The 115,343-nt window shown below is 61.8% G+C and carries 87 protein-coding genes, 2 tRNA genes and 1 pseudogene (2 of these 90 cut by a window edge); 37 read left to right on the top strand and 53 right to left on the bottom strand.

Annotated elements, in window-relative coordinates; all coding sequences use genetic code 11:
* The 6 genes from asnB to IPM12_09720 form a co-directional block, all read right to left on the bottom strand.
* Positions 1 to 401: the start of an asparagine synthase (glutamine-hydrolyzing) gene (gene asnB / locus IPM12_09745; protein ID MBK9148080.1), read on the bottom strand. Its footprint begins 1,471 nt before the window's first position; the window shows 401 of its 1,872 coding nt (coding positions 1-401); it begins with the start codon at positions 399 to 401; its stop codon lies beyond the left edge, outside the window.
* 28 nt (positions 402 to 429) lie between these two features.
* Positions 430 to 1,365 (bottom strand): NAD-dependent epimerase/dehydratase family protein, encoded by a 936-nt coding sequence (locus IPM12_09740; GenBank protein MBK9148079.1) that lies wholly within the window; start codon positions 1,363 to 1,365, stop codon positions 430 to 432.
* A gap of 61 nt (positions 1,366 to 1,426) precedes the next feature.
* Positions 1,427 to 2,545 carry a metallophosphoesterase gene (locus IPM12_09735; GenBank protein MBK9148078.1) on the bottom strand — a complete coding sequence of 373 codons (1,119 nt, stop codon included), beginning with the start codon at positions 2,543 to 2,545 and terminating at the stop codon, positions 1,427 to 1,429.
* Positions 2,542 to 4,932, bottom strand: a complete 2,391-nt coding sequence (locus IPM12_09730) for a CotH kinase family protein (protein MBK9148077.1) — start codon at positions 4,930 to 4,932, stop codon at positions 2,542 to 2,544. The genes IPM12_09735 and IPM12_09730 overlap by 4 nt, the downstream gene beginning before the upstream one ends.
* Before the next feature lie 122 nt (positions 4,933 to 5,054).
* On the bottom strand, positions 5,055 to 5,612 hold the full coding sequence (locus tag IPM12_09725) for a CPBP family intramembrane metalloprotease (protein MBK9148076.1): 558 nt from the start codon (positions 5,610 to 5,612) through the stop codon (positions 5,055 to 5,057).
* 114 nt (positions 5,613 to 5,726) lie between these two features.
* Positions 5,727 to 6,737: a T9SS type A sorting domain-containing protein gene (locus IPM12_09720; protein ID MBK9148075.1), complete on the bottom strand. Its 1,011-nt coding sequence runs from the start codon at positions 6,735 to 6,737 to the stop codon at positions 5,727 to 5,729.
* 89 nt (positions 6,738 to 6,826) lie between these two features.
* Here IPM12_09720 and IPM12_09715 point away from each other — a divergent pair, with 89 nt between their 5' ends.
* The 4 genes from IPM12_09715 (at position 6,827) to IPM12_09700 (ending at position 10,772) form a co-directional block, all read left to right on the top strand.
* The gene (locus IPM12_09715) at positions 6,827 to 7,414 is read left to right on the top strand and encodes a nitroreductase (GenBank protein ID MBK9148074.1); all 588 of its coding nucleotides are present in this window, start codon (positions 6,827 to 6,829) and stop codon (positions 7,412 to 7,414) included.
* A 3-nt stretch (positions 7,415 to 7,417) separates the two neighbouring features.
* Positions 7,418 to 7,753, top strand: a complete 336-nt coding sequence (locus IPM12_09710; protein MBK9148073.1) for a hypothetical protein — start codon at positions 7,418 to 7,420, stop codon at positions 7,751 to 7,753.
* Positions 7,754 to 7,830: 77 nt separating this feature from the next.
* Positions 7,831 to 8,586: a hypothetical protein gene (locus tag IPM12_09705; GenBank protein MBK9148072.1), complete on the top strand. Its 756-nt coding sequence runs from the start codon at positions 7,831 to 7,833 to the stop codon at positions 8,584 to 8,586.
* Positions 8,587 to 8,627: 41 nt separating this feature from the next.
* Positions 8,628 to 10,772: a hypothetical protein gene (locus tag IPM12_09700; protein MBK9148071.1), complete on the top strand. Its 2,145-nt coding sequence runs from the start codon at positions 8,628 to 8,630 to the stop codon at positions 10,770 to 10,772.
* Positions 10,773 to 10,785: 13 nt separating this feature from the next.
* On the opposite strand, the gene mnmD is transcribed toward IPM12_09700, so the two are convergent.
* Positions 10,786 to 11,478, bottom strand: a complete 693-nt coding sequence (mnmD, locus tag IPM12_09695; GenBank protein ID MBK9148070.1) for a tRNA (5-methylaminomethyl-2-thiouridine)(34)-methyltransferase MnmD — start codon at positions 11,476 to 11,478, stop codon at positions 10,786 to 10,788.
* A gap of 62 nt (positions 11,479 to 11,540) precedes the next feature.
* Here mnmD and IPM12_09690 point away from each other — a divergent pair, with 62 nt between their 5' ends.
* Positions 11,541 to 14,054, top strand: a complete 2,514-nt coding sequence (locus IPM12_09690; GenBank protein ID MBK9148069.1) for a hypothetical protein — start codon at positions 11,541 to 11,543, stop codon at positions 14,052 to 14,054.
* Positions 14,055 to 14,060: 6 nt separating this feature from the next.
* Here the strand turns inward: IPM12_09690 and IPM12_09685 are convergent, their stop codons facing one another.
* Positions 14,061 to 16,034 carry an OmpA family protein gene (locus IPM12_09685; protein ID MBK9148068.1) on the bottom strand — a complete coding sequence of 658 codons (1,974 nt, stop codon included), beginning with the start codon at positions 16,032 to 16,034 and terminating at the stop codon, positions 14,061 to 14,063.
* Between the two features lie 112 nt (positions 16,035 to 16,146).
* On the opposite strand from IPM12_09685, the gene IPM12_09680 reads away from it, so the two are divergent.
* Entirely contained in the window at positions 16,147 to 17,265 is a 1,119-nt protein-coding gene (locus tag IPM12_09680) for a M42 family metallopeptidase (protein MBK9148067.1), read from the top strand.
* Positions 17,266 to 17,349: 84 nt separating this feature from the next.
* Positions 17,350 to 17,784, top strand: a complete 435-nt coding sequence (locus tag IPM12_09675; protein ID MBK9148066.1) for a GNAT family N-acetyltransferase — start codon at positions 17,350 to 17,352, stop codon at positions 17,782 to 17,784.
* A gap of 80 nt (positions 17,785 to 17,864) precedes the next feature.
* Here the strand turns inward: IPM12_09675 and IPM12_09670 are convergent, their stop codons facing one another.
* A complete protein-coding gene (locus IPM12_09670; protein ID MBK9148065.1) occupies positions 17,865 to 18,149 on the bottom strand; it encodes a DUF3817 domain-containing protein in 285 nt (94 codons plus the stop codon).
* 2 nt (positions 18,150 to 18,151) lie between these two features.
* The gene (locus IPM12_09665) at positions 18,152 to 19,021 is read right to left on the bottom strand and encodes a cyanophycinase (GenBank protein MBK9148064.1); all 870 of its coding nucleotides are present in this window, start codon (positions 19,019 to 19,021) and stop codon (positions 18,152 to 18,154) included.
* Between the two features lie 172 nt (positions 19,022 to 19,193).
* On the opposite strand from IPM12_09665, the gene cphA reads away from it, so the two are divergent.
* From cphA to IPM12_09650, 3 genes are all read left to right on the top strand, one after another.
* The gene (gene cphA, locus IPM12_09660) at positions 19,194 to 21,857 is read left to right on the top strand and encodes a cyanophycin synthetase (protein ID MBK9148063.1); all 2,664 of its coding nucleotides are present in this window, start codon (positions 19,194 to 19,196) and stop codon (positions 21,855 to 21,857) included.
* 55 nt (positions 21,858 to 21,912) lie between these two features.
* A complete protein-coding gene (locus tag IPM12_09655) occupies positions 21,913 to 22,368 on the top strand; it encodes a hypothetical protein (protein MBK9148062.1) in 456 nt (151 codons plus the stop codon).
* A gap of 155 nt (positions 22,369 to 22,523) precedes the next feature.
* The gene (locus tag IPM12_09650) at positions 22,524 to 22,829 is read left to right on the top strand and encodes a phosphoribosylpyrophosphate synthetase (protein MBK9148061.1); all 306 of its coding nucleotides are present in this window, start codon (positions 22,524 to 22,526) and stop codon (positions 22,827 to 22,829) included.
* 94 nt (positions 22,830 to 22,923) lie between these two features.
* Here IPM12_09650 and IPM12_09645 read toward each other — a convergent pair whose 3' ends face one another.
* From IPM12_09645 to IPM12_09630, 4 genes are all read right to left on the bottom strand, one after another.
* Positions 22,924 to 25,281, bottom strand: coding sequence for an AAA family ATPase (locus IPM12_09645; GenBank protein MBK9148060.1), 2,358 nt, complete (start codon positions 25,279 to 25,281; stop codon positions 22,924 to 22,926).
* Between the two features lie 173 nt (positions 25,282 to 25,454).
* Positions 25,455 to 26,669, bottom strand: a complete 1,215-nt coding sequence (locus IPM12_09640; protein ID MBK9148059.1) for a T9SS type A sorting domain-containing protein — start codon at positions 26,667 to 26,669, stop codon at positions 25,455 to 25,457.
* Positions 26,666 to 28,930 carry a CotH kinase family protein gene (locus IPM12_09635; protein ID MBK9148058.1) on the bottom strand — a complete coding sequence of 755 codons (2,265 nt, stop codon included), beginning with the start codon at positions 28,928 to 28,930 and terminating at the stop codon, positions 26,666 to 26,668. Before IPM12_09635 ends, IPM12_09640 begins: the two co-directional genes overlap by 4 nt.
* On the bottom strand, positions 28,930 to 30,420 hold the full coding sequence (locus IPM12_09630) for an aryl-sulfate sulfotransferase (GenBank protein MBK9148057.1): 1,491 nt from the start codon (positions 30,418 to 30,420) through the stop codon (positions 28,930 to 28,932). Before IPM12_09630 ends, IPM12_09635 begins: the two co-directional genes overlap by 1 nt.
* Before the next feature lie 268 nt (positions 30,421 to 30,688).
* On the opposite strand from IPM12_09630, the gene IPM12_09625 reads away from it, so the two are divergent.
* A complete protein-coding gene (locus tag IPM12_09625; protein MBK9148056.1) occupies positions 30,689 to 31,468 on the top strand; it encodes an SOS response-associated peptidase in 780 nt (259 codons plus the stop codon).
* Here IPM12_09625 and IPM12_09620 read toward each other — a convergent pair.
* Positions 31,432 to 32,040 carry an aminodeoxychorismate/anthranilate synthase component II gene (locus tag IPM12_09620; GenBank protein MBK9148055.1) on the bottom strand — a complete coding sequence of 203 codons (609 nt, stop codon included), beginning with the start codon at positions 32,038 to 32,040 and terminating at the stop codon, positions 31,432 to 31,434. The genes IPM12_09625 and IPM12_09620 overlap by 37 nt on opposite strands.
* Before the next feature lie 140 nt (positions 32,041 to 32,180).
* Between IPM12_09620 and IPM12_09615 the strand changes: the two genes are divergently transcribed.
* Entirely contained in the window at positions 32,181 to 34,532 is a 2,352-nt protein-coding gene (locus IPM12_09615; GenBank protein ID MBK9148054.1) for a hypothetical protein, read from the top strand.
* On the opposite strand, the gene IPM12_09610 is transcribed toward IPM12_09615, so the two are convergent.
* Together IPM12_09610 and IPM12_09605 are read right to left on the bottom strand one after the other, a co-directional pair.
* Positions 34,492 to 35,361 carry a hypothetical protein gene (locus IPM12_09610; protein ID MBK9148053.1) on the bottom strand — a complete coding sequence of 290 codons (870 nt, stop codon included), beginning with the start codon at positions 35,359 to 35,361 and terminating at the stop codon, positions 34,492 to 34,494. The genes IPM12_09615 and IPM12_09610 overlap by 41 nt on opposite strands.
* A gap of 23 nt (positions 35,362 to 35,384) precedes the next feature.
* A complete protein-coding gene (locus IPM12_09605; protein MBK9148052.1) occupies positions 35,385 to 36,068 on the bottom strand; it encodes a response regulator transcription factor in 684 nt (227 codons plus the stop codon).
* Positions 36,069 to 36,315: 247 nt separating this feature from the next.
* Here IPM12_09605 and IPM12_09600 point away from each other — a divergent pair, with 247 nt between their 5' ends.
* Positions 36,316 to 37,623 (top strand): alkaline phosphatase D family protein, encoded by a 1,308-nt coding sequence (locus IPM12_09600; GenBank protein ID MBK9148051.1) that lies wholly within the window; start codon positions 36,316 to 36,318, stop codon positions 37,621 to 37,623.
* A gap of 113 nt (positions 37,624 to 37,736) precedes the next feature.
* Here the strand turns inward: IPM12_09600 and IPM12_09595 are convergent, their stop codons facing one another.
* Positions 37,737 to 38,216, bottom strand: coding sequence for a MarR family transcriptional regulator (locus tag IPM12_09595; protein ID MBK9148050.1), 480 nt, complete (start codon positions 38,214 to 38,216; stop codon positions 37,737 to 37,739).
* 296 nt (positions 38,217 to 38,512) lie between these two features.
* Here IPM12_09595 and IPM12_09590 point away from each other — a divergent pair, with 296 nt between their 5' ends.
* On the top strand, positions 38,513 to 39,250 hold the full coding sequence (locus IPM12_09590) for a hypothetical protein (GenBank protein ID MBK9148049.1): 738 nt from the start codon (positions 38,513 to 38,515) through the stop codon (positions 39,248 to 39,250).
* 6 nt (positions 39,251 to 39,256) lie between these two features.
* Here IPM12_09590 and IPM12_09585 read toward each other — a convergent pair whose 3' ends face one another.
* From IPM12_09585 to IPM12_09575, 3 genes are all read right to left on the bottom strand, one after another.
* On the bottom strand, positions 39,257 to 39,697 hold the full coding sequence (locus IPM12_09585) for a DUF983 domain-containing protein (GenBank protein MBK9148048.1): 441 nt from the start codon (positions 39,695 to 39,697) through the stop codon (positions 39,257 to 39,259).
* A gap of 44 nt (positions 39,698 to 39,741) precedes the next feature.
* Positions 39,742 to 40,410, bottom strand: a complete 669-nt coding sequence (gene msrA / locus IPM12_09580; protein ID MBK9148047.1) for a peptide-methionine (S)-S-oxide reductase MsrA — start codon at positions 40,408 to 40,410, stop codon at positions 39,742 to 39,744.
* A 106-nt stretch (positions 40,411 to 40,516) separates the two neighbouring features.
* A tRNA-Gly gene (locus tag IPM12_09575) sits at positions 40,517 to 40,589 on the bottom strand.
* A 131-nt stretch (positions 40,590 to 40,720) separates the two neighbouring features.
* Here IPM12_09575 and IPM12_09570 point away from each other — a divergent pair.
* The 3 genes from IPM12_09570 (at position 40,721) to IPM12_09560 (ending at position 41,997) form a co-directional block, all read left to right on the top strand.
* Positions 40,721 to 41,407, top strand: a complete 687-nt coding sequence (locus IPM12_09570; protein ID MBK9148046.1) for a response regulator transcription factor — start codon at positions 40,721 to 40,723, stop codon at positions 41,405 to 41,407.
* A gap of 34 nt (positions 41,408 to 41,441) precedes the next feature.
* Positions 41,442 to 41,516, top strand: a tRNA-Pro gene (locus tag IPM12_09565).
* Positions 41,517 to 41,805: 289 nt separating this feature from the next.
* Positions 41,806 to 41,997 carry a hypothetical protein gene (locus tag IPM12_09560; protein MBK9148045.1) on the top strand — a complete coding sequence of 64 codons (192 nt, stop codon included), beginning with the start codon at positions 41,806 to 41,808 and terminating at the stop codon, positions 41,995 to 41,997.
* A 213-nt stretch (positions 41,998 to 42,210) separates the two neighbouring features.
* Here the strand turns inward: IPM12_09560 and IPM12_09555 are convergent, their stop codons facing one another.
* Complete coding sequence (locus IPM12_09555) at positions 42,211 to 42,615, bottom strand: hypothetical protein (GenBank protein MBK9148044.1); 405 nt, start codon at positions 42,613 to 42,615, stop codon at positions 42,211 to 42,213.
* Positions 42,616 to 42,760: 145 nt separating this feature from the next.
* Here IPM12_09555 and IPM12_09550 point away from each other — a divergent pair, with 145 nt between their 5' ends.
* Positions 42,761 to 44,200 (top strand): MBOAT family protein, encoded by a 1,440-nt coding sequence (locus IPM12_09550; protein ID MBK9148043.1) that lies wholly within the window; start codon positions 42,761 to 42,763, stop codon positions 44,198 to 44,200.
* A complete protein-coding gene (locus IPM12_09545) occupies positions 44,200 to 45,162 on the top strand; it encodes a hypothetical protein (GenBank protein MBK9148042.1) in 963 nt (320 codons plus the stop codon). Before IPM12_09550 ends, IPM12_09545 begins: the two co-directional genes overlap by 1 nt.
* Positions 45,163 to 45,371: 209 nt before the next feature.
* On the opposite strand, the gene IPM12_09540 is transcribed toward IPM12_09545, so the two are convergent.
* The 10 genes from IPM12_09540 to IPM12_09495 are packed head-to-tail and all read right to left on the bottom strand — an operon-like array spanning position 45,372 to position 68,170.
* Entirely contained in the window at positions 45,372 to 48,065 is a 2,694-nt protein-coding gene (locus IPM12_09540) for a DUF11 domain-containing protein (GenBank protein MBK9148041.1), read from the bottom strand.
* 34 nt (positions 48,066 to 48,099) lie between these two features.
* Complete coding sequence (locus IPM12_09535) at positions 48,100 to 50,322, bottom strand: hypothetical protein (GenBank protein MBK9148040.1); 2,223 nt, start codon at positions 50,320 to 50,322, stop codon at positions 48,100 to 48,102.
* Positions 50,319 to 52,541, bottom strand: a complete 2,223-nt coding sequence (locus IPM12_09530; GenBank protein MBK9148039.1) for a T9SS type A sorting domain-containing protein — start codon at positions 52,539 to 52,541, stop codon at positions 50,319 to 50,321. Before IPM12_09530 ends, IPM12_09535 begins: the two co-directional genes overlap by 4 nt.
* A 3-nt stretch (positions 52,542 to 52,544) precedes the next feature.
* Entirely contained in the window at positions 52,545 to 54,752 is a 2,208-nt protein-coding gene (locus IPM12_09525; GenBank protein MBK9148038.1) for a hypothetical protein, read from the bottom strand.
* Positions 54,753 to 54,757: 5 nt separating this feature from the next.
* On the bottom strand, positions 54,758 to 57,031 hold the full coding sequence (locus IPM12_09520) for a hypothetical protein (GenBank protein MBK9148037.1): 2,274 nt from the start codon (positions 57,029 to 57,031) through the stop codon (positions 54,758 to 54,760).
* Positions 57,032 to 57,043: 12 nt separating this feature from the next.
* Positions 57,044 to 59,293, bottom strand: coding sequence for a T9SS type A sorting domain-containing protein (locus IPM12_09515; protein ID MBK9148036.1), 2,250 nt, complete (start codon positions 59,291 to 59,293; stop codon positions 57,044 to 57,046).
* 8 nt (positions 59,294 to 59,301) lie between these two features.
* Positions 59,302 to 61,482: a DUF11 domain-containing protein gene (locus IPM12_09510; protein ID MBK9148035.1), complete on the bottom strand. Its 2,181-nt coding sequence runs from the start codon at positions 61,480 to 61,482 to the stop codon at positions 59,302 to 59,304.
* Between the two features lie 6 nt (positions 61,483 to 61,488).
* Positions 61,489 to 63,672: a hypothetical protein gene (locus tag IPM12_09505; GenBank protein MBK9148034.1), complete on the bottom strand. Its 2,184-nt coding sequence runs from the start codon at positions 63,670 to 63,672 to the stop codon at positions 61,489 to 61,491.
* A gap of 2 nt (positions 63,673 to 63,674) precedes the next feature.
* The gene (locus IPM12_09500) at positions 63,675 to 65,918 is read right to left on the bottom strand and encodes a T9SS type A sorting domain-containing protein (protein ID MBK9148033.1); all 2,244 of its coding nucleotides are present in this window, start codon (positions 65,916 to 65,918) and stop codon (positions 63,675 to 63,677) included.
* 5 nt (positions 65,919 to 65,923) lie between these two features.
* Positions 65,924 to 68,170 carry a hypothetical protein gene (locus IPM12_09495; protein MBK9148032.1) on the bottom strand — a complete coding sequence of 749 codons (2,247 nt, stop codon included), beginning with the start codon at positions 68,168 to 68,170 and terminating at the stop codon, positions 65,924 to 65,926.
* 165 nt (positions 68,171 to 68,335) lie between these two features.
* Here IPM12_09495 and mtaB point away from each other — a divergent pair, with 165 nt between their 5' ends.
* Genes mtaB through IPM12_09480 form a run of 3 tightly spaced genes read left to right on the top strand, consistent with a single transcriptional unit; the run spans position 68,336 to position 71,741 of the window.
* Complete coding sequence (gene mtaB / locus IPM12_09490) at positions 68,336 to 69,706, top strand: tRNA (N(6)-L-threonylcarbamoyladenosine(37)-C(2))-methylthiotransferase MtaB (protein MBK9148031.1); 1,371 nt, start codon at positions 68,336 to 68,338, stop codon at positions 69,704 to 69,706.
* Positions 69,707 to 69,710: 4 nt separating this feature from the next.
* On the top strand, positions 69,711 to 70,898 hold the full coding sequence (locus tag IPM12_09485; GenBank protein MBK9148030.1) for a prolipoprotein diacylglyceryl transferase: 1,188 nt from the start codon (positions 69,711 to 69,713) through the stop codon (positions 70,896 to 70,898).
* 45 nt (positions 70,899 to 70,943) lie between these two features.
* Entirely contained in the window at positions 70,944 to 71,741 is a 798-nt protein-coding gene (locus tag IPM12_09480; GenBank protein MBK9148029.1) for an inositol monophosphatase, read from the top strand.
* A 34-nt stretch (positions 71,742 to 71,775) separates the two neighbouring features.
* Here the strand turns inward: IPM12_09480 and IPM12_09475 are convergent.
* A pseudogene (locus IPM12_09475) lies at positions 71,776 to 73,905 on the bottom strand (TonB-dependent receptor).
* 166 nt (positions 73,906 to 74,071) lie between these two features.
* Here IPM12_09475 and IPM12_09470 point away from each other — a divergent pair.
* Complete coding sequence (locus IPM12_09470) at positions 74,072 to 74,728, top strand: metal-dependent transcriptional regulator (protein MBK9148028.1); 657 nt, start codon at positions 74,072 to 74,074, stop codon at positions 74,726 to 74,728.
* The gene (locus tag IPM12_09465) at positions 74,725 to 75,546 is read left to right on the top strand and encodes a ZIP family metal transporter (protein ID MBK9148027.1); all 822 of its coding nucleotides are present in this window, start codon (positions 74,725 to 74,727) and stop codon (positions 75,544 to 75,546) included. Before IPM12_09470 ends, IPM12_09465 begins: the two co-directional genes overlap by 4 nt.
* Before the next feature lie 10 nt (positions 75,547 to 75,556).
* Here IPM12_09465 and IPM12_09460 read toward each other — a convergent pair whose 3' ends face one another.
* The 3 genes from IPM12_09460 to IPM12_09450 all read right to left on the bottom strand — a co-directional run bounded on the left by IPM12_09460 (position 75,557) and on the right by IPM12_09450 (position 78,706).
* Positions 75,557 to 76,921: an MFS transporter gene (locus tag IPM12_09460; GenBank protein MBK9148026.1), complete on the bottom strand. Its 1,365-nt coding sequence runs from the start codon at positions 76,919 to 76,921 to the stop codon at positions 75,557 to 75,559.
* A gap of 135 nt (positions 76,922 to 77,056) precedes the next feature.
* On the bottom strand, positions 77,057 to 77,413 hold the full coding sequence (locus IPM12_09455) for a four helix bundle protein (GenBank protein ID MBK9148025.1): 357 nt from the start codon (positions 77,411 to 77,413) through the stop codon (positions 77,057 to 77,059).
* A gap of 129 nt (positions 77,414 to 77,542) precedes the next feature.
* On the bottom strand, positions 77,543 to 78,706 hold the full coding sequence (locus IPM12_09450; GenBank protein ID MBK9148024.1) for an OmpA family protein: 1,164 nt from the start codon (positions 78,704 to 78,706) through the stop codon (positions 77,543 to 77,545).
* 143 nt (positions 78,707 to 78,849) lie between these two features.
* Here IPM12_09450 and IPM12_09445 point away from each other — a divergent pair, with 143 nt between their 5' ends.
* Complete coding sequence (locus IPM12_09445; GenBank protein MBK9148023.1) at positions 78,850 to 79,509, top strand: PorT family protein; 660 nt, start codon at positions 78,850 to 78,852, stop codon at positions 79,507 to 79,509.
* A 70-nt stretch (positions 79,510 to 79,579) separates the two neighbouring features.
* Here the strand turns inward: IPM12_09445 and IPM12_09440 are convergent, their stop codons facing one another.
* The 10 genes from IPM12_09440 to IPM12_09395 all read right to left on the bottom strand — a co-directional run bounded on the left by IPM12_09440 (position 79,580) and on the right by IPM12_09395 (position 96,987).
* Positions 79,580 to 81,853, bottom strand: a complete 2,274-nt coding sequence (locus IPM12_09440; protein ID MBK9148022.1) for an aconitate hydratase — start codon at positions 81,851 to 81,853, stop codon at positions 79,580 to 79,582.
* A 117-nt stretch (positions 81,854 to 81,970) separates the two neighbouring features.
* Positions 81,971 to 82,990 (bottom strand): T9SS type A sorting domain-containing protein, encoded by a 1,020-nt coding sequence (locus tag IPM12_09435; protein ID MBK9148021.1) that lies wholly within the window; start codon positions 82,988 to 82,990, stop codon positions 81,971 to 81,973.
* Positions 82,991 to 83,035: 45 nt separating this feature from the next.
* Complete coding sequence (locus IPM12_09430) at positions 83,036 to 88,576, bottom strand: FG-GAP repeat protein (GenBank protein ID MBK9148020.1); 5,541 nt, start codon at positions 88,574 to 88,576, stop codon at positions 83,036 to 83,038.
* Between the two features lie 223 nt (positions 88,577 to 88,799).
* The gene (locus IPM12_09425; GenBank protein ID MBK9148019.1) at positions 88,800 to 90,836 is read right to left on the bottom strand and encodes a hypothetical protein; all 2,037 of its coding nucleotides are present in this window, start codon (positions 90,834 to 90,836) and stop codon (positions 88,800 to 88,802) included.
* A complete protein-coding gene (locus tag IPM12_09420; protein MBK9148018.1) occupies positions 90,833 to 91,519 on the bottom strand; it encodes a hypothetical protein in 687 nt (228 codons plus the stop codon). Before IPM12_09420 ends, IPM12_09425 begins: the two co-directional genes overlap by 4 nt.
* 623 nt (positions 91,520 to 92,142) lie before the next feature.
* Complete coding sequence (locus tag IPM12_09415) at positions 92,143 to 92,586, bottom strand: hypothetical protein (protein MBK9148017.1); 444 nt, start codon at positions 92,584 to 92,586, stop codon at positions 92,143 to 92,145.
* Positions 92,587 to 92,597: 11 nt separating this feature from the next.
* A complete protein-coding gene (locus IPM12_09410; GenBank protein MBK9148016.1) occupies positions 92,598 to 93,275 on the bottom strand; it encodes a response regulator transcription factor in 678 nt (225 codons plus the stop codon).
* A 144-nt stretch (positions 93,276 to 93,419) separates the two neighbouring features.
* Positions 93,420 to 94,289: a succinate--CoA ligase subunit alpha gene (gene sucD / locus IPM12_09405; protein ID MBK9148015.1), complete on the bottom strand. Its 870-nt coding sequence runs from the start codon at positions 94,287 to 94,289 to the stop codon at positions 93,420 to 93,422.
* A 66-nt stretch (positions 94,290 to 94,355) separates the two neighbouring features.
* Entirely contained in the window at positions 94,356 to 95,621 is a 1,266-nt protein-coding gene (locus IPM12_09400; protein ID MBK9148014.1) for an MFS transporter, read from the bottom strand.
* Between the two features lie 40 nt (positions 95,622 to 95,661).
* Positions 95,662 to 96,987: an NAD(P)/FAD-dependent oxidoreductase gene (locus IPM12_09395; GenBank protein MBK9148013.1), complete on the bottom strand. Its 1,326-nt coding sequence runs from the start codon at positions 96,985 to 96,987 to the stop codon at positions 95,662 to 95,664.
* Between the two features lie 49 nt (positions 96,988 to 97,036).
* On the opposite strand from IPM12_09395, the gene mnmE reads away from it, so the two are divergent.
* From mnmE to IPM12_09375, 4 genes are all read left to right on the top strand, one after another.
* Complete coding sequence (gene mnmE / locus IPM12_09390; protein MBK9148012.1) at positions 97,037 to 98,383, top strand: tRNA uridine-5-carboxymethylaminomethyl(34) synthesis GTPase MnmE; 1,347 nt, start codon at positions 97,037 to 97,039, stop codon at positions 98,381 to 98,383.
* A 102-nt stretch (positions 98,384 to 98,485) separates the two neighbouring features.
* Positions 98,486 to 99,295 carry a hypothetical protein gene (locus IPM12_09385; protein ID MBK9148011.1) on the top strand — a complete coding sequence of 270 codons (810 nt, stop codon included), beginning with the start codon at positions 98,486 to 98,488 and terminating at the stop codon, positions 99,293 to 99,295.
* A gap of 105 nt (positions 99,296 to 99,400) precedes the next feature.
* The gene (locus tag IPM12_09380) at positions 99,401 to 100,048 is read left to right on the top strand and encodes a WbqC family protein (protein MBK9148010.1); all 648 of its coding nucleotides are present in this window, start codon (positions 99,401 to 99,403) and stop codon (positions 100,046 to 100,048) included.
* Between the two features lie 81 nt (positions 100,049 to 100,129).
* Positions 100,130 to 100,609 (top strand): DUF4878 domain-containing protein, encoded by a 480-nt coding sequence (locus IPM12_09375; GenBank protein MBK9148009.1) that lies wholly within the window; start codon positions 100,130 to 100,132, stop codon positions 100,607 to 100,609.
* Between the two features lie 66 nt (positions 100,610 to 100,675).
* Here IPM12_09375 and IPM12_09370 read toward each other — a convergent pair whose 3' ends face one another.
* Positions 100,676 to 101,308, bottom strand: a complete 633-nt coding sequence (locus tag IPM12_09370; protein ID MBK9148008.1) for a hypothetical protein — start codon at positions 101,306 to 101,308, stop codon at positions 100,676 to 100,678.
* Positions 101,309 to 101,393: 85 nt separating this feature from the next.
* Between IPM12_09370 and IPM12_09365 the strand changes: the two genes are divergently transcribed.
* The 4 genes from IPM12_09365 (at position 101,394) to IPM12_09350 (ending at position 105,467) form a co-directional block, all read left to right on the top strand.
* Positions 101,394 to 102,284, top strand: coding sequence for an alpha/beta fold hydrolase (locus IPM12_09365; protein MBK9148007.1), 891 nt, complete (start codon positions 101,394 to 101,396; stop codon positions 102,282 to 102,284).
* A 59-nt stretch (positions 102,285 to 102,343) separates the two neighbouring features.
* On the top strand, positions 102,344 to 103,162 hold the full coding sequence (locus IPM12_09360; protein MBK9148006.1) for a T9SS type A sorting domain-containing protein: 819 nt from the start codon (positions 102,344 to 102,346) through the stop codon (positions 103,160 to 103,162).
* Between the two features lie 91 nt (positions 103,163 to 103,253).
* A complete protein-coding gene (locus tag IPM12_09355) occupies positions 103,254 to 103,694 on the top strand; it encodes a cold shock domain-containing protein (GenBank protein ID MBK9148005.1) in 441 nt (146 codons plus the stop codon).
* A 144-nt stretch (positions 103,695 to 103,838) separates the two neighbouring features.
* The gene (locus tag IPM12_09350) at positions 103,839 to 105,467 is read left to right on the top strand and encodes an acyl-CoA carboxylase subunit beta (protein MBK9148004.1); all 1,629 of its coding nucleotides are present in this window, start codon (positions 103,839 to 103,841) and stop codon (positions 105,465 to 105,467) included.
* A 124-nt stretch (positions 105,468 to 105,591) separates the two neighbouring features.
* Here the strand turns inward: IPM12_09350 and IPM12_09345 are convergent, their stop codons facing one another.
* The 5 genes from IPM12_09345 to IPM12_09325 all read right to left on the bottom strand — a co-directional run bounded on the left by IPM12_09345 (position 105,592) and on the right by IPM12_09325 (position 111,060).
* Positions 105,592 to 106,086 carry a hypothetical protein gene (locus tag IPM12_09345; protein MBK9148003.1) on the bottom strand — a complete coding sequence of 165 codons (495 nt, stop codon included), beginning with the start codon at positions 106,084 to 106,086 and terminating at the stop codon, positions 105,592 to 105,594.
* Positions 106,087 to 106,190: 104 nt separating this feature from the next.
* A complete protein-coding gene (locus IPM12_09340) occupies positions 106,191 to 106,940 on the bottom strand; it encodes a hypothetical protein (protein ID MBK9148002.1) in 750 nt (249 codons plus the stop codon).
* A gap of 49 nt (positions 106,941 to 106,989) precedes the next feature.
* Positions 106,990 to 108,774: a PKD domain-containing protein gene (locus tag IPM12_09335; protein ID MBK9148001.1), complete on the bottom strand. Its 1,785-nt coding sequence runs from the start codon at positions 108,772 to 108,774 to the stop codon at positions 106,990 to 106,992.
* A gap of 414 nt (positions 108,775 to 109,188) precedes the next feature.
* Positions 109,189 to 110,355 (bottom strand): hypothetical protein, encoded by a 1,167-nt coding sequence (locus IPM12_09330; GenBank protein MBK9148000.1) that lies wholly within the window; start codon positions 110,353 to 110,355, stop codon positions 109,189 to 109,191.
* Positions 110,356 to 110,631: 276 nt separating this feature from the next.
* A complete protein-coding gene (locus IPM12_09325) occupies positions 110,632 to 111,060 on the bottom strand; it encodes a DUF1801 domain-containing protein (GenBank protein MBK9147999.1) in 429 nt (142 codons plus the stop codon).
* Positions 111,061 to 111,187: 127 nt separating this feature from the next.
* On the opposite strand from IPM12_09325, the gene IPM12_09320 reads away from it, so the two are divergent.
* The gene (locus tag IPM12_09320; GenBank protein ID MBK9147998.1) at positions 111,188 to 111,628 is read left to right on the top strand and encodes a DUF1801 domain-containing protein; all 441 of its coding nucleotides are present in this window, start codon (positions 111,188 to 111,190) and stop codon (positions 111,626 to 111,628) included.
* Between the two features lie 26 nt (positions 111,629 to 111,654).
* Positions 111,655 to 112,233 (top strand): YdeI/OmpD-associated family protein, encoded by a 579-nt coding sequence (locus IPM12_09315; GenBank protein ID MBK9147997.1) that lies wholly within the window; start codon positions 111,655 to 111,657, stop codon positions 112,231 to 112,233.
* A gap of 14 nt (positions 112,234 to 112,247) precedes the next feature.
* Here the strand turns inward: IPM12_09315 and IPM12_09310 are convergent, their stop codons facing one another.
* Complete coding sequence (locus IPM12_09310) at positions 112,248 to 113,759, bottom strand: sulfatase-like hydrolase/transferase (protein MBK9147996.1); 1,512 nt, start codon at positions 113,757 to 113,759, stop codon at positions 112,248 to 112,250.
* A 124-nt stretch (positions 113,760 to 113,883) separates the two neighbouring features.
* Here IPM12_09310 and IPM12_09305 point away from each other — a divergent pair, with 124 nt between their 5' ends.
* Both IPM12_09305 and IPM12_09300 read left to right on the top strand, forming a co-directional pair.
* A complete protein-coding gene (locus tag IPM12_09305; GenBank protein MBK9147995.1) occupies positions 113,884 to 114,327 on the top strand; it encodes a universal stress protein in 444 nt (147 codons plus the stop codon).
* A gap of 394 nt (positions 114,328 to 114,721) precedes the next feature.
* Positions 114,722 to 115,343 carry the beginning of a hypothetical protein gene (locus tag IPM12_09300; GenBank protein MBK9147994.1) on the top strand. It continues 4,247 nt past the right edge of the window, so 622 of the gene's 4,869 nt are visible here — the first part of the coding sequence; it begins with the start codon at positions 114,722 to 114,724; its stop codon lies beyond the right edge, outside the window.

The following is a 115,343-nucleotide window of genomic DNA, read 5'->3' as shown; positions in this document are numbered from 1 at the left end:
ATGAAGAGCTCGTCGCCCGCGGCATCGTGCACCGCGAAGGCGAACATGCCATGCAGCCGGTGAAGGCAATCGGAGCCCCAGTGCGCGAAGGCTGCCAGCAGCACCTCGGTGTCGGAGCCTGTGCGCCAGTCCCAATCGAGCTGCTTCCTCAGCTCTCGGTAATTGTAGATCTCGCCGTTGAAGGCGAGGGCGTAGCGGCCATCGGTGCTCACGAAGGGCTGGTTGCTGCCGGCCGAGAGGTCGATGATGCTGAGGCGCCTGTGGCCGATCACGCTGTTGCCCCGCCTCAGCACGCCGGTGGCATCAGGGCCGCGGTGGGCCATGGCGCCGGTCATGCGATGGGCCAGGGCCTCCGGGTCGGTAATGCCTTCAAGCCCGTGGATGCCCGCGATGCCGCACATGTTCAGTCGGAGCGTAGGCGCCGATGGATCAGTTGGACACGGTGGCGAGTGCGATGATGCGCTCCAGCCCTTCGCGCAATGGAAGCGGCTCGCGGCCCAAGAGCGCCCGCATGCGGGTGATGTCGGGCATGCGTCGCGTCATGTCGCCCTCTTCCAGCGGCGGCAAGTGAACGATGCGCGAGGAACTGCCGGTGATGTCGATGATCATGCGCGCAAGGTCCTTGATGGGCAATTCAGCATCGCTCCCGATGTTGACCACATCGTTGAGCACCTGGTTGCCATGGAATGCCGCGAGGCAGGCATCGGTGTTGTCATCGATGTAGCAGAAGGTGCGCGTCTGCATGCCATCACCATACAACGTGATGTCGTCATTGGCCAGCGCGGCGCGGATGAACTTGCTCACCACGAAATCGCGGCTCTGTTTGGGGCCGTAGGTGTTGAAGAAGCGGAACACCGTGTACTCGAGCCCGAATTCCTTCTGGTAGCTGCGCAGGAAGGCCTCGCCGATGTTCTTCACGATGGCGTAGGGCAATTTGCTGTTGAGCGGCGTGGTGCGCTCGTTCTGCGGGATCTCCACCGGCTCGCCGTACACCTCGCTGCTGCTGCTGTAGAGCACGCGCTTCACGCCGGTGTTCTTCGAGAGGTCGAGGATGTTGCGGATGCCGTCGATGTCGCGCAGCACCATCACCGGATTGTCCGTGGTGCGCTTCACCCCCACCACGGCGGCGTAGTGGAACACGTAGTCGAAGCCATGGGCGTAGAACACCGCGCTGATGTCCTCGAACCGGTTCACATCGCACTTGATGAACCGCAGGTTGGCCGGCAATTGCACAGGCAGCTTGCGCCGGTCGCCGGTGAGGAGATTGTCCACCACCGTGACCTGGTTGGCGGGATCGCTGGCGAGCTTGAGGGCGAGGTCGCTGGCAATGAAGCCGGCGCCGCCGGTGACAAGGATGCGTGACATGATTCTGCGAGGCGGTGAAGGTAGTTGGCGGCAGTTGAGCGGAGGGGGCTGCGGAAGCAGTTCACCACCGGTGATAGAGCCGCCGCGCCAAGGAGACGAGGACGATCGCAAAGGCTGCCCCCCACCAGAACTCAGAGCGCGTGAGGGTGCGCTTGATCAGGTACGGAAGCAAGCGCCAATTGAAGCCCTCTCCCCTGCCCGACTGCGCGCGCCACCAGGCCGCATCGTAGGTCCCCGGCGCTTGCAGCTCCTGCCCTGTGAGCGAGATCGCGCTCCATTTCACGGTATCGGGATGCACATCGGCGATCAGCAGTGCATCGCGCGGCTCATCGCGGATGGCGCATTGGATGTAGGTGATGTTGGGCGCGTGCTGCTGGAAGAAGATGCTGCTGGGCGCCTGCCCGCCCAGGCTTCCGCTGATCCAATAGACCTGCGCGTGCTCGGCGATCCGCTGCAGAATCGGAAACACCTCCTTCCGGAAGTTGGTGCCCGTGAGCGAGCGCGTGTTGTCCTTGAAGAGGTCGGAGTATTGCAGGTCATCTTCGGCCCAGATCGGGCGGTGGGAGATGATGAAGACAGGCAACGTCGATTCGCTCATTGCAAGCTTCGACAACCGACCTAGATCATAGGATGAAAGACTTCCATCATTCAATTCCGTGTCAAATACAAGGATCCGAGCAAGAACATGATTGATGAGAAGTAATTCCCCGGTGGCCGAGTCTGGTTCGATAGTATGATACGCCAGATCCAAGGATGCCTCATCAGCCATTTCCGAAGTCGAACCGCTCCGATCATGGTTCCCGGGCGCGTTGAAGAAGGGCACCTTCAACTTGCTGAATAACGCGCGCGCGTACCGCGCGCTGTCCTTCCTCGCATCCATATAAAGATCGCCGGTGCTGAGGAAGAGCTGCGCGCCGAGAGCATTGATGGTATCGAGGTTGGCGAGCAGCGTAGAGGCCGGATATCCGCTGCGATTGCTGCTCTCACCGTGGAAGTGCCCACCGATGAGGATGCGGTACTGGCCCGTGCTATCGGCAGGCAGCACCTCAAGGCCATTGAAAGGCGAGCGTTGCGCGAGAAGGGTGGCGCTGGGATAAAGAGAAGAAGCGAAGAAGAGGATGCGGACGATGCTCAGCGCTTGGCTGCGGCTCTGGGCGCGAGACTTGGTGGAACCGCTCATGGCGCCACACCGCTTAAGGACTTCCCATCGAGCGTCACCTCATTGCCCTCGCCGGGAACGATCTCCTTCCCTCCTGCGGTGATCGAGGTGGCCTTCAACCCAACCCGGCCCGGGCCGCTGATGCGCTCCTGGTCCTTCACCACGATGCCGTCGCCCTTCGCCTCGATCGCGCACTTCACGACTTCCAGTTCCGAACCATCGCGCACCTCAATTCCATCGCCATCGGACCCGATGCGCCCTCCTTCGATCACTGCTTCGCCCTGCACGCTGAGCTTCAGCGCTGCGCCCTTGCCGCCAAGCAGCACGCCATTCTTCCAAGCAACGCTTCCCCCGCGCATGACCAGGGCATCGTCCTTCGCGCCGCGCACCTCGCATTCATCCGCTTGCACGACCGAGGCGATCGCTGTGAGACCGTCATCGCCGCCGGCGAATACGACCTCCTTCATCTTCACCGTGCTGCGTACGACTGTGAAATGGTCACTTGCGCTGGTGGTGGCGAACGCGCAATGCGACATGCGCAACGGCGACTCCTGAACAAGCATGGTGCCCGCTCCTTGCACCATAACGCCTTCCAGCACTGATTCCTTCCGGCACTCCAGCAGCTGCAGCTCGCCGTCGTTCACGATTTGGATAGCCGCTTCGTTCAGGCCTTTCCATTCCAACGGCGACCGCGACCGCAGCCTCACGCCCTTGGCGATGCGCAGATTCAGCGGTGCCGTGGCCCGCACCGTGTAACCGGCCGGCAATTCAACATCCGCAGCGATGGACCAATCCCCGGGCTTGATCGTGATCACACGCGCCGTGTCATCGAAGGCCAGGAAGGGCAATGCGAGCGGATCAGCGCTGGACATGCGTGCGATCGCCTCGCCGTCGAATAAGGCATAGGGGAAGACCTCCACGTTCCGTTTCACCGAAGCGCCGAGCACGGAGCACTCGAGCTTCAGGTCGCCGCGCTCCACCTTCTGCTGCACGGCGAAGCGCAGTTCCATCGGCTCGCCCACACGGCCCGGCTTGCGCACCGGCACGATGGACCTGCCGATCACGGTAGCACGCGCGCCGTCGGGCAGCAGCAGCGCATGCACCTCGATGGGCAATCCTTCAATGGGCACCACGGTCACGCACACGGTGTCCGGGCCATTGTCACGCAGGTAGGCGTGCAGCGGCTTGGGCGGATCGAGCAGCTTGCGGATGATCTTCTGGTTGCTGTAATAGACGCTGCGATCGAGTTCCTTGTATGGGAACTCGCGGTAGAGCGTGGCGCTGGCGCTGTCGAGCGCGGGACCCAACGCGGCAAAGGCGCTATCGAGCCAGGCCGCGCGGCTCACGCGCTCCAGATGCTGCACATAAGCGCGGAAGAGCGCTTCGTCGTTGAACCATTGGGTGTGCAGGTCCATGCCCGGCTCCTGGCGCCCGATGTACTTGTTGCTGCCCGCCAAGGAGCGGATGCCGTGCGCGCTGAAGCTCTCGTAGCTCACGGGCTCCACGCGCTTGGCGAGCGGATCGTAGTAGAACTTCACGTCGCTGAAGTCCATGCTATGGTGGCCGCCCACGAGGTCGAGGATGGCATGATGGCGCGCGATGCGATCCGCATCGAAGACCTGGGAGGCGCTGAGCCGTCCGCGGCGGAAGCCATCGACCAAGGCCACGGCTTCCTCGAATTGCGCGCGCGCCTCCTTGTCCTTCTCCAGCTCGCTGCTGCCGAATGCATCGAGCGATGCGGCTTGGTACGCTGCGAAAGGCTCATCGAAGCGCAGCTTGTTCATCTCGTTGAGGCGGTGCTCCCAGAACAGCGCGGGATCGAAGCGGAAGAGCGGGCCGGGCGCACGACCGTTGCGCGCGAGCAGTTCAGGGCCGAAGTGCTCCTCGTATGCGTAGATGCCGAGGTCATCGTCGTTGAGGCGAACGCGCACGAAGCCGTACTGGAGCGCAGCCACGCCTTCCGCCTGCATGAGCCGGTGGTAGAGCCAATCGCAGAGGTAGTTGCGCGTGCCGGGATGCTGCAAACTGAAGCGCTGCATGCCCTTGAAGCCGCCATCCTTCTTGGCGATCACGCGCAGGCTCCACTTCTTGCCCTCCACGTGATCGGTGAGCTTGCCCTTGATCCGCACCTTGGCCTTGAAGGCGCCTGCACCACCATCGACCTCGGCGGGCACATAACTGTTGCCCTCGGGCAGGATCACGCCTCGCGCGCGGGCCTCCTCCACCACACGCTCAATCTCCTCCAGGTCGTGAGCCTTGATGGTGATGGCGATGGTCTCAGGCTCATGCGCGAATGCCTTGGGGTAGTTGCGCGCCAGTTGCTTCACAAAGACCGCCAGGCCCGGATGCCGCTTGCTCTTCAGCAGCCGGTCGGCACCAAAGCCGCCTACCAGGAGCACCGCGGCCATGCTGCCCAGGACCCATGGCCAGCGGCGTTTGCGCGGGGCTTTTGCGGTTGGTCTGGTCGGCTTCGGCATGCCCTGATCGGAAGGGCGGCGAAGGTAGCGCGGTGGGCTGAGGCGGGGCCTCGTCAAGGATTTCGTGGAGCGCCGTTCTTGAAATCGACGGACTCCGCCGCGAGCCTCCTGATCAGCACCGCATCGATCACCGCGTGCGCGGTCATCGCCAGCAGCAATCCGCAGTGATCGGCAGCCCAGCCGATGCCGAGCATGGCGATGGTCAGGAAGAGCCCGTAACGGAATAGCGGACCGTTGCGCAGCGGCAAGTAACCGTGCAGTGCCACGAAGAGCACGGCGGTGAGCGGGATGCCGAGCCAGTATTGCACGGCACCGCGGAAGAGAAGTTCCTCCCCGATGCCTGCACAAAGCGAAACCGCTAGCTGCAGCGACCGATCGGGCATGAGCTCGCGCACCAGACCTGCGTAGCGAATGCGCACTTCAATCATGTCAGGCCGCGCGATGATCCACCACCCGATCCATGCGATGACGAGCCCCGCACCGGTGCCAACGACCGCCTGCAAGCCCCATTGCCAAGGCCCGAGCAGGATCGCGAACGCATCACGACCCTGTACCTGCGCGATCAGCAACCAGCCGCCGCCGCCCATGCCCACGAGGGTGAAGGCCGCCATGGCCCAAGCCCAACGTGATGAACGTGACGGATCCGCTCCACGGTGATCATGCATGCGCCAAAGGAAACGCGCCCTCCCGCGAACGGAAGGGCGCGTTTCCAAATGCCTGGTTACCTATTGCACCACCACACGTTGCACGCGGCGATCGCCGTTGAGCGCGGTGACGCTCACCAGGTAGGCGCCAGCACGCAGGTGCGCCGTGCCGACCAAAGCACGATCACTGCTCAGCGTGAAGCCCTCGACGATGCGGCCCGCTGCATCAGCGATCTCCACGCGCGCTCCGATGCCGTCGGCCACCTCGATGGTAAGCGGCCCATCGGTGGGGTTCGGATAGGCGGTGAACACGTCCTCGTCGGAGAGACCCTCCGGCAGGCCCACGACAAAGCCCTCCCCGGTCCACTCAGCGCGCTTGGTCACGGCCCAAGCGCCGCCGTTGATCTGCACGGAATCGACCTGCAGCTTCAGCTTCGGATACCGAGCCATTGCCTGGTAGTAATAGTTCACGGTTTCGATGCGGACCGTGGTAGCGATCGCAGCGGCATCGGTGATCTGGCGGCGCACCCTCACGCGAAGCACATCGTGCTGGTAGTTGCTCGGCAATTGCAACTGCCCGTAGGCATCGGCGATGCCGGTGATGGTGCCGGTGCGCGTGACCGGGAAGCCGCTGATGGAATAGCTGGCTGCGTGCTGATCGGTCCATGCCGTGAGATAGGTGCAGGGAAGCTTCAGCTCCGTGAAGGGATCGGAGTAATTGATCACCCCGCCGGTCAGGTTGGTGCGCGATCCCACTTGCACGAGCCCATCGGTATCCACGTCCCAGAAGGTGGTATCGGTGCCTCCATCGGTGCTCAGAAGCGATGCGCTAGGCACGAGTGCCGCGCTGGGCGTCACGGATGCATTGAACCAGCGGTAATCGCGGTTGCCTGTGTTCGGCATGAGCATGTTCCAGTAATGCCAGGTGACATTGGTGCCTCCCCCGCCGATGGAGGTGAAATCCTCGGCCGAGTGAACGCTGAATTGCATCCCATCGAGCGGGACATCGTTGGCAGCGGTGAGGGTGGGTTGGGCCTGTGCGGCGAGGCCGAGGAATGCGCCCATGGCGGGCAGCGCGTAACGAAGGTGCATGGTTCCGTTCTGGTTTAAGGTGGCGGAAGGTATGACGGGACGTGCTGGCGCTTCGCTGCCTGAACGGGGCCAATGCTTCTCTTTGCGCCATGAAATTCAGCGTGAGCGAGATCAGCGAGCTCATCCGGCACCGCCGTACCATCTACCCGAAAGACTACACCAGCCGCGAGGTGCATCGTGAAGTGGTGGAGCGCATCCTCACCAATGCCACGTGGGCGCCCACCCATGGCCTCACGCAGCCTTGGCGCTTCACGGTTTTCACGGGAGCAGCGCGCGATCAGCTCGCGGATTTCCTCGGCGAGACCTATCGCGCGAGCACGCCACCGGAGAAGTTCCTCCAAAAGAAACTCGACAACATGACCCAAAGGCCGCTCCAGAGCAGCGTGGTGATCGCCATCGGCATGGAGCGCGATCCCAAGGGGAAGATCAGCGCGCGCGATGAGCAATGGGCCGTGGCCTGCGCCGTGCAGAACATGCACTTGACCTGCGCAGCCTATGGCCTCGGAGGCTTTTGGGCTACCGGCGGACCCATGACCGGTGAAGCCATGCGCAGGTTCCTCGGACTCGGTGCCGATGGCCAGGCCATGGGCCTCTTCTACCTGGGTTATCCGGCGATCGAATGGCCCAGCAGCCATCGGCGTCCCCTGGAAACCGTGACGGACTGGCGAACCGCCTGAGCCATGCAGCTGCCCAACCTCACCAATTTTTCTGAGCACCCAACGGACGACCAATGGCTGGTCTTCCGCTTCCACAGCGAAGAGCAAGCCTTGGAGTTCGAGGAAGCGCTGCGCAACGGGGGCTTGCGCCACGAGCGCGATCCAGAAGGCGGTCCGCCCTTCCTGGTGGCCGCGCGCCGGGCCGATCGGGAGCGGGCCGTGCGCTTCAATTACACGGTGATGGGCCGCCATCGCGAGCCCTTCATCGCGAACAAGCCGCTGCGCTGGGGGTTGATCGCCTTGCTCGGCGTGCTGCTGGCCCTGGCCGCAGTCGGGGCAATCCTGCAGCATGCGCGCTGATCGCGTTGCCTGCACCGGCACCGCCTCTTGCAGGAATGCAGCACCGACCATGTCCGGCGCGCGGCATCTTTGGCGCCATGCGATCATTGGTCATCGGACCGTTTGCTTGGGCCCTCTGCGCATGCGGAACGGCTGTCGCGCAGGTGGGCGTCACCACCGTCGGGATCCAGGTGAAGCCCGTGATCGCCATCGATTATTTCGAGCCGGCCGTGGATGCCGAGCTCGAGCACCTTCGGTTCCGGGTTGAATTGCAGGGGGGGATCGCCTACGGCATGAGCGTGCGTGTGGGCCTGAGCCGCATGCTCAGCCTAGAGACCGGCATCGGCCAGATCCAACGCCGCTTCCGATTCAGCGCCGCCAACGACACGAGCGGCTACGATCGGAGCGGCAGCTTCCGCTACGTGGGCTACGAATTGCCCCTCACCGCGCTGGTGTACCTGCGGGTCGGCGAGCGCACCTGGATGAACACGGCCTTGGGCGCTTCCCTCGACTTCTATCCCAGCGATGCGCAGACCATTCTTGGAACGGGCGAGAGCGGCGTGTATGTATTCCGCCGGAATTGGGCGCAGGCCAGCGTGCTGGGCAACATCGGCTTCGAGTACCGTACGGAGGGCTCCGGCTACTTCTACCTCGGTGCCACCTACCACCGCCCATTCACGGACATGGCCCAGGCCGATGCCACCTGGAGCTACTTCGGTCCGCCCGCCGTGCAGCGATTCACCACCAAGATGGCACTCTCGGGCACCTACCTCACCGTTGACCTCCGCTATTACTTCCACGAGGACCCCGACAAGGCGCGCTTGCGCAAGGAGCGGCAGCGGCGAAGACCGTGATCAGCGCCCCCGGGTACATTCGCGCGCAGCAAACGCACGCCATGACCCGCATCGCCCTGTCCGCACTCCTGTTGCTCCCCGCAACGCTCTTCGCGCAAGCGCCCAACGACAACTGCAGCAGCCCCATCGTCATCGCCTGCGGACAAGCGCTCGATGGCACCACAGAGGGCGCCACCGCCGATGCAGCGCCCACATGCGGCACCGCCGTGACCGCGCCGGGCGTGTGGTACATCATCGAAGGGAATGGCCAGCAGATCACGGTGAGCACCTGTCCCGATGAGCAGTACGACACCAAGCTCAATGTGTACACCGGCTCCTGCGGCGACTTGGTGTGCCTTTCGGGCAATGACGACGCGAATGGAGACGTGTTCTGCTCCACGGTGAGCTTCGCTTCCGAAGCGGGCATCCCTTACCTCGTGCTGGTGCAGGGCTATGATGGCGAGACCGGCCCATTCACGCTCACTGCCTCCTGCGAAGGAATCACATTCGATGTGTGCCAAGGCGCACTGCCCATCACCTGCAACCAGACCTACATTGGAAGCACCGAGAGCGCCACGCCCGATGCCGCCCCATTCTGCGAGACCGGGATCACAGCCCCGGGAGTGTGGTACAGCTTCGTGGGCACCGGGCAGCAGACCGTGATCAGCACCTGCCCCGATGAGCAATTCGACACCAAGCTCAACGTGTACACAGGTCCATGCGATGCGCTCGTATGCGCAACCGGCAACGACGATGCGGCCGATGGGGTGTACTGTTCCACCGTGACCTTCGTGGCGCAAACCGGCACCAACTACTTCGTGCTCGTGCAGGGCTACGATGGAGAGACCGGCCCATTCGAACTGTCGGTGAACTGCCTCAGTTGCGGCGCGCCGCTCAGCGCCAGCGTGCTTGCCACGGATGTGACCGCGACAGTGAGCTGGACCTCCACGAACACCTCGGCCACTTTCACCGTGGAATACGGCCCGGCCGGTTTCACCTTGGGCAATGGTACCGTGGTGAGCGGCACCGTTGGAGTCGATGGCCCGCCTGTGCAGCTGAACGGCCTCACGCCGACCACCGATTACGAAGTGTACATCCGCGAGCAATGCGGTGCGGACCTCAGCCCGATGGCGGGCCCGCTGGCCTTCACCACCCTCACCGATCCGCCAGCGGTGAACGCGCTTTGCGGAGGCGCCCTGCCCATTGCGTGCGGTGGCGAGGTCACCGGCAATACCGAGGGCGGATTGATCGCCGCGGCGCCGACCTGCGCCTCGGCCAACATCACCGCGCGCGGACTCTGGTACAGCTTCACCGGCAACGGCGACGACGCCACGCTAAGCACCTGCCTGAACAGCGGTTACGACACCAAGCTCAGCGTCTTCACCGGACCCTGCGGCGCATTGACCTGCGTGGCAGGCAACGACGATGGCCCGAATTGCCCCGGCAACACAAGCGAGCTCACCTTCCAGACAACGGCCGGCACGGATTACCTCGTGCTGGTGCATGGCTACGGTGCGGACGAAGGCGATTTCCTGCTCCGCTTGACCTGCACACCGGCATGCGCACCGGTGGAGAATGACGCCTGCACGGATGCCAGTGAACTCACCGTTCAGTTGCCCGGCGGTTGCGAGAGCAGCACGGGCACCACGGTCTGCGCCTTCGGCACGCCTTCTCCAAACCCGCCATGCGATCCGTACGCCAACATCGTGGACGCCTGGTACGCCTTCAGCGCGGGCTGGGCCACCGACCTGCAGCTGATCATCGAGGCAGGCACGGCAGGCATCGTGAATGCGGCGCTGTACACGGATTGCAGCGAACCCGTTTATATCGACTGCTGGACCGATATCGCCGCGCCGATCGACCTCGCCGGCCTGGCCCAAAACACTGATTACCTGGTGCGCGTGTGGAACGGCGGCGGCGCGGAAGCTGGGAGCTTCAGCATCTGCATGGAAGGCAATTTCAACCTGGCCATAGCTGACGGTGTCGCCACGCGTGAGCGGATCTGGCCCGTGCCCGCGCAGGGCATCGTGCAATTCGGCAACAGCGGTGCCTCCAGCGTTTTTCGCGTGCTCGATGCTCAAGGCCGATCGCTCCTGCAAGGCGCTGCGATCCACGGCGTGAACGCCATTCCCATCGGCGGCTTGGAAAGCGGCGCTTACGTCCTGGTGGTCGGTGAGCGGCCGATCGGCCGATTCGTCAAGGAGTGATCCTCCTTTGCCTTCAACCTTTCCGGGCGCGCAGCATCTCGCGCTTTCCGGGCGGGCCCGGCAGGCGCTCAACGGTGAAGCCGACGGCCTGCAGGTTGCGCCGCACTTCGCCCTTGGCGCAATAGGTCACCAGCACCCCACCCGGGTGGAGCGCATCGAACATGCGCTGGAAAACCTCGGCAGTCCACATCTCCGGCTGATGCCGCGGCGCAAAGGCATCGTAGTAGATCAAATCATAAGCGCTTGCCTCGTTGAACTCCTGCACGCGGATGGGAAGTTTGCGGAAGCGCAGGCCGCCGAGCGCCTCATGCCAGTCCTCCGATGGCGAAGTCATGCGCTCGATGAAGGGCTCGTGCAGGCCTGGCCACGCCAGATCGCCGCAATGCCCGAGCTGGTCCAGCTCAGCTGGGCTCAGCGGGTGCGGCTCCAACGCGGTGTAATCGGCCGTGAGCTTGCCCTCGAGGCAGCGCACCCACGTGAGCAGCAGGTTGAGGCCAGTGCCGAGGCCCACTTCGAGCAGGTGAGAATGCTTCAATCCAGCAGCCTCGAGCCCGGATTTGATGAACACGTGCGTGCTCTCCACCACCGCGCCATGGATGCTGTGGTAATGCTCCGGGCCCCAGCTCAGCGTTAGCGATCCATCGGCGGTGCGCACCGGCTGCCGATCTCGCGGCGCCTCTTGGAAAGGAAGCTCTGGCCCTGTCATGGTGAAGGAAGGTCGAGGCGAACCGTGCGTCCCTACTTTCGCGAACATACCTGCAAGCACGCATGCGCCGATTACTTCCATTCCTGCTCACCGCAGCCATCAGTCCTCAGTACTGCACCGCCCAGGCCTGGGTGGAGCTCATGCTCGACGAGAGCGTGCCCATCCATGAGGTGAAAGCCGCGTTCGATGCGCACTGGCAGGGCCAGCCCTATGAGCGCGGCCAAGGCTGGAAGCAGTTCCAGCGCTGGCACTGGTTCATGGAGCAGCGCTGCGGAACCGAAGGAACGCGCTTGGACCCATCGATCTATTCGCAAGCGAAAGCCGACTTGGAAGCGCTCCGCAACCAGCGCGGCGCGCGCGACGAGGCTGTCTGGGAGCCGCTCGGGCCATCGAACTGGCTGAGCATCTCCTACAACCCGGGCAACGGCCGGGTGAATTGCACCGCCACCCATCCGGGTCAGCCCGAGGTGATCTATGCCGGCACGCCAGCCAGCGGCCTCTGGCGAAGCAGCGACAACGGCTCGACCTGGGAACCGCTCTACACGGACCTGTCGAGCATGGGCGTGAGCGGCATCGCCATCGACACCAGCGGAACGGGTGCGATCTACATCGCCACTGGCGATGGGGACGGCGCGGACACTTACAGCCAAGGCGTGCTGAAGAGCATCGACGACGGTGCGACCTGGAGCACCACCGGCCTGAACTGGAACATCACGCAGACCCGCACCACGCGCGCACTCCGTATGGACCCTACCAACGCGCAGCGATTGTACTGCGCAGCGAGCAACGGCCTGTATCGGACGCTCGATGGCGCCGACACCTGGCAGCAATTATCAACCGGCAGCTTCCGGGATGTGGAGTTCAAGCCCGGCGACCCGACGCAGGTGTATGCATGCACGGACCGTTTCTATCGCAGCACAGCCGGCGGCGAGATCGTATCGCCCACGGTGAACGACGGCCTGCCCACCCCGGACCTCGTGGGCCGAATGGCCATCGCCGTGAGCCCTTCAGCACCGGAAGTGGTTTACGCGCTGTGCAGCAATGAAGAGGACAACAGCTACCTGGGCCTTTGGCGGAGCACGGATGCCGGACTCACCTTCGAGCTCCGGTCCGACTCGCCCAACATCTTCAGCTATTCCGAGAATGGCAGCGGCAGCGGAGGCCAAGCCTGGTACGACATGGCACTGGCCGTTGACCCGGGCAACGCCGACATCGTTTACGTAGGCGGAATCAACGTATGGCGCAGCGTCAATGGCGGGGCCAGTTGGCAGATCAAATCCCATTGGGTCTATCCTGCAGAGGTGGGCTACACGCATGCCGACATCCACTCGCTCGACATCCACGACGGCAAGCTCTATTGCGGATCCGACGGCGGCATTTACGTGACCGGCGACAGCGCCGAGTCATGGAGCGATCTCAGCGCCGGGCTCGACATCATGCAGTTCTACCGCATGGGCAGCAGTGAATCGATGCCGGGCCTGATCATGGCCGGTGCGCAGGACAATGGCAGCAACCGGTACGTGAATGGCGAATGGACCCATGTGTTCGGCGCCGATGGAATGGAAGCAGCGGTCGATCCGTTCAACGCCGATAATGTGTTCAGCTCCTCGCAGAACGGTGGACTGCGCCGATCCTCGAACGGCGGCGTGGATTGGACATCCCTCACCGACGACATGTTCGAAGAGGGCGCTTGGGTGACGCCCTTCGCCATGGATCCACAAGTGCCCGGGCGCATGTTCGCCGGCTTCAACAACCTGCTCTATTCGGAGGACCACGGCGACAACTGGGTGGACATGACCGGCTGGCCAACCACGGAGTTCGTTCGCTGCCTGGCCATCGCGCCTAGCAACAGCGATGTCTGGTACGTGGCGAGGGAGGACAAGGTCGCCCGCCTCACGGACGAAGGCTTCACGCAAGTGAACATCCGGCCAGGCCTTCCTCAGAACCAGGCTCCGACCTCGATATCGGTTGACCCTGAGGATGCATTCCATCTTTGGATCAGCTACTCCGGTCAGCATGCCTCGAACAAGATCTTCGAGAGCACGAACGGCGGCGCCACCTGGATCAACCGGAGCGCCGGCCTGCCGAACGTTCCGGCCAACAGCGTGGTGTGCCAGCCCAATTCGCCCAATGGCGTTTATCTCGGCACCGACTTGGGCGTGTTCTACCGCGATGATTACACCAATGCGTGGGAGCCATATGGTACGGGCATGCCCAACGTGGTGGTGAGCGAGCTCGAGATCAACATGGCCATCGGGAAGCTGCGTGCAGCCACTTACGGCCGCGGAATCTGGGAAGCGGATCTGTTCTTCTCGCCCTTCGCTTCGGTGGCCGAATCGATCGCAACGTCCGCGCCGATGATCTTGCCCGTTGACCACGAGGGCCGCTACCGCCTGGTCCTGGCTGCGGAACATGGCGCGCTGCGCCAATTACGGGTGATCGACGCCTCGGGCCGGATCATTCTCCAAGGGTTCGGGGCGGGGCAGCTCATCGACTTGAGCTCGCGCGCGCCATCGGCCTATACCGTGCAGGTACTCACGGACAAGGGGATCTGGAGCCGGCGCGTGCTCCGCTGACCGCGTTCAGAGCACGGTGATCTCCGTGCGCCGGTTCAGGGCCTTGCCCGATTCGGAATCGTTGGGAGCAACGGGCTTTGATGAGCCATGGCCCACGGCTACCAGGCGATCGGCAGCGATGCCGTTGGCGATCAGGTGATCGCACACGGACTGGGCGCGCTCCAGCGAGAGCCGCTGGTTATGCTCCGCGCCGCCATCGGCATCGGTGTGGCCGCTCACCTCGAGCCGCAAGGCCGGGTTCCCGACGAGCAATTCGACCAGTTGGCCCAGATCGGCGCGTGAGGCCTCTTCGAGCTGCGCGCTGTTCACATTGAAGAACAGGTTCCGCATGGTGCTGTTGCTGCCCGCTGCGAGCGGTTCCATGCGCACATCCCAATCGAGCTGCACGCCGCCGTGCTCTGGCACGGTGATCCGCTGGCTATGCACCAGATGGCCGTTCGCCTTCACGTACATCGCGTACTCCTTCCCACCGGGCACCGCCACCATGTACTCACCAGTGCTCCCATCGCTCTTGAAGCGCGCAACCAGCGAACCGTCTGCGAGGTCGAGCAACTCGATGTCGGCCTCCATGCCATTGAGGAATTGCAGCGACAAGACCTTTCCCTTCACCAGCACCGTGGCAGGCGCCTCGGCGGTCAAGGGTGCACCAGCGGCACTGGCCACCGCATCGCCTTGTGCAGGCTCTGGCAGGAAGGTGACCGCATAGAGGTCGTCCTCACCGAAGCCATCGGAACGGAACGAGCTTAGGAAGCCATTCCTGCCGTCGGCGCTGAGCACGAAGAAGAGATCGTCATCGGGCGAGTTCACGGGCCAGCCTAGGTTCTCGGGCTTGGTCCAACGGCCATTCTCCAGGCGCGTGCGGAACACGTCGTAGCCGCCCATGCTATTGTGCCCTTTGCTGCTGAAGTAGATGGTCTTGCCGTCCGGATGCGCGAAGACGCCTTCCTCGTCGTGGATGCTGTTCACCGTGGGCCCGAGGTTCTCGGCAGGGCCCCAATCCTCGGTGGCCACATCCCAGCGGCTCCGGTAGATGTCCTGACCGCCCACGTTGTCATCCGGCCGCTCGCTCACGAAATAGAGCCATTGCCGATCGAAGCTGTACCAGGCGCTGCTCTCGTGCTGCGGCGTGTTCACGTTGGCGCCCAGCATGACCGGGGCGCTCCATTGATCACCGCTTCGCCTGCACTCGAGGAGATCGCCGGTGCCATCCTGGTCACGGTAGATGAGCATGGTACGGCCATCGTTGAAGAGGCCCACACTGGCATCGTTCCCCGGCGTGTTCACCGGTTCCGGCAGCCGCTGCGCGGCATTCCAGCCGTTCACGGTCCTCCGACTGTGATACACATCCTCGAAGTAATCACCGTTCACGCGGTTCACCTTGTCGCTGCTGCTTGCCGGACGGCGCGAGGTGAAGTAGAGCTGGGCGCCGTCAGCCGTGATGGCCGCGCCATAATCCGCGTGCTCCGTGTTGATCCCTGTTCCCATGTTCACCACTTCCGCGCGAACGGCGCGCAGCTGGAGCGCTTTGCCGTTGCGGCATTGGGTGATGTGGTCATCGGCGGTGTTGTACAGCGGGTCGGGGTCCTGGAAGGGATTCTGCGCCTTGTGCCGCTGGAAGGCGGCCATGGCATCGTCCCAACGGGCATTCAGCTGCAAGGCATAGCCCAGCAGGAATTGCACACGGGGGAAGAGCGGGTCGATGGAAGCGGCCTTCTCGAGGAAGGGCAGCGCCTTGTGGCGATGCGGCCCGTTGAGCTGGCATAGGCCCATCCGGGCATTCGCCTCAGCGCTCTGTGGATCAAGTGCGATGGCCTCCTCATACAAGGTCTCCGCATGCACGAACTGCGAGCTGCCGGCTCTTTCGGCCTTCTCGGCGCGTTTGAGCAGGTCCTGCACGCGCTTGCTATTGTCCTGCGCAAGGAGCAGTCCGCCAGCGGCGATCGCGAAGGCGATGAGCAGGGTAATGACACGCTTGGCCATGGCAAGGGTTTAGAAAAGCGCTGTTCATACGCCGCATCGGCGTGAAGGTTCAGGCCAGGGTCGGCGCCTATGTTTGCCGCGCGCCGCAGCGAGCGGCCTCAAATCGGACCACATGGCGAAGAAGAGATCAAGCAAGGCCAAGAAGGAGGCGAAGAGCCTGCTCACCGCAGGATCGCTGGCGTTCCTCGAGCGGTACCTGAACAATCCCTCGCCCACCGGTTTCGAGAGCGAGGGGCAGCGGCTATGGCTAGAATACGTGAAGCCGCATGTGGATGCGCACCTGGTGGATCCCTACGGCACGGCGGTGGGCATCATCAACCCGGATGCGAAGTGGAAAGTGGTGATCGAGGCGCACGCCGATGAGATCAGCTGGTTCGTGCATTACATCACCAAGGAGGGCTTCATCTATGTGAAGCGCAATGGCGGCAGCGACCACATGATCGCACCGAGCAAGCGGGTGAACATCCACACGGAGAAAGGGGTGGTTAAGGCGGTGTTCGGCTGGCCCGCGATCCACGTGCGCACCGCGAAGAACGACCCCGTGCCCACCACCGAGAACATCTTCCTCGATTGCGGCTGCGATAGCAAGGACGAGGTGGAGAAGCTCGGCGTGCATGTGGGCTGCGTGGTCACCTTCGAGGATGAGTTCATGGTGCTCAACGGGCGCCATTTCACCGGACGAGCGCTCGACAACCGCATGGGCGGCTTCATGATCGCCGAGGTGGCGCGCCTGCTCAAGGAGCAACGGGCCAGGTTGCCCTTCGGCCTGTACATCACCAACAGTGTGCAGGAAGAGGTGGGCCTGCGCGGAGCCGAGATGATCGTCGAGCGCATCAAGCCCGATGTGGCCATCGTGACTGACGTGACGCATGACACGCAGACGCCCATGATGAGCAAGGTGCAGAGCGGCGATATCGCGTGCGGCAAGGGCCCGGTGCTGAGCTATGCCCCGGCGGTGCACAACAAGGTGCTGCGGCATATCGTGCGTACGGCCGAGAAGGAGAAGATCCCCTTCCAGCGCCTGGCGGCCAGCCGCGCCACCGGCACCGATACCGATGCCTTCGCTTACGGCAGCGGCGGCGTGCCCAGCGCATTGATCAGCCTCCCCCTTCGATACATGCACACCACCGTGGAGACCGTGAGCCGCGTTGACGTGGAGAACTTGATCCGGCTGATGCTCGCCAGCGTGAAGGCTCTGAGGCCCGGTGAAGACCTCCGGTACCTCAAGTAGACGCACCGTTCGCTCGCCAACGCAGCTCGCGCAAGATCATTGCCAGCGGCAACGGTTCGGCATCACCCCTCGTCTTCCTATTGCATGGATGTCCACCGCATCACCACCGAACAGACCTACCCCTTGCGCCTGCTGGTGCTCCGGCCCAACGGCATGCTGAAGGATGTGCAATGGCCGCACGACCATGATGAGCAGGCCTTCCACCTGGGCGCGCAGAACGGCGCGGGCCTCATCGGCGTAGGCACTTTCTATCCGGAGAAGCACAAGGGCATCAAAGGGCCACGCCCTTTCCGCTTGCGCGGCATGGCCACGCATCCCGATCACCGTGGCCGCGGGGCAGGCCGCCTCATCGTACGCTCAGCGCTCGAAGAGTTGCGCAAGCTCGGCTGCACCCTGGTCTGGTGCAACGCGCGCATCGGAGCCGCTTCCTTTTACGAGCGCGAAGGATTCGTGAAGCACGGCGAGGCCTTCGAACTGGCCGGCATCGGCATGCACTACGTGATGTGGCGGAAGGTGTGAGGCCGATGCGTTGATCTCCAGCGCGGATAAGCCCGCTGGCAGGCCCTTCCCGCCAAACCGGAGCCTCTCTCAGCGAGCAATCACCTGAGCCACTTGCGCTCCAGGACGAAGGTGCCGAAGGGCAGCACGCTCGCGAGGCCAAGGCCCACGATGCGCTCGGTGTCCCACTTCAACTTGGTGAAGAGCGGAACAGCGGCCACCCAATACGCCACGAAGAGCAGTCCGTGAGCCCAACCCACCACCTTCACGGCCATCGGCATACCGAAGAAGTGCTTCAAGGGCATGGCGATGAAGAGCAGGAGAATGAAGCTGACGCCCTCTGCGATGGCCACGGTACGGAAACGGCGGATGATGGGTGAATGCATGGTCAGCCTTTCACTGGAACACTGACCGCCGCGAACTGCTTCTGCGCCACGCTGTAGCTATGCCCCTTGCTGATGATGTGGACGCGCATGCCCTCGATGCTGAAGGGCTCGCCATCCTCCACATCGGCGTAGTTGCTGTAGGAGACCTCGTGGCCATCGAAGATCATCACCTGGCCGCTGCCGATGGTCTCGAGCATGTCGGCGCCGGTGATCACCACGCCGGTGTCCTCGCCGAGGCCGATGCCGATGGCCGACGGATTCGCTGCCACGGCCTGCGTGAGCCGGCTGAAGCGCCCGCGCTCCACGAAATGGCTATCGATGATCACATCCTGGATGAGCGATGCGCCGGTGGTGAGCTTCACGCCGCCCTTGATGAGGCCGCTGGCGCTGTGGCCCTGGTAGATCATGGTGCTGCTCATGCACATCGCGCCAGCGCTAGTGCCCGCGATCACGAAGCCCGCCTCCTCTTCGTACCGGCGCTTCATCAGTTGCAGGAAGGCCGTTCCGCCGAAGATGGTGGTGAGCCGCAGCTGGTTGCCGCCGCTCATCATCACGCCGTCGCACTTCGAGAGGCGCTTGATCATGTCCATCTTCACCTGGCTGCGGTCGCGGATGTCGAGCACATCCACGTTGGTGACGCCCAGCTTGCCGAAGGCCTCGATGTAGTTGGCGCCGACCTCTTCCGGGATGCTGCTCGCGCTGGTGATCACGGCGATGCGCGCCGAGCTGCCGCCCATCTCATCCACCACGCGCCGTAGAATGCCCTCCTCGATGAAATTGTGCGTGAAGACCTTGGTATGGTGACCTGCTTCGGGCTCCTTGCCCTTGTCCTCGTTTCCGCCGATGGCGATGAGCTTGCCTTTGGGTGTCATGCAGTTCGGTTTCCCCCGCCCCCCGGCCGCCAAAGTAGAAGGCTCGCGGGGTACCGTGAACCCATCGTTGCCGAAGTATGAACAACGCACCTTGCTATATTGCTCCGGTTGCTGATGGCTAGCGGCTTACCCGACCCTCAACCACCGCAACCCTCAACCTCTCAACCTCCTCATGAGGATCCTCGAACTCAAGGCCATGCGCGGCCCCAATTACTGGTCGGTCAAGCGGCACCACCTGATCGTCATGCGCCTCGACATCGAGGACCTGGAAGAGAAGCCCACGGATCAGATCCCCGGCTTCTACGAGCGCATCACGACCCTCCTGCCCAGCATGTACAGCCATCGCTGCAGCGAGGAACACGAAGGCGGGTTCTGGGAGCGTGTGAAGCGCGGCACCTGGATGGGCCATGTGATCGAGCACATCGCGCTGGAGATCCAGACACTGGCCGGCATGGAAACGGGATTCGGCCGCACGCGGAGCACACGCGAAAACGGCGTGTACAACGTGGTCTTCAGCTACATCGAGGAACCTGTGGGCATGTACGCGGCCAAAGCCGCAGTGCGCATCGCGGAAGCATTGATCAGCGGAACGCCCTACGACCTCGCCGACGACATCCAGAAGATGCGGGAGCTGCGCGAAGAGTCGCGGCTTGGGCCCAGCACGGGCAGCATCGTGGCGGAGGCGTTGTCACGCGGCATTCCCTACCTCCGCTTGAATGGGCAGAGCCTGGTACAGCTCGGGCACGGCATCCACCAGAAACGGATCCGCGCCACGATCACCAGCAAGACCAGCAACATCGGCGTGGAGATCGCGTGCGACAAGGAGGAGACCAAGCAATTGCTCGAGAGCTACGAGATCCCGGTCCCGAAAGGCCGCGTAGTGCGCACCGAGGAAGGATTGGAAACCGCGCTGGAATCCGTGGGCTATCCCTGCGTGATCAAGCCCATCGGCGGGAATCATGGCCGCGGTGCCACTATTGGCATCAAGACACTGGAGGAAGCGAAAGTCGCCCTGGCCAAGGCGAAGGAGATCAGCCGCAGCGTGATCGTGGAGCGTTACATCACCGGACTTGATCACCGCTTGCTCGTGATCAACCATCGCTTCATCTGCGCGGCGAAACGCACGCCGGCTTGCGTAGTCGGCGATGGCCGAAGCACCATCACGCAGCTTGTCGAGGAGGTGAACAAGGACCCGCGTCGCGGCTACGGCCATGAGAACGTGCTCACACGCATCGACATCGACGACCACACGCTGAAGCTGCTCGGGCTCAAAGGCCTCACGCCCGAAAGCGTCCCGGCGCAGGATGAGACCGTTTACCTGAAGGCCACCGCCAACCTCAGCACGGGCGGCACTGCCGATGACGTAACCGAAGTGGTGCACCCCTTCAACGTCTTCCTCGCCGAGCGAATCAGCCGCATCATCGACCTCGACATCTGCGGCATCGACATCATGACCGACGATATCAGCCTGCCGCTGAACGAGTCAGGTGGCGCCGTGCTCGAAGTGAATGCCGCCCCCGGCTTCCGCATGCACTTGGACCCCACCGGCGGCATCGGCAAGAACGTGGCGGAACCCGTGGTGGACATGCTCTTCCCGCCTGGTGCGCCGAGCCGCATCCCCATCACCGCGGTGACCGGAACGAACGGCAAGACCACCACCACGCGACTGGCGGCGCACATCATGCGCAGCGTGGGCTACAAGGTGGGCATGACCTGCAGCGATGGCGTGTACATCCAGAACCGCCTGCTGATGAAGGGCGATTGCACAGGCCCGGCGAGCGCGCAATTCGTGCTGAAGGAACCCGTGGTGGATATGGCCGTGCTGGAGACGGCACGTGGTGGTTTGGTGCGCAGCGGCCTGGGCTTCGAGCATTGCGACGTGGCCATCGTCACCAACGTGGCCGCCGATCACTTGGGCTTGAAGGACATCCACACCCTGGAGGAACTCGCCCACGTGAAGAGCACCGTGCCGCGCAGCGTGCGCCGCGAGGGCTATGCCATCCTGAACGCCGATGACGATCTCGTGATGGCCATGCGCAAGCAGTGCGATTGCAAGATCGCCCTCTTCAGCCTCGATGAGAACAACCGCCTGATCCGCCAGCACTGCAAGCTCGGTGGCCTCGCCGCGATCTACGAGAACGGCTTCATCACCATCAGCAAGGGCGAATGGAAGCTGCGGATCGAGAAGGCGGTGAACGTGCCCATCACCTACGGAGGCAAGGCGGTCTTCAACATCCAGAACGTGCTTCCGGCCGTGCTGGCAGCGTATGTGCAGGGCGTGAAGATCGAGGACCTGCGCCAGGCGCTGCTCACCTTCGTGCCGGGTGCCGCCCAGACGCCGGGCCGCTTGAACCTCTTCCAGTTCAAGAATTTCCAGGTGGTGGTGGACTACGCCCACAACCCGCACGGCTTCGAGGCGCTGGGCAAGTTCCTGAGCAAGATCCCCGACAGCCCGAAGGTGGGCGTGATCGCCGGCGTGGGCGACCGCCGCGAGGAGGATACCGTGAACCTCGGCCGCCTCAGCGCGCAGATGTTCGATGAGATCATCATCCGCCAGGACCGCAACCTGCGCGGCAAGACCGACGACGAGATCATCGCGCTCATGGTGAAGGGCATCAAGGAGGTGGACCCCAACAAGCCCTACATCATCATCAAGAAGGAGGAAGAGGCCATCCGCCACGCCATCTCAACGGCCAAACCCGGCAGCTTCCTCACGCTCTGCAGCGATGTGGTGCCCGATGCGCTCGCCCTTGTTCTGAAGCTGAAAGAGGAGGATGAGAAGGTGGCGTTCAGCAAGGACGATATCCCGAACAGGAACAAGGAGTTGGTGGGGTGATGCTCAATTGTTCGTGCATTGCCTCGGATGATGGTATGCATCTAGTCATCAGCTGATGAAGTGGAAGCTCATTGGATATCTAATCACAGCCTTCCTCATCGTGTGGTTAGCGATAGGGATTAGGGCTTCGGTGAAGGATTCAAGATCAGAGATCGTGAATTCCTTCGGTTCCGCTGACCGCGTTGAATTGAGGCTTCTGAACCATGGACCCGGACTTCTTTGTGATGCTGAACTGAGAAGTAGTCTGATGTCCGTCCTTAGAACTTTAGAGCCGACGAATTATCCGCCAAGACAGAGTTGCTCAGTGGTCCACATTGTTGCTTGGTCCTCGACCGGTCAGGAGATTGATGTCCTCGATTTGCTGACCACGAATAACGACCAAGGCATTTTCGGTATGCCGGGGGAGCAGAACTATTCCTCTGCTCAAATCCCGAATCTCTTGCGCCTTATGCGCGTAAAGCATCCTGAACTGGGTTTTCGATTTTTCAATGCTCAAGGGCGCTGCGAATGAGACCGCTAGTCCATCTAGGCCCTCGCAGGGTGTACCCAAACCTGTGCAGTGGTCTGCCGCATCCCGAGGCCGTCATTGCGAGGCTCTGCGAGGCAATGCGAGGGACGGCGATCCTGCGCCTGAAGGATGCCCAAATGCGCCCCTACCTTCGTTCCATGCGCTACGCTTATTCCACGCTCTCCGAGGCCGTGAACGATCTGCAGCGCCGAGGCTATACCGATGACCTGTCGCTTGGCGGTCATTGCGTGGTGTGCGAGCCACGCGGCGTCAGTCTGGATCCTGCGGAGTTCGAGATCGACGAGTTCCACCGTTTCGAGGGCAATTCCGACCCGGAGGATCAGAGCGTGCTCTATGCTATTAGCTCGAAGTCCCGCGACATCAAGGGCATCCTGGTGAATGCATACGGGCCCGATGCCTCGAGTCTCACGCAGGAGCTCGTTCGCAAGCTGGCCACGCACTGAAGCGTGCGGGTTTCGTCCGTTCCCAGATCAGAACCTGCTCGGGGCATCCGCTTCCACACCTGCGCAGCATCTGACGCTTTGGCTAACCAACCCGTCACGCCTCGTCGCCGGCCTCGCGCTTCACCCAGGACTGCACCATGCGCAGTTGCCCGTAGCTGAAGCGGTTCTCGAAATAGCCCTGAGCGGCATTCAGCCCTTCGGTCGGATGCTCGCGCATCCAATCGGCGATGAGGTCCCGTTCGGCCTCGGGCATCAGCTTGCCGATTTCGAGCACTCCTTCGGCGATGCCGCGCGCGAAATGCCCTTCGATCGTGCTCCTGGCCAAGGTGCGCTTGGCCGCGATCTCCTCCACTGTGAGGCCCTCCTTGGCCAGCTCAAAGGTCACGTTGTACGTATTGCTGACCTCAGCCTTGCTCCGGCGCGGCGCACGGACGTAATCGGGATGATCACGGTTCTTTCTTGTCAATGGCCGAATCGAAGGGTCGCTGTCGCCGTGAGAAAGGTCATCAGCGCTTTCGCGGCGTTTCCGCTTCTTCCCCGTCCTTCCCTTCGGCCTGTTCTCCTGGGCCCACGCGCGCACCTCGCCGACCATGGCCGCTCGCTTGTCGGTGAGGGCCTGCTCGAGGTCCTTGAGCCGCAGGATCTCTTCTCCGTTGAGGATGCAGCGCGTGAGGTAAGCAACCTTGGCCAAGGCGGCGATCCGCTTCATCAGCATGCCGTCGATCTCCTTAAGCGCATTGGTGTACTCCTTGGTGCGGCTCAGCAGCTCGGCTTGCGCCATGTGCTGGAAGAGCGCTTTCATCCGGTCCTGCAGCAGATCGCCATAGTAAGCAGCGCCCTTCTCGATCCGCACGAGCAGCTCCTCGCGCTTGTCCTCATGCAGCAAGCGGATCAATTGGTTGCGGAACTTCCGCGTGTTCTCCTCTTCGCTGCGCAGCTTCTCCTGCAGGATGCGGAGCGCGGACTTCATGCTCTCATCCTCGAACTGCGCGGTCTCGGGATGGTCCTTCTGCGTCCACTCCAGCTTCCGCAGCAGATCAGCCAGGTCGAAGGTGCCCATGAGCAGTTGCTGCAGGTACTCGCGCTGCCTGGCCTTCAATTGCGCCGGCAGCGGTTCCTGCCGCTCCCCACGCTCCGTGAAGGCCACCACCTCCTTGTCCGTGCTCACCACGGCAGGATTGATGCGCGTGCGCAGGATCAGCCCATCGAGCGAGCGCAGGCGGGAGAGCGCCACGTACACCTGCCCCGGTGCGAAGGCCTGGCCCACATCGATGATGGCTTTGCTGAAGGTGAGGCCCTGGCTCTTGTGAACGGTGATGGCCCAAGCGAGCTTGATGGGATACTGCTCGAATGTGCCGATCACCTCCTCTTCCTGCTGCTTGGTGCTGGCGTTCACCACGTAGCGCTTGTTCTCCCAGGTCTCGCGCTTCAGGGTGTACAGGCCGTCGCCGAGCGCATCGCCCACGCCATCGTACATGCGCACGGCGATGCTGTCCTTCTCCAGCTTCTCCACGCGCGCCAGTTTGCCGTTGAAGTACCTCTTCTCGGCATCGTTCTTCACGAACATCACCTGCGCGCCTTCCTTGAGCTCGATGCGCTCGAGCACGGGGTACATGCCCTGGGGGAATTCGCCCATGACCTCCGCCTCGTAGCTGTGCGCCTTGCCCGGCAGCTTGCGGAGCGCTTCCTGATTGATCTCGTCGGCCTTATAGTTGTGCGTGGTCAGGGTGATGACGCCCTCGTTCCCGGCTGGCGCATCGGCGGCTCGATGGTGCGCATTCAGCTCATCCACATCCGCCGCCTGCACCGTGTTGTTGCGCAGGTTGTTGAGGATGCGGATGAAGCGGTCGTCCTGCTGGCGGAAGATCCTATCGAGCTCGATGTGCGCGTAGCCATGCTGCTTGAGGACCTGCGCCTCGAAGAAGAACATGCTCGCGTAGTAGCGCTGCATCACGCGCCACTCATCGTCCTTCACCACCGGCGGCAGCTGGTACAGGTCACCGATGAGGAGCACCTGCGCTCCCCCGAAGCTCTGCCCGCGGTTCTGCCGCACGGTGCGCATGCGGTGATCGATAACGTCGAGCACATCCGCGCGCAGCATGCTCACCTCATCGATGATGAGCAGGTCAACCTCGCGCAGCACGTTGCGGCGGATACTGTTCAGCGGATGGCGCCGCGTGAGCGTGTCCTGGTCATGGAAGGCTCCATCGGGGATGTCGAGGGGACGTTGGCGCTCAGGCAGGAAAGCGCCGAAGGGGAGCAGGAATTGGCTGTGGATGGTGACCCCGCCGGCGTTGAGCGCCGCGATGCCCGTTGGAGCCAGGATCACATAGCGCTTGTGCGTGCTGGCGGCCAGCTTGTGCAGGAAGGTGGTCTTGCCGGTGCCCGCCTTGCCCGTCAGGAAAACGTGGCGGTTGGTGCTGTTGACGAAGCGCGCGGCCAAGGCGGCCATCTCGGTTTCGACATGGGCGTCGCCTTGGGGCTTCGTCGGATGGCTCACTTCGCGATGAACGGAAGCGCTGGCATCATGCGGGAAGGGCATTCATTCGGCTTGTACGGAACGGCTCCGGGGGTCACTGACGCGAAAAGCGTCAACCGGCACGGGCGTAAAATAGGGCTCGTCCATTACCGCTCCACCGCGAAGCGCGCCGCCTCGTTGCCGATGCGCACCAGGTAGATACCGGCATCAAGCCCTGAGACATCGAAGCGCCGCCGCTGGCCCGAAGCCTGCTCCGTGCGGATCAACCGCCCGGCGGAATCGCGCACTTCAACCGTTGCATTCACGGCTGGGGAGCTCAGGTTGACCTCCACGAAAGAGCTGGCCGGGTTCGGGAACAGCATGAACGACGGCGCGGCCCGCTCTTCGATCCCGATGCCGATGCCACTGATCTCCGTGAGGCCGGTGCTGGTGGCCACCCAGATATCGCCTTGGGCATCCATGGCCAGCCGGCGCACGTTGGGGCCGGCAAGCCCGTCGGCTTCCTCGTATTGCGACCATGCATTGTTCGCGTAAACGCTCACGCCGCCCTCGGTCACGAGGTAATCCACATACACCGCGGCCCACACCCGGCCCGCATTGTCAATGAGCACGTCGGTCACCGGGTTCAGCTCATCGGGCGGCGGCAGCTCGAAGAAGGCCTCGTGGTCAACGATGTGCGTGTTGGCAGCGCTGAGCACGGAGATGCCATCGGCAGTGCCCACCCATTTCTCCTGGGCACCGTTCACTGCGATGCTGCGGATCCGATTGCTCAGCAAGCCTTGCGTGGTCGTGATTGCCGTGAACGTGCTGCCGTTGTAAACCAGCACGCCGCCCAAGCCTCCGCTCAGGAGCACATCGTCATTGCCGGCGAAGGCGATGTGCGTGGTGCCGCCGAATGGGATGCTGGGCGAGCCGAAAGCCGTGAACGCGCTGGCGCTGAACCGCGTGGCACCGTTGATCGTGGCGAGCCACACATCACCGTTCGGCGCCTGTTTGATGTTTTTGATCTCGTTGTCGCTGAGGCCGTTGGCCGTGGTGTAGTTGGTGAAGGTGCTGCCCTGGAGCACGCTCAGGCCGAAGTCGGTGCCGACCCAGACATCGCCATTCTCGAGCACCTCGATCGCATAGGTGTCGTCGTTGAGGAAGGTGGGATGCGAGCCTACGCTGTAGGAATTGAAGGTGGACCCATCGAACGAGGCGATCCCTGATGCCGTGGCCACCCAGATCTTCCCGTCGGGCCCCACGGCCACATCGCGCACATCGGCGTTGGGCAGGCCCTGTCCGGTGCCCCAGGTGGTGAAGGTCTGGCCGTGCGCGGGCAGCAGCGCAAGGAGGACGAGCAGTGCGAAGAGCTGTTTCATGGGATGATGATGAAGGGTTTGCTGAGGATCGCGTCGCTGAAGACGGCGCGCAAGGTGTAATGGCCGGATGGCAATCCGTAGGCGTCCACTTCGACGAGCTGGCGGCTGCTCCGTTTGATCGGCCCGAGCATTCTCCGCCCATCGGCGCGGACGACCTCCACTTCGTAATCGCCATCGCGGTCGATGAAGGCATGCACGGTGGAGCTCGCCGGGTTGGGCCATATCTGGAAGGCCGCATCAACCTCATAACCCGGCAGCACCAAGTTATAGCCCTTGAAAGTGGGCGCCATGCGGGTGAATCCGCCGGTGCCGTTGGGCGATCGCGCCCAGGAATAGATCGGGTACTGGGGCCCGAAGGCGACCTGATCGATGATGTTCTCCGCGTCGTAGGCGAGCAGCAAGGCCTCCCCTTCTGCATCGAGCTTGAAGCTCGCGTGGTAGTCATCCACCCACTCACGGTCGTCGGCCCAGATGATGAGGTACTCGCCGGGCGCGAGGGTGAAGGCGGGCAGGGCCCATTCCTGCGGATCGGCCGCATCGTCGCTCAGATGCAATCCGGCGGTGCTGATGGTGCTGCCGCCCGCATTGAAGAGCTCGATCCAATCGCCGGTGGCGCCAGAGGCATCCGGCTGGACGCGATTGTCGGCCATGAGCTCATTGATCACCAGCACGCCCGGCTCGATGCGCGTGAATACGCGATGAGTCATGTAGGCCGCTCCGCGAGGGCTGAACTCGCCGGCAGTGGCGTTCTCCGCATAGATGTAGTACTCGATCAGGTTCGTTTCGGCCGTGATGACCGCACCGTAGGTTCCGTCGCCCGCTGCCCCATCGCCATGCGCGCCATCGTCGAGCAAGGCGGCCTTCGCGAAGCGCCCAGCGGAGCCGAAGCGGTACGCGATGAACGCGGTGTCGCATCCGGAGATCGCGCAGGTGATGGTGAGCTGCTGGCCCGTGCCGATGTCACCCGGTGAGTGCTGCGGCGCGCTGATCACCGGCTGTCCCGTGAAACCGGGAACGCCCTGCATGTAGGCGATCCGGCCATTCATGAGCTGCGCAAGGCCGGGATAAGCGATGGTGAAGCTCACCTGGTCGTTGAAGTTGTCGAGGAAGCCCTGATAGCTGTAGAACTTGTTCGTGTCGGCCTGCACGTGCGGATCGATCAGCGCGCGGACCTGCTCCCCCAGCTGCCCTGCGGTTCCGCTTGCCACCTGGTCCTCAAGGATGGCGCGGATGTGCGCGAGGTACATGCGCCGGTGCCTGGGGGCCTCGAACAGGCTCCGCATCAGAGGCCGCTCCGAGACGCTCACGCCGTTGTAGTGGCTCAGCGGGTCGATGCTCATGGCCTGGTTCACGCTGAAGCCATTCCAATAGGTGCTCGCATCAGAGAGCCGGAAAGCGCCGAAGCTCATGTTCATGTCCCATGGGATCGTGTTCCACAAGCCCTCGCGGTCACGGTACAGGTAGTAGTTCTGGGCATAGCCCACGTAGCTGTCGAAGTTGATGAGCGCATAGTTGAGCGCGTGCATCCAAAGGGCGCGGTCCACGTTCAGCACGCTGTCGATCCGCTGCGGCTGCGTATTCAGCGCCTCGATCAGCTCGAGCAGATGGCCCCAGCCGGCATCGCTCTGCAACTCATAGATCCCGGAATAGGCTGCGCTGTCAGCGCCGGGCGCATCGCTCAAGTTGCAATTGTCACCGGTAAGATCGACCGTGGGCGGATTGCCCTTGAAGAAGCTGCCGTCATTCTCGCCGAAATGCGCGCGAAGGAAATCGTTGCCGACATCCTCGGTGATCACGTAGAGGCCCTGGAGCGTGTCGTTCACGAAGACGTTGGCATAGCTTGCCCGTGAGGCCGGCATGTACTCGCGCGCGATCGCGTACGTGAGCACTTCGCGCAGGAAGCTGGGATCCTGGAACACGTTGCTGAGCTTGATCTTCTTCTGGCCCTGGTAGTCCTGGCCGCTCACCGTGTGATTGAGATCGATGTTGAAGGGATTCTTGATGCGGCCCGCACTGTAAGAGCTATAGCCCTTGAAGCGGATGCCGCAGCCCGCGAGCACGGTGCCGTCGATGGAGACATCGCCTACGAGCCGGCCGTTCTGTCCTTCGGTGTACAGGTCCTCGAGGCGGGTGCGCCAATCCGCCTCCTCGAATCCGATACGGATCTCATGCACGGCACCGAGGTCGAAAAGCGGCGATTGCGGCCGCGCTAGGAGCGTGGCCGCAATCGCCGTGATCGTCAGCAAGGAACGCGCTCGCATCAATGCGCCACAACCAGCCTTCTGGATTGCCTTTCGCCTGTTCCGTGCTCCAGCGCAACGGTGTACACGCCGTTGGGCAGGTCGCTCACATCAATGGTCCAGCCGGGCACCGTGCGCTTCACCTCCCTGCCGCTGGCATCCAGCACCACGAATGCGCGCAGGGCCTCCACGTTGACCCCTTGCAGGCTAACCTGAGCCTGCGCAGGGTTCGGGTGCAGGCCGAATGCCGCCTGCCCCTCAAGCGTCGGCGCATCGGTGGTGATGCCGCAGGGATCATTGAGCAGGTTGATGATGCCCGGATGGTCGCAAGTGTAGCGGAAGCCCTTCTGCGGGCCTGCGTTGTACTGCCATACCACCGTATTGCTGCTGTTCACCTCGTACATGTACTGCTGGGATACCGCGCAGAAAACATTGCCATTGGGCATGAGCTCGGCTGCGCTCTGCCCGCCGGAATTGGCCAGGCACTGGTGCCGGAAATCGTGGATGGCAGGCCCCCAGACCGTACCGGGCGTCCAGGGGTAGTTGAAACCGTCCATCGTCGGATTGATCGCATCGACAACCGATGAGTTGCCTGAGCCGCCGCTGTTGTTGAAGAAGGAGATCCAGCCCTCCATGGCGCCGCCCTTCACCCACTTGGGATCGTGCACGGCGGCCGTGATTCGCTGGGTGCCCGTGACGCCGTAGTTGGCCGGCTTGCCCCATCGGAACAGGAAATCGCCGCCGCGCCCGCCATTGCCGCCGGTGTGCCCTGCTGCCTCGGCCGTGGTGGTGCTGTGGTCGATCACGAAGATCTCGCTCAGATAACGCGCGCTGAACACGATCTGGTCGAGCTCTTCGTTATAGTCGACCCCGTTCTCGTGGAACCAATCAATGGCGTTGCCCCCACCACCGCCCGAGATCGCCACATTGATATTCATGCGGTGCGGATTCTCCCCGATGGTCATGTAGTTCGGCTTGCTGGGATCAACGTACTGGATGAACCTGTCCTGCATCTCCCATTGCCACACTACCTGAGCCGTGCTGCCCGTGGGTTGGATCTCAACGATGCGGCCAGGGTACTTGGCTGAACTGCCAGTGTATCCCAGGGCTTGGAGCTGAGCCAAGGTTCTTTTGACGTAAGCCAAGAGCAGCACATTGCCGTTGGGCATCAAGCAGATGTCGTGGTGCTGCACATGATCGGCGGTGGAATAGATGAAATCCCAGACCACCTGTCCTTGCGGATTGAGCTCCTGGATCCGACCGCCCACCGCTGCGGAACTGATCTGGTTGCCGCTGTTCACCGCGCTGCGCACCAGGTTGCCATTGGGCTTCAGCGCCATGGCATAGCTGAAGTTGGTGGGGCATGTCCACGTGTAAGCGATCTGCTGGTTGGCATTGATCAAGCGCGCCGTGGTCTGGTTGCTCAGGTTGTACAGGGCGAAGCCATCGAATTGGGCCGCCCCCCCTAGAGCCGAGGCCATGAGCGAGGCGAGCACGCAGGTTCGGAGCATGATATGGTTCATCAGGTTGGTTCAGGTCGCGACCCAGCCACAAAGGAAAGCTGGGTTAATGCTGGGTTCACGCAAAAATCACATTCGCTCCGATGCCGGCCAAGGACATTGGTTCAACCATGGAGCCGCAGCGATGAAGCCGATTCGCTGAACGACCGAAATGAACCGATGGATCAACGGCCGTCCTGATCGGGTCTGGAAGCGACGATGCCGCACCGCTCCGTAAACTTGGGCATCGCCGTGGCCTCAGGGCCGTGGCCGACACTGGATGTGCTACGGAGTGAAAGCCCGCACGGAGATGAGCCTGCGGATCGCCAAGAGCCGCGGCAACGCGCAGGCGGCCGAGCGGCTCGCTCGCCTCTTGCAGCCCTTCCCTGAGCTCGACCTGCATTTTGCCAACGCCTTCGCACACCCGCGCTTGGTCGTTTACACCGGTGCGGCGCCGCACGATCCGCAACTGGCCATCTGGGGGCTGGTGCCAGCATGGACCAAGAACGACTCCCAGCGCCTGCAGCTTTGGAACCAGACGCTGAATGCGCGCGGCGAGAGCATCTTCGAGAAACCGGCATTCAGGGATTCGGCGCGTAGCAAGCGATGCCTCGTGCACATCGAAGGGTTCTATGAGCACCATCACCTCGGCAGGAAGGCATACCCGTATTTCATCCGGTTGAAGGACCGCGCCCACTTCGCGCTGGCGGGCTTGTGGGAGCAATGGACCGATCCAGTGAGCGGGGAATCGCAGCTCACCTTCAGCATCGTCACCACCGAGGCGAACGACCTGTTGAAGCGGATCCACAACAACCCCAAGACCGCCGGGCCTCGCATGCCGGTGATCCTCACCGATGAAGAGGAGGGACTTTGGCTGGCACCGATCAATGGCGCAGCGGACATGGAGGCCATCATCCGACTGATCAGGCCCTACCCCGCCGATGCCATGATCGCCCATCCGGTCAAACCCTTGCTGGGGAATGAAGGTGCCGGCAACTCGCCTGGGGCCAGCGAGCCCTTCGACTATCCGGAGCTGGCGCTCGCTGATCCGCTGGCTTGAGCAGGGCCCGATTCTGCCAGCCAATTCCTGATGATACGCGGTCCGTTCGGCGTGAGCACGCTTTCCGGATGGAACTGCACGCCGCAAGCCCCATAGTGCGCGTGGCGAACGGCCATCACCACGCCATCAGCGCTCCGCGCGGTCACTCTCAGGGTTGGCGGCAGGCTCGCCTCGTGAACCGCCCAACTATGGTAGAGCCCCACCTCAAAGGAAGCAGGCAATCCGCGGAACAATGGATCAGCCGGCCCCACCGGTTCGCAGCCCACCGCCACACCGTGCATGACGAGCCGCTGGTTCACGAGCGTCCCGCCGCAGCAATCCACCAACGCTTGCATGCCCAGGCAGACCCCTAAGATCGGATGCGTGGGCAGCAGTGCGTGCAGCAGCGGCAGGGTGATACCTGCCTCGGATGGCAGGCCAGGCCCCGGTGAGATCACGATCCGCTCGTAGCGCGAAGCCTCCTGCACCGTGATGGCATCGTTGCGCGCCACCACCACCTGCGCATGCACCGCCAGCAGATGGTGCAGGTTCCAGGTGAACGAATCATAGTTGTCGAGCAGCAGGATGCGCACGTCCGGGCGGATAGAGCCGCCAACCTAGGCACCGCAAGCCGATCACGGGCCTCCATCCACGTGATCAGGTTGAAGGAAGCTGACCCAGCGGACAACACGCGCCGCGCTGGTCGCGTACTATTGGCCGAACAACAACGTCCATGACCGCGCGCATCGCCCTTCGCTCCTGGTGGCGGCGCGTGCTCTATTTCTTCCCCTTCCAGCTGCTGCTGCTGCACGCGAAGAAGAACCACCTGCTGCTGCTGGCCTGGCTGGTGCTCTTCGCTTACGTGACCGAGAGCCTGGGCGTGAAGTACGGCGTGCCCTACCTCTTCCTCTTCCCGGAATACTTCGGCCGGGTCGATTTCCTCTCGCACCTGATCACCGGCTTCGCCCTCGGCGGGTTCATCACGGCCTTCAACCTGTACAGCTACGTGATGCATGCGTACCGTTTCCCCTTCATCGCCACCATCGCGCGGCCCTTCCTCAAGTTCAACGTCAACAACGCCCTCATCCCGGCGCTCTTCGTGCTCACTTACCTCTGGTGCGCGGCACGCTTCCAATACACCCAGGAGCTGGTGCCCATGCCGCGCGTGCTGCTGCACCTGCTGGGCTTCATGGCGGGCATGCTCGGCTTCCTCGGACTGGCCCTCCTCTACTTCACGCGCACCAATACCGACATCGTGAAGCTGCTTGGCCGCCCCGCCGACGAGTACCGGCCGGAGGAGCCGCTCATGGACATCCTGGGGCCGCAGCACGATGCACCGCCGGTGCGCAAGAGCGAGCGCCGCAAGGCCATGCGCTGGCTGCGACGCCAGCAACGAGCCGAGAAATGGCGCGTGGAGACCTACCTCACGCCCCGGCTCCGGATCATGCTGGCTCGCAGCAGCGCCCACTATGACCAGGAGCTCCTCCGCGACGTGCTCTGGCAGAACCACATCAACGGCACCATCTTCGAACTGGTGCTGGTGCTCACATTCATCCTGCTCGGTGCTTTCAGCGAGGTCGCGCTCTTCGCCATTCCCGCTGGGGCCAGCGCCTTCCTGCTCTTCACCATCGTGCTCATGCTGGTGAGCGCCCTCTTCAGCTGGTTGCAAGGATGGACCGGCACGGTGATCATCGCCGTGATCATCGGAATCAACTTCATCAGCCACCGCACCGAGCGCTTCCTGTACGACACGCATGCCTACGGCCTCGACTATGGCGCTGCGCCTGCCCGGTACGAGCGTTCGGTCATCACCGGCCTTGCGAACGACACCGCTGCCGCCGGTCGCGACGCGCGTGCCATGATCGACGTGCTCGAGCGCTGGAAGGCCGCCAACATGCGCTTCGCCGATGCCACCGGCAAGCCGAAGCTCTTGATCATCAACACCAGCGGCGGAGGCCTTCGCAGCATGCTCTGGACCTACCGCAGCCTGCAGGTTGCGGACAGCATCCTGGGCGGCACCTTGATGCAGCGCACCGCCCTGATGACCGGTTCCTCGGGCGGGCTGATCGGCGCGGCATACTACCGCCAATTCGAGTGGGCCGAGCGCGGGCGCGGCGCCAACGAGCGCTTCAGTCACGCGGTGCTCGACGAGATCAGCGGCGACATGCTCAATCCGGTGGCCTTCAGCTTCGTCACCAACGACATGTTCATCCGCTACCGCAGCTTCAGCTATGGCGGGCACCGTTACACGCGCGACCGCGCCACCGCCTTCGAGCGCAGGCTCAATACGCACACGCGCGGCATGCTCGATATCCGATTGGGTGCCATGGCCGAGGCCGAGCGCCAGGGGCGCACACCGCTCCTCGTAGTGAGCCCCACCAGCATCAACGATGGGCGTCGCTTGGTGATCGCCGCCCACGACGCCGCCTTTCTCACCAGCATAGCCCCTCAGGCCCGCGTGCAGTCCGAGAGCCAGGCCGAAGCCATCGAATTCCGCAGGCTATTCGCCGAACACGCCCCGGACAGCCTCAAGCTCAGCAGCGCGCTTCGCATGAGCGCGAGCTTCCCGTACATCACGCCCGTGACCACGCTGCCGAGCCAGCCGCCCATGCGCGTGATGGACGCCGGTGTCCGCGACAATTACGGCTACCGGGTGACCATGGCCTGGCTGAGCGCATTCAAGGCTTGGATCGAGGCGAACACCAGCGGCGTGGTGCTCCTTCAGCTGCGCGACACCCAGAAGCAGCTCGAGGTTCAGGCGAGCAGCGGTTCGCTGCTGGGACGCGCGATCGACCCCATCGGCAGCGTGTACGACAACTTCGTGCGCGTTCAGGACCAGGATTACGACCTGATGCTCCGGCTCCTCGACCCCGCGGGCCGCGCTCCGCTCGAAGTGATCGATGTGCAGCTCTGGCACGATGCGGATGAGCGCATATCCCTGAGCTGGCACCTTACCCGGGTCGAGCGCGAACGGGTGCTCCGATCGGTGCACGGGCCAGTGAATGCGGCGGCGTTCGCGCGACTTCAACGCTTGATGAAGCCGATCAGCCGGTCCGCCCCCGATGCCACCGCACCAGCCCGCTGAGCGGATCACGCTCAACGCCCAGCAGTTCCATCCCGTGATCGAGCAGGCAGGCCGAAAGGATCGGGCTGAAGCCCCATGCCACGGATCCCGTGGCGCGCACCACAGCGGTCTGGTCATGCCCATGGAACGGCTTAAAGGCCTCGATGAAGGCCTGGAAGCGCGACATGACCAGCTCGCGCACGTACGGACCATCGGACAAGGGTGCCAGCTTCTGCGTGTAGGCGGCCAACGCACGCGAGGGAAAGGCCGAACGATGAACGGCATCGAGCACCTCACGCAGATCGGGGCCATCCGGGCCGAAGAGCTGCTCGCGAAGCGCCTCGGGCATGCGTCGGTAGAAGGCATCCTGTAGGAGCGCACGCCCGATGTCAGCGCCGCTGCCTTCATCGCCGAGCACATAGCCCAGTGATGGGAACGGCTGGTGAAGCGCGGAGCCATCCCACCAGCCCACGCTCGAACCGGTGCCCAGCACCATGATCAGCCCTTGATCGGCGCCCCAAAGGCCGCGCGCCGCCCCTTCCAGATCGGTGCGCACCTCGATCCGGGCCGATGGCCAGAGCTGGCGCAGCGCCGATTCCATGCGCGCGGCGCGCTCAGGAGTACCGCATCCGGCGCCATATGCGGAGATTCGATCCGCCTCCAGCGCTCCCGGCAGCCGGCCCTGCAGATAGGCCTCAATGCCTTGCGCGAAAACGGCCGCATCGCCGCTCACCGGATTGTACCCTGGCATCGATTCGCCGGGGAACGGCACCACTGCATCGTTGCCCGCGCCTTGCAGCAGCGCCCATCGCGATGAGCTTCCCCCGATCTCCGCAATGAGCTCCCGCATGCGGCGAAGTTGTGACAGGGCCCTTAGATCCCCTCGTTGAAAAGGAAGTGATTGGGACTGGCCAAGCCGTTCTTCACGGCGAAGAGAACCACGGCGGCTGTGCTGTTCACGCCCAGTTTCTGCATGATGTTCTTGCGGTGGGTGATCACCGTGTGCGCGCTCAGATGCAGCTGCTCCGCGATCCGCGTGCAGGATCTCCCCTCGGCGATCAGCCCGATCACCTCGCACTCGCGCTTGCTGAGCACCATCGGCGCGCAGGTCATGGGCTCCTCTGTGAATCGATCCGCGTCGTGCCCTGCACGGCGCAAGGTCTCCAGCACCTTGCCGCAGAAGAAACGCTTGCCTTCGGCAGCGGCCTGCACAGCATCGCGGATCTCCTGCAGGTCGCAATCCTTCTTCACGTACGCGGTGGCGCCCGCCTTCACGGCGCTCATCAGCATCAGGGCCGAAGGCTCGTTGGTGATGGCCACGAATCGCGTACGGGGTGACCGCTTCAAGCCTTCGCGGATGTCGCGTGCGGCGAATGCGTAGGAACCCGGATCGATCAGCGCCACATCAGGACGATGCCTCACCAGCAAAGCCTTGAGCGAAATCGGGTCGCGCGCTGAGCCGAGCACCTCAACATCCTCGACCAAATCGAAAATGCACCGCAGCCCTACAAGGGTGAGTTCGCCAGGATCCGCCAGTACGAGCTTGATTCGCTTCATTCCTCTTTGGAATCATTCCAGATTGGGGGCGAATGTACCCGTTGCTCGCGCAGGTGCTGCTCCCTTGGCCACACCATCGCAACGGCTCCTTCAGCGTTCGCCCGAATGCGACACGGCCTACGCGAGGCTGCTGAGTTGTTGCGGGGCAGTCCAAGGCCGAGGATGAACCTGAACGAACCACGCGATTCAGTTGCGATGCCCCTGCTCCCAGCAGTGGCACGCCCGATCGCCCTCCTACCTTGCCCCCATGCGCCGAATCGCTTTCCCGATCGTGCTGCTCACGAGCGGAACCGTGTGCGCCCAGCCCCCCATCAATGGTCCCATGCTCGGCCATGTGGACATGCTGGCCGCTGCGGTATGGATGCAATGCCAAGGGCCCTGCTCTGCGCTGATGGAATATTGGAAGGCGAGCAGTCCGGATAGCGTGATGCGCACACCCGTGCTGGATAGCGAGAGTTGGCAGGCCCACTGCCTCGACTTCAACCTCGACGGTTTGGTGCCGGGCACGGATTACCGCTATCGGCCCATCGTGAACGGCGAACCCGCCCTGACCGAGGCACTTTCATTCAGGACGCAGCCCTTGTGGAAGCACCGGGGCGACCCACCGGCCTTCAGCGTGGCGCTAGGAAGTTGCGCGTACATCAACGAGCCCGACTACGATCGTCCGGGCACACCCTATGGTGGCGGCTATGGGATCTTCGGCGCCATTGCCGCCAAACAGCCGGAGGCGATGCTCTGGCTCGGCGACAACATCTACTTGCGGGAACCGGATTGGGGAACACGCAGCGGCTACCTGCACCGATACACCCACACGCGTTCCACCCCGGAATTGCAGCAGCTCCTGCGCATCGGCGGGCACTACGCCATCTGGGACGATCACGACTTCGGGCCCAACGATGCCGATGGCTCCTGGATCAACGGCGCCGTCGCGCTGGAATGCTTCGACCTTTTCTGGCCCAATCCGACCTGCGGTGCGCCGGGCGTTACAGGTGCGGTCACCTCTTTCAGCTACGCCGATGCCGATTTCTTCCTCCTCGATGACCGCACGCACCGGACCCCCGCCAATCTGAAGACGTCGCCCACGGCGCTGCTCGGCGAGGCGCAGATCGATTGGCTCATCCGCGCCCTCAAGTACAGTGATGCCGCGTTCAAGGTGGTGGCCATAGGCAGCCAGGTGCTGAACAGCGCGGCCATCTATGAGACCTACGCCAACTATCCAGCCGAACGCGACCGTCTCCTGAAGCGGATCGAGGAAGATGGTATCCGCGGCGTGGTCTTCTTAACCGGCGACCGCCACTTCACGGAACTGAGCGCCATGGAGCTGAAGGATGGGCGCAAGCTGTACGACCTCACCTGCTCACCGCTCACCAGCGGGGTCCATAGGCCGAAGGAGACCAACGTGCATCGAGTGGAGGGCACCTTGGTGGAGCAGCGGAACTTCGCCACGCTCAGCTTCAGTGGCAAGCGCAAGGAGCGGGTGATGACGATCCGCGTATTCGACGCCGAAGGGCAGTTGCTCTGGGAGCGGCCCATCAACGAGGAACGGAAGCCGTGAGGCTCCAAGCCTGAAGGTTGAAGCGCGTTGCCGGCCCTTTGCAAGAGCGCGCGTCAGGAGAGCGCCTGGCGTCCGCAATCAATCTCATCTGAACTTGACCATGGAGGGCGAGCTCACCCGCGCCACGCGTCGAGGATGCGGTTGATCGATAGGGCGTCGGCCTCATTCAGGCCTTTCAGGAGATCCTCGAATCCGCCTTGATCCTGGGCATCGATGCGCGCGAGCAAGGCGAGGCCCTTGGGCGTGATGCGCACATAGATCACCCGGCCGTCCGAATCACAGCGTTCACGCTTCACCAGTCCTTTGGCAATGAGCTTGTCGGTGAGGCGGGTGGCGTTGGGCGCGCGGTCGATCATGCGCTCCTTGATGCTCTGCGCCTTCATGCGACCGCCTTCGGACTCAATCGCATGGGCTGGATCCATGGCGCCGCGCAGGATGCGCAGGATGTTGTACTGCTGTGCACTGATGCCGTAGGGCTTGAAGCGCAGGGCTTGGAGCGAGCGGATCCAATTGGCGGTGGACAGCAGGTTGAGCATGGCCTTCTGCTGCTCACTGGTGAACCGGCTCTTCAGCTCGCGATCGATGCCCGGCATGGTGGTTCGGCTTGCGTCAGCGAATGTAGGCGGGCATCCGCTCTCAATTCGCGCAACCATTCCTGCGCTTTGGCCGATTCCGAGAACCGCGGATGCGCAAGGCCAGAAGACGTGCTGCCTGATGCCGCTGGCTTGCGCATCGACCCTCCCACAGACCGGAATCCGTCCTCATCCCTGACCATCGGTGGACGCACGCAGCGGGATACTCGAGCAACGGGCACGGACCCTCTTGGCACCGAAGAAGGAACGATTGCCCTTGGCCCCGCTCTAATTTGGCGCCCCGAACGAACATTGCCATGCGATTCGCCGCACTCTGCTCCATTGCCCTGCTCGCCTCATGCAACGGCAGCACCGATGACCCCACCACCGTCACCGCCGACCAGCAGAGCACCGCGCCGGTGCCCAACGCCACCCCGCGCGATGCCTGGCAGAAGCCCGAGGTGCTGATCGGCATGATGGGCAACATCGCGCACCTCACGATCGCCGACCTCTTCGCCGATGATGGCTACTGGACCTTCAAGTTCATCGCTGCCGGCGCGAACGTCATCGCGGTGGTGAACGATGCGGACAAGGCAGCGGCGCTCGAAGCGAAGAAGAAGGAGATGGGCCTCGGCGACGACCGCCTGCGCATCCGTGCCGTGCCGGTGGGGGATCCAGGGATCAAGAATGAAGAAGCCGACATGGCCTTCATCGGCCACCGCTTCGTGGGCATCCAGGACAAGACCGATTTCCTCAAGCGCATGCGCGCCGGCATGAAGTACCCGCGCTACCTGGTGATGGTGGAATGGCAGAACCGCCAGACCGCGATGGGGCCGCCCTTGAGCGAGCGCCTGCCATCGGACCGGATCATGGACCTGGTGGGCGAGCATTCCGAATACAGCGACGTGGGCGCGCACTCCGATAAGATTCCCGATCAGGTGGTCTTCCTGATCAACGACTATATGGACCCAGGCGGAGGAGGACAGATGATCGATGCCGAGCAGATGCCCATCGAGGGGGCGGAAGGCGAGACGATGGAGGTGAACTACGAGTGAGCGCGGTCACCCGCGGGAAGGCCCATCGGAAGCATTGGTCCGCCCAGCGGCATAGCGATGCTCGGCCTCGGTGATGGCAACGCCTTTGTAGCGCATGAAGAGATTGGCCCAGGTGGTCTTCGAAACGGCGTAGAGCCAAGGGCCAAGGACCACCAGGCCGACGGCCACCGACCCGGCCTTCGCACCTACCGATGCCGAAGGCCAGAGCACGAGCGTGGCCACGAAAATGCTGGTCCCGGTGGCCACCGCGAGCGCGTAGGCCACGTACATGCCGCCGTAATAGAAACCCGGCTCCGGCGTGAACTTCCGCTCACACACCGGACATGCTTCGCGCACATCGCCCACCGTCGAGAGGTGGTACGGATTACGGTCCACGAAGAATTCGCCCTCCCGGCAATGCGGGCATTTGAACCGGAAGATGCTGTACGCCGCGCTGCGCTTCGACATGCCGCGAAGATCCCTTGGCTCCCGGTGCGGCATTGTGACTTCGCTCACTTGGGCTGCTTCAGCTTATCGGCGAAGACCTTGCGGAACTTCTCGAGCTTGGGGCGGATCACCATCTGGCAATAGCCCTGCGAACCGTTCAGCGCGTAGTAATCCTGGTGGTAATCCTCGGCCTTGTAGAAGATGCTGGCTTCGATAACCTCGGTCACGATCGGCGCAGGGAATGCGCCGCTGGCATCGAGCCGCTTCTTGAGGTCCTCGGCCACGTCGCGTTGCGCTCCGGTGTGCCAGAAAATGGCCGAACGGTATTGGGTGCCCACATCAGCGCCCTGCCGGTTGAGCGTGGTGGGGTCGTGCGTCTGCCAGAAAACCTCGAGGATCTCTGATAAGGTGACCATGGAAGGATCGAAGACAAGCTGCGCCACCTCGGCATGCCCGGTGGTGCCGGCGCAGACCTCCTTGTAGCCGGGGTTCTTCACGTGGCCGCCCATGTAGCCACTGGTCACGGAGAGCACGCCCTTCAATTCACTGAACACGGCTTCCACGCACCAGAAGCAACCGGCGCCGAGGGTGATGGTATCGGTGTTGGTTGCGGGAGCGGGATTCATGTCGGGATGGATGATGGATTCTGAATTGGCGGATGAGCAAGCAGCCAGCAGGTGGAGCACCAGCAGCAGTGGTGCGAAGCGCGAATGGCGACCTTGGATCGATTTCATGCGTTCAAGCGTTCGCACCGTTGGTCGCCAATAGGATGCATGGCCTGACTAGGAGGGCTTGGGTCCCTTTTTTGAATTGAAAGGCCCCAAACAGATTGGGGCCTTGAGCGGGAAACGGGATTCGAACCCGCGACCCTCAGCTTGGGAAGCTGATGCTCTACCAACTGAGCTACTCCCGCTTATGGCCGCGAATGTAGCGCGAGCGCACCACCAAGGACGCTGGAGCACCCAAGGGCCTTAACCTACATTTGATCGCGCCTTAACACGGTTGCCGACCTCACCCGGCACCTTTGCCGCCAGCAATCCGCACATGGCTGGAACACTCAATCCCAAAGTACTCCTGGTGGACGATGAGCCGGATATCATCGAACTGCTGAAGTACAATCTCGAGCGCGAAGGCTTCGCGGTTTCCAGTGCATCGAACGGGCACGATGCCATGAAGGTGGCCAAGGCCGTGCGGCCCGATCTGATCGTGCTGGATATCATGATGCCCGGCATGGACGGCGTGGAGGTTTGCAATCAGCTCCGGCAGCTGCCCGAATTCAAGAACACGATCATCACCTTCCTCACGGCGCGCGGGGAGGATTACACCCAGATCGCGGGCTTTGAGGCCGGCGCGGATGATTTCATCACCAAACCCTTGCGGCCCAAGGTGTTCGTGAGCAAGGTGAAGGCCCTGCTGAAGCGCACCAGCTCCGAAAGGCCCGACCAGCAGTACATCGAGGCCAACGGGGTGCGGGTGGACCTGGAGAAGGTGGTGGTGAAGGTGGGTGAGCAGGAAATGCACCTTCCGAAGAAGGAATTCGAGCTGCTGGTGCTGCTCATGAGCAAGCCCGGCAAGGTGTTCAAGCGTGAGGCCATCTACAACGAGGTGTGGGGCAGTGAGCTCTTCGTGGGCGACCGGACCATCGACGTGCACATCCGCAAACTGCGCGAGAAGATCGGCGACGACCGCATCCGCACCGTGAAAGGGATCGGCTACACCTTCGAGGCCTGAGCGCCCCCGTCTATATTTGGCCCCCTTTCCAGTTCGGGGTGTAGCGCAGCCCGGTTAGCGCGCGTCGTTCGGGACGACGAGGTCGGTGGTTCGAATCCACTCACCCCGACAAGAGCCAAGCTCTGATGACGATGTCATCAGGGCTTTTCTTCAACCAGGTGGGCCAAGCGCGGCACGGGCGAGCGCGGCTAGCCCGGAAGCCCACCCATTCACGGATCGCCCTACTGCAGGGAGGAGCCATGGACCATGGTCATCGAGCCCCGGATCGAGGCGGCGGCGGGTTCCCCGTCGCGCTAGCTCCCTTCCTCTTGCGGTCACGGCCTTTCCTCGAATCGGGTGGTTCCGGCTTGGGCGCAAGGCATCCCCATAGGCCTGTACTTCGTCTACTACCTGGAACCATGTCACGCACGTATAAAATAGCGCTCATCCTGAAGAGCAAGAGCAGCTTGCCCGTGTACAAGGACCTGGCGAAACTCAGCGACCGCGAACTTGACGAGCAAGTGCATGCCCTGATCAGCCGCATGCGCGCCAACGAGAGTCCCGTGATCGCCCGCATGGTGCTTCGCCAGCCCACCTTCAGCCTAAACTGAGGCGCCGGCCTCCAGGCTCGCAATGGCTGTTCGCGGCCGCGTCTATATTTGGCACCGACCCGGACCATACCCGGACCGCGCCATGAGCGACCACCAATTCGAAGGTCATTTCCCTGAAGAGGCCGAACAGAACGAGATCGGCGGCCCTGTGCTCTTCGCCCTGATGATCCTGGGCATGATCGTGCTGCTGATCTGGGCCGCGAGCTGACCGGCTCAGTTCTCCCGGCGCGCGATGTCGCCAGAGCGCTCCAGGTACTCGTCGCGGCGCACCAGCATGAACCAATTCTCGCCCAGTTCCAGGAAGCCCTGCTCGAAGCAGAACACGTAGGTATTGCCAGCCTTGGTGCGGTGCGTGTTGGTGTGGTAGGTGAAGGTGTAGCCCTTCTCGATCAGCTTGTCGCGATGCACCTTGGTCTTGCCCTCCGGCCCGGTGTTCAGCTCGGATAGGATCCGCCGGTTGCGCTTCAAGGCATTCACCACGTTGCGCACATAGTTGATGGGCGCGTTGTTGGTGTGGTAGTGATAAAGGTTGCGGCAGGCATCGCTGCAGAAGCGCTTATCGGTGCGCCCCGCGATCTTCTCCCCGCACTCCAGGCATACGCGTTCAACGGCAGGCATGGTCCGAAAGTAAGAGCCTATTGGGAATCTCCCCTTTAGGGTGGGGGGTGGGCCGAGGCCCGCCCCGGCCCACGCCCCCATTCTCGCCTAGCCTGATCCCGGGGCTTTCGGCCATCTTTGGCCGCATCATCGCATTCCGCCGGGCATGCTCTTCAATTCGCTCGATTTCGCCGTCTTCCTGCCGGTCGTCTTCCTGCTCTATTGGCTGGCCGGCGGCACGAGCCTCGCGCGCCGCAACCTGATCCTGCTGGCAGCCAGCTATGTGTTCTACGGCTGGTGGGATTGGCGCTTCCTCTCCCTGCTCGCCTTCAGCACCGTGGTGGACTATGCCGTGGGCCGTTCTTTGGATCGCGCGGAAGAGCCTTCAAGGCGCAAGGCCCTGCTCGCCACGAGCCTGGTGGTGAACCTCGGCCTGCTGGGCTTCTTCAAGTACTTCAACTTCTTCGCCGCTGAATTCGCCAGCGCCTTCACCTTCCTGGGCATGCCCATCGCGGCGGCACGGCTCGATATCATCCTCCCGGTCGGCATCAGCTTCTACACCTTCCAGACCCTGAGCTACTCGATCGATGTGTACCGGAGGCAGCTCGCACCATCGCGGGATCCGGTGGCCTTCGCGGCGTACGTGAGCTTCTTCCCGCAGCTCGTTGCCGGACCGATCGAGCGCGCCACCAACTTGCTGCCGCAATTCGCCGTGCTCCAGCGCTTCGACCGGGCCAAGGCCGCCGACGGATTGCGCCAGATGCTCTGGGGCCTCTTCAAGAAGCTGGTGATCGCCGACAACTGCGCGCTGGAGGTGGACCGCATCTTCGGGCAACATGAAGCCATGGGCGGCAGCACGCTCCTGCTCGGCGCGGTGCTCTTCGCCTTCCAAATCTACGGCGACTTCAGCGGATACAGCGACATCGCCATCGGCTGCGCACGGCTCTTCGGCTTCTCGCTCATGCGCAACTTCGCTTTCCCCTACTTCTCGCGCGACATGGCGGAATTCTGGCGCCGCTGGCACATCAGCCTCAGCACCTGGTTCCGCGACTACCTGTACATCCCGCTCGGCGGCAGCAAGGGCGGCCGGTGGATGGCGGTGCGCAACACCTTCATCATCTTCCTCGTCAGCGGCTTCTGGCACGGTGCCAATTGGACCTTCATCGCGTGGGGCGCGTTGAATGCGCTGTACTTCCTGCCATTGCTGCTGCGCGGGGCCAACCGCCAGCACCTGGAGATCGTTGCTGCCGGGCGCAGGCTCCCCACGCCGGGCGAGGCCTTGCGGATCGGGTTCACCTTCCTGCTCACCTGCATCGCCTGGGTCTTCTTCCGCGCGGCGGATCTCGATCAGGCCTTCGACTATCTCGCGGGCATGCTCTCTCCTTCCCTCTTCCACCGGCCCGTCTTCGAATACGCGCCGCTCCCGTGGCTCATCGGCTTCTTCGTGCTGATCGAATGGATCGGACGTGAGCAGCAGTTCGCGTTGGAGCGCCAGGGAATGCGCTGGCCCTGGCCGCTTCGCTGGGGCTTCTATGCGCTGCTGATCGCGGTCATTGGCATCTACATGGCCGTGGGCGAAGTGCCCTTCATCTACTTCCAGTTCTGATGCGCGCCCTCCTCCCCTTCCTGCTGCGCGTGCTGGGCTTCGGCCTGTTCACCGCGGCCCTTTACCCGGTGCTGCTCACCCTATTCAGCGTCGCATTGCCCAATGCCTACACGCCGAATATCCGTTACCCCTTGAATGGATACGGCCACCAGCGCACACGGATGAAGGAACTCGCTCAGCATCCACCCGTCGATATCGTGTTCATGGGCAGTTCGCACGCCTACCGAGGCTTCGATCCGCGCTTCTGGCTGGAGCATGGCTACACGTCCTTCAACCTCGGCTCCTCCGCGCAATCCTTGCTGCAATCGGAGTTGCTGGCGATGGCCCATCTGTCCCGGTTGAAGCCGAAGCTGGTCATCGTGGAAGTGCATCCGAACCCCTTCCGGTCTGACGGCATCGAGTCCGCAATCGATATGATCGCCAACCGGCCGATCGACGCGCATACTCTAGGCATGGCGCTGCGCTTGCGCGATGTGCTCACATGGAACGCCCTCGCCTATGGCCTGGTGAGGCAAGCCACTGGTGCCGATGAACGGCTGCCGGAAGCGCGGGTCCGCGGCATGGATGCCTACATCGATGGCGGCTTCGTGGAGCGCAGGTCGGGGAACTTCGATCCGAAGGGGAGCCTGAAACGCGAGCCGGTGGAACCGCTGCCGATACAATGGAATGCCTTTGAGCGGATGCTGAAAGCTCTGCGCGAGGAAGGCGTGGAGGTGATCCTCGTTGAGGCGCCGATGACCCGCTGGTATTATGAGAACGGCTTCTCGGACCACGACGCATTCGAACGGCGCATGGCAGCGAGCGGGCGGTACATCAACATGAACGGGAAGGTGGAACTCTCAGACAGCCTTCACTTCTTCACGAAGGGGCACCTGAATCAGGCGGGCGTGGAGCTGTTCAATGCAGCGCTGATCGATACGCTGGAGCGGCGCGGCTGGCTGCCAGAGCCGAGGCTCCCGTGAGGGGCTAGGCCACTACGCGGGCGAGCGCGAACGAGGCCACGGCCAGCAGGGCGAAGAGGAGCATGCTGGTGCGGATCAGGGCGGAGCGGTCCGAGGTGCGGGTCTTGCTTGCCGAAGGCACGGTGCGGTCCATGGTGCGGGTCTTTGGGTAAGAGCACTCCAATGACGGGCGGCAAGGAAATGGTTGCTTGTGCCGGTCAATTCTTCACTTAAGGCAGTTGCTCATGTCGGACCGCGGTAGGCACCGAGCCCCCGATGGTCTGCAGGATGATGTCGCGGTCGTTGTTCGTTCCGACGTACTTCAGCTGTCCATCGAGGTTCACGTCCGTCCCATGATAGGAGCCGCTCACCACCGTGGTGGGCGTGCTGCCCCCTATTGCAGTCAGGATGGGGTCACGGTCATTGTTTGAGCCGACATACTTCACGATTCCGTCAAAATTGATGTCACCGCTCCAAAGCACCATGCGGGTGCCCACGGCTTTGCGCGCGCTGGTGCCATAGGTGGCCGTGGCCGGAACCGAAAGGTCCACCAGCGTGGCCGTGCTCGTGTTCAAGGTCACAGCGGCATTGGTCATGGCCCCCAAGTGGTTGCGGTGCCGGATGGCGATCCGGTAGTTGCCATTCCCCTGGCTGAACGTGATCGGACCGGTACCATTCGTGGCCACCACATCCCCATCGCGCTGCACCAATGCGCTGCGCGTGGCCAGCACCGAATAGGGCGACGTGGCACTGCGCAGTTCAACCACCACCCAATCCACGATGGCGTTGTCGCCCGTGACTGCCAGCACGGCCGGTGCAACGCTCTCTCCCCCACCGCCGACATGGTTGTAGCCGAGTGCACTGTATGGTTCGGCGAGCGGAACCAGGCCAGCGGTGCGCAGGCCATCGTTCATACGCTGCGTGGCCTGCACGTATGGGCCACCGAGCAGCACGCGCGGTGCCACCAGCGCGCCTGGCAGAGGCACTACAAGCACGCTCGGCTCGGTGATCACCGGCGGGTTGAAGTCGAAGTAGATGTTGGCGATGTTCTCGATCTCATCGCCGGGCAATAGCGGCAATCGCGGGCGGATACGGAAACCGACGAGGCCGTGGCTGCGCGGCTCGTTGATGTTGCTGTCGGGCAGCAGGATGCTCGGGAAGTAGAACTTCAGTGTTCCTTCGCCGTGTAATTCCCACGAGAACGTGTGCGAGGCAGCTCCCATGACGATGCTTCCCGGATCAAGATTGGCAGGCAGCGTGTCGGTGATCACCACATGGAAGGCCGTGTCCGTCCCGGTGTTCTGGAAGCGGATGGTGTAATCGATCCACTCGTCGTCGTTGATATCCCAAACATCGGTGCTGCCGCTGCTGGTATAGGCGAGCTTGTCATTGGGGTCGTATGCGCCGGTGATGGTGCGCAGGTTGGTGGCGCTGTTGTTGGCCGGGTTGCCGTCTGAATTGGTGGTGGAAACGTTGGCCGTGGCCATCAATTCATAACCCAGCAGTCCCACATCGGGCGGTACCTGGAAGCTGATGGTGTAACTGCGCGACTGCCATGCCGTGAGTTGGGCTTGGTTCCACGTGATGGTGTTGCCGCTTACACTGCTGGGGGTGGGCGTGGCGGAGAGGTAAGTAAGGGTGGGGTCGAAGGTGAACGTGACCGTGGTGGCGCCGCTTGCCGCTGGGGTCAGGTTGCGCACGTTGATGGCGTACTGGAATTCGAACCCAGGCCGGGCAGCACCGCTGCTGAGCATGGCTTGCACATCAAGGCCCACCAACGAGGTGTCCGGCAGGTTGCGGGTGACGATGTTCGGTGATGCGGCGATGGTGAAGGGGATCGGGCCACCGGCACAATGCTCGGCCAGCTGGGTGCTTTGCTGGGTCAAGGTGTAGTTGCCGAAGGGGAGTATCAGCGAATACGCTCCCGACCCGGCCGTGGTCGCGTAATAGGGCCCCGGCAACACTTCAATGATCTGCCCCGGCGCGAACGGTTCGTTCGACTGCCTGGTGCAGTTCTCGTTGTAATCCACGAAGGCCTGTCCTTGCACTCTGCCGCAAGTGGGACCCAGGTCGGGAATGGTGAACAAGAGCTCATCGTAACACTCGGGGCTTTCCCACAGTCCGATGATGCGCTGCCTGAAGCGGTAATCACCCGGAGGGAGTTCGTTGAGCTGTATCGTACCGGGGTTCGGCCCCAACCACTGCCCATTGCCAGGCGCCACTATCATCTGTTGGATGCTCACATTCTCCAGCGTGTAACTGGTCTCGGTGGCGTTGGTGCCGCCGTAAGCGATCGTGATGCTGCCTGTGTCGAAGTTGTCGCAGGAGCCCTGGATATTGAGGATCCCCAGCACCGGCCATTGGACCGGACCAACAGGAGTTACAGGCCATTGGCCCGTGCATCCATTGCCATCCTGGAAGGTTATGTTGTAGGTGACCCCGGGAGTTCCCGGCACGGCGCCCAGGTAGTTCGTCCAATTTTCGAACGGGTTGACCACATCCATGAACTCGCCGTTCAGGAAGTACGGTGGTGGACCCCATTGAACCATGCTCAGCTCGGGTACGATGATGATGAACGGCGCATCCGGATACACCCCGGGACAATACGGCCTGGTGCCCCAACCCGAATAGTTGGGGTCCGAGTAGTCGATGGAGGTCAACTCGATCTCATCTGTCGCTTGGTCGCTGTTGCCATCGGTCACGGTAACGCTATAGGTACCGGCTTCCAGGTTCGATATCGTCTCGCTGGTTGCCCCATTCGACCACAGGAACGTGTATGGACCCACCCCTCCACTTGCATACGCGCTCAATTCACCATTGGCGCCGGTACACAGCGGTTGCCAGTTCACCGAGATATTCACGGTAACGGCTGCTGCGGTCAGGTGGCCGACCAAGCAGATAATGCTCAAGAGGATCTTGTTCATCATGGTAATTCAACCAGGTTTCGCATCAGGATCATCATTGTCGCACGAAGGGCCTCAGCACCCGTGTACCGCCGATACTGGTCCATTCCAACAGGTAAGGTCCAGCGCCAAGACCGGAAAGGTCCAGAAGGGTTCGGTTATCGTTGGACCGCAGTTCAAGCACAGCACGTCCGTCCATGGCAAGTATGCGGATGGTACCTCCGTCATGTCCTTGCTCAGGCAACTGCACCTGCAGTTCGCCATTCGTCGGGTTGGGCATCAGAACCAGCTCCTGCGCACGGGCCTCCCCCACCCCCGTGCTGAACTCCGCCACCAGCACGCTCGGCGCGGTGATCACCGGCGGGTTATAGTCGAAATAGATGTTGGCGATGTTCTCGATGAGGGTGCCTGGCTCGATCGGCAATCGAGGCCTAACGCGGAAGCCCACGAATCCGTGGCTCGCGGGCTCGTTCACGTTGCTATCGGGCAGCAGGATATTCGGGAAGTTGAACCGCAGGATGCCATGGCCGGTGAGGTTCCAGTTCATCGCGTGCGAGGCCGCGCCCACCTCGATGGTGGCTGGATCAAGAGTGGATGGCAGCGTGTCGGTGACCACCACATGGAAAGCGGTGTCCGTGCCGGTGTTCTGGAATCGGATCACGTAGTCGATCCATTCATCTTGATCGATGAAGTACACCTCATCGCTTTGGCCGGTGCTGGTGCTTGCCAGTTTGTCGTTGGGGTCGTAGCTGGCCGTGACGGTTTGCTGCGATGTCCACGCATTGTTGGCCGGAACAGCATCGGTGTTCGTGGTGGAAACCGTGGCTGTGGCATTGAGCGTGGTGCCGATGAGACCGATGTCCGGTGGCACCTGTAAATGCACGAAGCGATAGGTGCTCGCATAAGCGCCAATGCCAGTCAGGCTCCATGTGACGGTGTTGCCAACCACCGACGACGGCGTGGGCGATGCCGAAACGAAGCTCAGCACCGGATCGAACTCGAAGGTGAGCGTGCTGGCACCTGCGTTCGCAGCCGTGTTGTTGCGAAGGTTCAGCCCATACAAGAGCTGGAAGCCGGGTCGTGCCGGTCCGTTGCATCCGGTCACCTGGGCATCCAGCGGGAAAAGCGATGAACAGCCGATCGGCCTGGTCACGCTGCTCTGTGAGCCATCCAACGTGAAGGGACCGGGGCATTCCTGCTGTGCACCGGGATGGATCACCGTGTGGTCGTAGGTGCCGAGCGGCAGGTTCGTGCTGTAGCCGCTGATGGCGTTCGAGGTGGCATAGTAAGGCCCGGGCGTGAACTCCACGATGGCCTGCGGGATCTTGTTCTCGTTGAACTGCCAGGTGCAGTTGGCATTGCCATCGATGAAGACCGGACCGTTCACATTCGCGCAGCCGTTGCCCAAGTCGTCGATCACTGCGACGGTCTGGTCCCAGCAGAGCTCATCATCGAAAGGACCGTTGGTCTCGGCAACGACCTTCAGCACATAGGTCCCCGGAGAAAGCTGGCCATGCGCACCGGCCGTGCCTGGTCCGATAGGAACCGACGAGAGCAAGTTGCCGCTCGGCCGGTAGATGCGCAGGGTCATCAATTGAGACGATAGCGGACTGACCGAGAAAGCGAAGGTCCCGTTGTTGCCGCCTGCGCACGATCCCTGCACGTCGTACACAAAGACACTGGGCCACACCGCCTCCGTGCTCATGACCACCTGGCTCTCGCCGGGGCAGCCGTTCGCATCCTCCCAGGTGATCGTCTGAAAGGATCCCGAGGGAACGTTCATCTCAACACGGACCAGGGAATCCATGCCGGAGCAATTCGTGCATTGCACCACGGAAACACCTTGGACCTCTGCGGGTCCGGTGATCGTGAACGGTGGCGCACCCCAGATGTATGCACCGTATTGGGCTTGATTGAACAGCGTGAGCTCCGCCATGGGAAATCCTCCAGGGCAATGCGCGAGGTTGGCGTACGTCTGTCCGCCTTGCTGCATGTTGGTCACGCCCACATCGCCTTGCCCGAAAGCCTGCGTACCCACGAAATCCGTCACCGTTACGCTGTAGGTGCCGGGCAACAGACCCGTGATGATCTCTGTGGTGGCGCCCGTGTTCCACGCGATCGTGTACGGCGGAACACCGCCACTGATCAAGGCTTCCATGATGCCAGTCGGATAGCCGCACGCTGATTGGACGGGGTTGATCACATCCACTTGCAGTGCTACGATGCGTAACGATCCGAATAGTGCGAGCGCGAAGGAGAGGGTCCTGTTCCTGGTCATTGGCCGATCTTGATGAAGCGTTCGTTGCGGGTCTCATTCACCGTGTGCATGCGCAGGAAGTATGCGCCATCCTCCAAGTGCCCGATGGCGATCCCCGACGCGGGGATGGGGCCGCTGCCTTGTTCCAAGGTCGCACCCGAAGAGGAAACGACTTCCCACCGGAGCACCTTGGCCGCGACCGATGCCTCGCTCAAGCGCACACGGTCCATCGCAGGGTTCGGGCTCAGCAATGCTTCAGAAGGCAATGCATCATTCACCCCCGTGCTGAACTCCGCCACCAGCACGCTCGGCTCGGTGATCACCGGCGGGTTGAAGTCGAAGTAAATGTTCGCGATGTTCTCGATCACGGTGCCGGGCAACAATGGCAATTGCGGCCAGATGCGGAAGGTGACGAATCCATGGCTCGCTACCTCGTCTGTGGTGCTATCGGGAAGCGCGATGCCGGCAAAGCGCCATTCCACCACCCTCCCGGGTTTGAACCGGATGCTGAACCCGTGCGATGCCGCGCCCTGCTCGAACGTGGCCATGTCCAGCCATGCTGAAAGCGTATCGGTGATCACGACCGTGAAGGCCGTATCCGTTCCCGTATTCTGGAACCGGATCGTGTAGTCGATCCATTCATCCTGTGCAATGAAGTACTGCGAGTCACTTTGGCCACTGCTGGTCCGAGCGAGCTTGTCGTTGGGGTCGTAGCTGCCCGTGATCACATCGTTCCAAGTTGCCATGTTGTTGCCTGGATCGGCTTCTGTGAACGATTGCGTCGCTTCGAGAACGTGTGTGATGGCGGTTCCGAGCAGTCCGGGATCCGGTGGAACCTGCAGTACGACGGAGAAGTCGAGCATGTCAAAGCCGACCATCGGCGGCAGGTCGCTCCATATGATCACGTTACCCACCACGCTTGTCGGTGTCGGCGCGGCGCCGATGAACGACAGCGATGGGTCGAAGGTGAAGGTGGCATCCACTGATGAGGATAGCTGCCCACTCATGTTGCGCACCTGCCCCTGCACTTGATGAACGAATCCCGGCCTGGCCGGACCAGCTGAAATGAACGTCTCCAGATCCAGATCGACCAGGCTGCTGTCCGCCAGGTCTAGCACCGCCAGCGGAACAGGAACGGTCAAGTCGAATGGGACTGGCGAAGAGGATGGGCACAGCGGATAGAGATCGGATCCGCTCGGCGCCAGGGTGTATGAACCGAGCGGAAGATTCCGGGAGTACTCCCCGTGCGTACTGGTAATGGCCAGTTCCGACCCGGGCTCGATGTTCAGGACTCTGAAGGGCACGCCAGGATCGTTCGCACCCTGTATGCAATCCTGGTCATGATCGATGAACAAGGTGCCCGAAACATTCCCGCAAGCTGAACCGAGGTCCTCGATCACGAAAGGAATGATCTCCATGCACTCAGACGGCAATCCTGGTGAGCCAGCGATCCGCCGGTACTCATAGGCACCAGGCGCCAATGCAGAATAACGGATTATGTTGCCACCGAGGAATTGATAGCCCACTTGCAAGGTGATGTCCACCCCACCCTGCCAAAGCGATAGCCAATTCCCGCCACCATCGAACCATGCCGGGTTGATCCAGATCTCGATCGCTCCATTCGCCCCACCGCCGCACGCACCTTCAACCAAAGTGATCTCCGATGGATAGGCCGGGTTGATCAAGGTGTCGATGAAGCTGCCGCTTCCAGGGCAACCGAAGGCGTCCGTCACGGTGTAGTCATACACGGTCCCGGAACAGAAATCCGTGAAAACAGGCATGCCCAAGAAGTTGGCGTAGAAGGTGACGGATGGGTCCGACCATGTCACGGTGTATGGAGCCGTTCCGTCGAAAAAGTACATATAGCGGGCTCCGTTGCACGCTCCCGGGCAGGCCACGCCGGTGTGGCCGAACAGATCATCAACGCCATAACTCACTTGCCCACCGCCGATGCTGGTGAGCCCTGGCTGGTTGATCACGGTCACCTGGGCGGTCGCCCATTCACCAAAGAAGTCAGTGACGGTGAGGCTGTAGGTGCCAGCGCCCACATTCATGAGCTCCGGACCATCTGACCCGTCCGACCAAGCATATGTGAGCGGTTCCATCGCCGGCCCATCGATGTACACGGTCACGTATCCATTGCCGTTACCGCATGTCTCGGGATAGGGTGTCAACTGGATGTTGAACGCGGATGCACCGGTCGCCAAGGCGAATGAGGCGAGAAGGGAGAAAGCACGCATGGTTCAAGGTTTAAGGAAGCGCTCGCGTACGGCACTTCCGTCGATCATGGTAGCGATGAGCAGGTAAGCGCCTGCATTCAACATAGAGACGTCGATGCTGGCGACGGATGCCCAGACCGTCCGCTGGGCCACATCTCTCCCGTCAGCAGCCACGATCCGCACCGATCGGATCTCGTTGGACGAAGCAATATTCAGCTGATCAATGACCGGCACCGGCGAAAGCCGCAAATTGGTTGTGCTCACCTCCTCCACCCCCGTACTGAACTCCGCCACCAGCACGCTCGGCTCGGTGATCACCGCTTCATTGAAGTCGAAGTAGATGTTCGCTGTGTTGGTGAGAACCGTTCCTGCTAGCAAAGGCTGCACAGGCTTGATCCTGAACTTCAAGAAGCCCTGACTTCCGGCAAGGTCCGTCGTGCTGTCCGGAAGGTTGATGGCATCGAAGAACCACTCCACCACGCGACCGGGTTTGAAAGTGTAGGTGTGTGCATGCGAGGCCAAGGCCATCTGGAACGTTGTCATGTCCAGTTCCTCCGGCAGCGTATCGGTGATGGTGATGAAGAAAGCCTCCGCCGTGCCCGTGTTCTGGAAACGGATGGTGTAATCGATCCATTCGTCCTCGTTGATGAAATAAAGAGCATCGCTCAGGTGCGAGCTGGTCGCAGCGGTCTTGTCGTTCGGGTCGTAGCTGCCCGATACCACTCTTGTCTCGCTATCCGTGTTGTTCGCCACGTAGGTGTCGGTGTTCGCACTGGAAACACTGATGCTATGGTTGAGCACCGTGCCCAGCGGCGTGCCAACAGGCACAGTCGTCCAGATGATGAAACCCTGCGCGCCGAAGTAGTCCAACTCGGCGATCTGCCAGGTGAACACGTTGCCTGCGGTCGAGGTCGGTGTCGGCGTGGCGCTCACGAAGTCCAGCGTCGGGTCGATCGTCATGATAACCTCCACGGCTCCCGTGGCCTGCACCGTGTTGTTGGCCGCACCGCCAGAGATCCTGTGCGAGAAACCCGGCCGTGCCCATGTGGAGTTGATGTTCGCGCGCAGGTCGAGCGGTGCGGTGCTGTTGTTGGCCCAATCGATGTTGGCGATGGGCCCGTTCACCGTGAAAGGCACGGGCTGCGTTACCGGACAATAGGGAACAAGCGTGGGGTTGGTCTGCGCGATGGTGTAATTGCCCGCTGCCAGATTGAAACTGTAGTGCCCATTGCCTCCCGTGATCGCGTATTGCGTTCCGGGCTGGATCACCATAACGCTCCCCGGCACGCCCACCTCGCCACCATCCCACACGCAGTCGCCATCCTGATCGAACCACGCATTGCCTTCCACCGTCGTGCAGCCGGGACCCAGGTCGGGAACGTTGAAAACCGGCGTGAACAGGCACTGGCCCAACATGGGGTATGCCTGCAAGGTGTAATCCCCTGGAGGCAGATCCTCGTACTCGTGCGGGGTGAATTCAACGAGTTCCACTTCGTTGCCAATAGGGTTGCCCGTGCTGTTGGAATAGAGCTGGAACCTGGAATATCCCCAGTCCTGGTAAAGGGAGATACTTCCGATGTCAGATCCGGCGCAAGCACCTTCGACCCCGTTCAATGACGGCAGTGCGGTCTCGTCGGTGGTGTGTACCGTGAACAAACCGGAGCCCTGGCAGCCGAACGCATCGGTGATGGTATAGGTCACGAACTCACCTGCGCAGAAGCCGGAGTAATACGGGAAGCCATAGGTGTCGAGCCCCTCATAGTTCGCAGCCACGCTAAAATCAACGGTGAAAGGAGCCGTGCCGCCCAAGGAGACCATGGGCATGCTGAGCATTCCATTGCACTGCCCCGCGCACGCCCCGCCCGTGAAGCCTGTTATGTCGTAGAACGAGCCGTAGCTCGGATAGTAGTTGATATCACCATCGAAGGGTAGCGCGCTCAGGCTCTCCACTGTGGCGTTCGCTGTGAACGGTGTACCCACCGCATCGGTTATGGTGACCGAGTAAGCGCCTCCCGGTACGCCGGTGAGCATCTGCGTGGTGGAACCGTTGCTCCACAAGTAGGTATAGGGCGCCACCGCTCCGCTGCCGCTGATGTTGCAGGAAAGCTCGGCGTTCGAGTTGCCGCAAGTCTCCGGCTTCATCACGGTGATGTACGCCGTGGCAGCATTCGAGACGAACGCGAGGCAGATAGCAGCCATGGTGGCGGCACTTCGGGTCTGCTGCAAGGTCATGGTCCTCATTGTTTGATGAAGCGCTCGCGCGCCGTTGTTCCGTGCTGGAGTTCCGCTATGAGCAGGTAGGCCCCGCTCTTCAAACCGTTCAGGTCGATGCGTAGGTGCGGTGATCGCGCGCTCATGCGCATCACCTCACGGCCATCGGCGGCCAGGATCAACACGTTCGACATTGCATCGCCACTGGTCACGATCAACTCATCGCTCGCAGGCACCGGTGCCAAGGAGATCGCACTGCTCCGCTGCTGTGCCACCCCCGTACTGAACTCCGCCACCAGCACGCTCGGTTCGGTGATCACCGGCGGGTTGAAGTCGAAGTAGATGTTGGCGGTGTTCTCGATCACCATACCCGGCAACACGGGCATGCGCGGACGGATGCGGAACGAAACGAAACCATGGCTCGCGGCTTCGTTCACGTTGCTGTCCGGAAGCAGGATGTCGAAGAACCTGAACTTCAATGTGCCTTGCTCGCGGAGCTGCCAGGTGAACGGATGCGATGCGGCGCCGATCACCAGCGTTGAAGGATCGAGTGTCCCGGGCAGCGTATCGGTAACGATGATGTGGAAGGCGGTATCCGTGCCGGTGTTCTGGAAGCGGATGGTGTAATCGATCCACTCGTCCTGATCGATGAAGTAGAGAGCAGCGCTCTGGCCACTGCTCGTCCGCGCGAGTTTGTCGTTGGGGTCGAAGCTGCCCGTGACCGTTCGCACCAATGTGGTCGTGTTGTTGGAAGGATCAGTATCGGCGTTGAGTGTTGCAACACTGGCCGTGGTGATCAGATCGGTACCGATGAGACCGACATCCGGTGGGATCTGCAAACGCACTTGAATGGAACGCTGTTGAAAGGGCGTGAACTCCGGCTGATCCCATGTGAGCGTATTACCCAGCACCGTGGTGGGTGCTGGCGTAGCGCTGATGAAGCCCAGCGCAGGGTCGAAGTCCATAGTAACGGTAATAGCACCGCTCGGCGCTGGTGTCAGGTTGCGCGTAGCGAGTCCCACGTGGTACTCGAAGCCAGGCCGTGCTGCACCGCCGGCAAGGGCGATGTTCGCATCCAAGGGTACCAGCGATATGGACGGCATGTTCACGGTGGCCGTGTTACCGGCGATGGTGAAGGGAATGGCAGAGCCCGTGCACTGCTCTTCCACGACGCTGCTGATGAGCGCCGCTGAGTAGCTGCCGTTCGGGAGGTGCAATTGGTACTGACCGCTACTGCCCGTATTGGAATAGTACGGCCCCGGAACCACCTCCAACACCACATCCGGTACGCCCGGTTCAACTCCTTGAATGGCGCAATCGAGGTTGTTGTCCATGAAGACCTTGCCTTGAACACGACCGCAAGTAGGTCCAAGGTTCGGGATCGTGAATTGGACGGAGCCGACGCAACCATACGGAAAGCCCAGGTTGCCGGGTGACGCGGAATTGAGATTGCCGGACACGAAGAACGAATCCACTCCGGGATACAAATTCTCCAGCGTGACGGTCGTCCCATTCAGAAGGACCGGAACGTACTGGCCGGGTGGCGAATAGGCCCCACCAAGCCATGGCAGGAGTGTGCTTTGCCCTGTAACACCATTGCTGAGCGCTATGGTCACACTCCCTGTCGCTGCGTTGGAGCATGAGCCTTGAACGTCCAGTACCACCATATCGGGGATCACGACCGGCGGAGGCACAGTGAAAGCTTCTTGAGCGACGCACTGGCCACCGGTGAACGTGTAAGTGACCGTGACCATGCCGGAAGGAGCATTGGGCCTGAACCACCAGTTCCCGAGCCCGGAACCCGGGAAAACAGGTTCCTCGTAGAGATCCGCGCCGGTCACTTCAACCACTGCGCTGCTTCCAGGTCCCAGTTGCCCCCATGCCCCCCCCACGTACACCTTCATATAGGGAAGCTCGCCAGCCACGTACGCGAATACGTTCAAATAATCCGTCATTCCCCACAACATATCAACGCTGATGGATGCGGTCTGCTCGGCCATCAGGGCAAGGGCATCCGTCACGACCACTTTGTAGGTGTTGTCGCCCGGCAGGTCCTGGATGTTCGCACCACAGTCCAAGCAGTACACCTCGGGGATCTCGTTCACGATCCGGTACCAATCATACTGGTAAGGCTCCGTGCCACCCGAAGCGCTGGCCTCAAGCATACCGGCGCCCTGCCCGCAGATGTCGGCCTGGATGACTTGAAGGCTCACAGTGAGCGCCTGCCCATCTATGCTGGCGAACAGGAGCGCACAGCTCCATACGATGCACCAGCGGACACGGCTCGGAATGTTCTTCATGACTAGTGGTTGTTACTGTCGAACGAAACGCGAAAGCCTCCGCCCACCCGATCCTTCAAGTACTTCCAGCATGTACGCGCCGGTGGAAAGGCGTGAAACATCCAACGTGACACTTGGACCGGTCATCCGCTGTTCCGTCACCACTCGTCCATCCATCTCCATGACCCGAATGTGGCCATTGGCTGGTTCGCTCAGCATCACGGTGAGTTCATCGCTCGCTGGGTTCGGGAAGACTCGAAGCTCCTCTTGACCCTCTTCCTGTACGCGTGTACTGAACTCCGCCACCAACACACTCGGCTCGGTGATCACCGGTGGGTTGAAGTCGAAGAAGATGCTAGCGATATTCTCGATCACCGTGACGGGCGCGATAGGCAGGTGCGGCTTGATCCGGAACTGCACAAGGCCATGCGAAGCAGGCTCGTTCACGTTGCTGTCCGGCAACTGGATGTTGTTGAAGATGAAGCGCACGATGCCTTGACCAGCCATTTGCGTGATGCAGCTGTGCGAGCGCGGCCCGAGCTCGAAGGTGCCGGGATCGAGCGTCGGCGGCAGCGTGTCGGTGATCACCACGTTGAAGGCCGTGTCCGTTCCCGTGTTCTGGAATCGGATGGTGTAGTCGATCCACTCGTCCTGATCGATGTAGTAGAGCGCGTCGCTCAACTGGCTGCTGGTGGTGGCCAGCTTGTCATTGGGGTCGTAGCTGCCGGTCACGGTGCGCAGATGCACCGCGCTGTTGTTGGTCAGGTTCGTTTCGGGCTGCGCGATGCTCGCCGTGGCGCTGTGCATGAGTTCGGTGCCGATCAAGGCCGGGTTCGGCGGCACCTGCAGGTTCACGTTGATGTGCCGATTGCCGAATGAGATGAGCTGCGCGAGCGTCCAGGTGAGGGTGTTGCCGTTCACCACGGGCGTCGGGCTGGCACTGGTGAAGGTGAGCGCCGGATCGAAGGTGCAGGACACGGTGAGCGTGCCGGTTCCGCCGAGCGTCTCGTGATGGATGTGCAGGCACAGGTTGTAGTTGAAGCCAGGGCGTGCCGGGCCTGAACCGATGAAAAGCTCAATGTCACGCGGCACGAGTACCGTATCGCCCATGTTCTGCGTCACGGATTGCCCGTTGCTTCCCAGGTTGAATGGGATCGGCCCTCCGATGCAATGCTCGTCGAGCACGGCAGAAGCTTGTTCGACCGTGTAGGACCCGGTGGGCAGGTTGACCTGGTAGTATCCATTGGCCCCGGACATCGCAGTGTAGCCTCCAGGTTCGATCAGCATCACCTCGTTCGGCACGCGCGTCTCGAGGCCCGCCATGATGCAATCCTGGTTATCGTCCATATAGACGGTGCCCTTCAGCGTGCCACAGGGTCCCGGCATCTCAGGCACGGTGAACCACACGGTGTCCGTGCAGTAATCCTCGGATACGAAGAAGTACCCTTCAAGCCATTCGTAAGCGGAGTCCTCGAATCTCGGCGACGAGACCAACGCGTACTCCCCCGGTGCGAGATTCTGACGCAAAATGTTGTGCGGGATCTGGCCGAACATCTGGCCAATCGTGGACTGTGTCTGGAGATCACCGGCGTCCGCACCATCACGGATGAGCCGCAAGAGGTAGGGGTCATCGTTGGGCGCTTCATCCACCTGCACCAGAGCGCTGCCATTGAATTCGGCGGCGCACGCAGCATCCACCATGAGCACTTGCCGATCAGGGTGCGCAGGCGGCTGCGGAACCTGCCCGTAGATCGTTCCCGGACAACCATTGGCATCGGTGAAAGCGATGGAGAGCGGTGTGCCAGCAGGAGGCCACATATCGAAGTTGCCCACATACAAGGCGGCGTAGCCATTCGGACCATCGATCACATCCGAGACATAATTCCCGGACAAGGTCAATGGAGGAACGCCCGTATTGTAAATGCTAGCCTGTCCGAGCATCCGGAATGGAGGGCCGAGCATTTGGTCCGGGCAGCCGACCATGCCATCCACCCACGCTTCAAAAGGAGAGGCCGTGAGCGTGAATTCCGCGGTGGCCTGTTCCAGGTTCGCGTCCGTTACGGTGACACTGTAAGTGCCCGCTACCAGATCGTTCAGCCACGAGTCCGTGGAGCCCGTGCTCCAGGAATAGGTGTAAGGCTCCGTCCCGCCTTGCGGCTGCGCGTAGATCGATCCGGTCGGGTACGTGCAGAATGCCGGTATGTACATCTGTATGGTCACCGTGACGGAAAGCGCGGGCGAACTGATCAGCGCGCAGAAGACGAATGCGTTGAGTTGTTTCATGGCGGCGGTTATTCGTGCTCGATGAGGAATGAATGGTGCAACTGGTTGCCTTCAGTGTCCGTGACCCGGAGGAGGTAGGCACCCGAAGGAAGCCCTTGCAGATCCACCAAGGCGCGGTGTCCTTGTATCGGCTCTTCGCGGACCATGCGCCCATCCAAGGTCAGGATCGACAGCCGCGTCAGCAGTGTGGTCGAATGAACGTTCAATTGTGTTCGCGCCGGAACGGGGTAGACTTGAAGGTGGTCCGTGCTCATCTCCTCCATCCCCGTGCTGAACTCCGCCACCAGAACGCTGGGCTCGGTGATCACCGGCGGGTTGAAGTCGAAATAGATGTTGGCGATGTTCTCGATCACAGTGGCAGGAGCGATGGGCAAGTGCGGTCGGATGCGGAAGCTGATGAGCCCATGGCTCTGCGGTTCGTTCACGTTGCTGTCCGGCAGCAGGATGTTCGGGAATATGAACTTGAGCGTGCCTTGCCCTTGCACGTTCCACGTGTGCTGGTGCGATGCAGTGACCAGTGAGATCGTCGCTGGGTCCAAGGTGGGTGGCAACGTGTCCGTGACCACGATGTTAAAGGCCGTATCCGTACCCGTGTTCTGGAAGCGGATCACGTAATCGATCCACTCGTCCTCATTGATGAAATAAAGAGACTCGCTCGCGCGCGTGCTGGTGAATGCGGTCTTGTCGTTCGGGTCGTAGCTGCCCGTGACCGTGATCGCGGCAGAAGCGGTGTTATTGCTTAGCTCGCCATCGGTGTTCGCCGTGGAGACTCCGGCGCTTGCGAGCAGGTCCGTTCCGATCAAGCCCACATCCGGCGGCACTTGCAGGCGGATGAAATAGTCACGGTCCTGGAAGAGGCTGAGCGCCGATTGGTTCCAGGTGAGCGTATTGCCGCTGACCACCGGTGTTGGCGTTGCACTGATGAAGGTCAGCCCTGGATCGAAGGTGAGCGTGGTGGTGGTGGCACCGCTCGATGAGGACGAGAGGTTCTCCACGTGCATGGTGTAGTGCAGCTCGAAACCGGGGCGCGCTGGGCCGGATGCCAGGCTGATGGCCACATCCAACGGGATCGTGGGCTGGTGACCGATGTTGGCGATCGCCGTGTTGCCGTTGACAGTGGCTGCTGCGGGGCAGCTCTGTGCGATGGCAGGTGCGCTGGTGGTCATGGTATAGCTGCCGTTCGGCACCACCACGAAATAGCTGCCGCCGCTGGTGGTGTAATAGGGACCCGGCTGGATCTCCACTACCACGTTCGAAGCGTTCGCTTCGGTGTCCAGGCAATCGCTGTTGTAATCCATGTAGGTGCTGCCGGAAATGCTGCCGCAAGTGGGCCCCAGGTCAGGTATCGTTACCAAGATGCTGTCCGAGGCACAGCCAGCGCCCTGGAGCAACGAAAGCGTAATACCCAGACGGTGCATCAGGTAATAGTTCCCGGGTTCCAAGCCGACGAATGCATACACATTGGGAGCAACCGATTGGAAATTGTTCGCCCATCCCTCAAACTCATTGCTCCCTTCGGATTTCAGTATGTAGTACGTATCGGTCGTCGGTTCGGGAGTAGTGGTGAAAGTGACCTGGCCCGAAGCCACGTTGGCGCACGAGCCCTGCACGTCCACCACGGCGAAACTGGGCCATGAAGTGATCGGGTACCCCGCCGTGAAGCTCAATGTACCGGTGCATCCGTTCACATCCCAAAAGGTCACCATCTGTCCGCTACCTGGAGGGATCGGGCCGGGATTCAGGTAATAGTTGCCCGGACCTGCCGGAGGCGGCACCACATCAATGAACCCCTGCGAAGCGGACCAGGGGCTCACATCGGCTGGCACCCCAGTCGGCTGGGGGGGAAAGAAGAACTCATGGTAATTCTGGCCGGGGCAATAGGCGTGCGGGAAGTTGTAGTCGAACGCTCCGTAGTCCACGCTGATCACGGTGGCTTGCTCGGTCACTTGCGTGCCCACGAAGTCGGTAACGGTAACACTGTAGGTACCTGGGCTCAGGTTGGTTATTCCTTCCGTGGTCTCACCGCCGCCCCAGAGGTAGGTATAGGGCGGCACCCCGCCGGAGACGGATGCATACACAGACCCATTCGCATAGGTGCAGGTCTCGTTCAGCACTTGCAGATTCACGGTGAGCGCGAAGGCCTGTGCGCTCGCGAGTAGGAATGTGGTTCCGAGTAATGCTTTGGTCATGATCGGTCAGTGCTTTACGAATCGCTCGCGTGCTGTTGTTCCGTTGGTGAATTCAGCGATCAGCAAATAAGCCCCGCTGGTGAGTTCCTTCACTTCGATGCCACCGTTGCTCGCGCGCAGGTTCGCTTGTTTCACCATGCGGCCATCGGTGGCAAGGATGCTGACCCGCTCGATCATCCGAGCACTGGAAATCGAGAGCTGATCGCTCACAGGTACCGGTGCAAGCATGAGCCCGCTTCCATGCTGCTCCGTCACGCTTGTGGAGAACTCCGCCACCAGCACGCTCGGCTCGGTGATCACCGGCGGGTTGAAATCGAAATAGATGTTGGCGATGTTCTCGATCACGATGCCGGGCGATAGCGGTTGCACGGGTCGGATCCGGAACGATACCAGTCCATGCGACGCCGCCTCATTCACATTGCTGTCCGGAAGCAGGATATCAGTGAAGGTCCACTCCACCACACGGCCCGGCATGAATGCCACATCGAAGGCATGCGAGGCCGTGCCCTGATGAAAACTCGCCATGTCGAATTCCGCAGCGAGCGTATCGGTGATCACCACGGTGAAGGCCGTATCGGTGCCGGTGTTCTGGAAGCGGATCGTGTAGTCGATCCATTCATCCTGATCCAGGTAGTACAGCGCATCGCTCCAACCCGAGCTTGTGCGCGCGGTCTTGTCATTGGGGTCATAGCTGCCCGTCACCACCTGCGTGATACCGATGGCATTGTTCGAGAGGTCGTTGTCCGCGAGGGCACAAGCAGCCGTGATGGAAGAAGCGAGCACGGTGCCGAGGGCTGTGGCCACAGGCACATCGTACTGCACCCAGATGCCAAGCTGAGCGAAGGCCGTGAGCTGAGGCAGATCCCATGTGAGGGTACTGCCAGCGACGGAGGTCGGGGTAGGCGAAGCCGATAGGTAATTGAGCACTGGATCATGGTTGAGCACTACCTGCACCGCACCGCTGAGCTTCGCGCTGAGATTCCTTACGGTTAACTGGTGGGTCGTTGTGAAACCCGGCCGTGCCACACCACCACCCGCGTATAGGGCGATGTCAAGGGGCAGCGTGCTGCTATCAGCCAGTTGGATCACCGAGGCGTTGGAATTCACGGCAAAGGGTATCGGCTGCGGCAATGGGCACAGCGGCACGATGCCAGGTGCTGTATGCTCCAGCGTATAGTTGCCGTTGGGCAGCGCGAACAAGAACTCGCCATTCCCTCCGGTGAGCACCCACTCATCCACTGGCTGGATGTTGAGCACCTGATAAGGCATTCGGATCTCGCCCGCACCCGGCTGGCAGTCCTGATCGTCATCGAGGAAGTTCGTCCCACTCACTGTGCCGCAGGGCACGGTCAGCACAGGAACGGTGAACGGCACAACGGCCGGACAGGCGCCGTACCAGTCCATGCGGAGCTCGTAATCGCCAGCGAGCAGACCCTGCACCTGGATCGTCTGTGGCGCGTTCCACGGATAGGTCGGCGCGGCCACCTGGTTCCCATTCCGGAAGATCCTCATCGTAGGCGGCACCCATGGCATCTGTTGGCAGTGGATCTCGACACGGCCGTTGGCACCGCCCGCGCACGCGCCATGCACCGCTGCAATGCTTGGCACGCTGTCCACGCCGATGATGGTGTGCGAGCCGGAGCCAGTGCATCCGAGCGCGTCGGAGTATGTGTAGGACACCGTTTCGCCCAAACAGAAGCCGCCGTAAATGGGCATGAGGTCCTGGGTCATGCCCACCCATGAGATGTTGCTTGACGCGTTCCAATCAATCGTAATGGGGGGCGTGCCACCGAACAGTTCCAGCGGCATGGCCATTTGGCCGTTGCATTGGCCTGCGCAAGCGCCGCCCCAGATCATACCGCCCATGCCATCCGGAAGCGGGTAGTACTGTCCTCCCTCCTGATAGGGCAGGAACCCATAGCTCTGTACGGTCACTTGCTCACTCGCCTGTGCGCCCAGGTCGTCCGTGACCGTAAGGGTATAGGTGCCCCCCGGCACGTCCATCAGATCCTCCGAGGTGGCACCGTTGGACCAGGAGAACGAATACGGCTCCACTCCTCCGCCCACCTGAACATCCACCCGGCCATTGCTGTTGCCGCAGGTTTCAGGGATCACGGTATTCACTTGTACGAACATCGCATGCCCACCAAGGAAGGTGAGCATCGCGAAAACGACCGGGAAGAGGCGCATGATCATTGTTTGATGAAGCGTTCGTGAGCGATGCTCCCATTATCCAAGATGGCAACGAGGAAGAACGAACCTGCCCGAAGTCCTGAGACATCGATCGTCCCGCTGGTCGTTCGCATTCTGCGGCGCAGAACCTCTCTTCCGTCGGCTGCGATGATGGTGATCATATAGATGGTCCCATCCGAAGAGATCCACAGCTGGTCGTTCGCTGGATTCGGCAGCAGGCGAATGGCTTCAAGTGACTGCCGCTGCGTTCCCGTACTGAACTCCGCCGTTAGCACGCTCGGCTCGGTGATCACCGGCGGGTTGAAGTCGAAGTAGATGTTCGCTATGTTGATGATCTCCGTGCCGGGTAGCAAGGGAAGGTGCGGCCTGATCCGGAACGACACGAAGCCGTGACTGGCTGTTTCGTTCGCATTGCTGTCTGGCAGCAGGATGTTCGGGAAGATGAACTTCAATACCCCCTGCCCCACCAGGCTGCGCATCACATTGTGCGATGCGGCTCCCCAGATGATGGACGCGGGATCAAGCGTTGTCGGCAACGTGTCCGTGATGATGACGGTAAAGGCCGTGTCGTTCCCGGTGTTCTGGAAGCGGATGGTGTAGTCGATGAACTCGTCCACATCGATGTAGTAGAGCTCATCGCTGTAGCGTGAGCTCGTATTGGCCTGCTTGTCGTTCGGATCGAAGCTGGCAGTGATCGTTACCGCATGCCCGACTGCATTGTTCGCAGGAACGGCATCGGTGTTCGCTGTGGAAACGGTGACCGTGCTGTTCAGAACGGTGCCGATCAGGCCTACATCAGGCGGCACTTGGAAGCGAACCTGGATGCTACGCTCCACAAAGGCGCCCAACGAAGCCTGGTTCCAGGTGATCGTGTTCCCCACTACGCTGCTTGGTGCGGGAGTGGAAATAAGGAATGCGACCGCAGGATCGAAGGTCATGACGGTACTCGTTGCACCGCTTGCTGCTGGTGTGAGGTTGGTCGTGCCGATCGTGTAACGCAACTCGAAGCCCGGTCTAGCCGGACCGCTCGCCATCATCACCTGCACGTCCATGGTTACCAAGGCAGTGTCCGCGATGTTCAAGGTCTGTGTGCCGGTCACGTTCACCGGCGCAGGTGGCGCCGGGCAATGCTGCGCGATGTCGGCAGCGATCTGCTGCACGGAGTAAGGCCCACTCGGCAGGTTGATGCTGTATGCACCGTTGCCATTCGCTGTGGTGTAATAAGGACCGGGTTGGAACTCGAGCAGCGCACCAGGGACGCGCGTTTCTGAACCCGCAGCGCCCATCACGCAATCCTCGTTGTAGTCCATATACACCGTGCCATTCACATTACCGCAACCAAGGCCCAGATCGGGGATCGTCACCATCACCGAATCCCCGCAGCCTCCGCCGGGCATCCATCCGGAGAACGGGGCGAAGTTGGCAACCTGCGTCAACCAGTAATCCCCAGCTGCAAGTCCTGTCCAGGTCTGAACGAGGTCGTTCGCCTCGGTTGCGAAATGTCCGTACGTACCTCCACCCGTACCGACGATCGTTCCATTCGGGCCGAAGAGCGTCCCCGCACCATCGGTCAGTTGATGCCACGTCCGTGCATAGGTCGGACTATGTTGCAATACGGCCAGTAAAGACCCGTTGGCCCCACCAGCACATGCACCTTGAATATCAAGTATCACTGGTGTGGTCCAGGTAGGCTGCCCCAGCCTGTATCCGCTACTAAGCACACCCGCACATCCGTTCGCATCCATGAACTGCAGTTCGATGGGGTTGTAACCATACGGGCCGGTGTAGTACGCGGAGTAAATGGGTTCACCCATATAAATGCCCGTGAAATACGGTGTGCTGAATGTGACGGCGCCATTCGGCACTCCGCCGAAGAGCAAGTAGCCGCCGTACGGATCACCAGGGCACAGACTACCACCGCTGGTGGCCACTATTTGGTACCCCCCAGAGGTCACGGTATGGTTGGCGGTGGCCTCGTCGCTCTGGCTGTCCGTCACGGTCACGGAGATCGGGCCTGCACTCAGTCCGATCACGGACGCCGTGGTGGCTCCCGTGCTCCAGAGGTAGGTGTATGGCGGCACTCCTCCGCTCACGTTTGCTTGCGCGGCTCCATCGGCATACGAACAATTCTCGTGCGCAGTGATCTGGATGTTCACAATGATCGCCTGCAACTGAACAACACCGATCATGAACATGCTCGCAAGCAAACCACGCAGGACCTTGGCTGGAGGGGTCGGTATCATTGTTCTCAAGGTTTGATGATCGTGGTCGTCCATCGCTTATCGGTCACCAAGATGACCTCCAACACGTAGAGGCCGGCGGAAAGGTCAGTCACCTCCAGACGCGCTGAGCTACCAACTACATTGATAGTCCGCAACATGCGGCCGTCCACTGCGCGCAATCGGATCTCCTTGATCACATCGGTCGTACCCATTCCGCCCACGGTGAGGTGATCTGTAGCTGGGTTCGGGAACACGTAGAGTCCTGGTGTTGCTCTATTCGGCTCAACTTCGGTACTGTACTCCGCCATCAACACGCTCGGCTCGGTGATCACTGGCGGGTTGAAGTCGAAGAAGATGTTGGCGGTGTTCTCGATCACGGTGCCCGGCGCGATGGGCAGGTGCGGACGAATGCGGAAAGAGACGTATCCGTGACTGCGCGGCTCATTCACGTTGCTATCGGGCAGCTGGATGTTGTAGAAAGCCCATCGCAGCACCCGGCCATCGCGGATGGAGAGTGAGTTGGGATGCGATGACGCGCCGACCACGAGGGTGGCCAGGTCCAGCTCAGGCGGCACCGTGTCCGTGATCACCACATTGAAGGCGGTATCCGTGCCCGTGTTCTGGAAGCGGATGGTGTAGTCGATCCATTCATCCACATCGATGTAGAATAGCTCGTCGCTCCATGCGCTGCTGGTGCGCGCCGTCTTGTCGTTCGGGTCGTAGCTGCCGGTGATGGTGGTGATGAGCGATGCGCTGTTGTTCGCTGGCACAGCATCGGCATTGCCAGTGGCGAAGCTGCCGCCGAAGAGCAGGTCTGTGCCCAGCAGGATGATGTCCGGCGGCACTTGGAAGCGCATGTGGACCACGCGCTCCTGGAATGAGCTGAAGGCAGGGATGCTCCAGGTGATGGTATTGCCGACCACATTGCCCGCAGGGGTGGACGAGATGTAGCCCAGCAATGGGTCGAAGGTCACCGTGAGCGTGCTGCTCCCCGTGCTGGCCAGCGTGAGGTTGGTCATGCGCGCGGTGCATGCGAGCTCGAAGCCCGGCCGTGCGGCACCGCTGGCCATGCTGATGGCCGCATCCATCGGTACCAGTGCCGTGTCGGGTATGTTCACCGTGACCGGGGCCTGGCTGCCCGCGAGGGTGAATGGGATCGGCGCGCCACTGCAATGCACATCCAGGATGGCGCTCTGCTGCTCGATCGTGTACGCGCCATTCGGCAGGTTCACGCTGTAGCCATTGCTATTGCTCAGCACGTACGTCGGCCCCGGCAGGATCTCGAGCACCACGCCAGGCACGATAGGCTCATTCCCTTGGCGCGCGCAGTCCTCGTTGTTGTCCATGAAGGGCGCGCCCCGGACGTTCGCGCAGCCATTGCCCAGATCCGGGATGGTGAATGGCGTGGTCTGCTGGCAGCCGCTGCTCACCAGGAAGTCCGATTCACTCATGAACTGCGTGAGGAAGTAATCGCCAGGAGGGAGCAAGGCATAGGTGTTCGTGTACGTCTGGCTGCCTGCCCCGAAAGTGGCGATATGGTTGAAGTTGAAGTCCTGGATCTTCACCTGCGTGGATTGGCTATGCCCCTCCAAGCCTGTTTGGAAAGTGATTGACCCATTGCTCCCATTGGCGCAAGCGCCTTCAATGTCGAGAATGGTGAGGTCCGGCCACTCGACCGGATAGCCGATGTACTCGTAAAGCGTGCCCGAGCATCCGCCCCCATCGGTGAAGGTGTAGTTCAAGCCTGTTCCGTACTGTCCCGCAGCCGACCACGTGCCTACATAGAATGTATCCAGCGGCAAGGAGCCGAAGAAGTCGTAATAGATGTACTCCTGCAGCATCTGGCCATTGACGGTATAGGGCAAGGGACCCATGTATGGCTCTCCCCACGTGTCAATGCCCGGTCCATCAACCACCACACCAGTGATCGCATTGCAGAGCCCCTCCGGGCCGCCATTCCCAAGATCGGTTAGGGCGTAAGGCTGCCCAACCAGATCGATGTTCGCGGTCGCCTGATCGCTCAGCGCGTCGGTCACCGTGACCGAGTACGAGCCCGGGGTGACACCACTGATGGTGGCGGTAGTTTCACCCGTGCTCCACATATAGGTGTATGGGCCCACGCCCCCAGTGGCCCATGCCAGCAACTGCCCACTGGGGTAATTGCAGGTAGGATAGGTCTGCACGGAGATGTTCGCTGTAATGGCCAGGGCATCCAATGACGCCAAGAGCAGGGCGAGGTGGAGCAGGAAGATTCCGCGTAAGAGTGCTTTCATTGAGTTTGGCTTTGCCCACAGCGGGCCGTGAGCATGCTTGGCAGACGCCTGCTTTTAATTTGGATGCCTAAACCTAGCAAAGTCCTTTGAACAGCAGCCCGTTACCTTCGCGCGCCACGAACACCTGCGCCGGAACAATTGCCTCCTGCGCCTGCCCCTGCCGCCTTGAGTTCCCCTCGCACCGTCGCCTTCCACACCCTGGGCTGCAAGCTCAACTTCAGCGAGACCAGCACCCTGGCACGGTCGCTGGATGAGGCAGGCTATGCGCGCGTGAAAGTGGAAGAGCGCCCCGATGTCTTCGTTCTCAACACTTGCAGCGTCACCGAGAATGCCGATAAAGAATGCCGCCAATGGGTGCGGCGCTTCCAGCGGATCAATCCCGAGGCCTTCATCGCCGTTGTGGGCTGCTACGCCCAACTGAAGCCGACCGAGATCGCCGCCATCCCGGGCGTCAACCTCGTGCTCGGCGCGAATGAGAAGTTCGATCTGGCCGCGCACATCGACCGGCGTCTGTCATCAGCCGAAGCCGGTCATCGCGAGCCGTTAGGCGAAGCGATCTTCTCACCCATTAAGGACACACGCAAGTTCATCCCCTCCTACAATTCAGGTGACCGCTCCCGTACTTTCCTCAAGGTGCAGGACGGCTGCGACTACTTCTGCTCCTTCTGCACCATCCCACTCGCCCGCGGCCGAAGCCGCAGTGGCACCATCGCGGAGGTGGTGGCCATTGCTGAGAAGATTGCGGCAACCGGCGTGAAGGAGATCGTGCTCACGGGCGTGAACACCGGCGATTTCGGACGTGGCCATGGCGAAGACTTCCTCGGGCTCATCGAAGCGCTTGACCAGGTGGAAGGAATCGCCCGCTTCCGCATCAGCAGCATCGAGCCCAACCTGTGCAGCGATTCCGTCATCGGCTTCGTAGCGGAGAGCGAGCGCTTCATGCCGCATTTCCACATGCCCTTGCAGAGCGGAAGCGACGTGATCCTGGAGCGCATGCGCCGCCGCTACGACACCGCCCTCTATGCCGATCGCGTCGCGCGCATCAAGTCCCTCCTCCCCCACGCCTGCATCGGCGCCGATGTGATCACCGGTACGCCCGGCGAAACGGATGAGGAGTTCCTGAAGACCCACGCCTTCATCCGCGCGCAGGCCATCGACTACCTGCACGTGTTCACCTACAGCGAACGTGCCAACACCACCGCCGTGCGCATGGACGACATCGTGCCAATGGAGACCCGGCGGGAGCGCACCAAGCAGCTGCGCATCCTCGGAAGCAAGCTTCAGCGCGCGCATTACGAGCGCCATGTGGGCAGCGTGCGCAACGTGCTCTTCGAGGCGGAAGAGGTCGATGGCCGCATGCTCGGCTACACCGACAACTACCTGCGCGTGACGATGCCATACAGAGCATCCATGGCGAACAACGTCGTTCCGATGAAGCTCATCCGCTTCGATGGCGATGGCCATGTTGAAGGCGAGGCAGTCAGTTGGGGCTCAACCCACAACCTGCTCAACCTCCAACCCTCAACCAGCATCTGACCTGATGTACCCCACCCTGTACCACGCCTTCTTCGACCTCTTCGGCGTCGATCTCCCCTTCCTGCGCCCGCTCAACAGCTTCGGCTTCTTCGTGGCCGTGGCCTTCATCTTCGCTAGTTGGACCCTGGGCCTGGAACTGCGGCGCATGGCCGGCCTCGGCTTGCTGAAGCCGACCACGCGCACGGTCACCATCGGCAAGCCAGCCACCATCGGCGAACTCGTCGGCCAGGGCCTGTTCGGCTTCCTCCTCGGCTGGAAAGGCCTCTACTTCATCGGCAACGCCTCGGAGGTGCTCGCCGACTTCCCGGGCTTCCTGCTCAGCGGCCAAGGCAGTTTCATCGGCGGCATCGTAGTGGGGGCGCTGCTGGCCTGGCTCCGCTGGCGCGCGAAGGAGAAAGCGAAGCTCGCCGAGCCGCGCACCGAGCAAGTGCTGGTGCAGCCGCAGGACCACGCGGGCAACATCACCATGACCGCAGCCATCTGGGGATTCATCGGCGCCAAGCTCTTCCATTGGCTCGAGTATCCGGATCAATTCATCTCGTTCCTCACCGATCCCGCCGGCGATGATATCATCACCGGGCTCACCATGTACGGCGGGCTCATCGTGGCAGGGGCGATGGTGATCCGCTACTTCCGCAGGAACGGCATCCCTGCGTGGAGCGGAACCGATGCCGCAGCCCCCGGAGTGATGCTCGCATACGCCATTGGCCGCATCGGCTGCCAGGTGAGCGGCGATGGCGACTGGGGCGTGGCCAACACGAACCCCGCTCCCTCGTGGATGCCCTCGTGGCTGTGGAGCTACGACTATCCGAACAACGTGAATGCGGTCACGGGACCGCAGCGCGGCGGATACGAGGGCGTGCCGATCACCGACGGCACCTGTTTCGAGGGCTATTGCACGCATCTGGAACCGGGCGTTTATCCCACGCCGCTCTACGAGACCATCATGTGCCTGCTCCTCTTCGGCGTGCTGTGGGGCCTGCGCAAACGGTTGAAACCAGCGGGCAGCATCTTCTTCCTCTTCCTTTTCCTCAACGGCCTCGAGCGCTTCTTCATTGAGAAGATCAGGGTGAACGAACCGGTGCTGGGCAGCATCACCCAGGCGGAGATCATCTCCTCCGCGCTGATGGTCGCCGGGATCGCAGGGCTCATCTGGCTGCGACGCCGGAACACAACCACAGCCGCATCCTGAGCCCTTGGCTCGAATAGCCTCATCAGAACACAGACAACCACGAGAATGGACCTTCGAAAGCTCACGGACCAGGTCGCGGCGCTCAGCGTTGATGTCGCTTCGTTCATCCGCAGTGAATCGGGCAAGCTCACCGAGGCACGGGTGAGCGCCAAGAGCGCCAACAACCTCGTGACCCATGTGGACCATGTGAGCGAGGACCGGCTGGTAGAAGGGCTGGAGAAGCTCGTTCCCGATGCAGGCTTCATCGCCGAAGAAGGGAGCGGCGAGCAGGCTGAGCGATTCAACTGGGTGATCGACCCGCTCGATGGCACCACCAACTTCGTGCATGGCGTGCCGTGCTATTGCATCAGCATCGCCTTGCTCGATGGCACCGAGCCCCTGCTGGGCGTGGTGCACGAGGTCACGCGCGATGAGCGCTTCACGGCCTGGCGCGGCGGCGGGGCCTATCTCAACGGCCTGCCGATCCGCGTGAGCGAGCGCAGCACCTTGCAGGACAGCCTGCTCGCCACCGGCTTCCCATACGACGACTTCGGCCATGAGCAGGAGTACATGGATCTGCTGCGGGAGCTGATGCACCGCACGCGCGGCATCCGCCGCTTAGGCAGCGCAGCCGCCGATCTCGCCTACGTGGCCTGCGGCCGTTTCGAGGCCTTCTATGAGTATGGCCTCAATAGCTGGGATGTGGCTGCTGGCGTGCTGCTGGTGCGCGAGGCTGGCGGCAAGGTCACCGGATTCCGCCCCAGCAAGGATCCAGTATTCGACGAGGAGATCCTGGCCAGCAACAGCGCCATCCACAACGAATTGCTGGAGGTGATCGAGCGCAACTGGCAGCGGCAGGATTGAACGCAGGCCACAGCGGCTGTTCAACGGGGCGCCTTCACCCCAGCGTGAACCGCAGCCCGAGGAACCAGCGTCGTCCCTGCAGGGGCGCGTAGATGTACGCCGTATCGAAGCTGTAACCGTTGGGATTGTCCACCGGGTCGTTGGCGCTGGCATCGAAGGGGTCATGGGGGCGCATCAGCGGGTCGCGCGGCACGAAATCGAACAGGTTCTTCACCCCGCCATAGAATTCGAGCCCATCGCCCAGCACCTTCTTCACTTGCACGTTGGCGATGGCATGGGTCGGGCTGTATTCCGGCCGATAATCGTCAGGCAGCACGGGCAAGCGCATCGGGCCGTACCACTGGCCGGTGAGATCGATCGTGAAGCGCTTCGGCAGGTTCATGCCCGCCGAGAAGGTGCCCGACCAATCCGGCGCGAAGACCTGATCGACCCGCATCACCGCCCGATCCGCATCCCTGACCTCATTGTAAACATCCATGTACGTGATGCCTGCCATGAACTGGAACCACTTGCCGATGCGGGCTTCGGCGGTGAGCGCCGCGCCTTGGGATACCCCATGACCATCGAGGTTGGCGTAGAGGATGCGGTCGGGGTCGGTATCGTAATCGGGCACGATGCGGTTGCTGAACCATGTGTAGAAAACCTGCCCATCGAGGCTGAGTGCATTTCGCTCTCCGGTCCACCTGCGCACCACGTTGAGCGTGCCATTGAGCGAACGCTCAGGCCGGAGCTCCTCCGTAATGAGCACCTCGCGCGCGCCGGTGAGGGCGGCGTGGTCCTCGGTGAAGAGGTTCACCACGCGGAATCCGGTGCCGAAGCTGCCACGCACCGCCCACCGCCCGCTCGGCGCGAACTTGTAGGCTAGGCGTGGCGAATGCACGAGCCCATGCACACGATCGTGGTCGATGCGATATCCGAGCAGCAGGGTCTGCGCATCGGCGAAGCGCCATTCGTCCTGCAGGAAGAGGCCTGGCAATGGCGAACGTTGCGGCAATGGGGTCGCTGGCGTGCCATCGTCATAGTAGGTGAAGCGGTACGCCGCTCCGGCGGTCAAATCATGCTGTGCGCCGATGCGCTGCTGCCAGTACGCCTGCCCGAATAGGATGCGCTGATCAGCGGTGTAGCGCGTGGTGCCGTAGTAGCTGTCCTGGAAGTGCCGGTTGAAGCTCAACTGTGCGAGCACCTTCGGCTTGATGGGCAGCTGATACTGCCCGATCAGCTCCACGCGATCGGTGAGGATGCTCTCGCCGTAGATGCTGTCGCCTCCTTGGAAGGCGGGCGTCCAATCCATCTGTCCGCCCCAGCGGTCCTCGCGCACGTATCGCGCAGCTACGCTCGCCACGCGTCGTTCCGGCCTGCGGAGATTCAACTTATTGAATAGGCTGAGGCGCTTGCTGAGGGCGAGGTCGGTGAAGCCGTCCCCATTCTCATCGCGCGGGTCATCGTACCAGAAGGCATTCACGCCGAAGAGGTTGTTCAAGCGGCCTTCGGCTCTGCCCGATCGCACGCCGGCATCAACGTTCACCTCATTCCAGCCGGTGGTGAACGCATCGGCCGTGAGCCGAGGCGCCAGCGCAGGGTCCTTGGTGATAACATTGATGATGCCGCCCATGGCCTCGCTGCCGTAGAGCGCCGAGCCCGGTCCTTTCATCACCTCCACGCGCTCGATCAATCCCAGCGGGATGCCGCTCAGCCCATACACGGTGCTCAGTCCGCTCACGATGGGCATGCCATCGATGAGCACCATGGTGTAGGGCCCTTCCATGCCGTTGATATGGATGTCGCCGGTGTTGCACACGCTGCAATTGATCTGCGGCCGCACGCCGTTCACCATGCCGATCGCATCGAAGAGCGCGGGCGATGGATTGCGCCGGAAGAGCTTCGGCGTGATCACCTCGATCGGCACCGGGCTCTCGCTGCGGCTCACTTCCTTCATCGTTCCCGTGACCACCACCTCGTCAAGCTCATTGCTCGTCGCGGCCAAGGTGATCGTGCCCCCATCAAGCGTTCCGTTACCCAGGGTGAAGGCCTTCGCCGTTCGGGCGTGGCCGACGGCAGAGAAGATCAGCCGCACGCTTCCGCATGGCATATCGCTCAACTCGAATCGGCCATCGGCGCCCGCCGCTGTCCCGCGCGAGGTCCCTTCCACCGCCACGCTCGCGAAAGGCAAGGGTCCTTCTGCCGAGCGAACGGCGCCCCTCACCCCGCATTGGCCAAGGGCCTGCCCGGCGACCAGCGCGAAGAAGGAGGTTATCCACCAGCGAATCACGCCGCGAATCTATCACGAATTTAGTCCTGTCTAATTTTTTTTCTACTTTTGACGCAGAATCATGCTCACCCGCAGCGAAGAGGACCATATCAAGGCCGTGTACGCCCTCTTGCAGGAGGCCGACCGCGCCTCCAACAAGGACATCGCCGAGCGCCTGCGCACCAAGGCGAGCAGCGTCACGGACATGCTCAAGAAACTCGCGGATAAGGGCTGGCTCAAGCACGAGCCCTATTACGGCGTGAAGCTCACGGCCAAGGGACAGGCCCTCGCCTTGCAGCTCGTGCGCAAGCACCGGCTCTGGGAGACCTTCCTGGTGGACCGCCTCGGCTTCGGCTGGGACGAGGTGCACGAAGTGGCCGAACAGCTCGAGCACGTGGCCAGCGAAAAGCTCACCGACAAGCTCGATGCCTACCTCGGCAAGCCGGCCTTTGACCCTCATGGCGATCCCATCCCTGACCGTAACGGCCGCATCCGCGAGCGCCGGACCAAGCGCCTCGACGCGTGCAAGGCAGGCGAGCAGGTGCGCATCGCCGCCGTGAGCGAGACCACCGATGGCCTGCTGCGCCTGCTCGACGCCAAAGGCCTGCGCATCGGCAGCGAGCTCGCGATCCAGGAGGTGCATGCCTTCGATGGCAGCATGGATGTGAAACCGCAGCGCGGCGCCGCCTTCAGCCTTAGCAAGGACGTGAGCCACCATCTGCAAGTTGAATCCGCATGAACGACATCCTCGACTTCTTCGGGCGAATCGACCCGGTGCTGGGCGCCTTCCTAGCCACCGCCTTTACATGGCTCGTCACCGCAGCGGGCGCTGGCCTGGTCTTCTTCTTCGGCAATGCCTCGCGCAAATGGCTCGATGGCATGCTGGGCTTCACCGGCGGCGTGATGGTAGCGGCCAGCTTCTGGAGCCTGCTCACGCCCAGCATCGAGATCAGCGAGCGCCTCGGCAACATCCCGTGGCTCGCGCCCGCCATCGGATTCGCGGCCGGCGCCCTCTTCCTCTTCGCCCTGGACAAGGTGCTGCCCCACCTCCACATCAACTTCGACCCCAGCCGCAGCGAAGGCCCGCATACCAATTGGCACCGCACCACCCTGCTGGTGCTGGCGATCACCTTGCACAACATCCCAGAGGGACTGGCAGTCGGCGTGCTCTTCGGCGGCGTGGCGGCGGGCATGCCCGAAGCCAGCATCGGCGGCGCGGTGGCGCTGGCCATCGGCATCGGCCTGCAGAACTTCCCGGAAGGCTTCGCGGTGAGCATGCCCCTGCGCCGCCAAGGCGTGAGCAAGCTGCGCAGCTTCTGGTACGGGCAGCTGAGCGCCATCGTGGAACCGGTGGCCGGCGTGATCGGGGCAGTGGCCGTGATCCATATGCAGAGCGTGCTGCCGTATGCGCTGGCCTTCGCCGCTGGCGCCATGATCTACGTGGTGGTGGAGGAGGTGATCCCCGAGACGCAGCAGGATAAGTACACCGACATCGCCACCCTCGGCTTCATCGGCGGCTTCATCGTGATGATGATATTGGATGTTGCGCTGGGGTGAGGAAGATGCCTCAGGCCACTCCGGCCTCTGAGATTCGCACCTCCTCCTTCGGCACGCGCAGCAGTAACACAAGGCCTAGGATGAAGAAGGTGCACAACGCGATCGCCGTGTTGCGCAGGTCATTGGTGAGCTGGAACACCACGCCGAAGATCATGGTGCCCAGCACAGTGCCCACGTAGTAGCTCACGTCGTAGAAACTGAAGTAGGAGGCCGTGTCATTCGTTTCTGGCAGGAACTTGGCGTAGGTGCTGCGGGCCAGTGCTTGGCAACCGCCCATCACCAGGCCCACGCAGCTTGCCAGGATGTAGAACTCATGCGTCCACCGCGTGAAGTAGGCGGCCGTGCAGATGCCTACCCACACCGCCACGCCGATGGCCAGGGCGCGGATGTTCCCGAAGCGCGCGCTGAGCCGCACGAAGAGCGCAGCACCGAGGGCCGCGACCAGCTGGATGAGAAGGATGCTGATGATGAGGCTCTCCGGTGCAATGGGTGCCACTTCACCGTACTCGTCCACGGTCTTGATCTCGTGCTCGGCGAAGATCACGGCGAGGTACATCACCGTTTGGATGCCCATGTTGAAGACGAAGAAGGCCAGCAGGTAGCGCTTCAGCCTTACTGTGGACATGAGCTGCCGCCACACCTTGCGCAATTCACGGTAGCCGCTCCAGAGCACGCCATCGCGGCCATCGGCTGCGGGCGTGCGCTTGGGCAGGCGACGGAAAGCGATCTGCGCGAAGCCCGCCCACCAGAGGCCGACCGTGATGAAGGTGACCCGTGCTGGCACGCCGCCGTATGTCACATCGCCGATGGTGATGCTCTTCGGCAGGGAGAACCAATCGGGCTTCATCACCATGAGCAGGTTGATGACGAGCAGGATCACGCTACCGATGTAGCCCATGGTGTAACCGCGCGCGCTCACCTTGTCGTGTTGGTCCTTGCCGGCGATATCAACAAGGAAGGCATCGTAGAACACGAGGCTGCCACTGAAGCCGATGCAGGCAAGCGCCACAAGGCCCAGGCCCCACCAAATGCCTTCGAGGGTGAAGAAAGCCAGGCCCGCGCAGGACATTGCGCCGAGGTAGCAGAACCCCTTGAGGAATGCGAGCTTGTTGCCGCGGCTGTCGGCGATGCCGCTGAGCAAGGGGGCGATCACCGCCACGATCAGGAAGCCCGCCGAGAGGGCATACGAATAGAGCGACTGAGCAGGGATGCCGATGGCGCTGTTCAGCACCAGATCTTCCCCTTCCTCGCCTTTGGTGATGGCCGCATAGAAGATCGGGAACACCGCGCTCGTGATCGTGAGCGAATAGACTGAGTTGGCCCAATCGTAGAAGGTCCATGCGCGGATGACCTTGGGGTCGTTCTTCGTGCTCATGTACGGTGCTCCAGTGCCAAGGTGCCAGGGTGCCAAGGTGCACAACGGCCTTGGATGGGCCTTAATCCTATTCGTTCATCAGGGCCAGCCAGCTTAATATGCCAAAGGCTCCAGTCACTCCGCCCAGCTCTTGATTCAGTCCACCCGCATGGATTTGATCAGCGAAAGGATGGTTCCGTTCAACCGCATGCACTCCGTCCGAAGCACCTCGACCTCTTCCCTCTTCAAGTAACCGATCCGCTCGGCCAGGATCACCATCGAACGCACTTCATCGCACGAGCTTCTGGCAATGGTCAGGTAAAAGCGGAACTTCCGGTTCGAGCCGCTGTTGAATCCCTCGGCGATGTTGTTCGCCACGGAAACACTGGCCCGAAGGATCTGGTCTCGGAAACCGAAATCCCGATGGTCTTTGAACCGTGGGTAGACCGAAGCACTGAGGTCGATTGCTCGTTGCCAAGCGACGATCTCCTCGAAGTCCTTGAAGGCTGCCATGTGCGTGGGCTTTTACGCAAGCTAGCAATCACACCGCGAACGACTTTCTGTCCCCGGCCAACGCCAAGCGCACCGTTGCACCTTAGCACCACTGCACCTTAGCACCTCGCACCAAGGCATTCACGCCCCCTACTTCACCACCACGGTAACGCGCCGGTTCTTGCTCATGCCCACCTCGTTGCCGCTGTCATCGGCTGGTTCGCTGGCATCCTTGTGGCTCACTGTGATCCGCCCGGCATCGATGCCCATCTCCACCAGCGCATCGCGAACGGCCTCGGCGCGCTCCTTCGAGAGTTCGGCCAGGTCGGGGCGGATGCGCGTGCGGTCCATCTCGGTGGCGTCGAAGTGGCCGGTGAGCTCGATGCGCATGGCGGGATCCTCGGTCATGGCCTTCTTGATGTCCTCCAGCCAGGGCTCCATGCTGGGATCGATGTTGCGCTGGAAGCGCTTGAAATAAATGGTCTGGCGCTCGGCCCGATCCTTCGGCTTCAGGCCGGGAGGGGTGACGCCCTTGCGGCTGAAGATGTACTCGCTCTCGGCATCCTTGAGCTGCTCGCAGGAGCAGGAATTGCGGTTCTTCACCGGATATACCTCCACATTGTCGATGTAGTAGTAGGCGCTGAAGACCTGCGGACGCGTCTCGCCCTTGGGCCGCTTGGACTTCGTGTTGTCCGTTTTCTCGGTGGCGGCGAAGTTCCCGATGATCATCCACTCCTCGTTGCCCTTGCTCTCGTAGGTACCGCATACGCCCTGCCAGCTGAACATGTCGTTGTAGATCTTGGTGCGCACGCTAGGCACGGTCACCTCGTACGTGAGGCTGGCGGGATCGTCTTTCTCCGTCTTGTCCTTGCTGAACCAGGCGCCGAGCTCGCCGGTGGCGTACTTGCTCAGATCGCCGAGGCTCACGTAGAAGCGCACGCAGTAAAGCGAATCCTTCTTCATCTTGCTCTTGAGCTGCGACTGGATATAGGTGCGCGGCTCCTTGTTCTGGTAGCTCCACCAGCGCACGCCGGCGTAGTTGCTGCCGCTCAGGGCCATCTGCTCGCCGGCGAAGTTCTTTGGGGTGCTCACCGTGCTCTCCACCGTGGCCACCTCGCTGAAAAGGTCGGCCTTCTTGCTGGTGGCGCTGCTCCAGCCCTTGGCGTACTGGATGCCGCCCGGGCGCTTGAGCTTCGATTTGCCCTCCCACTGCTCGAAGTCGCCGTTCACCACCCAGGTGCGGGCGGTGTCGATGGGCTGGGCCAAGGCGGAATTGAGGGCGGCGAATGCGAGAACGATGGTGAAATGGCGCATGTGCTGGTGCTTTAGATGCGAGGCGGGCGAAAGTAGCGCGTGCCCGTAAGATGGGGGCGCGCTTGGCAAGCACCGTGCCCAAGCTCAGTGCATCTGCACAGACGACTAGCCTATATTGCCCGCCCAAACACAAATCACAACACATGAAACGACTGCTTACCATCCTCAGCGCTGCGGCCATCGGCACCGGTGCAATGGCCCAAGGCGAGGGCCTGAAGTTCGGCGCGAAGGCCGGGTTGAACATCACCAATCTTCCAAGCAACGAGAGCGGTTACGTGAGCAAGAGCAAACTCGGGCTGCACCTGGGCGGAATCGCCAATTACGGGCTAGGTCGGAATGGGAATTTCTCCATTCTCGCTGAGCTGCTGTACAGCGGCCAAGGCGCTAAGTACGAGACGATCAATGCGAACGGGGGCACGGAAACACTGCCCTATTCCATCAGCTACCTCAGCGTCCCGATCCAGGCGCGCTACCGCTTGAACTTCGGCCTGTACTTCGAGACCGGACCCTACCTCGCATTCCTGCTCGGTGCCAGTGTTGATGGAGAAAGCGAATTCGACAGCGTTGACGGGAGCGGAAATCAGATCAAGGAGAAGTACAAGGATTACCTGAACGGCACGGACTTCGGCTGGACCTACGGCCTTGGTTACATCAACGAAGCCGGCTGGGGCGTAGGGTATCGCGGCTTCCTTGGCCTCACGGACATCAGCAAGGATGACGATACCGAATTCGAAGCCGCCACGATCACGCTGAATACCGGGAATCAGCTCTCGTTCATGTGGTTCTTCGGCTGGGACAACTAGTCGAGTTGATCAGTGACAAAGGAAAGCCCCTCTTCGGAGGGGCTTTCTTCATTTCAGATGGCGAATGAGCTCAGCCCTTCTGCTGCGCCCGGATGATGTTCAGCGCGCCGCCAGACTTGAACCACTCGATCTGCTGGGCATTGTAGGTGTGGTTGCAGGCGATGGTGTCGCTGCTGCCGCCCTTGTGCTTGAAGACAAGGGTCAGCGGCTTGCCCGGCGCGAAGGCGGTGAGGTCCGTGAAGTCGATGCGGTCGTCCTCCTGGATCTTGTCGTAATCGGCTTCGTTGGCGAAGGTGAGGGCGAGCATACCCTGCTTCTTCAAATTGGTCTCGTGGATGCGCGCGAAGCTCTTCACCAGTACGGCGCTCACGCCGAGGTGGCGCGGCTGCATGGCGGCATGCTCACGCGATGAGCCCTCGCCGTAGTTGTGGTCGCCCACGATGATGCTGGGAACGCCAGCGGCTTTGTAGCCGCGCTGGGTGGCCGGTACCGGTCCGTATTCGCCGGTCAATTGGCTCTTCACCTTGTCGGTCTCTCCATTGAAGGCGTTGGTGGCACCGATCAGCGTATTGTTGCTGATGTTGTCCAAGTGGCCGCGGTAGCGCAGCCAAGGACCGGCCATGCTGATATGGTCGGTGGTGCACTTGCCCTTGGCCTTGATCAGCACCACGGCATCGGAGATGTTCTTGCCGTTCCACGCGGGGAAGGGCTCGAGGAGCTGAAGGCGCTCGCTGTCGGGCTTCACTTCCACCTTCACGGCGCTGCCATCGGCGGCGGGGGCCTTGTAGCCGGGGTCCTGCACGCTGAAGCCCTTCGGGGGCAACTCCAGGCCTTTCGGCTCATCAAGCTTCACGCTCACGCCCTCCTCGTTGATCAGCGAATCGGTGAGCGGATTGAAGGTGAGATCTCCGGCGATGGCCAGCGCAGTGACGATCTCCGGACTGGCGACGAAGGCGTGCGTGTTGGCATTGCCATCGTTGCGCTTCGCGAAGTTGCGGTTGAAGCTGGTGATGATCGAGTTCTTCCGGTTCGGGTCATCGGTGTGGCGCGCCCACTGGCCGATGCATGGGCCGCAGGCATTCGCGAGCACCACGCCGCCCATGGCATCGAAGGTCTTCAGCAGGCCATCGCGCTCAGCGGTGTAGCGGACCACTTCGCTGCCCGGCGTGATGGTGAATTCGCTCTTCGCCTTCAGCTTCTTGTCGATGGCCTGCTGCGCGAGCGAGGCGCTGCGGGTAAGGTCCTCGTAGCTGCTGTTGGTGCATGATCCGATGAGGCCCACTTCCAGTTTGGCGGGCCAGCCGTTCTTCTTCACGGCTGCGGCGAACTCGCTGATGGGGTGCGCCAGGTCCGGCGTGAAGGGACCGTTCACATGGGGCTCCAATTCGCTCAGGTTGATCTCGATGACCTGATCGAAGTAGTTCGCCGGATCGGCATAGACCTCCGGATCGCCTTGCAGGTGCTCCTTGATCGCATCGGCCATGGCGGCCACTTCCGCGCGGCCGGTTCCCTTCAGGTAGCGGCTCATCGAGTCGTCGTAGCTGAAGGTGCTGGTGGTGGCGCCGATCTCCGCGCCCATGTTGGCAATGGTGCCCTTGCCCGTGCAGCTCATGCTCTCGGCGCCGGGGCCGAAATACTCCACGATGGCGCCCGTGCCGCCCTTCACGGTGAGGATGCCCGCCACCTTCAGGATCACATCCTTCGGACTGGCCCAGCCGCTGAGCTTGCCGGTGAGCTTCACACCGATGAGCTTGGGCCATTTGAGTTCCCAAGCGAGGCCGCTCATCACGTCGCAGGCATCGGCACCGCCCACGCCGATGGCGATCATGCCCAGGCCACCGGCGTTCACCGTATGGCTGTCGGTGCCGATCATCATGCCGCCCGGGAAGGCGTACTGCTCCAGCACCACTTGGTGGATGATGCCGGCGCCCGGCTTCCAGAAGCCGATGCCGTATTTGTTGCTGATGCTCTCGAGGAAGTTGAAGACCTCGTTGCTCTTCAGCAGCGCGTCCTGCAGATCCTGCTTCGCGCCCACGCGCGCCTGGATCAGGTGATCGCAATGCACGGTGCTGGGCACAGCAACGGTCTTCCGGCCGGTGGTGCTGAACTGCAGCAAGGCCATCTGCGCGGTGGCGTCCTGCATGGCCACACGGTCGGGCGCGAAATCGACGTAATCCTTGCCGCGGCCGAAGGCGGTCTTCGCATCGCCGTCCCACAGATGGGCGTAGAGGATCTTCTCCGAGAGGGTGAGCGGCTTACCAACCGCTTTGCGGGCAGCGGCGATACGGGCGGGGTAGCGGCCATAGACCGCGCGGATCATTTCCAAGTCGAAGATCTGGCTCATCAATAGGCTGGATTTGCGGCCGCGAAAGTAGCGCCCGCAAGTGCATGGGAATCGGGCCCGATCATTACGGATCGTGACGAGGAGCGGGAGCCTCCCGCACGGTCCTGACCGGACTGCTTACAGCTTGATGAACTGTCGCGCCTGCGCTGTGCCGGCTGTCATCACGGAAAGCTGGTAGGCGCCGGGTTGCAGGTCAGCAATGTCCAGCACCAACCGATCGCCCGATGCCGGACGCTGCATCACCAACCGGCCAGCCGCATCCGAGATGCTGACCACAGCGGCTGGGTCCACCACCCCGAGTTGCACCACGACCTGGTCCTCGGCCGGGTTCGGGGTGACGGAGAAAGCGAAAGGCGCTTCATCCTTGTCGAGTTGCATCGCAGGATCGAGCAACCAGCAGAACTTGCCTTCCAACGGATCATCCAGGAGTTCTCCAAGGATCCAGGTCTTCTTGCGCTCCCATTCCGCCACAGGGAGCGGAAAACCTGCCAGGTAGAACGATGACATCGTCCATTCGTAGCCGACCTCCAGGTTGTTCACGTTGATGTAACGCACCCAATCCACGCGCAGCACATCATTGTAGGTGCCGTTGGGCAGGATGAGCGTGCCATAACCGGTTGCTTCTCCGGTGATGTTCGCCACGTAGGTGCGCACTCCGGCCGTCTCATAAGTACGGTACGTGCCCGCACCATCATCATCCCATGCTGTGCCGTATGCGCATGGGAAGGGCAGGAACAGCAGGGGATCCGTTGCCAGGTCGAAGAAGGGCTGGTTGAGCCCGGCGTCGTAGTACTTGAAGCCGAGCATCTCGATGCCCGTGGCACTTGCGGCATAATAAAAGTTATCGGCATGCACTGCGTTACCGCCGTGCGTAGCGTTGGGGAAATCGGCGGCGTACTGATCCTGCGTGTGATCGTAATAGCTCATGTCCCAGTCGAAGAACGGATCCACGGTGGAGAAATCCCAGATCGCATCGGCACCGACCGGACCGGGATCAGCGATCGAGGCGCATTCATACTCCCGCTCCATGCCGAAAACCGGAACGTAGTTGGAGCTGGTCAAGGTCGGCTGGGCGGCGAGGGTTGTCGCGCAGACGCTCGCGAATGCGAATGAGAGAGCGCGTAAGGGTGTGTTCATGGCCATGGGGTTTGTTCGTTCCTGTTCCGTTGATCGCTCGAGGGCTCACAGCTTCACCACGTGGATCTTGTCCACGGTGGCGCCGCGCGCATCGGTAAGCTGAAGCAGGTAGGACCCGGACGCCAGCCCGCTCATGTCGAATTGGATGGTGCTCTGCCCAGCCTCAACCGATAGGATCTTGCTGTAGACCGGACGCGCCATGGCATCGCGCAATTCCAAGCGACCGCCGTCGATGGCTTCGGCAACGTTGATGGAAACGTGCAGCAGGTCTGTTGCCGGATTCGGGTAGGCCGTGATCACTGCGCTGCTACCGCCGCAATTCGCCACAGGAATCATCTGGAAGACTTCCTCACGCCCATCCAGATCAACCTGGCGTAGCCTGTAGTAAACCACTTGTGCATTCGAGGGATCATCATCTGTCCACCGGTATTCAATCAATTGCAAACTGGTTCCGGCACCCGGCACCACGCTCACGTCCTTCCACTCCGTGCCCTCCTCGCTCCGCTCCACCACGAAGTGGCTGTTGTTGAGTTCGCTGCCGGTGGCCCATTCGAGCAGCACCTGTTTGCTCTCGCAGGTTGCCTGCTGGTACAAAAGCTCCACTGGAAGCGGAATGTTGTTGTGCGTGCCGTGGCCGTCGTGGAAGCCGGGCATGTAGCGCCACGGGCCGAACACCTGGCCCGTGATGGCGGTGGCCATGCTGTATCGGAGCCGTGCGCGAACGCGGGTGGCGTTCACTGGCCCCCCGCCCGATAGCTTGGTGACCACATCTTTTCGTTCAGTCCCGCCGGTTCCCGATGAGCCGCTTGCAACTTGCTGAGCCGTAGACGCAGTGCTGTTCGTGATCCGACCAGCTCCACTGCTGAATGCCTGGCCGTGAAGCCTTGTTTCCCATACGCTCCTGACGAACTGGCTCCCAAGGAAGGGCTTCGCGTAGAGGCCTGCCCCGAATGTACCGGAAGTGGTATTGGCGGAACTAATTGGTGCAGCAAGATCGTTGTTGTATAGGCGCATATTGTGCCTTAATCCGGTCCCATTGTTCCCGTAGATGATTAACGCCCTACCCTCATCCGCTTGACCATTGTCGTAAAGGTGGGCGCCTACGATCACATCACCATAACCGTCACCGTTCACATCGCCTGCACTGCTGGCCGCAATCCCAAAACCGGATCCCGCCTGATTGCTTTCCATGGCCCAATTTGGGAGCAGGCCAATACCTCCGGGAGAACCGTGCGACACAATCGTTCTCCCTTCATCAACCTGAGGGTTGTCGAAAGTGATTTCCCCTGTTACCACGTCGCTATAACCATCGCCGTTCACATCGCCCGCGCCGGCGCAACGGTTTCCTGCGAAGGGTAAACTCGCATTGCTGGTGAACGCAGGTGCAGTTGTAGTGTGGCTCAGGCTTATTCCCGCAGTTCCACCGTGATAGATCCAAGAACCGTTCGCACCGCCAATCAGGACCTCATTGAATCCATCACCGTTCACATCGCCAACACTTGAGACGCTCTGCCCGAATCGCCTGTTCGTGGTCTGCCCCTCACTTTGCCAAGCAGGAATAGCCGCCAGCCCGACGATGGAACCGTGATAGCCGTATGCCTTGCCTTCATCAACATGGCCATTATCCCAGCCCGGGGCGCCGATGACCACGTCTCCAAAAGGGTCGTTGTTCAAGCTACCGACTCCTGCCACGCTCTCCCCGAAGCGAGCCCCAACTTGGTTGCTCTCTGCCGACCAATTCGGCAGAATGGAAAGGCCGACTAGCGAACCATGATATACTTGCACCATACCCTCATCAATCTGGCCGTTGTCGTAGTATGGTGACCCAACTATGACCTCGCTGAAGGCGTCACCATTGACATCACCAGCGCTCGCGACACTATAGCCGAGCTGCGCACCGGTTTGATTGCTTTCGGTGGTCCACGAAGCGGGCAAAGCGACGCCGCTTGCACTGCCCAGATAAACATACGCTCGCCCTTCGTCGACCTCTCCATTGTCATACTGGGGTGCCCCGATGATGACATCACTGTAGCCGTCACCATTGACATCCCCCGCCCCAGCCAAAGAATGACCATACCGGGCACCTGCTTGGTTACCTTCATTGATCCACGATGGGGAACTTGCAGGACCGGCAAGCGAGCCATTGTAGATGAAGGCCCTTCCCTCATCTACTTCGCCATTATCGAAAAGCGGTGCTCCGACGAGAACATCACTGAACCCATCGCCATTCACATCACCAGCAGTAGCGACACTCCAACCATATTGCGCATTCGCCTGGTCGCACTCTGCGGTCCAACTTTCCTGAGCGGCAAGTGTGGAGGCGCTGCCGTGATAGAGGAATGCCGCACCCTCATCTGCCTGGCCACGATCATAAAATGGAGTGCCCGTCACGATGTCGCTGTACCCATCGCCATTGACATCGCCGGCGCTTGAGACGCTCCAGCCGAAGTTCGCATTGCTCTGGTTGCTTTCGGCCGACCAGAATGCTGTGGTCGCAAGACCTGCAGATCCACCACGATAGATGAACACGGCGCCTTCATTGAGCTGGCCTGCATCAAAGTACGGGGCACCGATCACCACTTCGCTATAACCATCGCCATCCACGTCTCCTGCGCATGCAACGCCCCAGCCTAAACTTGCCCCACTCTGGTTCGATTCGATGCTTACATCAGGGTTCACCGGCAACCCTGTTGAAGACCCATGGAAGATGAAGGCGGATCCTTCGCCAGCCTGTCCATTGCTATAGCCGTAAGCTCCAATGACAACATCTGAATATCCGTCACCATTCACATCTCCAGCGGAGTTCACGCTTATCCCAAAGTACGAGTTGATCTGCCCCATCGTGTTCGTCCAGGAGGCAACGGCCGAAAGACCCGCAGGCGACCCCAAATAAACCGAAGCCGACCCTGAGTTGATCGGAACACCGCAATATCCGCAACCTGCTATCACGTCACTGTAACCATCCCCATTCACATCGCCTGCCCCAGACAAGGCGATTCCTGCTCCGCTAACTACGGTCGGTATGCCAGGGACTCCTGTGGAAGTGCCTTCGAATACATAAAAGGCACCAGGTAAAGTGCCCACAAGAAAATCACTGTACCCATCCCCATCAATGTCGCCAGCAGCAGAGACCCTTAATCCGAAATAGATCAATCCAGCTGCCGGTGAGTACGTCCACGATTCGACCAGCGGAACACTTGCCGATGAGCCCAAGTACAGGTAAACACGCCCCTGCAAGCCGTTCCAGTGCGGGGCCCCGATGATCACATCAGCGAATCCATCCGCATTGACGTCACCAGCCGTGGAAACCCAACCGCCGAACCGCGCATTCGCCACATTTCCCTGTAGTATTCGAATCGGCGCGCCAGACAGGCCATTCGCTGATCCGTGATAGAGAAACGCCACTCCTTCGTCGAGCTGACCGAGGTCATAACTGGGTGCACCAATGATGACATCGCTGAAGCCATCACCGTTGACATCGCCCGCGCTACTGACAGAAAATCCTAAACCCGCATTCGTCTGATTCGCATCCTCGAACCAGGCCAGCGTTGAGCCGAACCCGTTCAGGCCACCCATGAAGACAAATGCAGTTCCGTGCGTGTTAGAATGTGGATAAATGCCCGTGCCAATAATGAGGTCGAGGAACCCATCTCCGTTCACATCGCCTGTGGATCCACCACTTGCACCGAAATTCGAGTAAACGAAAGGCTCGGACCATATCGGCACGATCATGAGACCAGCAGCTGAGCCGCCGTATATCCGCGCCTTTCCGCTCGTCATGGATCCGACAAATACATCGGCGAATCCATCGCTGTTCACATCACCAACGCCTTCAACCGTACTTGAGAAACTGTCAAACACGACATTGGTCTCCATTGTCCATGACGCCAAGGCCGATAGACCAGACGCCGACCCGTGAAAAACGGAAGCGCGACCCTCACCTGCTTGCCCGCCGTTGAATCCACTTGACCCAACGAGGATATCATCGAATCCATCGCCGTTCACATCACCTGCCCAGCTCACATCGATGCCCATGTATGCGTTCACCTGGTTGGATTCAGTGCTCCAATTCGGGGTCGCCGATGGCCCAAGAGCCGAGCCGTGAAAGACAAACGCCCCTCCTTCACCTGCTTGACCGTTGTTATAAAGCAATGCCCCAATGACCACATCGTCAAACCCATCTCCATTCACATCTCCAGCGGAGGAAACGCTGCATCCAAACCTAGAGGAGGCTACGTTGCTTTCTGCGAACCATATTGCTGCGGCTTGAACACCAGCAGCGGACCCAAGGTGAACGAATGAGCGACCTTCACCAGCTTGGCCATTGCTGTATCCCTCTGCACCAATGATGATGTCGTCATAACCATCGTTGTTCACATCGCCCGCTCTTGCAACACTAGAACCGAGATTGGCTCCCGCTTGATTGCTCTCGACGGTCCATGGGGCTGCCGTGATAAGCCCAGCCGCAGATCCATAGTAGACGTACGCCCGCCCTTCATTGGCCTGGCCATTGCTGTAGCCTTCCGCACCGATAATCACATCGTCAAATCCATCATTGTTCACATCGCCCGCATATGCCACGCTGTTCCCGAACCAGCTCGTACCTGCCGTGGGATTGAGCGTAAGTGTTGCAATTGATGGCAGCCCGCTATATGACCCGTGATAGACATACACCCGACCGGCCGTGATGCTGCTCGCGTAGCCAGGTGCCCCAATGATGGCATCATCGTACCCATCTCCGTTCAGGTCGCCATCCATTACTGCACTAAAGCCGAACTGCTGATTATGCACCAAGCCATTCGCGATCCATGGTGCGCTTGTCACAATGGGGTCAATGGTGATCGGATAGGCCGCATCTTCCTCCACTACAGTAACAGCGATGTATTCCCCCTCCAAGTGCATAGAAGCTTCGAGCGTATCGCCTTGAGCGTCCCACACATGCAAGTCCTTGTACCAGACGCTTGGCGTGTAACTCGAGCCGTTGTTCACAGCTTCGCAGAAAGCAATGTGCCCCCCCCCTTGGTCGATGGCCTTCAACTCGCTGGTCGCCCTGATCCGCACCTCCAGGCTGCCATACCCCCGCGGCCGGTCCTTTACTACGAAGTTCTGCCGCATCCCCTCCTCGCGGTTTTGGTAATCCATGGTGAAGTTGCCATGGTCTACGACAAGCGTAGTACCCTCAGCCCTCATGGATGCTGAGTCAGACGGGGTTGACCAATCGCCCGGCTTACCGATGCGATCCAGGGTGAGCTCCACCTCCCATGCCTCGCCATCGACACGGGGTTGCACGCGGAAGCCATCGTGGCGGTAGGTGATCCGCAGGTCCTGAGCGCGGTTGGGACTCTGGTACGCTCCCAGGTCCTCACGCCAGTTGATGTGGTACTCGCTGGCGGCGATATCGGCTTGGATGCTGGCATACCAGTATTCGGGGATAGCCGCGTTGCCCGCGCCTTCTAACTCGGGCAGTTGCGGGCCATCGGGCTGGAAGGAAGCCGCGCCCAGGATCGGAAGCCACGGCGTCGGCCTCTCTGCTTGTGCGACCGACTTCAGAGGGGTCCGTTCAGGCATGTGGTCCTCCGTGCCCACGGGCACGCATGCGCTAAGGAGGCAAACTGCGATGATCAGGATGCGGAAGGAGCGTGCGTAGAGTGGGGACATCGTTGGTGCTTTTGATGCTAGTCAAGCACCACGAATCGGTGCTCGACCAGGACGAGAACAAAGCACGCCGCGCCCCTATCCCACCACAATACCAGAAAACCGGTAATTCACTGCAAGCCTCTGCGATGCAGCGACTTGCGAAACCTGCCAGCTACTCCACGATCGGGCACTCCACGCTCACCGTGGTGCCTTTGCCGGGTGTGCTGTCCACGCGCACAACTGCACCAATGGCGGCGGCACGCGCACGCACGTTGCCGAGGCCGATGCCTGCGGATTGGGCCTGGGCATCGAAGCCCTTGCCATCGTCGATCACCATCACGCTCAATCGACCCGGCTCGCGGGTCACGTTCACGCTCAGCTCGGTGGCCTGTGCATGCTTGAGCACGTTGCTCACCAGTTCCTGCACCATGCGGTACACCACGATCTCCAGCGAGCGGTCCATGCGCTGCTCCAGTCCGAAGACCCGCAACTCCACCCCAAGGCGGCCACTGATGCGCACGGTGTCGCAGAGATCCTCCAGCGCCTTGCCCAAACCGAAACGCGAGAGCGTGACGGCAATCATGTCGTGCGAGATGCGGCGCACTTCGCCCACCGCTTCATCGAGCATGCGATTCACCTTGGTGTATTGCGTGCCCTGATCCGCACGCACCAATTGCACCTCATGCTCCAGTGCACCGACCTGGTGCTTGATGGCGCTGAGCATGCTGCCCAACCGGTCGTGCAGGTCCTTGGCCACGCGGTCGCGCTCCTTCTCCTGCCCTTCCAGCATGGCATTGATGGCCTTGATCTCCTGCTGGTGCATGAGCTCGTCAACCCGTTGGGCGTGCAGCTCCCGCTCATGCGCGGCGAGCTTCCTGCGGATGCGAAGGCTCCGCCAGAGCACCACCGCGACCACCAGCAGCACGGCGACCAATGCTATGGACAGGTTGCGCTGCATGGATTTACGGCGATCCTCTGCTTCGGCAATCCGCAGGGCCTGGTCCTGCTCCGCGATCCGATGCTCTTTCCGTTCCGTCTCGAAGGCGATCTCCGAATGCGCGATCTGCTGCGAGAAACGGACACGCGAAAGGGAATCGGACAGCGCACTGTAGCGGCTCATGTGCAGGAGCGCTTGTTCACTGCGGCCCAGTTCCTTGTACCAGTCGTGCAGATCCAGGTGGATGTACTGCTGCTGTTCGGCCCAGTTGCGCTGGACCGCTGTTGCGAGCATTTGGTGCATCAAGCGCATCGCACCATCGCGTTCACCGAGCTGCCACATGGCATAAGCCAGGTCATGCGAGACATCGGTGCTGCCTCGCAGATCGCCGATGGAGTCGGAAAGCGCGATGGAGCGCTTGCAGCTTTGCACCGCTGCAGAGTAGTCCTCCATCTCGATCAGCACGTAGCCCTTCTGCCCGTGCAGGCGCGCGCGCAATTCCGCGCTCCGTGGGCCGAGCAGCGTGAGCAGGCTGTCGTAGAGGTGCACGGCGAGGTCGTACTTGCCGGTCATGGTGGCCACGCCACCCAGGTTGCCCAAGGCGCTCTGGGCCACCTTATCGAAACCGTTGGCTGATGCGACGGTGAAGGTTCGCAGGTAGTCCTGCCAGGCCTCATCATAGCGCCCCTGCTTGTAGCGGATGTTGCCTAAGCCGATGCGCACCAGGCATTCGCCACGGAGGTAGTTCACCTCAGCAGTGAGGCGTTGTGCTTCGGCGAATTGATGGAGCGCGGCATCAAGATCATCCAGCTGCGTGAGGGCCTCCGCGCGCACGACCATCAAGGCCACTTCTTCCTCGGGCAGCTTCCCACCCTTCAACAAGGCGAGACCGCGATCAGCCTCAAGCACGCCACGCTCCGGATCGCCCACGGCGCTCATGAGCATGGAGCGGATGCGCTGGGCCACCGCGCGAACGGCCAAAGCATCTCGTGCGACGACCCGTTCGAGGCTATCGAGCGTACGCGTGCATGTCGCGAGGTCATCGGTGCGGAATTGGGCACCGGCCAGCGCAAGGATGCCGAGGTGCCGATCATACGGATCGCTGGCAGCACGCAATTCCTGAGCAAGCGCTCGGAGCGAATCAGGCTGGTTGCGGTTGAAGCAGGTGGTGAAGCGGTCGAACGACGGCCAGGCATCGCGTGCGCTGGATGGATGCGCAAGCGCAAGAGCCGCGAAGGCAAGCGCCAGGCACCGTGCGGACCAACGCATCATGGCTTGTCTTTGAGCAGAATCTCGGTGTTCAACCTGCGCAGTCTTCGGATCGATCGGTCAAGCGGGGATTCGATGCGCCGTTCTCGCATCCGCAAGTAGCGGATCTCCGCCGCCAGCTGCTTGTTGCGCTCCGGCTGCTTGAGCCCGCAAAGTTCGGGGCGTCGCTCACAGAACTTCCCATCCAGATCGCCATGCAGCTCGTTGAGCGATTCAAGCCGTTCGCTCACTCCGACCAGGGGGTTTCCTCCGCCCTCGTCCGCACGGTAGCAATCACCGCGCGCCCACTCCCGAGCTGGATTGAAACGCGGGCCACATGGCCGTGTGGACCAGCACGAGTCTGGGAAAGTGAAACCCGAACCTCTCACGGATGCGGCCCACTGCGGGTCACGGATGCATTCCAAACGGCACGCGAGTCGTGGGTAGTCATTCAAGCGGCCGGTTTCGCAGGAAGACCGATCGAATGTCTCGAGGGTATAGATGTCCTTGTGATATTCACGGAAATCCTGCGCGATGCGGGGGCGGAGCTCGGCAGCGCGCTCATCGCCGTAATAGGCCGTCAATCCAACGCTTGTTGCCCAGTGATCCGACATGAGTTCCGATGCCATCATCTGTTCCGGTTCGGAATCATCCAGTGCATGGCCCATCTCATGAAGCAGCATGAACACCAGGAGCTCATCGCTCATGTGCGGAGACCAGAGCAACGGCGCTGGTATGCGGATGATCCACCAACCGGATCTGCCAGCGGGCAGGATGCGCATGAAACGGTCGTCCCAGCCCGGGTTCGGTTGCACCACCAGCGTGAACTGGAACCGCTCCGTCACCGCGCGACCGATCGTTTCCAGATGGGCGATCTCGGTGACGATCCGTCGCAATCGGCTTTCCTCTGGGCACCTCCAGGCCGCATCCAGGTACACGCTCGTATCCTCCACCAATGGTTCGCCTTCCTCGACCCCGATCAAAATGTCGTTGATCGTCGCTGGAAGGTTGGACCCGGTTGTGGCATGCTTCCAGCGGGAATCCATTCGCTGCACAGACAGCCGGTCTCGCACGGCGCGCAGGGCATTCAGCTCATCCAGAGAGCCACGAAGTAGGTGTTCACATGGGCACGCACGCACCTTGCCATCAGCGTCCGTGATGTGCACATGCCCGGATGCCGGGAGCAACCGATCACAGAGCGATGCGATCGCGTCCGGCAGGCATGCGCCGGTTGGCTTTTCGCTGATCTGGGCATGCACCGACACCAAGGGCATGGCCGCGAGCAGTGCGTGGCCGATCAACGCGGCATGCTTCATACCCGCTTGGAAGACTAAGGCCGCTTGAGCTTGCCCGGATCGGGGAACGGCTTGGTCTTGATGGCCGGCTTGAACGAGATCTTCGCTGAACGAACGCGCAAGCGCACCTCAGCCGGGCTCTTGATCACGACCGTGCGCTGTTCATCGCCTCCGCCTCCGCCGGAAGTTGACATCCGCACCGGCTTCCGTCGTGCGCTCTCGGACTTCGGATCAGGCGGGTCGACTTCGACATAGAGCACCCATTGCTCATCCTCCTCTTCATCAGCACGGTCCAATCCCAGCTGAATATCCTCGCTTCCTTCGTCCACTCCGATGCGCTCCGCGTACTTCAACGTGATCACCTGATTCTCAAGGTCCAGCACCCGCTCCCCGGTGAAGTACTGGTTCTTCGGATGCGTGATCTTGCTCTGGTACTCTTCGTTCACTTCCGCCTCAGGATCATTGATGTTCCAGCTCATCGGTCGTTGGTTTATCGGTTCGTGCTCTCGTTGTTGTTTCCCCAGCCCCGCTCCATGGCGTACTTCACCAAGCCAGCGGTATTGCGGACGTCAAGCTTATGCATAATGTTCCTTCGGTGCGTCTCAACCGTTTCGGAGCTCAGGAATAGGGTTTCGGCGATCTCCTGGGAAGTGCGCTCCTGCAGGATCAATCGCACGATGTCCACTTCGCGCTTGGAAAGGGCACCATAGCGTGTCTCCCCACGCCGGTCCTTGAAGCGATCCCCGTTCGCGATGACCGCAGCCAATTCCCGCGCGACGTACTTGCCGCCGGTGGCCACGATGTGCAAGGCCTCCATGAGCTCAAGCTTCCCCGCATTCTTCAGCAAGTAGCCGCATGCACCGGCTTCCATCACCTCCAGAACGAACTCCTTGTGGCCGTACATGCTCAAGATGAGCACCTTGCTATACGGGCTCACCTTCAGCAGGCGCTTGGTGGCCTCTATGCCGTCCATGCCGGGCATGTTCACATCCATCAGCACAAGGTCCGGCCGCAGCAATTCCGCTTGGGCCACCGCGTCCTTGCCGTTAGTGCACCGGCCCAGCACTTTCACCTCATCCATCGTGGCCAGCAGCGATTCAATGCCGTCGAGCATCATCGACTGATCATCCACCAACAGCAAGGTCGACGTGTTCATCTTCATCTGCATGGCGGCAAAAATCAATGCCGCCTGCATCGGGGAAAATACCAGAAAACCGGTAATCGGTCTGCTTGGTGGTGCCTCCTCGCCCTCATTGCAAGGGCAATTCGCTGCTGAGGTGTCGTGCCGTCAGCACCACGATGCGAGGCTGGACTAGCCCAGCACCTCCTTCACCTTGGCGCCGATGCTGGCCGGGCTCTCCACCACGTGGATCCCGCACTCGCGCATCACCGCCTTCTTGGCCGCCGCGCTCTCATCGGCACCACTCACGATGGCGCCTGCATGGCCCATGGTGCGTCCCTTCGGGGCGGTCTCGCCCGCGATGAAGCCGACCACCGGCTTCTTGCAGTTGGCCTTGATCCACCGCGCGGCCTGGATCTCCAGATCGCCGCCGATCTCGCCGATCATCACGATGGCCTTGGTCTCGGGGTCGTTGGTGAAGAGCTGAACGGCTTCCAGGGTGGTGGTGCCGATGATCGGGTCGCCACCGATACCGATGGCCGTGGTGATGCCGAGCCCGGCCTTCACCACTTGATCGGCCGCTTCGTAGGTGAGCGTGCCGCTCTTGCTCACGATGCCCACGCTCCCCTTCTTGAACACGAAGCCCGGCATGATGCCCACTTTGCATTCATCGGCCGTGATCACGCCCGGGCAGTTGGGGCCGATGAGCGTGCAATCCTTGCCGTGCAGGTACTCGCGCGCGGCCACCATGTCCTTGACGGGGATGCCTTCAGTGATGCACACGATCACCTTGATGCCGGCCTCAGCCGCTTCCATGATCGCATCGGCAGCGAAGGCGGGCGGAACGAAGATGATGCTCACGTTGGCGCCAGTCTGCTTCACTGCCTCGCTCACGGTCTCGAAAACCGGACGGTCCAAGTGTTTCTGGCCGCCCTTGCCCGGCGTTACCCCGCCCACCACGTTGGTGCCATACTCGATCATCTGCGTAGCGTGGAAGGTGCCCTCGCTGCCGGTGAAGCCTTGCACGATCACTTTCGAGTTCTTGTTGACTAGCACGCTCATTCTATCTCGGGTTGAGGGTTGTTGCTCCGCTCGACATGGCGAATGGTGGAGTTGCGGGCGGCGAATCTAATCGGCCAGCGTGGAAGGGGTGTGCAGCGGCGTGTAGCTGGTGCGGAGGTAGTGGAACACCAGCGCCAAGGTGCCGACCATGACTACGCCGCCCACGATGAAGGGCAGATCCACGCCCCACGCATACAGCGGTCCGGCCATGGCAGGACCCGCTACGCGACCCAGTGAGGAGAAGCCCTGATTCTGGCCCATCACTTCACCTAGCTCATGGGGACCTGATTTCCGACTGAGGATCGAGACCAGGCTCGGGTTCAGGCAGGCATTGCCCACGGCGCCGAGCACCATCGGCACAAGGCTCATCAGCACGAAAGCAAGGCTGAGGTCGATGGAGGCCGGCAGGCCATCCGCGCCCATGATCACATCCGCGCGATCCCCCACCGGAACGAAGGGAATCAGCGCCAAGCCGAGCCCCACCATGATGCAGCCATAGATCATCATGCGCCGTTCGCCCCACCAACGCTGGAACACGCTCACCAAAGCGCCCTGCGAAACGGCGCTGAGGATGCCGACCATGCTGAACATGAGGCCCGTCTGGTCCACCGTGAGGTGGTAGCGCTGCATCCAGAGGAAAGCGATGCTCACATTCATCATGCTGAAGGCCGTGATGTACACGAATCCGATGAGGAAGATGTCGCGGAAGCGCTGGTCCCTGAGCGCGCGGAAGGTGCTGGCCACCGGTTTGAAGTTGATGGGCCGCGCGCGATCGGGATTCGCCAATGACTCAGGAAGCATGAACACCACGCCGATGAGGTTGAGCAGGCACAGCCCTGTGGCGAACCAGCCCACCGCCTCGATACCGCCCATGTGGTGGAAGACGTAGCCACCCATCGCGGGCCCGAATGCGAAGGCCAATCCGAACGATGCGCCGATGATGAGCCCGATGCGCTTAGCGCGGTCCTTCGGCTCGGTCATATCACTCACGTAGGCTTGCGCGGCGGCGATGTTGCCGCTGCCGATGCCGGTGAGGAAGCGCGAAACGAAGAGCAGGACGATGCTGGTGGCGTAAGAGAAGACGATGTAGCTGATGGCCGTGATGACGATGGAGACCATGATCACCGGACGGCGCCCCACGCGGTCGCTCATGCTGCCCCAGATGGGCGAGCAGAGGAAGACCATGAGCGAGAAGAGCGCCGCGCTCAGCATCACCAGATCCTCGCTCGCGCCAACTGCTTCGCTGAAATAAGGCACCACCGGGATGAAGAGCGTGAACCCGATCAGGTCGATGAAGATGGTGAACCAGAGGATGAAGAGTCGGCGGTCCATGCGAAGGCGGGCGAAAGTAGACCGGCGCCGGAGGCGCACGCTACTCCACCGCCACGAAGGGCCGCGCCACCGCGGTGCCCTTGCGCACGTAGGGCCGCACGATCAAGCGGATGGTGTTGCGCCAGCTCAGGTATTTCCAGCCCCAATTGAAGAGCACCACGGCGCGGTTCCGGAAGCCCACGAGCTGCGCCACGTGCACCAGCATCCACAGGAGCCAGGCCATGGTGCCGCCGAAGTTCCATTGGCCGATATCCACCACGGCCTTGCGCCGGCCGATCACGGCCATGCTGCCCTTGTCCCGATAGCTGAACGGCAGGGGCTCCTTCCCTTCCGCGCGGCGGATGAGATTCCTGGCCAGGTGCCGGCCTTGCTGGATCGCCACGGTGGCCACCTGCGGATGTCCCTTGGGGTACGCGGGCTCTTCCATCAAGGCCATGTCGCCCAGCACATGGATGTCGTTGAAGCCCTGTATCGCATTGGTGCGATCAACCATGAATCGGCTCGCGCGCTCATTCAAGCCGGCTTCCAATCCGGGAATGGTCACGCCCTTCACCCCAGCCGCCCAGATCACGGTGTTGGTATCCAGGGCGCTGCCATCATCCAAGGTGATGTGGTCATCATCGCCGCTCACCACGCGCTTGTTCAGCAGCAGCTCCACGCCCAGCTCCTTCAGGTACTTCCCCGCATTGCTGCTCGACTTCTCCGAGAAGTTCTTCAGCACGCGGTCATTGCTGTCGATGAGCACGATGCGCATGAGCTCGCTGTGCATCTCGCGGTACTCGTTGCGCAGCACGGTGCGCCGGATCTCAGCCAAGGCGCCGGCCAATTCAACGCCCGTTGGCCCCGCGCCCACGATCACGAAATTGAGGCAGCGCTTCAGCTCGGCCTCCTCCTGCAGCACCAGCGCGCGCTCGAATTCCTGCAGGAAATCGCTGCGGATATCGAGTGCCTGACTGATGCTCTTGAGCTGCATGGCCACCTCGGCCATCTGGCGGTTGCCGAAGAAGTTGGTGGTGCTGCCCAGCGCGAGCACGAGGATGTCGTAGCCGAACTCGCCTACGTTGGTCTCCACGCGCTTCTGATCCGGCAGCACGCGCAGCACCTCGGCCATGCGGAACGCCACGTTGGGCATGGGCCCCACGGTGCGCCGGAACGGATGCCCGATGCTATCGGCGCCGAGGCTGGCGGTGGCCACTTGGTACAGCAGCGGCTGGAAGCAGTGATGATTCTGCTTATCGAGCAGCAGCACCTTGTAAGGCTTGCCAGCCAGGTGCTGGATCAGCTCCAATCCGGCGAAGCCGCCGCCGACCACCACCACCTTGGGGTACGGCAGTTTGTCGTAAACATGCTTTTCGATCGTCCACATGGGTTGCGGGCTGAAGGCGGAGCGAAGATCCGGACATTTGTCGCCCCGCATGAACCACGCTGACACGATCGCGGCCATTTCAACCGCACCCGGCACGGGGGCCATTGCGCTGCTGCGACTCTCGGGCCCGGAAGCGGAAGCGATCGCACGTGCGGTCAGCGAAGGCTTACCGGCGGATCTGCATGAGCGCTGCGCTCACCGTTGTGCATTCCGCGAAGGCGAGGGCCGCATCGACGACGGCCTGCTCACCTTCTTCCGCGGCCCGCGCTCCTACACCGGTGAGGATATCGCGGAATTGGCCGTGCACGGATCGCCCTACATCCAGCAACGATTGATTGAGGCGATGCTCAATGCGGGCGCACGCCTTGCGCAGCCCGGGGAGTTCACCCAACGCGCATTCCTGAATGGCAAGCTCGACCTGAGCCAGGCCGAGGCCGTGGCCGACCTGATCGCCAGCCAGAGCGCCGCGCAGCATCGCCTGGCCCTGCAGCAGTTGCGCGGCGGCTTCGGGCAGCGCATCGAGGCGCTGCGGCAGGAGCTGATTGATTTCTCGGCGCTGATCGAGCTCGAGCTCGACTTCAGCGAAGAGGACGTGGAGTTCGCCAATCGCCCCGAGCTCATCGCGCTGCTCGATCGCATCACGGGCATCTGCACCGGGCTGATCGAGAGCTTCCGCTATGGCAATGCCGTGCGCCAGGGCGTCCCCGTTGCCATCGTGGGCGCGCCCAACAGCGGCAAAAGCACCTTGCTCAACGCATTGCTGCAAGAAGACCGCGCCATCGTGAGCGAGATCCCCGGCACCACGCGCGACACGGTGGAGGAGGCGATCACCATCGGCGGCGTGCTGTTCCGCTTCATCGACACGGCCGGCATCCGCAAGACCGACGACACCGTGGAGAAGCTCGGCATCGAGCGCAGCTACAAGAAGGCGAAGGAAGCAGCCGTCGTGGTGCTGCTGGGCGATGCCAGCGTGATGAACGAACAGGCTTTCGCCTTGGAATCCGCCATGCTGCGCGATCGCGTCGGTGACGGGCCCATGATCATGCCCGTGCTGAACAAGAGCGATGTGGCGCCGGTGAAGGCTGCGGCCACGCTATCCATCAGCGCCAGGACCAGCGAAGGGCTGGAGCAGCTGAAGCAGCGGCTGCTCGATCAGGTGAACTCCCTGGCATCGCCTGCCGACATCGTGGTGACCAATGCGCGGCATGTGGATGCGCTCACCAAGGCGCGGCAGGCGTTGATCGATTCACGCGCCGCCATTGAGCAGGGCATCAGCGGCGAGCTGCTCGCGGTGGACCTCCGCGCGGCGCAGCGCCACCTGGGCGAGATCACCGGACGGATCACGCCGGATGACCTCCTGGGCAGCATCTTCGGGCGGTTCTGCATCGGGAAGTGAGCGGATGATGCCGCGATTTGCGGATCCGTTCGGCCTGCCGAAGCCATGGCGCCACGTTCCGACCGGGTGCAAGCGCGGGACCTACCTTCGCCGGCACGAACCGTGCGCCTCGCCCTGCTCCTTTCCCTTCTGCTCCTCGCAACCGGCGCTCTCCCGCAGGCCCCTCAAGAAGGCCGCATCGAAGTGCTCTGGGGCTGGAACCGTGATGCCTACTCGGCGTCCGACATCCGCTTCACCGGCGAAGGCTATGATTTCACGCTGCACGCGGTGCGCGCCACGGACCGCCCATCAGACGTCTCGATCGAGTACCTGAGCCCCACCAAGCTCACCCTACCGCAGACCAATCTGCGCATCAACTACTCACTTACGGAGCACTGGGCCGTCGGCATCGCCTTCGACCATATGAAGTACGTGATGGCGCAGGACCAGCAGGTGGGCGTCAGCGGCACGCTGCCGGAGATCGCCGCGCAGCGCGCCCAAGGCGGAAGCATCACCCTCGACCGTGAGTTCCTCACCTACGAGCACACCGATGGCCTCAACTTCGTGAATGCGCGCATCGAGCGCCGCGACCGCCTCGCGCGGCTGAACCCGCTCCGCCTCGATATCGCCTCCGCCGCAGGACTCTCCGTTGGTGCGCTCGTGCCGCGCACGGCTTGCCGCTTCCCCGGCAAACAGCTGAGCGACGACTACCATCTCTCCGGTGGCGGTATCGGCCTGCACGCCGGGGCGCGGCTCACCTTCCTCGGCTGCATCGTGATTGCCGCCGAAGCGCACGGGGGCCGGATCTGGATGCCCGATGTGCGCACCACCCACGAGGCCCGCGACCGCGCCTCACAATCCTTCTGGTTCTTCGAGGGCGCGGTCATGGTGGGCGCGTCTATCCGCATCCATGGCCCGCGAAATGGCCCGTGAGCGGAGCGCGGGCCGCGTCTCGTTGGGACATATTACCGACTGGACAGGTCTGCGCTTCGAGAACCGGGTGGTGCTGCGCTCATCGCGATTGCGACTTCAGATGCCATGACGCCCCTTCTCGCCGCCTGCTACTTCGGCCCGGTGGAACTCTACCGGCTCTTGGCGAAGCATGAGCACGCCATCATCGACGTCGGTGAGCACTATGTGCGCCAGAGCTACCGCACGCGAACCCGCATCGTAGGGCCCAACGGTCCGCAGGACCTGTGCGTGCAGATCGCGCATGACCGCGCCCACGAAGAGGCCGCGGCAGGCCATCTCCGGAAGATGCCCATGCATGCCGTCGGCCTCTCTTATGCCGAGACCTGGCCGCAGCAGCACTTGCATGCGATCCGCAGCGCTTACGGCAACGCCCCGTGGTTCATCCATTACATCGACGAGATCGCGGATGTGCTCAGCGCAAGGCACGCGCGGCTGATCGATCTGGACCTGGCCACGCTCAAGCTGGGCTTGCAATGGCTTGGGCTGACACCTGCGATCGATGTGAAGCATGCCTACGTGGAGAATGACCAAGCGGCCTACCTCGACCTCCGCTCGGCCTTGCACCCCAAGAAGCCGCTGCCACCCGATTTGGGAGCGGACGCACCGTACGCACAGGTCTTCGAGCTGCGCCACGGCTTCGTGCCCGCGTGCAGTGTGATTGATTTGGTGATGAACCTGGGCCCTGAGGCGCGCGGCTGGCTCTTTCACGGCTGATCAGAGGTACCAACACGGCATTTCCCCGGAAAAACCCTTTCTTCGCGGGCCATTCCCGAAACTTTCACCAACCACAACCCCATGAAGACCCCGTTCCTGCTGTCCTTGGCCACAACCGTACTCCTTGCTGCCTGCGGCGGCGGTGGAGACATGACCCCCACCCAAGTGGCGGAGAAGTACCTCACGCACCTGAACAAGATGGAGTTCAAGGAAGCCAAGGCTTACGGCACCGAGAAGACCGCTGGCATGCTCGACCTGATGGCCGGCATGGCATCCATGATGCCCAAGAACGAGAACGCCTCCTTCAAGATCTCCGGTGAGGCCATCGAGGGCGACAAGGCTACGGTGACCTACCGCACCGACGGCAAGGACGCCGATGAGACCCTGAGCCTGGTGAAGCAGGATGGCAAGTGGCTCGTGGACATGGCCAAGGAAGATGGCATGGGCGAAGAGGGCGGCGATATGATGGAAGACATGAGCAGCGGCCTTGATTCCTTGATGGAAGAAGGCGGCGAGATGATGGAGGAAGCTGGCGAAGCGATGCAGGAAGCTGCTCAGTAAGCCGCTCTTACAATAACCATACAGACCTTGAACCCGGGGCATGGCCACAGCGGCCGCGCCCCGGGTTCATTCCTTCTGGTGGTTGATGATCACCTCGAATCGCGCAGTATCGAGCAGGCGCATGAAACGGTAGCGGCCCGCCTTGTCACCGGCAGCGGGCGCATCGAACACATCGATGCCATAATCGTCGCGGATGATGCGCCACACCAGTTCGGAGCAGTAGATGCGCGTGGTATCGTCCAAGTCGAAGTCGTGGTCGAATGGCACCTTACGGCGGAGCAGCTCCTTGGCGCGTACGGCGATCATCGAACGGTCCGCTGAGGTGCGCAGGCGGCTCACGATCACGCTGCCCGGCTTGCTCTGGCCCACGAAGGACTGGAGCCTATGGGATTGCATGCCATCGGCCTCGCTCACGCTGCTGCTCACCGAGTGGATCACCCAGAGCGCGCTATCGTGCTCCGCGATGACCCCGCAATGCGAGACATCGTATTCCTCCGAGAGCACCGAAGAGATCATGTCGCTCACCAGGCCATGGCCGCGGCGCAGGATGATGTCGCCGGGCTGCAGTGCGGCCACTTCGGCTCCACTGAGCACATAGCCCGTTGTGCCCTCTTCGTTCCCTTCCGCCGGGAATACCTGCCATAGCACGGCGGCAAGGACCACGATGGCCACAAGTCCTATCCACCGAAAGTGCTTCATGCGAATGCGCGAAGGTACCGGGCGGCGCAGCGTTTCTTGATCGGCGTCAAGCGATCGGGCTGCATGTTGCCATCACTTTCGTCCCATGAAGCCGATTGATATCAGCGCGCCCGTCTGGCTCGATCGCGGAGAATTCCCGTTCGCCACGCGCACCTACCACCATGCCGATGGCCGCATGCACTACGTGGACGAAGGACAAGGACCGGTGCTGCTCTTCGTGCATGGAACGCCGGATTGGAGCTTCGGATTCCGACAGCTCATCAAGGCCTTCCGCGATACGCACCGATGCGTGGCCATCGATCACCTCGGCTTCGGCTTAAGCGATAAGCCAGCACAGGCCGACTGCACCGTTGCGGCTCATGCTCGCCGGCTCCAGGACTTCATCGCGGATCTCGCATTAGAGGACATCACCTTGGTCGTGACGGACTTCGGCGGGGGCATCGGATTGCAGCACGCGCTCGAGCATCCGGGCAACGTGAAAGGCATCGTGCTCTACAACACGTGGATGTGGGACCTGATGCCCGACAAGCGCTTCAGCCGTCCGACCGCCAGCATGAATTCAGGGTTCGGCAAGTGGCTCTACCTCCGATTCGGATTCAGCGTGAATTTCATGATGCCCAATGGCTATGGCAACAAGGCGAAGCTGAGCAAGGCTGTCCATGCGCACTTCAAGAACGCGCTGCCCGACGCCGGCTCGCGCGCAGCCACCTTCGCCTGTGTGCAGGAGATCAAGAACGCAGGACCGTTCTGGGACGCGCAATGGGCGAAGGTGGGCCGACTGCGCTCCATTCCGACACTGCTGTGCTGGGGCATGAAGGACCGCTTCTTCCCGCCCGACCTGCTGGAGCGCTGGAGACACGCCTTGCCGCAGGCTACCGTGCGCACTTTCCCCGAGGCCGGGCACTTCGTGCATGAAGAAGCGCACGAAGAATTGGTGCTGGCGATGCGTTCCTTCCTTAGTGCGTTCCTTCCTTGATGCGTGCCGTTCCTGAGACGAGCCGAAGCCAAGCATGCGGCCAAGGATACCTTCGGCCCATGCTCAGATCCTGCCTCTTCGCATCACTTTCGCTCAGCGCTCTCCACGCATTCGCGCAGCCGCGCGCCAATCCCGCCGGGCCAGACCAATTCATCTGCGGCAATGCAGCCACCATGCAGGCCGATCCGCTCTCGTCGGGCGAAGTGGGCGTGTGGAGCGTGCTCCAAGGCACCGCCTCCTTCGCCAACCAGAGCTCGCCTTCGACCCTGGTGGTGGGCATGAGCTACGGCGAGAACGTGCTGCGCTGGACGATCTACGGCAACGCCGGCACCACCTCGGACCAAGTGTCGATCTGGTGCTACAACAGCGCTTCCCCGGCAGCGGAGGCCGGGCCTGACCAGACCGTGCCGCCCTGGCCGGGGTCGGTGCAGCTGAATGGATCAGTGCCCATCGCGCCCGCCACCTGCTTCTGGACGATCCTTTCCGGCAGCGGGACATTCAGCGACCCAACGGACCCACAAGCGCTGTTCACGGCACCGGGACTTGGCACCAACGTGCTGCAATGGAGCTGTGACAACGGGCCGTGCACCAGCACCTTCGATGCCGTGGTGATCGAAGGCGTGGTGGGCGTGGGCGAGAGCCAACCGCAGATCATGTCCATGCGGTACAATGCTGCCATGCAAACCATTGTCCTCGAAACCAACGGCGAAACCGTCGACCTCGCGCTCTTCGATGCACAAGGAAGGATGGTGCATCAGCGCTCGCTGCCGGCGGGCTCTTCCTCCTGGATGGTAGGGGACTTGCCGCAGGGCATCTACACCGTGCGTTCGCAGCAAGCAGGCGCCGCTGCGACCATGAGGTTCGCGGTGTCACGCTGAGCAGCACGGAGGCGTTGGCCCATGATGCCCGCGCGCCATGGACTACCTTGCGCCGCGATTACCGCAAGACCAAGCACGAGAACACCCCCACATGGCCACATTCGAGAAGCGCGAGAAAGAGAAGAAACGATTGCAGAAACAGGAGGAGAAGAAGCGCAAGAAGGAGGAACGCAAGGCCAACTCCCCCGGTGGCGGGCTGGAGAACATGATGGCGTACGTGGACGAGTTCGGCCGGATCACCAGCACGCCGCCCGATCCCACCAAGGTTCGCAAGGAGATCGACATCTCCGAGATCGAGATCGGGGTGCCCCGCCGCAGCAAAGAGGATGAGATGCCCGTGGAGCGCGTGGGCCGCGTCGATTTCTTCGACACCTCGAAGGGCTTCGGCTTCATCAATGAGGATGGCTCGCGCGAGCGCCTCTTCTTCCACATCAGCGGATTGATCGACGAGGTGAAGGACGGCGACAAGGTGACCTACGACGTGGAGCGCGGCCCGAAAGGGATGAACGCCGTGCGGGTGAAGAAGGCCTGAACAACATCGGGCTGCGCCCGGGTCAATGGTCCGAGGTCTATGGTCTTAGGCCTGACGCTTCGGGCCTAAGACCATAGACCTCGGACCTGGGACCATAGGCCTTCTATCTCCCACCGCTCCTACTTTCGGCCCATGGCCGAGAAGATCGACATCGAAGCAGCGAAGAACGAGGACAAGAACAAGCTCTCCGTCAGTGAGCTGCACGCACGCCTGAAGAAGATCCACCTAGGCGGCGGCGAAAAACGCATCGCCAAGCTCAAGGCCGACGGCAAGATGACCGCCCGCGAGCGCATCGACGCACTGCTGGACCCCAAGCGCCCGCGCATCGAGATCGGTGCCTTCGCGGCCGAGGGCATGTACAAGGAGCACGGCGGCTGCCCCAGCGCGGGTGTGGTGGTGGTGATCGGCTACGTGAGCAAGCGCCAGTGCATCGTGGTGGCCAACGACGCCACCGTGAAGGCCGGGGCCTGGTTCCCCATGGCGGCCAAGAAGAACCTGCGCGCCCAGGAGATCGCCATCGAGAACCGCCTGCCCATCATCTACCTGGTGGACAGCGCCGGCGTGTACCTGCCGATGCAGGACGAGATCTTCCCCGATAAGGAGCACTTCGGTCGCATCTTCCGCAACAACGCGGTGATGAGTTCCATGGGCATCACACAGATCGCCGCCATCATGGGCAGCTGCGTGGCGGGCGGCGCCTACCTACCCATCATGAGCGACGAGGCCCTCATCGTGGAGAAGACCGGCAGCATCTTCCTCGCCGGCAGCTACCTGGTGAAGGCCGCCATCGGCGAGGACATCGACAACGAGACCCTCGGCGGCGCCACCACGCACAGCGAGATCAGCGGGGTGACCGACTACAAGTGCAAGGACGATGAGGACTGCCTCAAGAAGATCCGCGCTATCATGGACAAGCTCGGCAAGCCCAAGGACGCGGGCTTCAGCCGTGAGAAAGCTGTGGCGCCCAAGGCCGACCCGAAAGAGATCTACGGCATCCTGCCCAGCGAGCGCGCCAAACCCTACGACATGCGCGAGGTGATCGCGCGGCTGGTGGACGATAGTGAATACACCGAGTACAAGGAGGGCTACGGCCAGAGCATCATCACCGCCTACGCCCGCATCGACGGCTGGGCCGTGGGCATCGTGGCCAACCAGCGCAAGGTGGTGAAGAGCAAGAAGGGCGAGATGCAGTTCGGCGGCGTGATATACAGCGACAGCGCCGACAAGGCCACGCGCTTCATCGCCAACTGCAACCAGAAGAACATCCCGCTGGTCTTCCTGCAGGACGTCACCGGCTTCATGGTGGGCAGCCGCAGCGAGCACGGCGGCATCATCAAGGACGGTGCGAAACTGGTGAACGCCGTGAGCAACAGCGTGGTGCCCAAGTTCACCATCATCATCGGCAACAGCTACGGCGCCGGCAACTACGCCATGTGCGGCAAGGCCTACGACCCGCGCCTGATCGTGGGTTGGCCCAGCGCCCAGGTGGCCGTGATGGGCGGCGAGCAGGCCAGCAAGGTGATGCTCCAGATCGAAGTAGCCGCGCTGAAAGGCAAGGGCGAGACCATCACCCCCGAGAAAGAAGCTGAACTGCTCAACCGGATCCGCAGCAAGTACGAGGAGACCATCAGTCCCTACTACGCGGCGAGCCGGTTGTGGCTGGATGCGGTGATCGATCCGTTGGAGACGCGGACTTGGATCTCGTTGGGGATAGAGGCGGCATCACAAGCGCCTGCTACGCGGGAGTTCAATATGGGTGTGTTGCAGACGTAGAGGTATTGGGCGTGCCCCGGCTCAAATGCAGGCGGGGTCCGGCTTTCCGCTGCAAGTCCGCACTCGTCGTTCCTCCTCGCTTGCGGGCTTTCCGCTTCAATCCGTCACGCGAAATGCACGGTCGCTATTGGTGCTTCAGAGCAACCTGTCTGAGCCAATCTTTCAACGGCGTTGCCTCATAGGTATGTCCGTCAAGCTCCAGGAATATCTCATGCTGATAGTTCTCCTTGATTACGGCACGTTCATCAGATTGGTCCGCAGCTACAATGTCCATCTCCACCCAGTTGTTCATTGGGCGAATGTTGTCGATGTACTTCGCATCGAGCATCCCAAGCGTCCTGCAGAAGTCCTCAACGTCTGTGCGATCTTCCAATCGCAATCTCTCGTGCTGGGTGAACTGCCATTCAGCGTCGGGCCATTTCCAGCTACCAGCACCAATCACGACTGCCGAGACCGCCTTGGGATCAATAGTGGCCTTCTTTTCCTTGTCGAACAGGTATTCACCGAGGAACAATTCATGCGCAACGAATAGCAGACACAGCGTATTTGATATCACCGCAAGAACGATGAACCGTCGCCGTTGAACGCGATCCTTAAGATCAAATCCGAGAAGCCTCATGGTTTTTCAAATGTACTGGCCGCAGTCATCACCGGTTGAACCGGTCCCCTTTCCATTTGGCGGGCCCGCCTGCCGGAGGCAGGGTTGTCGCGCGTTGGGGCCGATCATGATCGGCCCGCCCTGCCACCGAACCGGTCGCGTTCCCAATTCATCGGATTGTCGCGGATATACCGGGCAATGCGTTCGTGTTCCCCGTCATCGCGGATCACGCGGTCCCAATAATTGCGTTGCCATACGGGCGTGCCGTGGGGCAACAACCCATCGCGGTACGCCAGGCGCGTAACCGCGGATTTGTACGCCCGCACAATGCGCCCCAACGAACCCACGGGAACGATGGGCATGGTGCGTCCGGTGGTATTCGCGGGCGGCGCGGGTTGGCGTAGGGGCCGATCATGATCGGCCCGCATTTGTGCGTGGGGCGCGTTGGCCGTGTTACCGTCGGTCGCGGTTTCCGGAATTCCGGTTTGCGTCGTTGCATCTGGTTCCGGCATGGTGTCGGGCCGTTGCGGGGAATCGTGGTCCGGCATGGTATCGGGCCGATCATGATCGGCCCCTACGGGAACCACCACCGCACCATCCGGCCGCACCAACCGTTCCCGTATCACCACGATGCCATGAACATGGTTGGGCATCACCACGAATTCACCGACATCCACATGCGGCATGTGTTGCGGTATCGCGTCCCAACACCGCTGTGTCAATTCACCCATCGGCGATCGGCGCAATGCGCCATCCACGATCTTTCCGAACAGGTGCGATCGGTCCTGCGTGCAAATGGTCAGGTAATACGCACCGACGCCGGCGTAATCGTACCCCGTCCATCGGTGGCTCGCACGGTTCTGCAGGTCGGCCATGGCATTCCGAATATCGCGTTCGCGACGGACGGACCAACTGCCTGTGGCCTCACTCCTTCACGAAGCGCCCCACCATAAGGCCACCCGCCTGCTGGACCTCCATCTGGTACATGCCGGCGGGCAGGGCGCGTACGTCCACCCGATCGGACCCTTCCTGGGACCACCCTGCCAGGACGCGGCCCTGCATGTCCAGGATCCGGATGGCATCGGTGGTGCGCACCGGCCGATCCAGGTTTAGCCTGTCCGTGGCCGGGTTCGGGTACAGGAACAAGCCTGCCGCACGTGTTTCGGGCACACCCGTCGTGAGGACGACCACTTGGGCGGAGAAGACGTCGCTGCACGTACCGGCGCTGGCGCTCAACGTCACCGTGTAGGTGCCAGGAACGGCATAGGTGTGCGAGGGGTCCGGATCGGTGCTGGTGCCGCCGTCGCCGAAGTCCCATAGCCATGAATCAGCATCGATGGAAAGGTCGGTGAAGTCAACCGTGAGCATATTGCTGGTGAAGCTGAACCCGGCGTCGGGGGTCATTGCGGGCTGGTCGGAGATCCGCGTCCCGATGATATAGCTGAAGCCCTGCAAGGTCACGCAGTCGAACGACAGGTTGTTGTTGGTGAACAGCGCGGCCCAGACATCCTCTCCGGGCCCTCCATCCAGATCGCTGCCGCCGGGGGCGAAGCCCGGCCCGCTTTTCAGCCAGAGCGGCGTTCCCGCCGCATCCACCATGGCCACGTAGAAGCGCTCACCCGGTCCCAGCGCGAAGGTGCCGATGGAACCTCCGATGACGGCGGGTCCCATGAAGGCCGCATTCCCCGAAGCGGTGACGGCTAGCGCATCCACGCCTCCGAGGGTGGTCGGTTCAAAACGGGTAGCCCATTGCTCCATGCCCATGGGATCGATCCGAGCGAGCACGCAGAGGTTGGGGTTGGCATTGCTGTTCACCACCGTGGCGCCCGCGAACTGGAATGTCGGATAGTTCACTTGGATCCCGAGGAAGAGCCCTCCGGCATCGTCCAGGCCCACATCACGGACCTCCTCAAGGACGTTGTTCGTGCCATCGCTCAGGAAGCCCCATAGCGGCACACCAGCGGTGTCCAACACGAAGACGACGGATTGATCGTCGGCGACCCCGTTACCGGCCAGGGTGAGTCCGGCCAGCGTCGGCGAGGTGATCGTGGCATCGAACCCGGAGAAGGCCACGCGACCGCCGCGGGCGGAGACCGCACCGAACATGTCCAAGCCTTCGATGAACGCTGGATTTCCGCCCGAATCGTAGGACCAGACCACCGAGAACGCCGTGTCTGTGCGCTGGACCGTGGTGCCGAAGCTCATGTACACTTCGTTCCGGATCGCATCGATGTTCACGTAAGACGGAAAGGACGCCGCGCCCCGGAAACTCCCATCCGGTCCCAGGCGGATGACCTGGTATGGGGCAGTGCCGCTGTATGTGGAATCGGCGGTGACGTTCACCCCTGCGGAGGCGAGCATCGAGATGTACACGGCGCCGGTGCCGTCCACAGCGATATCGTGGAAAGCGTCTTGCGAAACGGTCCCCATGGTCCTTGACCAGAGGATATTGCCATCCGGATCGACCTTGGTCACCGCCACATCCCGCGCCCCACCCAGCACCGGCAGGGCCACGCCATCCATGAGGCAGACGCCTTCGAAGGTGAACGCGATGTAGCTATAGCCCTGTTCATCCACCGCGATCCCCTTGTCACCGTTGAAGGTCGCCGGCGCATCGGGATGAACCAGCCATTCATATCGCTGGCCCAAGGCCAGGAGCGGGAGCAGCATCCATGCTGCGGTCAGTATCCGTGCTCGCACGTGTTGCATGGTTCTAAGCTATCGATTGCTGACCAGTGGCGGCCCGGGTTCTTGATTCTTCTTCTGACCCCCTATGATCAACCGCTGAACCTACCCCTCCGACATATCCTGGATCGAACCGTGTCCAACCTGCCACCCGCCCTGCTGGCACCGGCCGTAAGCGGCCCACAGCTTCTTCCGCCTCCGATCGTCGATCCGGTGCACTTCGGCAGGTCGGTCATGGTAACTCGAATACCAGAAAAACCGATTGATCTGGTCCCGATTCCAATTGGCCGGGCTCGGTAATCCTCACGTCCATCGCACCACATACTTCGCGGTATGCATGCCTCGGATGCCTTATTGGACCGATGGCCAGGGCGCAGCACAGGGCGCGCCTACGTGCATTTCCACCGGGACAATGTCCTTCACGAACGCTATCAGCCTCTAATTCCCCGGCTGGTTTATGATCACTATGGGAGCACGCATGACCGTGCCGCCATCACGCACGACGGCCGTGTATCGGCCGGGCCTCCATTGGCCATCCGGCATCCATCGCCACCTGAGGCCGTTGCTGCCCGCTTGCCGCAACGACCGCTCTTCCACCACGTGGCCCAGGGCATCCAGCACTTCGAAGTGCGCACCAGGGCTCATGGAATGTTGCACGTACAGCTCAAAGGGACCAATGCCCACGTTGGGCCTCACGGTCAGGGTCCCGTTCGCCGCCGCGCTCTCCGCGATCCCCACGGCGGGCGCTTCGCGCACGTACACGCCATTGGGATCCGTTAATCCGTTCCCGCTGGCGAAGTAGCCCAGCGTCATGCCCGAGGCATCGAACCAGTGCACAGCATCCTCGCCCCAGTCGCCGATGAGCAGGTCGCCGCCGGGTGGCAGGAAGGAGTGCCCCTCCGGATTGGTGAGCCCGCCGATGTACACCCCGAGGTAGCTGCCGGTGGAGTCGTAGCGCTGGACATTGCCCATGGTCCAGTCCAGCACAAGCACATCGCCGTTGGCCTCCTGCCACAGATCGGTGGGGCCTTGCAGGATGGAGCTGTTGATGAAGACATCGAGGAAGGTGCCGTCGGCCGCGAAGCGCTGCACCGTGCCGGTGGCGCCGTTGCCGTACACGGAGAGGTAGAAGCGGCCTTGCGCATCCCAGAAGTGGCCCAGCCCGTTGGGCGTGTCGATGCTGGTGAATTCGTCCACGAAGTCACCGCCCAGGTCGAAGCGCACCACCTTCTGCTGCACGGTGCCCCATTGGGTCACGTAGATCAGGCTGTCCGGACCGATGGACATCTTGGAAGGCAATTCGAGCGCATAGCCCGAGGAGAAATTCCCGAGGTATTCGCCGGTGAAGCCGTGGTAGCGTTTAATGGCGCTGTTGCCGAAGCCGGTGACGAGCACTGATCCATCGGGATGGAAGAGCACCTGCTCCGGACCGATCAAGCCCCCGGAACCGGAGGTGATGAACTCACCGAGGAAGTTGCCGCTGGCATCGTAGCGGTGCACGGCGTTGGTGCCGCGGCTGTTCACCAGCACCTCGTAGGCGTTCTGTGCATTCGCAGTGGGCGTCAGTGCACACGCGATGAAAGCGAAGGGTAGCATCAATCTCATGGACGATGGGGTTCGGGCCGGCGTGTTCTGCCACAGGCGATGAGCAACCTAGGCAGACCACGCCTGCCGCCTTTTGCGGAACAACCATCGGTGAAGCGCGCCAAGGCATCGGCGGGCAGGGGGATGAACGGTGGGCAGGCACGAACGGATCTCTCTGTCCGGTGCGGCCATGGGCGTGAGCTGGAAACAGCGGAGGCAGCGGTGCCGGTGATGCACCACGCAAGCTTCCCGGGCCAGCGCCGTACCGATCGAAGTTGCCCTGGGCGGCGGCGCCGTTCAGCCCTGCCTCACGCGCATCTTCTCCAGCGCCTTCACCCCTTTTGCGATCAGCTCCTCCAGCACCTTCACATCCACATCGCTGAGGCGCTTGATGTAGAGGCAGCCCACCCCGGTGCTGTGCTTGCCGAGCTTCTTCAGCTGCGCGGCCGACATGTCGAATCCGCTCATGATGTACAGGGAGAGGTTCGCCTTGCGCGGGCTGAATCCGGTGAGCATCCATTCGCCTTCACGCCCGCTTCTGCCTTTGTAGTGATATCGGCCGAAACCAACGATGCTGGTGCCCCACATGCGCGGCTCTTCGCCCGTGATCCTCTTCATCAGCCTCATGATCGCTCGGCAATCGGCAGCGACCTCTTCGCCCTGCTTCGCGATGAAGGCTTCGACGCTCGCATCGTTCTCCTTGGTCTTGAGTTCGGCTTTGGCCATGGCGATGTTTGTTGCGCAAAGATGATCGGCCTGATGCGGCGATCGTTCGATGCACTTATTTCGGACCATGCCAGGGAAAGCAAGGACCGCCTCCACGAAGAAACCGGCAGCACGCGTTAAGGCCGCCATGAAGAAGAGCGCATCGCCTTCCAAGGAGAAGCCGATCGTGAAGCGCCTCTCAGGCGGCAACCCGCAGATCCCCAAAGACGATGGCGACGCGCCGGTGCAGGCGTACATCGCCGCGATGCCCGGCTGGAAGCGCGCAATCGGGGAGAGACTGGATGCGCTGCTGGAGATGCACATCCCCAAGCTGCAGAAGGCCGTGAAGTGGAACTCGCCGTTCTATGGGGTGGAGGGCCAGGGCTGGTTCATCGCCACGCATGTGTTCGGCCATTTCGTGCGCATTACCTTCTTCTATGGCCAATCGCTGGAGCCGATGCCACCCGGACCGAGCAAGGACAAGAACGCGCGCTACCTGGATATCCGCGAGGGCGGCATCGAGGACGAAGAGCAACTGGTGAACTGGCTGAAACAGGCAGCTGCCTTGCCGGGGTGGCTGAAGCATTGAAGGCATCGCACCCAACCCATGAAGGCATGAATGCCAAGGTCGATTGGTTCTTCGCGAAGGATGGCCGGTGGAAGGACTGCTTCGCTGCGCTGCGCGAACTGGCGCTGGATACCGGACTGACCGAAGAGCTCAAATGGGGACACCCGTGCTACACCCTGAAGGGCAAGAATGTGTTCCTGATGCACGGCTTCAACGACTATTGCGCGCTGCTCTTCCACAAGGGTGCGCTGCTGAAGGACGACCATGGCATCCTCGTGCAACAGACGGCCAACGTGCAGAGCGCAAGGCAGATCCGATTCCGCAGCCTGAAGGAGATCAATGGTCTGGCCCCAGTGATCCGCAGCTACATGCAGCAGGCCATCGACGTGGAGCAGGCCGGCATGAAGGTGCCGCTGAAGCCAACGCGGGAGTTCGCGATGCCCGAAGAGTTCGCAGCGAAGCTGAAGGCCATGCCCGCGCTGAAGAAAGCCTTTCAAGCACTTACGCCTGGAAGGCAGCGCGGCTACCTCTTGCACTTCGCCGAAGCCAAGCAGAGCAATACGCGGGAAGCGCGCATCGAGAAGCACATGCAGCGGATCCTGGCGGGCAAGGGCCTGGATGACTGACCCGCCATCATGCGCTATTCCTTCACCAGGCGCATGAGCTTGCGGCTCGTGCCTTGCGCGATCTCAACCAGGTAGAAGCCGGCGGCCAACTGCGAAACATCCAGGCGCCGGTCATTGCTGGCCTCAAGCACGAGCGCCCCTGCCGCATCCCGGACCCGAACCTGCAAGGGCATGCCATCGGGTGCGTCGATCCGCAGCTCAAGCTGCACGGGATTGGGTCGGATGGAAACCCCCGCCTCTGCATCCTGCGCAGCGGAAGCCGTATTGATCGAGCACGCAGCGACGAGTGCATCGAAGGCATCCGCTTCATCGGGCGTGAGTCCGCCCGGCAGCAGGTCCTGCTGCTCCCAGGGATCGTTGAGCAGGTCATAGAAGCGTTGCTGGCCATTGGCGAAGCTGATCAGCTTCCATCGGTCGTTGCGGATCGCGCTGCCCGAGGTGCCCGAGAACAACACGCCGGCATAGAGGCACTCCCGCACGGTAAGTCCGCCCTGGGAGAACATTGGTACCAAGCTCCGGCTCTCCTGGTACACCGGCAGCGACGCTCCTGTGATCTCGACAACGGTGGTGAACAGGTCGGCGGTATTCACCAGGGCCTCCTCACGCTCGCCGGCCCGGGTGATGCCTGCGCCTGCGATCACCATCGGCACGTGAACGCCGCCCTCATACAAGGTGCCCTTCGCGTGGTTCTGCAGGTAGGGCGCTTGGATCACATTGATGTCGGTGCCGTTGTCGCCGATGAAGATCACGACGGTATTGCTGAGCGAGTCCGGTCCCAGCGCATCGAGCAAGCGGCCGATCTCGTGATCGACGCTCTCGCACATGGCGAGGTAGTAGGGAAGCGGGTTCGCATTGATGCTCGCCTGATCGGTGGGCAGGGCGCCCTGGCTGTGCATGGAGAGCGGAGGCAGATGGAACGGCGTGTGCGGCGCATTATAGGCCACCCAGCAGAGCCATGGCGCCGTTTGCTGCCCGATCCAATCGATGGCCATATCGGTGATGGCGGTGGTGATGTACACGTTGGAAGGCGAGGTGCTGCCATTGACCGTGAGCGGCCATTGGTTGTAATTGCTCACCGCCCCGCTCAGCAGGCCGGCGTAATGCGGGATGCCCATCATGTTCGGGTACGCCGGATCCGGCTGTGAGCCGCCGAGATGCCATTTGCCGATGATGCACGACGCATATCCGCTGTTGATGTCGGAGAGGTAGCGGTGCAAGGTGATCTCATCGGATGGGAGCAACGACAGATCGCCGGGGTTGAGCACGCCGGTCTGATAGCCGTAACGGCCAGTGATGATCGTGCTCCGGGTGGGCGAGCACAAAGGATCGGCCCACACACGGTCGAAGGTGAGGCCTTGCGCCATGAGCGACTCGAGGTGCGGCATCACGGCCTTCTGCGGACCGGGGAGGTAACCGGGCATCGGGTCCAGGCCCATGTCATCCGCGATCACCAGCAACACGTTCGGAGTCTGGGCATGCACTCCGGTGGCGAGCGTGATGCCCGTGAACAGCAGGATGGCCTTCATGCATCGAAGATGCGCCATTCACCCTTTGGTTCAATCCATCGAGGAAAGGGACCCGAAGCCGGACTGATCGATGCCATCATCCACGGCCATGGCTCGAGCTAACTTCACCGCAAAGACCGCAGCCATGAGGAACATCCTTGCCGCTATCGACTTCTCTGAGGTCACCCCCAGCCTGCTCACGCTTTCAACCGAATTGGCGAAGAGACACGACGCCAAGCTGTGGATCATCCATGTGGCCGCACCGGACCCCGATTTCATCGGCTTCAAGACAGGTCCGCAATACATCCGTGATCATCGGGCTGAACAGCTGCGGCAGGAGCACATCGACCTGCAAGCCATGGCCACGGAGGTCCGCGAACAGGGCGTTGAGGCCGAAGCCCTGCTCGTCCAGGGCCCCACTGCGGAGATTCTCCTCGCAGAGGTCGAACGGTTGAAGATCGACATGGTGGTGGTGGGTTCCCATGGGCGCAGCGCGCTCTATCGCGCCTTCGTTGGCAGCGTGAGCGAGCAAGTGCTCCGTGAATGCAAGGCACCCGTGCTGGTAGTGCCTACTCCGGATCGCGGTTAGGCCGGTTCACCGGGACAATCACGGAACCGAGTCCTAGGTCCAGTTCACCGGGCGATAGGCCGTTCCAACGGCTGTTATGATGCCCTGGCTTCGTCACGAATAGGCCCCATTGTTCGACGAACGCTTGACAATCATCTACCAATTCCAATACGTTCGCGCCACTCTTTCTCGACCGGATCGCTCTTCAGACCCTGCCTTTGGACACTTGTTCAGCCAACTGAGCAAGACCATGCGATTCACTCAAGCAGCCTTGCCGGCGCCCAATCCTAAGGTGCTCTGGCTCAATCCCGACCTGGGCCTTGGGCACCACCAAGACCGCAGGCCAGCAACGACTCAACTGGAGGGCCATTGGCCTTCCACACCTCATGAGCAAACCCCTACACCTCGAACCCCGATGAAGCACCGAAACCCTTTCACGAAAGAGCTCGCGCGAGTGATCGCGCTACTCCTGCTGCTGGCCACAGGCTGGCAAGCAGCGGCACAGCACCGGCACGATCCGGTGAAACCCCGTGCACAGCACACCGGCCAGGACCATGGCCACGAGCACGAGGACATTGACGCCCTGCTGAACCGCCACGACCAGCGCATCACCTTCATGGAGAACGGAGGGCAGTTCGGACCGCAGGTCCTCTACCGCGCCGATTTCCCGCTTGGCCAAGCTGTGGCCACCGCTGAAGGCATGGTGGTCACCGCCTTTGACCCTGTGGAAGTGGAGAAGCGCATCGCCGATGGATTCCGCATCGAGGAGGAAATGGCCCAGGGCCGACCGATGCGCGAGCTGCAATGGCGCAAGCGCGGCCATTCCTGGCGGCACCGCTTCATCGGCGCTTCGGATGCCATGCGGATCGAGGCGCGTGATCGGCACCCCGAATTGACCAACTACTTCGTGGGGGAGCGCAGCGCCTTGGATGCCTCCAGTTTCCAGGAGGTCTGGTACACGGGCATCTATCGTGGCATCGATGCGCGCTACTATCCGGCTGAGGACGGCTCGTTGGAGTATGACCTGATCGTGATGC

Source organism: Flavobacteriales bacterium, from assembly GCA_016716605.1.
Lineage (GTDB): Bacteria > Bacteroidota > Bacteroidia > Flavobacteriales_F > PHOS-HE28 > PHOS-HE28.
The sequence above is the reverse complement of the archived record's forward strand: the minus strand, read 5'-3'. Positions and strand labels throughout refer to the sequence as shown.

Bases quoted from the DNA above. Each gene is read 5' to 3' on its own strand.
- IPM12_09740 (MBK9148079.1), bottom strand. From the start codon at position 1,365: ATGTCACGCATCCTTGTCACCGGCGGCGCCGGCTTCATTGCCAGCGAC.
- IPM12_09735 (MBK9148078.1), bottom strand. From the start codon at position 2,545: ATGAGCGGTTCCACCAAGTCTCGCGCCCAGAGCCGCAGCCAAGCGCTG.
- IPM12_09730 (MBK9148077.1), bottom strand. From the start codon at position 4,932: ATGGCCGCGGTGCTCCTGGTAGGCGGCTTTGGTGCCGACCGGCTGCTG.
- IPM12_09725 (MBK9148076.1), bottom strand. From the start codon at position 5,612: ATGGCGGCCTTCACCCTCGTGGGCATGGGCGGCGGCGGCTGGTTGCTG.
- IPM12_09720 (MBK9148075.1), bottom strand. From the start codon at position 6,737: ATGCACCTTCGTTACGCGCTGCCCGCCATGGGCGCATTCCTCGGCCTC.
- IPM12_09715 (MBK9148074.1), top strand. From the start codon at position 6,827: ATGAAATTCAGCGTGAGCGAGATCAGCGAGCTCATCCGGCACCGCCGT.
- IPM12_09710 (MBK9148073.1), top strand. From the start codon at position 7,418: ATGCAGCTGCCCAACCTCACCAATTTTTCTGAGCACCCAACGGACGAC.
- IPM12_09705 (MBK9148072.1), top strand. From the start codon at position 7,831: ATGCGATCATTGGTCATCGGACCGTTTGCTTGGGCCCTCTGCGCATGC.
- IPM12_09700 (MBK9148071.1), top strand. From the start codon at position 8,628: ATGACCCGCATCGCCCTGTCCGCACTCCTGTTGCTCCCCGCAACGCTC.
- mnmD (MBK9148070.1), bottom strand. From the start codon at position 11,478: ATGACAGGGCCAGAGCTTCCTTTCCAAGAGGCGCCGCGAGATCGGCAG.
- IPM12_09690 (MBK9148069.1), top strand. From the start codon at position 11,541: ATGCGCCGATTACTTCCATTCCTGCTCACCGCAGCCATCAGTCCTCAG.
- IPM12_09685 (MBK9148068.1), bottom strand. From the start codon at position 16,034: ATGGCCAAGCGTGTCATTACCCTGCTCATCGCCTTCGCGATCGCCGCT.
- IPM12_09680 (MBK9148067.1), top strand. From the start codon at position 16,147: ATGGCGAAGAAGAGATCAAGCAAGGCCAAGAAGGAGGCGAAGAGCCTG.
- IPM12_09675 (MBK9148066.1), top strand. From the start codon at position 17,350: ATGGATGTCCACCGCATCACCACCGAACAGACCTACCCCTTGCGCCTG.
- IPM12_09670 (MBK9148065.1), bottom strand. From the start codon at position 18,149: ATGCATTCACCCATCATCCGCCGTTTCCGTACCGTGGCCATCGCAGAG.
- IPM12_09665 (MBK9148064.1), bottom strand. From the start codon at position 19,021: ATGACACCCAAAGGCAAGCTCATCGCCATCGGCGGAAACGAGGACAAG.
- cphA (MBK9148063.1), top strand. From the start codon at position 19,194: ATGAGGATCCTCGAACTCAAGGCCATGCGCGGCCCCAATTACTGGTCG.
- IPM12_09655 (MBK9148062.1), top strand. From the start codon at position 21,913: ATGAAGTGGAAGCTCATTGGATATCTAATCACAGCCTTCCTCATCGTG.
- IPM12_09650 (MBK9148061.1), top strand. From the start codon at position 22,524: ATGCGCTACGCTTATTCCACGCTCTCCGAGGCCGTGAACGATCTGCAG.
- IPM12_09645 (MBK9148060.1), bottom strand. From the start codon at position 25,281: ATGGCCGCCTTGGCCGCGCGCTTCGTCAACAGCACCAACCGCCACGTT.
- IPM12_09640 (MBK9148059.1), bottom strand. From the start codon at position 26,669: ATGAAACAGCTCTTCGCACTGCTCGTCCTCCTTGCGCTGCTGCCCGCG.
- IPM12_09635 (MBK9148058.1), bottom strand. From the start codon at position 28,930: ATGCGAGCGCGTTCCTTGCTGACGATCACGGCGATTGCGGCCACGCTC.
- IPM12_09630 (MBK9148057.1), bottom strand. From the start codon at position 30,420: ATGCTCCGAACCTGCGTGCTCGCCTCGCTCATGGCCTCGGCTCTAGGG.
- IPM12_09625 (MBK9148056.1), top strand. From the start codon at position 30,689: ATGTGCTACGGAGTGAAAGCCCGCACGGAGATGAGCCTGCGGATCGCC.
- IPM12_09615 (MBK9148054.1), top strand. From the start codon at position 32,181: ATGACCGCGCGCATCGCCCTTCGCTCCTGGTGGCGGCGCGTGCTCTAT.
- IPM12_09610 (MBK9148053.1), bottom strand. From the start codon at position 35,361: ATGCGGGAGCTCATTGCGGAGATCGGGGGAAGCTCATCGCGATGGGCG.
- IPM12_09605 (MBK9148052.1), bottom strand. From the start codon at position 36,068: ATGAAGCGAATCAAGCTCGTACTGGCGGATCCTGGCGAACTCACCCTT.
- IPM12_09600 (MBK9148051.1), top strand. From the start codon at position 36,316: ATGCGCCGAATCGCTTTCCCGATCGTGCTGCTCACGAGCGGAACCGTG.
- IPM12_09595 (MBK9148050.1), bottom strand. From the start codon at position 38,216: ATGCCGGGCATCGATCGCGAGCTGAAGAGCCGGTTCACCAGTGAGCAG.
- IPM12_09590 (MBK9148049.1), top strand. From the start codon at position 38,513: ATGCGATTCGCCGCACTCTGCTCCATTGCCCTGCTCGCCTCATGCAAC.
- IPM12_09585 (MBK9148048.1), bottom strand. From the start codon at position 39,697: ATGTCGAAGCGCAGCGCGGCGTACAGCATCTTCCGGTTCAAATGCCCG.
- msrA (MBK9148047.1), bottom strand. From the start codon at position 40,410: ATGAAATCGATCCAAGGTCGCCATTCGCGCTTCGCACCACTGCTGCTG.
- IPM12_09570 (MBK9148046.1), top strand. From the start codon at position 40,721: ATGGCTGGAACACTCAATCCCAAAGTACTCCTGGTGGACGATGAGCCG.
- IPM12_09560 (MBK9148045.1), top strand. From the start codon at position 41,806: ATGTCACGCACGTATAAAATAGCGCTCATCCTGAAGAGCAAGAGCAGC.
- IPM12_09555 (MBK9148044.1), bottom strand. From the start codon at position 42,615: ATGCCTGCCGTTGAACGCGTATGCCTGGAGTGCGGGGAGAAGATCGCG.
- IPM12_09550 (MBK9148043.1), top strand. From the start codon at position 42,761: ATGCTCTTCAATTCGCTCGATTTCGCCGTCTTCCTGCCGGTCGTCTTC.
- IPM12_09545 (MBK9148042.1), top strand. From the start codon at position 44,200: ATGCGCGCCCTCCTCCCCTTCCTGCTGCGCGTGCTGGGCTTCGGCCTG.
- IPM12_09540 (MBK9148041.1), bottom strand. From the start codon at position 48,065: ATGAACAAGATCCTCTTGAGCATTATCTGCTTGGTCGGCCACCTGACC.
- IPM12_09535 (MBK9148040.1), bottom strand. From the start codon at position 50,322: ATGACCAGGAACAGGACCCTCTCCTTCGCGCTCGCACTATTCGGATCG.
- IPM12_09530 (MBK9148039.1), bottom strand. From the start codon at position 52,541: ATGCGTGCTTTCTCCCTTCTCGCCTCATTCGCCTTGGCGACCGGTGCA.
- IPM12_09525 (MBK9148038.1), bottom strand. From the start codon at position 54,752: ATGACCTTGCAGCAGACCCGAAGTGCCGCCACCATGGCTGCTATCTGC.
- IPM12_09520 (MBK9148037.1), bottom strand. From the start codon at position 57,031: ATGAAGAACATTCCGAGCCGTGTCCGCTGGTGCATCGTATGGAGCTGT.
- IPM12_09515 (MBK9148036.1), bottom strand. From the start codon at position 59,293: ATGAAACAACTCAACGCATTCGTCTTCTGCGCGCTGATCAGTTCGCCC.
- IPM12_09510 (MBK9148035.1), bottom strand. From the start codon at position 61,482: ATGACCAAAGCATTACTCGGAACCACATTCCTACTCGCGAGCGCACAG.
- IPM12_09505 (MBK9148034.1), bottom strand. From the start codon at position 63,672: ATGCGCCTCTTCCCGGTCGTTTTCGCGATGCTCACCTTCCTTGGTGGG.
- IPM12_09500 (MBK9148033.1), bottom strand. From the start codon at position 65,918: ATGATACCGACCCCTCCAGCCAAGGTCCTGCGTGGTTTGCTTGCGAGC.
- IPM12_09495 (MBK9148032.1), bottom strand. From the start codon at position 68,170: ATGAAAGCACTCTTACGCGGAATCTTCCTGCTCCACCTCGCCCTGCTC.
- IPM12_09485 (MBK9148030.1), top strand. From the start codon at position 69,711: ATGTACCCCACCCTGTACCACGCCTTCTTCGACCTCTTCGGCGTCGAT.
- IPM12_09480 (MBK9148029.1), top strand. From the start codon at position 70,944: ATGGACCTTCGAAAGCTCACGGACCAGGTCGCGGCGCTCAGCGTTGAT.
- IPM12_09470 (MBK9148028.1), top strand. From the start codon at position 74,072: ATGCTCACCCGCAGCGAAGAGGACCATATCAAGGCCGTGTACGCCCTC.
- IPM12_09465 (MBK9148027.1), top strand. From the start codon at position 74,725: ATGAACGACATCCTCGACTTCTTCGGGCGAATCGACCCGGTGCTGGGC.
- IPM12_09460 (MBK9148026.1), bottom strand. From the start codon at position 76,921: ATGAGCACGAAGAACGACCCCAAGGTCATCCGCGCATGGACCTTCTAC.
- IPM12_09455 (MBK9148025.1), bottom strand. From the start codon at position 77,413: ATGGCAGCCTTCAAGGACTTCGAGGAGATCGTCGCTTGGCAACGAGCA.
- IPM12_09450 (MBK9148024.1), bottom strand. From the start codon at position 78,706: ATGCGCCATTTCACCATCGTTCTCGCATTCGCCGCCCTCAATTCCGCC.
- IPM12_09445 (MBK9148023.1), top strand. From the start codon at position 78,850: ATGAAACGACTGCTTACCATCCTCAGCGCTGCGGCCATCGGCACCGGT.
- IPM12_09440 (MBK9148022.1), bottom strand. From the start codon at position 81,853: ATGAGCCAGATCTTCGACTTGGAAATGATCCGCGCGGTCTATGGCCGC.
- IPM12_09435 (MBK9148021.1), bottom strand. From the start codon at position 82,990: ATGAACACACCCTTACGCGCTCTCTCATTCGCATTCGCGAGCGTCTGC.
- IPM12_09425 (MBK9148019.1), bottom strand. From the start codon at position 90,836: ATGATGCGTTGGTCCGCACGGTGCCTGGCGCTTGCCTTCGCGGCTCTT.
- IPM12_09420 (MBK9148018.1), bottom strand. From the start codon at position 91,519: ATGAGCGATGAGCTCCTGGTGTTCATGCTGCTTCATGAGATGGGCCAT.
- IPM12_09415 (MBK9148017.1), bottom strand. From the start codon at position 92,586: ATGAGCTGGAACATCAATGATCCTGAGGCGGAAGTGAACGAAGAGTAC.
- IPM12_09410 (MBK9148016.1), bottom strand. From the start codon at position 93,275: ATGCAGATGAAGATGAACACGTCGACCTTGCTGTTGGTGGATGATCAG.
- sucD (MBK9148015.1), bottom strand. From the start codon at position 94,289: ATGAGCGTGCTAGTCAACAAGAACTCGAAAGTGATCGTGCAAGGCTTC.
- IPM12_09400 (MBK9148014.1), bottom strand. From the start codon at position 95,621: ATGGACCGCCGACTCTTCATCCTCTGGTTCACCATCTTCATCGACCTG.
- IPM12_09395 (MBK9148013.1), bottom strand. From the start codon at position 96,987: ATGTGGACGATCGAAAAGCATGTTTACGACAAACTGCCGTACCCCAAG.
- mnmE (MBK9148012.1), top strand. From the start codon at position 97,037: ATGAACCACGCTGACACGATCGCGGCCATTTCAACCGCACCCGGCACG.
- IPM12_09380 (MBK9148010.1), top strand. From the start codon at position 99,401: ATGACGCCCCTTCTCGCCGCCTGCTACTTCGGCCCGGTGGAACTCTAC.
- IPM12_09375 (MBK9148009.1), top strand. From the start codon at position 100,130: ATGAAGACCCCGTTCCTGCTGTCCTTGGCCACAACCGTACTCCTTGCT.
- IPM12_09370 (MBK9148008.1), bottom strand. From the start codon at position 101,308: ATGAAGCACTTTCGGTGGATAGGACTTGTGGCCATCGTGGTCCTTGCC.
- IPM12_09365 (MBK9148007.1), top strand. From the start codon at position 101,394: ATGAAGCCGATTGATATCAGCGCGCCCGTCTGGCTCGATCGCGGAGAA.
- IPM12_09360 (MBK9148006.1), top strand. From the start codon at position 102,344: ATGCTCAGATCCTGCCTCTTCGCATCACTTTCGCTCAGCGCTCTCCAC.
- IPM12_09355 (MBK9148005.1), top strand. From the start codon at position 103,254: ATGGCCACATTCGAGAAGCGCGAGAAAGAGAAGAAACGATTGCAGAAA.
- IPM12_09345 (MBK9148003.1), bottom strand. From the start codon at position 106,086: ATGAGGCTTCTCGGATTTGATCTTAAGGATCGCGTTCAACGGCGACGG.
- IPM12_09340 (MBK9148002.1), bottom strand. From the start codon at position 106,940: ATGGCCGACCTGCAGAACCGTGCGAGCCACCGATGGACGGGGTACGAT.
- IPM12_09335 (MBK9148001.1), bottom strand. From the start codon at position 108,774: ATGCAACACGTGCGAGCACGGATACTGACCGCAGCATGGATGCTGCTC.
- IPM12_09330 (MBK9148000.1), bottom strand. From the start codon at position 110,355: ATGAGATTGATGCTACCCTTCGCTTTCATCGCGTGTGCACTGACGCCC.
- IPM12_09325 (MBK9147999.1), bottom strand. From the start codon at position 111,060: ATGGCCAAAGCCGAACTCAAGACCAAGGAGAACGATGCGAGCGTCGAA.
- IPM12_09320 (MBK9147998.1), top strand. From the start codon at position 111,188: ATGAAGAAGAGCGCATCGCCTTCCAAGGAGAAGCCGATCGTGAAGCGC.
- IPM12_09315 (MBK9147997.1), top strand. From the start codon at position 111,655: ATGAATGCCAAGGTCGATTGGTTCTTCGCGAAGGATGGCCGGTGGAAG.
- IPM12_09310 (MBK9147996.1), bottom strand. From the start codon at position 113,759: ATGAAGGCCATCCTGCTGTTCACGGGCATCACGCTCGCCACCGGAGTG.
- IPM12_09305 (MBK9147995.1), top strand. From the start codon at position 113,884: ATGAGGAACATCCTTGCCGCTATCGACTTCTCTGAGGTCACCCCCAGC.